101 protein-coding genes (2 of these 101 only partly in view) are annotated in these 112,160 nt (G+C 71.6%); 76 read left to right on the plus strand and 25 right to left on the minus strand.

Going from position 1 to position 112,160, the window contains the following annotated elements; genetic code table 11:
* The 9 genes from AC3ANR_RS14525 to AC3ANR_RS14565 form a co-directional block, all read left to right on the plus strand.
* Positions 1–1,850, plus strand: partial view of a feruloyl-CoA synthase gene (locus tag AC3ANR_RS14525; RefSeq protein ID WP_488288813.1) — the 3' portion only. It extends 34 nt beyond the left edge of the window; 1,850 of the gene's 1,884 nt are visible here — the last part of the coding sequence; its start codon lies off the left edge, out of view; it ends in the stop codon at positions 1,848–1,850.
* Entirely contained in the window at positions 1,847–2,611 is a 765-nt protein-coding gene (locus AC3ANR_RS14530) for an SDR family NAD(P)-dependent oxidoreductase (protein ID WP_488288814.1), read from the plus strand. The genes AC3ANR_RS14525 and AC3ANR_RS14530 overlap by 4 nt, the downstream gene beginning before the upstream one ends.
* A 32-nt stretch (positions 2,612–2,643) precedes the next feature.
* On the plus strand, positions 2,644–3,780 hold the full coding sequence (locus tag AC3ANR_RS14535; RefSeq protein ID WP_488288815.1) for an ABC transporter substrate-binding protein: 1,137 nt from the start codon (positions 2,644–2,646) through the stop codon (positions 3,778–3,780).
* Positions 3,781–3,963: 183 nt separating this feature from the next.
* On the plus strand, positions 3,964–5,001 hold the full coding sequence (locus AC3ANR_RS14540; RefSeq protein ID WP_488288816.1) for a branched-chain amino acid ABC transporter permease: 1,038 nt from the start codon (positions 3,964–3,966) through the stop codon (positions 4,999–5,001).
* Positions 5,001–6,770 (plus strand): branched-chain amino acid ABC transporter ATP-binding protein/permease, encoded by a 1,770-nt coding sequence (locus AC3ANR_RS14545; protein WP_488288817.1) that lies wholly within the window; start codon positions 5,001–5,003, stop codon positions 6,768–6,770. Before AC3ANR_RS14540 ends, AC3ANR_RS14545 begins: the two co-directional genes overlap by 1 nt.
* Before the next feature lie 2 nt (positions 6,771–6,772).
* On the plus strand, positions 6,773–7,516 hold the full coding sequence (locus AC3ANR_RS14550; protein WP_488288818.1) for an ABC transporter ATP-binding protein: 744 nt from the start codon (positions 6,773–6,775) through the stop codon (positions 7,514–7,516).
* A 19-nt stretch (positions 7,517–7,535) separates the two neighbouring features.
* Positions 7,536–9,242 carry a tannase/feruloyl esterase family alpha/beta hydrolase gene (locus tag AC3ANR_RS14555; RefSeq protein WP_488288819.1) on the plus strand — a complete coding sequence of 569 codons (1,707 nt, stop codon included), beginning with the start codon at positions 7,536–7,538 and terminating at the stop codon, positions 9,240–9,242.
* Between the two features lie 4 nt (positions 9,243–9,246).
* On the plus strand, positions 9,247–10,974 hold the full coding sequence (locus tag AC3ANR_RS14560) for an acyl-CoA dehydrogenase family protein (protein ID WP_488288820.1): 1,728 nt from the start codon (positions 9,247–9,249) through the stop codon (positions 10,972–10,974).
* A gap of 2 nt (positions 10,975–10,976) precedes the next feature.
* Entirely contained in the window at positions 10,977–11,462 is a 486-nt protein-coding gene (locus tag AC3ANR_RS14565) for a MarR family winged helix-turn-helix transcriptional regulator (RefSeq protein ID WP_488288821.1), read from the plus strand.
* Positions 11,463–11,778: 316 nt separating this feature from the next.
* Here AC3ANR_RS14565 and AC3ANR_RS14570 read toward each other — a convergent pair whose 3' ends face one another.
* A complete protein-coding gene (locus AC3ANR_RS14570; RefSeq protein WP_488288822.1) occupies positions 11,779–13,227 on the minus strand; it encodes a catalase in 1,449 nt (482 codons plus the stop codon).
* A gap of 161 nt (positions 13,228–13,388) precedes the next feature.
* Here AC3ANR_RS14570 and AC3ANR_RS14575 point away from each other — a divergent pair, with 161 nt between their 5' ends.
* Entirely contained in the window at positions 13,389–13,979 is a 591-nt protein-coding gene (locus AC3ANR_RS14575; protein ID WP_488288823.1) for a peroxidase-related enzyme, read from the plus strand.
* A gap of 377 nt (positions 13,980–14,356) precedes the next feature.
* On the opposite strand, the gene AC3ANR_RS14580 is transcribed toward AC3ANR_RS14575, so the two are convergent.
* Positions 14,357–15,229, minus strand: a complete 873-nt coding sequence (locus AC3ANR_RS14580; RefSeq protein ID WP_488288824.1) for an N-formylglutamate amidohydrolase — start codon at positions 15,227–15,229, stop codon at positions 14,357–14,359.
* A gap of 144 nt (positions 15,230–15,373) precedes the next feature.
* On the opposite strand from AC3ANR_RS14580, the gene AC3ANR_RS14585 reads away from it, so the two are divergent.
* The 7 genes from AC3ANR_RS14585 (at position 15,374) to AC3ANR_RS14615 (ending at position 25,542) form a co-directional block, all read left to right on the plus strand.
* Positions 15,374–16,372 carry a zinc-dependent alcohol dehydrogenase family protein gene (locus tag AC3ANR_RS14585; protein ID WP_488291821.1) on the plus strand — a complete coding sequence of 333 codons (999 nt, stop codon included), beginning with the start codon at positions 15,374–15,376 and terminating at the stop codon, positions 16,370–16,372.
* 114 nt (positions 16,373–16,486) lie between these two features.
* The gene (locus tag AC3ANR_RS14590) at positions 16,487–16,915 is read left to right on the plus strand and encodes an Hsp20/alpha crystallin family protein (protein ID WP_488288825.1); all 429 of its coding nucleotides are present in this window, start codon (positions 16,487–16,489) and stop codon (positions 16,913–16,915) included.
* 3 nt (positions 16,916–16,918) lie between these two features.
* Positions 16,919–17,650, plus strand: coding sequence for an ABC transporter ATP-binding protein (locus AC3ANR_RS14595; RefSeq protein WP_488288826.1), 732 nt, complete (start codon positions 16,919–16,921; stop codon positions 17,648–17,650).
* 4 nt (positions 17,651–17,654) lie between these two features.
* A complete protein-coding gene (locus AC3ANR_RS14600) occupies positions 17,655–20,021 on the plus strand; it encodes an FtsX-like permease family protein (RefSeq protein ID WP_488288827.1) in 2,367 nt (788 codons plus the stop codon).
* Positions 20,022–20,029: 8 nt separating this feature from the next.
* The gene (locus AC3ANR_RS14605; protein WP_488288828.1) at positions 20,030–21,223 is read left to right on the plus strand and encodes an efflux RND transporter periplasmic adaptor subunit; all 1,194 of its coding nucleotides are present in this window, start codon (positions 20,030–20,032) and stop codon (positions 21,221–21,223) included.
* Between the two features lie 51 nt (positions 21,224–21,274).
* Positions 21,275–24,910, plus strand: coding sequence for a hydantoinase B/oxoprolinase family protein (locus AC3ANR_RS14610; RefSeq protein WP_488288829.1), 3,636 nt, complete (start codon positions 21,275–21,277; stop codon positions 24,908–24,910).
* Between the two features lie 68 nt (positions 24,911–24,978).
* Positions 24,979–25,542 (plus strand): DUF4019 domain-containing protein, encoded by a 564-nt coding sequence (locus AC3ANR_RS14615; RefSeq protein ID WP_488288830.1) that lies wholly within the window; start codon positions 24,979–24,981, stop codon positions 25,540–25,542.
* Positions 25,543–25,554: 12 nt separating this feature from the next.
* Here the strand turns inward: AC3ANR_RS14615 and AC3ANR_RS14620 are convergent, their stop codons facing one another.
* The 5 genes from AC3ANR_RS14620 to AC3ANR_RS14640 form a co-directional block, all read right to left on the minus strand.
* Positions 25,555–26,223, minus strand: a complete 669-nt coding sequence (locus AC3ANR_RS14620) for a DUF4142 domain-containing protein (protein ID WP_488288831.1) — start codon at positions 26,221–26,223, stop codon at positions 25,555–25,557.
* Between the two features lie 147 nt (positions 26,224–26,370).
* Complete coding sequence (locus tag AC3ANR_RS14625) at positions 26,371–27,081, minus strand: DUF4142 domain-containing protein (RefSeq protein WP_488288832.1); 711 nt, start codon at positions 27,079–27,081, stop codon at positions 26,371–26,373.
* 77 nt (positions 27,082–27,158) lie between these two features.
* On the minus strand, positions 27,159–28,496 hold the full coding sequence (locus AC3ANR_RS14630) for a hypothetical protein (protein ID WP_488288833.1): 1,338 nt from the start codon (positions 28,494–28,496) through the stop codon (positions 27,159–27,161).
* Between the two features lie 153 nt (positions 28,497–28,649).
* The gene (locus AC3ANR_RS14635; protein ID WP_488288834.1) at positions 28,650–29,486 is read right to left on the minus strand and encodes a ZIP family metal transporter; all 837 of its coding nucleotides are present in this window, start codon (positions 29,484–29,486) and stop codon (positions 28,650–28,652) included.
* Positions 29,487–29,604: 118 nt separating this feature from the next.
* Positions 29,605–30,498: a dienelactone hydrolase family protein gene (locus AC3ANR_RS14640; protein ID WP_488288835.1), complete on the minus strand. Its 894-nt coding sequence runs from the start codon at positions 30,496–30,498 to the stop codon at positions 29,605–29,607.
* Positions 30,499–30,597: 99 nt separating this feature from the next.
* Here AC3ANR_RS14640 and AC3ANR_RS14645 point away from each other — a divergent pair, with 99 nt between their 5' ends.
* On the plus strand, positions 30,598–30,786 hold the full coding sequence (locus AC3ANR_RS14645) for a 4-oxalocrotonate tautomerase (RefSeq protein ID WP_488288836.1): 189 nt from the start codon (positions 30,598–30,600) through the stop codon (positions 30,784–30,786).
* 31 nt (positions 30,787–30,817) lie between these two features.
* Here the strand turns inward: AC3ANR_RS14645 and AC3ANR_RS14650 are convergent, their stop codons facing one another.
* Positions 30,818–31,483 carry a LuxR C-terminal-related transcriptional regulator gene (locus tag AC3ANR_RS14650; RefSeq protein WP_488288837.1) on the minus strand — a complete coding sequence of 222 codons (666 nt, stop codon included), beginning with the start codon at positions 31,481–31,483 and terminating at the stop codon, positions 30,818–30,820.
* Between the two features lie 226 nt (positions 31,484–31,709).
* Here AC3ANR_RS14650 and AC3ANR_RS14655 point away from each other — a divergent pair, with 226 nt between their 5' ends.
* From AC3ANR_RS14655 to AC3ANR_RS14720, 14 genes are all read left to right on the plus strand, one after another.
* Positions 31,710–31,991: a PilZ domain-containing protein gene (locus AC3ANR_RS14655; protein ID WP_488288838.1), complete on the plus strand. Its 282-nt coding sequence runs from the start codon at positions 31,710–31,712 to the stop codon at positions 31,989–31,991.
* Between the two features lie 188 nt (positions 31,992–32,179).
* Complete coding sequence (locus tag AC3ANR_RS14660; protein WP_488288839.1) at positions 32,180–32,761, plus strand: A24 family peptidase; 582 nt, start codon at positions 32,180–32,182, stop codon at positions 32,759–32,761.
* Between the two features lie 33 nt (positions 32,762–32,794).
* Positions 32,795–33,607 (plus strand): Flp pilus assembly protein CpaB, encoded by an 813-nt coding sequence (gene cpaB, locus AC3ANR_RS14665; RefSeq protein ID WP_488288840.1) that lies wholly within the window; start codon positions 32,795–32,797, stop codon positions 33,605–33,607.
* Positions 33,608–33,655: 48 nt separating this feature from the next.
* Complete coding sequence (locus tag AC3ANR_RS14670) at positions 33,656–35,611, plus strand: type II and III secretion system protein family protein (RefSeq protein WP_488288841.1); 1,956 nt, start codon at positions 33,656–33,658, stop codon at positions 35,609–35,611.
* Between the two features lie 20 nt (positions 35,612–35,631).
* Positions 35,632–35,904 carry a hypothetical protein gene (locus AC3ANR_RS14675; RefSeq protein WP_488288842.1) on the plus strand — a complete coding sequence of 91 codons (273 nt, stop codon included), beginning with the start codon at positions 35,632–35,634 and terminating at the stop codon, positions 35,902–35,904.
* A 147-nt stretch (positions 35,905–36,051) separates the two neighbouring features.
* On the plus strand, positions 36,052–36,246 hold the full coding sequence (locus AC3ANR_RS14680; RefSeq protein ID WP_488288843.1) for a Flp family type IVb pilin: 195 nt from the start codon (positions 36,052–36,054) through the stop codon (positions 36,244–36,246).
* Between the two features lie 55 nt (positions 36,247–36,301).
* Positions 36,302–37,624 (plus strand): pilus assembly protein TadG-related protein, encoded by a 1,323-nt coding sequence (locus AC3ANR_RS14685; protein WP_488288844.1) that lies wholly within the window; start codon positions 36,302–36,304, stop codon positions 37,622–37,624.
* 10 nt (positions 37,625–37,634) lie between these two features.
* The gene (locus tag AC3ANR_RS14690) at positions 37,635–38,072 is read left to right on the plus strand and encodes a TadE/TadG family type IV pilus assembly protein (RefSeq protein ID WP_488288845.1); all 438 of its coding nucleotides are present in this window, start codon (positions 37,635–37,637) and stop codon (positions 38,070–38,072) included.
* Positions 38,069–38,500, plus strand: coding sequence for a TadE/TadG family type IV pilus assembly protein (locus tag AC3ANR_RS14695; RefSeq protein ID WP_488288846.1), 432 nt, complete (start codon positions 38,069–38,071; stop codon positions 38,498–38,500). The genes AC3ANR_RS14690 and AC3ANR_RS14695 overlap by 4 nt, the downstream gene beginning before the upstream one ends.
* Before the next feature lie 11 nt (positions 38,501–38,511).
* A complete protein-coding gene (locus AC3ANR_RS14700; RefSeq protein ID WP_488288847.1) occupies positions 38,512–39,663 on the plus strand; it encodes a CpaE/TadZ family protein in 1,152 nt (383 codons plus the stop codon).
* Positions 39,664–39,763: 100 nt separating this feature from the next.
* The gene (locus AC3ANR_RS14705) at positions 39,764–41,068 is read left to right on the plus strand and encodes a TadA family conjugal transfer-associated ATPase (RefSeq protein ID WP_488291822.1); all 1,305 of its coding nucleotides are present in this window, start codon (positions 39,764–39,766) and stop codon (positions 41,066–41,068) included.
* A gap of 10 nt (positions 41,069–41,078) precedes the next feature.
* Positions 41,079–42,071, plus strand: a complete 993-nt coding sequence (locus AC3ANR_RS14710; RefSeq protein WP_488288848.1) for a type II secretion system F family protein — start codon at positions 41,079–41,081, stop codon at positions 42,069–42,071.
* Positions 42,072–42,083: 12 nt separating this feature from the next.
* Positions 42,084–42,992 carry a type II secretion system F family protein gene (locus tag AC3ANR_RS14715; RefSeq protein WP_488288849.1) on the plus strand — a complete coding sequence of 303 codons (909 nt, stop codon included), beginning with the start codon at positions 42,084–42,086 and terminating at the stop codon, positions 42,990–42,992.
* A gap of 131 nt (positions 42,993–43,123) precedes the next feature.
* Positions 43,124–43,735, plus strand: a complete 612-nt coding sequence (locus tag AC3ANR_RS14720) for an HAD family hydrolase (RefSeq protein ID WP_488288850.1) — start codon at positions 43,124–43,126, stop codon at positions 43,733–43,735.
* A 50-nt stretch (positions 43,736–43,785) separates the two neighbouring features.
* On the opposite strand, the gene AC3ANR_RS14725 is transcribed toward AC3ANR_RS14720, so the two are convergent.
* Positions 43,786–44,832 (minus strand): winged helix-turn-helix domain-containing protein, encoded by a 1,047-nt coding sequence (locus AC3ANR_RS14725; RefSeq protein ID WP_488288851.1) that lies wholly within the window; start codon positions 44,830–44,832, stop codon positions 43,786–43,788.
* A 150-nt stretch (positions 44,833–44,982) separates the two neighbouring features.
* Between AC3ANR_RS14725 and AC3ANR_RS14730 the strand changes: the two genes are divergently transcribed.
* Positions 44,983–45,162, plus strand: a complete 180-nt coding sequence (locus AC3ANR_RS14730) for a hypothetical protein (protein WP_488288852.1) — start codon at positions 44,983–44,985, stop codon at positions 45,160–45,162.
* 167 nt (positions 45,163–45,329) lie between these two features.
* The gene (locus AC3ANR_RS14735) at positions 45,330–45,905 is read left to right on the plus strand and encodes a flavin reductase family protein (RefSeq protein ID WP_488288853.1); all 576 of its coding nucleotides are present in this window, start codon (positions 45,330–45,332) and stop codon (positions 45,903–45,905) included.
* A gap of 28 nt (positions 45,906–45,933) precedes the next feature.
* On the opposite strand, the gene AC3ANR_RS14740 is transcribed toward AC3ANR_RS14735, so the two are convergent.
* Positions 45,934–46,473, minus strand: a complete 540-nt coding sequence (locus AC3ANR_RS14740; RefSeq protein ID WP_488288854.1) for a hypothetical protein — start codon at positions 46,471–46,473, stop codon at positions 45,934–45,936.
* 105 nt (positions 46,474–46,578) lie between these two features.
* The gene (gene polA, locus AC3ANR_RS14745; RefSeq protein ID WP_488288855.1) at positions 46,579–49,392 is read right to left on the minus strand and encodes a DNA polymerase I; all 2,814 of its coding nucleotides are present in this window, start codon (positions 49,390–49,392) and stop codon (positions 46,579–46,581) included.
* A gap of 53 nt (positions 49,393–49,445) precedes the next feature.
* Here polA and AC3ANR_RS14750 point away from each other — a divergent pair, with 53 nt between their 5' ends.
* From AC3ANR_RS14750 to AC3ANR_RS14770, 5 genes are all read left to right on the plus strand, one after another.
* Positions 49,446–49,760 (plus strand): hypothetical protein, encoded by a 315-nt coding sequence (locus AC3ANR_RS14750; protein WP_488288856.1) that lies wholly within the window; start codon positions 49,446–49,448, stop codon positions 49,758–49,760.
* A gap of 9 nt (positions 49,761–49,769) precedes the next feature.
* The gene (locus AC3ANR_RS14755; RefSeq protein ID WP_488288857.1) at positions 49,770–50,732 is read left to right on the plus strand and encodes a homoserine kinase; all 963 of its coding nucleotides are present in this window, start codon (positions 49,770–49,772) and stop codon (positions 50,730–50,732) included.
* Between the two features lie 111 nt (positions 50,733–50,843).
* On the plus strand, positions 50,844–51,611 hold the full coding sequence (locus tag AC3ANR_RS14760; RefSeq protein ID WP_488288858.1) for a BPSS1780 family membrane protein: 768 nt from the start codon (positions 50,844–50,846) through the stop codon (positions 51,609–51,611).
* 157 nt (positions 51,612–51,768) lie between these two features.
* The gene (locus AC3ANR_RS14765) at positions 51,769–52,803 is read left to right on the plus strand and encodes a potassium channel family protein (RefSeq protein WP_488288859.1); all 1,035 of its coding nucleotides are present in this window, start codon (positions 51,769–51,771) and stop codon (positions 52,801–52,803) included.
* 89 nt (positions 52,804–52,892) lie between these two features.
* Entirely contained in the window at positions 52,893–53,105 is a 213-nt protein-coding gene (locus tag AC3ANR_RS14770; RefSeq protein ID WP_488288860.1) for a hypothetical protein, read from the plus strand.
* Between the two features lie 65 nt (positions 53,106–53,170).
* Here the strand turns inward: AC3ANR_RS14770 and AC3ANR_RS14775 are convergent, their stop codons facing one another.
* Complete coding sequence (locus tag AC3ANR_RS14775) at positions 53,171–53,479, minus strand: ElaB/YgaM/YqjD family protein (protein ID WP_488288861.1); 309 nt, start codon at positions 53,477–53,479, stop codon at positions 53,171–53,173.
* Positions 53,480–53,647: 168 nt separating this feature from the next.
* Between AC3ANR_RS14775 and AC3ANR_RS14780 the strand changes: the two genes are divergently transcribed.
* On the plus strand, positions 53,648–54,667 hold the full coding sequence (locus AC3ANR_RS14780; RefSeq protein ID WP_488288862.1) for a P1 family peptidase: 1,020 nt from the start codon (positions 53,648–53,650) through the stop codon (positions 54,665–54,667).
* A gap of 8 nt (positions 54,668–54,675) precedes the next feature.
* On the plus strand, positions 54,676–56,040 hold the full coding sequence (locus AC3ANR_RS14785; protein WP_488288863.1) for a TAXI family TRAP transporter solute-binding subunit: 1,365 nt from the start codon (positions 54,676–54,678) through the stop codon (positions 56,038–56,040).
* 45 nt (positions 56,041–56,085) lie between these two features.
* Here AC3ANR_RS14785 and ettA read toward each other — a convergent pair whose 3' ends face one another.
* Complete coding sequence (gene ettA, locus AC3ANR_RS14790) at positions 56,086–57,753, minus strand: energy-dependent translational throttle protein EttA (protein ID WP_488288864.1); 1,668 nt, start codon at positions 57,751–57,753, stop codon at positions 56,086–56,088.
* A gap of 198 nt (positions 57,754–57,951) precedes the next feature.
* Between ettA and AC3ANR_RS14795 the strand changes: the two genes are divergently transcribed.
* The gene (locus AC3ANR_RS14795; RefSeq protein ID WP_488288865.1) at positions 57,952–59,859 is read left to right on the plus strand and encodes a potassium transporter Kup; all 1,908 of its coding nucleotides are present in this window, start codon (positions 57,952–57,954) and stop codon (positions 59,857–59,859) included.
* 21 nt (positions 59,860–59,880) lie between these two features.
* Here AC3ANR_RS14795 and AC3ANR_RS14800 read toward each other — a convergent pair whose 3' ends face one another.
* A complete protein-coding gene (locus tag AC3ANR_RS14800; protein ID WP_488288866.1) occupies positions 59,881–62,061 on the minus strand; it encodes a DUF1631 family protein in 2,181 nt (726 codons plus the stop codon).
* Between the two features lie 224 nt (positions 62,062–62,285).
* On the opposite strand from AC3ANR_RS14800, the gene AC3ANR_RS14805 reads away from it, so the two are divergent.
* Complete coding sequence (locus tag AC3ANR_RS14805) at positions 62,286–64,040, plus strand: DEAD/DEAH box helicase (RefSeq protein WP_488288867.1); 1,755 nt, start codon at positions 62,286–62,288, stop codon at positions 64,038–64,040.
* A 71-nt stretch (positions 64,041–64,111) separates the two neighbouring features.
* The gene (locus tag AC3ANR_RS14810; RefSeq protein ID WP_488288868.1) at positions 64,112–64,768 is read left to right on the plus strand and encodes a Rossmann-fold NAD(P)-binding domain-containing protein; all 657 of its coding nucleotides are present in this window, start codon (positions 64,112–64,114) and stop codon (positions 64,766–64,768) included.
* A gap of 12 nt (positions 64,769–64,780) precedes the next feature.
* Here the strand turns inward: AC3ANR_RS14810 and AC3ANR_RS14815 are convergent, their stop codons facing one another.
* Positions 64,781–65,560, minus strand: a complete 780-nt coding sequence (locus tag AC3ANR_RS14815) for a transglutaminase-like domain-containing protein (protein WP_488288869.1) — start codon at positions 65,558–65,560, stop codon at positions 64,781–64,783.
* 265 nt (positions 65,561–65,825) lie between these two features.
* Here AC3ANR_RS14815 and AC3ANR_RS14820 point away from each other — a divergent pair, with 265 nt between their 5' ends.
* The 9 genes from AC3ANR_RS14820 (at position 65,826) to AC3ANR_RS14860 (ending at position 77,177) form a co-directional block, all read left to right on the plus strand.
* A complete protein-coding gene (locus tag AC3ANR_RS14820) occupies positions 65,826–66,905 on the plus strand; it encodes an ABC transporter ATP-binding protein (RefSeq protein ID WP_488288870.1) in 1,080 nt (359 codons plus the stop codon).
* Positions 66,906–66,960: 55 nt separating this feature from the next.
* Entirely contained in the window at positions 66,961–68,274 is a 1,314-nt protein-coding gene (locus AC3ANR_RS14825) for an ABC transporter substrate-binding protein (RefSeq protein ID WP_488288871.1), read from the plus strand.
* A gap of 12 nt (positions 68,275–68,286) precedes the next feature.
* The gene (locus AC3ANR_RS14830) at positions 68,287–69,186 is read left to right on the plus strand and encodes a carbohydrate ABC transporter permease (RefSeq protein ID WP_488288872.1); all 900 of its coding nucleotides are present in this window, start codon (positions 68,287–68,289) and stop codon (positions 69,184–69,186) included.
* Positions 69,183–70,055 (plus strand): carbohydrate ABC transporter permease, encoded by an 873-nt coding sequence (locus AC3ANR_RS14835; RefSeq protein WP_488288873.1) that lies wholly within the window; start codon positions 69,183–69,185, stop codon positions 70,053–70,055. The genes AC3ANR_RS14830 and AC3ANR_RS14835 overlap by 4 nt, the downstream gene beginning before the upstream one ends.
* Positions 70,056–70,110: 55 nt before the next feature.
* Positions 70,111–71,853 carry an IlvD/Edd family dehydratase gene (locus AC3ANR_RS14840; RefSeq protein WP_488288874.1) on the plus strand — a complete coding sequence of 581 codons (1,743 nt, stop codon included), beginning with the start codon at positions 70,111–70,113 and terminating at the stop codon, positions 71,851–71,853.
* Positions 71,854–72,031: 178 nt separating this feature from the next.
* Positions 72,032–72,940: a 2-dehydro-3-deoxygalactonokinase gene (locus AC3ANR_RS14845; protein WP_488288875.1), complete on the plus strand. Its 909-nt coding sequence runs from the start codon at positions 72,032–72,034 to the stop codon at positions 72,938–72,940.
* Positions 72,937–73,569, plus strand: coding sequence for a 2-dehydro-3-deoxy-6-phosphogalactonate aldolase (locus tag AC3ANR_RS14850; protein ID WP_488288876.1), 633 nt, complete (start codon positions 72,937–72,939; stop codon positions 73,567–73,569). The genes AC3ANR_RS14845 and AC3ANR_RS14850 overlap by 4 nt, the downstream gene beginning before the upstream one ends.
* Entirely contained in the window at positions 73,566–74,357 is a 792-nt protein-coding gene (locus tag AC3ANR_RS14855; RefSeq protein WP_488288877.1) for an SDR family NAD(P)-dependent oxidoreductase, read from the plus strand. Before AC3ANR_RS14850 ends, AC3ANR_RS14855 begins: the two co-directional genes overlap by 4 nt.
* 111 nt (positions 74,358–74,468) lie before the next feature.
* Complete coding sequence (locus tag AC3ANR_RS14860) at positions 74,469–77,177, plus strand: PAS domain-containing hybrid sensor histidine kinase/response regulator (RefSeq protein ID WP_488288878.1); 2,709 nt, start codon at positions 74,469–74,471, stop codon at positions 77,175–77,177.
* Between the two features lie 4 nt (positions 77,178–77,181).
* Here AC3ANR_RS14860 and AC3ANR_RS14865 read toward each other — a convergent pair whose 3' ends face one another.
* Positions 77,182–78,621 (minus strand): NAD-dependent succinate-semialdehyde dehydrogenase, encoded by a 1,440-nt coding sequence (locus AC3ANR_RS14865; protein ID WP_488288879.1) that lies wholly within the window; start codon positions 78,619–78,621, stop codon positions 77,182–77,184.
* A gap of 98 nt (positions 78,622–78,719) precedes the next feature.
* Between AC3ANR_RS14865 and AC3ANR_RS14870 the strand changes: the two genes are divergently transcribed.
* The 4 genes from AC3ANR_RS14870 to AC3ANR_RS14885 all read left to right on the plus strand — a co-directional run bounded on the left by AC3ANR_RS14870 (position 78,720) and on the right by AC3ANR_RS14885 (position 81,706).
* Complete coding sequence (locus AC3ANR_RS14870; protein ID WP_488288880.1) at positions 78,720–79,145, plus strand: DUF1810 domain-containing protein; 426 nt, start codon at positions 78,720–78,722, stop codon at positions 79,143–79,145.
* A gap of 163 nt (positions 79,146–79,308) precedes the next feature.
* Positions 79,309–80,124: a class I SAM-dependent methyltransferase gene (locus AC3ANR_RS14875; RefSeq protein WP_488288881.1), complete on the plus strand. Its 816-nt coding sequence runs from the start codon at positions 79,309–79,311 to the stop codon at positions 80,122–80,124.
* Between the two features lie 44 nt (positions 80,125–80,168).
* Positions 80,169–81,182 (plus strand): NUDIX domain-containing protein, encoded by a 1,014-nt coding sequence (locus tag AC3ANR_RS14880; protein ID WP_488288882.1) that lies wholly within the window; start codon positions 80,169–80,171, stop codon positions 81,180–81,182.
* A complete protein-coding gene (locus AC3ANR_RS14885) occupies positions 81,179–81,706 on the plus strand; it encodes a DUF1003 domain-containing protein (protein ID WP_488288883.1) in 528 nt (175 codons plus the stop codon). Before AC3ANR_RS14880 ends, AC3ANR_RS14885 begins: the two co-directional genes overlap by 4 nt.
* Before the next feature lie 17 nt (positions 81,707–81,723).
* Here the strand turns inward: AC3ANR_RS14885 and AC3ANR_RS14890 are convergent, their stop codons facing one another.
* Positions 81,724–82,185 (minus strand): thioredoxin family protein, encoded by a 462-nt coding sequence (locus AC3ANR_RS14890; protein WP_488288884.1) that lies wholly within the window; start codon positions 82,183–82,185, stop codon positions 81,724–81,726.
* Between the two features lie 136 nt (positions 82,186–82,321).
* Between AC3ANR_RS14890 and AC3ANR_RS14895 the strand changes: the two genes are divergently transcribed.
* Complete coding sequence (locus tag AC3ANR_RS14895) at positions 82,322–82,606, plus strand: DUF4242 domain-containing protein (protein ID WP_488288885.1); 285 nt, start codon at positions 82,322–82,324, stop codon at positions 82,604–82,606.
* A 96-nt stretch (positions 82,607–82,702) separates the two neighbouring features.
* Here AC3ANR_RS14895 and AC3ANR_RS14900 read toward each other — a convergent pair whose 3' ends face one another.
* Positions 82,703–85,345, minus strand: coding sequence for a cation-translocating P-type ATPase (locus tag AC3ANR_RS14900; RefSeq protein ID WP_488288886.1), 2,643 nt, complete (start codon positions 85,343–85,345; stop codon positions 82,703–82,705).
* Positions 85,345–87,825: a cation-translocating P-type ATPase gene (locus tag AC3ANR_RS14905; protein WP_488288887.1), complete on the minus strand. Its 2,481-nt coding sequence runs from the start codon at positions 87,823–87,825 to the stop codon at positions 85,345–85,347. Before AC3ANR_RS14905 ends, AC3ANR_RS14900 begins: the two co-directional genes overlap by 1 nt.
* A gap of 404 nt (positions 87,826–88,229) precedes the next feature.
* On the opposite strand from AC3ANR_RS14905, the gene AC3ANR_RS14910 reads away from it, so the two are divergent.
* From AC3ANR_RS14910 to AC3ANR_RS14980, 15 genes are all read left to right on the plus strand, one after another.
* Positions 88,230–88,865 (plus strand): penicillin-binding protein activator LpoB, encoded by a 636-nt coding sequence (locus tag AC3ANR_RS14910; protein ID WP_488288888.1) that lies wholly within the window; start codon positions 88,230–88,232, stop codon positions 88,863–88,865.
* 13 nt (positions 88,866–88,878) lie between these two features.
* Positions 88,879–89,364: a hypothetical protein gene (locus AC3ANR_RS14915; protein ID WP_488288889.1), complete on the plus strand. Its 486-nt coding sequence runs from the start codon at positions 88,879–88,881 to the stop codon at positions 89,362–89,364.
* Positions 89,365–89,390: 26 nt separating this feature from the next.
* Positions 89,391–90,233: a hypothetical protein gene (locus AC3ANR_RS14920; RefSeq protein ID WP_488288890.1), complete on the plus strand. Its 843-nt coding sequence runs from the start codon at positions 89,391–89,393 to the stop codon at positions 90,231–90,233.
* A gap of 71 nt (positions 90,234–90,304) precedes the next feature.
* The gene (locus AC3ANR_RS14925) at positions 90,305–91,687 is read left to right on the plus strand and encodes a tetratricopeptide repeat protein (protein WP_488288891.1); all 1,383 of its coding nucleotides are present in this window, start codon (positions 90,305–90,307) and stop codon (positions 91,685–91,687) included.
* Positions 91,688–91,851: 164 nt separating this feature from the next.
* Positions 91,852–92,874, plus strand: a complete 1,023-nt coding sequence (locus AC3ANR_RS14930; protein ID WP_488288892.1) for an NAD-dependent epimerase/dehydratase family protein — start codon at positions 91,852–91,854, stop codon at positions 92,872–92,874.
* Complete coding sequence (locus tag AC3ANR_RS14935; RefSeq protein WP_488288893.1) at positions 92,861–93,952, plus strand: dihydrodipicolinate synthase family protein; 1,092 nt, start codon at positions 92,861–92,863, stop codon at positions 93,950–93,952. Before AC3ANR_RS14930 ends, AC3ANR_RS14935 begins: the two co-directional genes overlap by 14 nt.
* A gap of 155 nt (positions 93,953–94,107) precedes the next feature.
* The gene (locus AC3ANR_RS14940; protein ID WP_488288894.1) at positions 94,108–95,115 is read left to right on the plus strand and encodes a tripartite tricarboxylate transporter substrate binding protein; all 1,008 of its coding nucleotides are present in this window, start codon (positions 94,108–94,110) and stop codon (positions 95,113–95,115) included.
* 13 nt (positions 95,116–95,128) lie between these two features.
* A complete protein-coding gene (locus tag AC3ANR_RS14945) occupies positions 95,129–95,692 on the plus strand; it encodes a tripartite tricarboxylate transporter TctB family protein (protein ID WP_488288895.1) in 564 nt (187 codons plus the stop codon).
* Positions 95,693–95,730: 38 nt separating this feature from the next.
* Positions 95,731–97,266 carry a tripartite tricarboxylate transporter permease gene (locus AC3ANR_RS14950; RefSeq protein ID WP_488288896.1) on the plus strand — a complete coding sequence of 512 codons (1,536 nt, stop codon included), beginning with the start codon at positions 95,731–95,733 and terminating at the stop codon, positions 97,264–97,266.
* A gap of 9 nt (positions 97,267–97,275) precedes the next feature.
* The gene (locus AC3ANR_RS14955; protein ID WP_488288897.1) at positions 97,276–98,127 is read left to right on the plus strand and encodes a sugar phosphate isomerase/epimerase family protein; all 852 of its coding nucleotides are present in this window, start codon (positions 97,276–97,278) and stop codon (positions 98,125–98,127) included.
* Positions 98,120–99,553, plus strand: coding sequence for an enolase C-terminal domain-like protein (locus tag AC3ANR_RS14960; protein WP_488288898.1), 1,434 nt, complete (start codon positions 98,120–98,122; stop codon positions 99,551–99,553). Before AC3ANR_RS14955 ends, AC3ANR_RS14960 begins: the two co-directional genes overlap by 8 nt.
* A complete protein-coding gene (locus AC3ANR_RS14965; protein ID WP_488288899.1) occupies positions 99,550–100,227 on the plus strand; it encodes a TetR/AcrR family transcriptional regulator in 678 nt (225 codons plus the stop codon). The genes AC3ANR_RS14960 and AC3ANR_RS14965 overlap by 4 nt, the downstream gene beginning before the upstream one ends.
* A gap of 39 nt (positions 100,228–100,266) precedes the next feature.
* Entirely contained in the window at positions 100,267–101,430 is a 1,164-nt protein-coding gene (locus AC3ANR_RS14970; protein ID WP_488288900.1) for a Gfo/Idh/MocA family protein, read from the plus strand.
* Between the two features lie 109 nt (positions 101,431–101,539).
* Positions 101,540–102,724, plus strand: coding sequence for a dihydrodipicolinate synthase family protein (locus AC3ANR_RS14975; protein WP_488288901.1), 1,185 nt, complete (start codon positions 101,540–101,542; stop codon positions 102,722–102,724).
* Positions 102,725–102,965: 241 nt separating this feature from the next.
* Entirely contained in the window at positions 102,966–103,871 is a 906-nt protein-coding gene (locus AC3ANR_RS14980; protein WP_488288902.1) for a sugar phosphate isomerase/epimerase family protein, read from the plus strand.
* A gap of 22 nt (positions 103,872–103,893) precedes the next feature.
* On the opposite strand, the gene AC3ANR_RS14985 is transcribed toward AC3ANR_RS14980, so the two are convergent.
* The 3 genes from AC3ANR_RS14985 to AC3ANR_RS14995 form a co-directional block, all read right to left on the minus strand.
* Positions 103,894–104,472, minus strand: a complete 579-nt coding sequence (locus AC3ANR_RS14985) for a hypothetical protein (protein WP_488288903.1) — start codon at positions 104,470–104,472, stop codon at positions 103,894–103,896.
* Between the two features lie 108 nt (positions 104,473–104,580).
* The gene (locus AC3ANR_RS14990) at positions 104,581–105,807 is read right to left on the minus strand and encodes an MFS transporter (protein WP_488288904.1); all 1,227 of its coding nucleotides are present in this window, start codon (positions 105,805–105,807) and stop codon (positions 104,581–104,583) included.
* Positions 105,800–106,258, minus strand: a complete 459-nt coding sequence (locus tag AC3ANR_RS14995; RefSeq protein ID WP_488288905.1) for a MarR family winged helix-turn-helix transcriptional regulator — start codon at positions 106,256–106,258, stop codon at positions 105,800–105,802. Before AC3ANR_RS14995 ends, AC3ANR_RS14990 begins: the two co-directional genes overlap by 8 nt.
* Positions 106,259–106,311: 53 nt before the next feature.
* On the opposite strand from AC3ANR_RS14995, the gene AC3ANR_RS15000 reads away from it, so the two are divergent.
* A complete protein-coding gene (locus AC3ANR_RS15000; protein ID WP_488288906.1) occupies positions 106,312–106,845 on the plus strand; it encodes a PaaI family thioesterase in 534 nt (177 codons plus the stop codon).
* Between the two features lie 7 nt (positions 106,846–106,852).
* On the opposite strand, the gene AC3ANR_RS15005 is transcribed toward AC3ANR_RS15000, so the two are convergent.
* Positions 106,853–108,490: a CHASE domain-containing protein gene (locus AC3ANR_RS15005; protein WP_488288907.1), complete on the minus strand. Its 1,638-nt coding sequence runs from the start codon at positions 108,488–108,490 to the stop codon at positions 106,853–106,855.
* A gap of 5 nt (positions 108,491–108,495) precedes the next feature.
* Complete coding sequence (locus tag AC3ANR_RS15010; RefSeq protein WP_488288908.1) at positions 108,496–109,278, minus strand: metallophosphoesterase family protein; 783 nt, start codon at positions 109,276–109,278, stop codon at positions 108,496–108,498.
* A gap of 230 nt (positions 109,279–109,508) precedes the next feature.
* On the opposite strand from AC3ANR_RS15010, the gene AC3ANR_RS15015 reads away from it, so the two are divergent.
* Together AC3ANR_RS15015 and gloA are read left to right on the plus strand one after the other, a co-directional pair.
* Positions 109,509–110,411, plus strand: a complete 903-nt coding sequence (locus AC3ANR_RS15015; protein ID WP_488288909.1) for a nucleotidyltransferase — start codon at positions 109,509–109,511, stop codon at positions 110,409–110,411.
* Between the two features lie 139 nt (positions 110,412–110,550).
* Positions 110,551–110,940, plus strand: a complete 390-nt coding sequence (gene gloA / locus AC3ANR_RS15020) for a lactoylglutathione lyase (RefSeq protein WP_488288910.1) — start codon at positions 110,551–110,553, stop codon at positions 110,938–110,940.
* Between the two features lie 69 nt (positions 110,941–111,009).
* Here the strand turns inward: gloA and AC3ANR_RS15025 are convergent, their stop codons facing one another.
* On the minus strand, positions 111,010–112,160 hold the 3' portion of the coding sequence (locus tag AC3ANR_RS15025) for a potassium transporter Kup (RefSeq protein WP_488288911.1). Its footprint extends 727 nt past the window's final position; 1,151 of the gene's 1,878 nt are visible here — the last part of the coding sequence; its start codon lies off the right edge, out of view; it ends in the stop codon at positions 111,010–111,012.

Here is a 112,160-nt window from a genome sequence, read left to right on the forward strand (position 1 = left end):
ACCGGCCGCTGACCTTCGGCGTCACCCGCGCGCAGCTGCGCCGCGGCGACGACGGCGTGCAGTACCTGCGTGCCGAGCAGGACCTGGAACCCTTCGCGCACCGCATGACCGACCGCCTGGTGCACTGGGCGAGCGTCGATCCGGACCGGCTGTTCATGGCGCGCCGCGAGCGCCGCGCCGACGGCAGCACCGGCGAGTGGCGCCGCGTCACCTACGGCCAGGCGCTGGCCGCCGCGCGCAGCATCGGCCAGGCGCTGGTCGATCGCGGCCTGTCGGCGCAGCGGCCGGTGGCCATCCTGAGCGAAAACAGCCTCGAGCACGCGCTGATGGCGCTCGGCTGCCTGTACGCGGGTATCCCGCACTGCCCGGTCTCGCCCGCCTATTCGACCATCAGCCAGGACTACGACAAGCTGCGCCACGTGCTGGACACGCTGACGCCCGGGCTGGTGTTCGCGGCCGACGGCGCGCGCTATGCCAAGGCGATCGCCGCCACCGTCGGCCCCGAGGTCGAGGTCGTGCTGGCCGCCGGCGAGGTGCCGGGCCGCCGCGCCACCCCGTGGGCGGCGCTGCTGGACACCGCGCCCACCGACGCCGTCGAGCGCGCGATGCAGGCGTCCGGTCCGGACACGATCACCAAGTTCCTGTTCACCTCGGGCTCGACCAAGCTGCCCAAGGCGGTGATCAACACGCACCGCATGTGGTGCGCCAACCAGCAGCAGATGCGCCAGTCGATGCCGGTGCTGGCCGAGGAGCCGCCGGTCCTGGTGGACTGGCTGCCCTGGAACCACACCTTCGGCGGCAACCACAACGTCGGCCTGGTGATCTACAACGGCGGCTCGCTGTACATCGACGACGGCAAGCCGACCCCGGCGCTGGTGCAGGAGACGCTGCGCAACCTGCGCGAGATCGCCCCCACCGTCTACTTCAACGTGCCCACCGGCTTCGAGGCGATCGCGCAGGCGATGAAGACCGACGCCGAGCTGCGCCGCAACCTGCTGTCGCGGGTGCGCATGTTCTTCTATGCCGGCGCCGCGCTCGCCCAGCCCGTGTGGGACCTGCTGCACGAGGTGCAGGAGGCCGAGATCGGCGAGCGCGTGGTGATGGGCACGGGCCTGGGCATGACCGAGTCGTCGCCGTTCGCGGTGTTCGTCACCAACCCGCAGGTGCGCTCGGGCCACCTGGGCCTGCCCTGCCCCGGCATGGAGCTGAAGCTGGTGCCCGTCGACGGCAAGACCGAGGTCCGCTACAAGGGCCCGAACGTCACGCCGGGCTACTGGCGCGCGCCCCAGGCCACCGCCGAAGCCTTCGACGAGGAGGGGTTCTTCCGCACCGGCGACGCCGTCCTGTGGATCGACGACGCCGACCACCACCTGGGCCTGCGCTTCGACGGCCGCATCGCCGAGGACTTCAAGCTGGCCACCGGCACCTTCGTCAGCGTCGGCCCGCTGCGCGCTAGGATCATCGCCGCCGGCGCCCCGTACGTGCAGGACGCGGTGATCACGGGCCTGAACTGCAACGAGGTCGGCGCGCTCATCTTCCCGACGCCCGCGGTGCGCAAGCTGGCCGGCCTGCCCGACGGCGCGCCGCTGCAGGCCGTGCTGGAGAGCGCGCCGGTGCAGGCGCACTTCCAGCACGTGGTGGACGAACTGGCCCGCCAGGCGACCGGCAGCGCCAACCGCGTCGCGCGGCTGCACCTGATGCACGAGTCGCCCTCGATCGACAAGGGCGAGGTCACCGACAAGGGCTCGATCAACCAGCGCGCCGTGCTCAAGCACCGCGACGCGATGGTGCAGGCGCTGCACGACGACGCCCTGCCCTTCACCCTCAAGCCGCAAGGAGGCACGCGATGAACATCCAGGGACAGGCCGCGCTGGTCACGGGCGGCGCCTCCGGCCTCGGCGAGGCCACCGCGCGCGAGCTGGCCCGCCTGGGCGCCCGCGTCGCCGTGCTCGACGTCAACCTGGCGCAGGCCGAGCAGGTGGCCGCCGAGATCGGCGGCGTCGCCTGCCAGTGCGACATCACCAGCACCGACAGCCTGCAGGCGGCGATCGCCAAGGCGGCGGCCGCGCACGGCCCGGCCCGCATCCTGATGAACATCGCCGGCATCGGCACCGCCAGGCGCGTGGTGCAGAAGGACGGCAGCGCCGCGCCGCTGGACGACTTCGCCCGCGTGATCAACGTCAACCTGGTGGGCACCTATAACGCCAGCCGGCTGTTCGCGGCCGAGTGCGCCAGGCTGGCGCCGCTGGAGGACGGCGAGCGCGGCGTGATGATGTTCACCGCCTCGGTCGCCGCGTTCGACGGCCAGGTGGGCCAGCAGGCCTACAGCGCGTCCAAGGGCGGGCTGGTCGGCATGACGCTGCCGATGGCGCGCGACCTCGCGCAGCACGGCATCCGGGTCTGCACCATCGCCCCCGGCCTGTTCGCCACCCCGCTGATGAAGCAGCTGCCCGAGGCGGTGCAGCAGTCGCTGGCGGCGTCGATCCCTTTCCCGCCGCGCCTGGGCAAACCCGAAGAGTTCGCCCAGCTCGCCTGCCATATCGTCACCAACACCCACCTCAATGGCGAGGTGATCCGCCTGGACGGCGCCCTGCGCATGGCGCCGCGCTGACAAGAACCGATTTCAACCAAGGAGACAAGCACATGAAGCTCGTTCGCACCCTCATCGCCGCCGCCGTGTCGCTCGCGGCCGCGGGCACCGCCCTGGCCGACATCAACGTCGGCGTGGTGCTCTCGCTCACCGGCCCCGGCTCGGGCCTGGGCATCCCGATGCAAAAGCAGCTGGCCCTCTTCCCCAAGGAGATCGCCGGCGAGAAGGTCAACCTGATCGTCCTGGACGACGCCAGCGACCCGGGCAAGGGCGTGAGCAACACGCGCCGCCTGGTCACCGAGGACAAGGTCGACGTCATCCTGGGCTCGTGCCTGACGCCGGTCGCCGCCGCCATGGCGCCCGTGGCCGCCGAGAACAAGACGCTGCAGGTCGCTGCCTCGCCCGTGGGCGTGCCGGCCGGCCAGGACCACTGGCTGTTCCGCCTGCCGCAGGGCAACGACGTGATGGCCCACGCGATGGTCCAGCACATGAAGAAGCAGAACATCAAGACCGTCGGCTTCCTGGGCTACACCGACGCCTACGGCGAGCTGTGGCTCAAGGCGCTGCAGCCCGAGCTGGAGAAGAACGGCATGAAGCTGGTGGCCAGCGAGCGCTTCGCCCGCACCGACACCAGCGTCACGCCGCAGGCGCTCAAGCTCGCCTCGGCCAACCCCGACGCGATGGTCGTGGTCGCCTCCGGCTCCGGCGCGGCGATGCCCGAGAAGGCCATCGTCGAGCGCGGCTACAAGGGCAAGATCTACCAGACGCACGCCGCGGCCACGCCCGACCTGGTGCGCATCGGCGGCAAGGACGTCGAGGGCACGTTCGTGGTGTCCGGCCCGGCCGTGGTGGCCGAGCAGCTGCCCGACAGCCATCCGTCCAAGAAGGCGGCGGTCGACTTCGTCACCAAGTTCGAGAAGGCCAACGGCCCCGGCTCGCGCAACCAGTTCGCCGGCCACTCCTACGACTTCCAGATCGTGATGGAGAAGATCGTCCCGGTCGCGCTGAAGAAGGGCAAGCCCGGCACGCCGGAGTTCCGCGGCGCGCTGCGCGACGCGATGGAGACCATGGGCCGCACCGTGTTCGCGCACGGCGTGATGAACTGGACCAAGGACGACCACTGGGGCTACACCAACGAGACGGGCGTGATGCTCAAGGTGGCCGACGGCAAGTTCGTCGTGGAGAAGTGACGTTCTGAAGGCCGGCGCCAGCCGGCCGCAGAACGTCATCCCGGCGCAGGCCGGGATCCAGTTCCCGGCGCAGGCCGGGATCCAGTTCCCGGCGCAGGCCGGGATCCACTTCCCGGCAAGAGCCCGGACCCACGCCCGCTGCCCCCACCCCACCCTCCCCGGACAGGGAGGGAAAAGACACCGATGGACTTCTCGATCGCCGGCATCCTCGCGCTCGACGGCCTGACCAACGGCGCGGTCTACGCGCTGCTCGCACTGGCGACGGTGCTGGTGTTCGCCGTCACGCGGGTGATCTTCATTCCCCAGGGTGAGTTCGTCGCGTTCGGCGCGCTCACCCTGGCCCTGTTCCAGACCGGCAAGGTCCCCGGAACGGTCTGGTTCCTGCTCGTGCTGGCCGTGCTGGCCACGCTCACCGACCTGTGGCATGGCGTGCGGCACCACGTGCCGCCGCGGCGCCTGGCGCTGCAGGCGCTGCGCACGCTGGCCTGGCCGGTGCTCGCCTCGGCCGTGGCGGTCTGGGCCGCGCCGCGCAACTTCCCGCTCGTCGTGCAGGCGCTGCTGACGCTGGCGCTGGTGGCGCCGTTCGGCAGCCTGATCTACCGCCTGGCCTACGAGTCGCTGGCCGATGCGTCGGTGCTCGTGCTGCTGATCGTCTCGGTCGGCGTGCACTTCGCGCTGGTCGGGCTGGGCCTGTTCTTCTTCGGCGCCGAGGGCTTTCGCAACCCGAGCTTCTGGGACGCGCGCTTTTCCGCCGGCCCGCTGGCGGTCAGCGGCCAGACGCTGATCATCTTTGTCGCCTCGCTGGCGCTGATCGTCGCGCTGTGGCTGTTCTTCGAGCGCTCTCTCACCGGCAAGGCGCTGCGCGCCACGGCCGTCAACCGCGCCGGCGCCCGCCTCATGGGCATCTCCTCCAGCGCCGCCGGCCGGCTGGCGTTCGGCATGGCGGCCTTCATCGGCGCGCTGTCCGGGCTGCTGATCGGCCCCACCACCACCGTCTTCTACGACAGCGGCTTCCTGATCGGCCTGAAGGGCTTCGTCGCCGCGGTCTTCGCCGGCCTGGCCAGCTATCCGCTGGCGCTGGTCGGCGCGCTGGGCGTCGGCCTGCTCGAGAGCTTCGGCTCGTTCTGGGCCAGCTCGTTCAAGGAAGTGATCGTCTTCTCCTCCATCCTGCCGGTGCTGCTGTGGCGGTCACTGCGCGATCCGCACGGCGAGGAGCACTGATGGCCCGCCTGCAACGCTTCGCGTTCCCCGCCTTCGCGGCCCTGATGCTGCTGCTGCCGGCGCTGCCGGTGCCCGACTTCTGGATCACGCAGGGCATCTACATCGGCCTGTACGCGCTGGTCGCGCTGGGGCTGGTGCTGCTGACCGGCGTGGCCGGCCTCACCTCGTTCGGCCAGGCCGCCTTCGTCGGCGTGGGCGCGTACACGGCGGCCTTCCTCGCGGTCAAGCTGTCCGCCTCGCCCTGGCTCGCGCTGCTGGTGGGCGTGGGCCTGGCGGTGGTGGCCGCCCTCGTCGTCGGCGCGATCACGCTGCGCATGTCGGGCCACTACCTGCCGCTGGCCACCATCGCCTGGGGCCTGGCGCTGAACTACACCATGGCCAACATGGACTGGCTGGGCAAGTACGACGGCATCCTGGGCGTGCCCACCCTCACCCTGTTCGGCACCGACCTGGGCACGGGCCGCGGCCTGCACGTGCTGGTCTGGGCCATCGCGCTGCTGGCCGCCTGGGGCTGCGCCAACCTGCTCGATTCGCGCCCCGGCCGCGCGATCCGCTCGCTCAAGGGCGGCGCGACGATGGCCGAGGCGATGGGCATTTCCACCTTCCGCGCCAAGCTCACGGTGTTCGTGATCGCGGCGGTGCTGGCGGCCATCTCGGGCTGGCTGTTCGCGTTCTTCCAGCGCACCGTGAATCCGACGCCGTTCGCGATCGGCAAGGGCATCGAATACCTGTTCATGGCGGTGCTGGGCGGCGTCGGCCATGTCTGGGGCGCCTTCCTCGGCGCGGCGGTCGTGAAGCTGGTGGAGGACCAGCTGCAGGTCCTGCTGCCCCGGCTGATCGGCAGCGGCGGCAACTTCGAGACCATCGTCTTCGGGATCGTGCTGGTGGTGGTGCTCAAGTACGCGCCCGACGGCCTGTGGACCTTCGTCGTGCGCAAGCTGCCGCGCGCCGACCGCCGGCGCGACTGGGGCGGCGCCGCGCCGCTGCCCGTGCGCGACAAGCCCGCGCGCGGCGAGCCCCTGCTGCAGGTGGAGCGGGTGCGCAAGGAGTTCGGCGGCCTGGTGGCGGTCAACGACGTCAGCTTCGACATCGGCGCCGGCGACATCGTCGGCCTGATCGGCCCCAACGGCGCCGGCAAGTCCACCACCTTCAACCTGATCACCGGCGTGCTGTCGCTCACCTCGGGCGACGTGCGCTGGCGCGGCCAGCCGATCGGCGGCCTGCCCTCGCGCGAGATCGCGCGGCGCGGCATCTCGCGCACCTTCCAGCACGTGAAGATGATTCCCGAGATGACCGTGCTGGAGAACGTGGCGCTGGGCGGCTACCTGCGCGGCCACGCCGGCACGGCCCGCGCCATGCTGCGCCTGGACCGCGAGGAGGAGCGGCGGCTGTTCGCCGAGGCCGAGCGGCAACTCGTGCGCATCGGCATGGCCGACCGCATGCACGAGCTGGCGGGCAACCTCGCGCTCGGGCCGCAGCGCCTGATGGAGATCGCCCGCGCGCTGTGCACCGACCCCGCCCTGCTGCTGCTCGACGAGCCGGCGGCGGGCCTGCGGCACAAGGAGAAGCAGGCGCTGGCCGGCGTGCTGCGGCAGTTGAAGCAGGAAGGCATGAGCCTGCTGCTGGTGGAGCACGACATGGAATTCGTCATGGGCCTGACCGACCGCATCGTGGTGATGGAATTCGGCACCCGCCTGATGGAGGGCACCCCGGCCGAGGTGCAGGCCAGTCCCGCGGTGCGCGCAGCCTACCTCGGCACGGAGCACTAGGCATGGCGGCGCCCCTTCTCGAAGTGCGCGACCTGCACGCCGGCTACGGCCGCGCCGAGGTGCTGGCCGGGCTGGACTTCCAGCTCGCGCCCGGCCAGGTGGTCACGGTGATCGGCCCCAACGGCGCCGGCAAGTCCACCACGCTCAATGCGCTCATGGGCCTGCTGCCCGCGCGCGGCCGCATCGTGTTCGACGGCCAGGACCTGGCCGACACCACGCTGGAGGACCGCGTGATGCTCGGCCTGGCGCTGGTGCCCGAGCGGCGCGAGCTGTTCGGCACCATGCCGGTGGAGGACAACCTGGTGCTGGGCGGCTACCGCCCGATGAAGCTGGGCGTGCCGGGCTGGCGCGACGGGCTGGAGCGCGTGTACGCGCTGTTCCCGCGCCTGAAGGAGCGCCGCACGCAGCTGGCCGGCACGCTGTCGGGCGGCGAGCGCCAGATGCTCGCCGTGGGCCGCGCACTGATGTCGCAGCCCAAGCTGCTGATGCTGGACGAGCCGAGCCTGGGCCTGGCGCCGCTGGTGGTGCGCGAGATCTTCCAGATCATCCGCCGCCTGCGCGAACAGGGCGTGTCCATCCTGCTGGTCGAGCAGAACGCGCGTGCGGCGCTCGAAGTGGCCGACCACGGCTACGTGCTCGAGACCGGCGAGATCCACCTCGAAGGCCCCGCCGCGCAGCTGGCGGGCGACCCACGGGTCATCGAGACCTACCTGGGCGCGGCGCGCGCGCCGGCCGCCCAGGCCTGACTTTCCGGAGGTGTCCGCCATGCGCATCGCGCCCGCCGCAGCGTTCCTGCTGCTCCTTGCCGGCTGTGCCGGCACGCCCCCCGCAGCACGTGGCCCCGCCGTCGGCAGCGCGCCCGCGCTCGCGTGCGACGCGCTCGCCGCGCGCTTTGCCTACCCCGGCGCCCGTATCGCGTCCGCCGAGCGCGTGGCGGCCGGCACGCTGAAGCTGCCGGGCATCGCCCAGCCGATGCCGGAGCACTGCGTCGTCAAGGGCGCGATGCACGAGCGCACCAGCCCCGTGGACGGCAAGCGCTATGCCATCGGCTTCGAGATGCGCCTGCCGACGGCCTGGAACGGCCGCTTCTTCTACCAGGCCAACGGCGGCCTCGACGGCTTCGTCACGCCCGCCTACGGCGACATCCTCGGCGGCGGCCCGGCCCGCAACGGCCTGCTCGCGGGCTTCGCGGTCCTCAGCTCCGATGCGGGGCACGCCTTCGACCGCAGCACGCCGATCGGCGGTGCCACCTTCGGGCTCGATCCGCAGGCGCGCCTGGACTACGGGTACAACGCCGTCGCACAGCTCACCCCGATGGCCAAGGCGCTCGTCGCGGCCTACTACGGCAAGGCCCCCGACCGCTCGTACTTCGTGGGCACCTCCAACGGCGGCCGGCACGGCTTCGTCGCTGCGTCGCGCCTGCCGCGCGCCTACGACGGCATCCTCGTCAGCACACCGGGCTACCGGCTCCCGCTGGCGGCCGCCACGCAGCTGTGGGACGCCCAGCAGTTCGCCCGCATCGCCCGGCCGGATCCCGCCACCGGCCGCCCCGACCTGACAACGTCCCTGCCGCCGCCCGCGATGGCCCTGGTGGCGCGCAGCGTGCTCGCCCGCTGCGACGCGCTCGACGGCGCGCAGGACGGCATCGTCGCCGACCTGCGGGCGTGCGAGTCGGCCTTCCGCGTCGAGCGCGACGTGCCCACGTGCACGGCCTCCGATGCGCCCGCCGGCAGCTGCCTGACGGCGGCCCAGAAGGACACCCTCGCCCGCGTGCTCGCCGGCCCGCGGCTGCGCGACGGCCAGCCCGTGTACGCGGGCCTGGCGGCCGACCCCGGCCTGGCCGGGCGCGACTGGGCCAACTGGAAGTTCGTCAACAGCGTCGGGCCGCGCGATGCGGTCGCGATGGCCTTCGTGTTCTCGACCCCGCCCGCCTCGCCGGCGCAGGTGACGGGCCAGGGCACCACGCTGGTCGACTACGTGCTCGGCTTCGACATCGACCGTGACGTGCCGGGCCTCGCGCCCGCCCTGGCGTTCATGGCGCCACCCGACCCGCTGCTGCGCGACTTCGTCGCCGCCGGCGGCAAGCTCATCGTCTTCCACGGGGCGGCCGACCCGGTGTTCTCCGTGCTGGACACGATCCGCTGGCACGACAACTTCACCACCGCCCACGGCGGCGCCGCGCGCGAGCACGCGCGCCTGTACGTCGTGCCGGGCATGAACCACAGCCGCGGCGGCCCCGCCACCGACCAGGTCGATTTCCTCGATCCGCTGGTGCGCTGGGTCGAGGCCGGCGAGGCGCCGGGGGCCGTGGTGGCCCGCGCCCGCGGTCCCGGCAGCGCCGTGCCCAACCCCGAAGTGCCGGCCGGCTGGGCGCCGGACCGCTCGCGGCCGCTGTGCCCCTACCCGCTGGTCGCGCGCTACCGCGGCACCGGGAACCTGGAGAGCGCCGGCAGCTTCGACTGCCGGCCCTGACGCCATGGACTACCGCCCCGTCCCCGCCGACCACGCCTTCCTGCTGTTCCGCGTCCTCGACGCGGCCACGCGCCTGCAGGCGCTGCCGGGCTTCGCCGAGGCCGACGAGGCGCTGATGGCGCAGGTGCTGGACGAGGCGGCCCGGTTCGTCCGCGAGGTGGTCGCGCCGCTGCAGGCGGCGGGCGACGACCCCGGCTGCCGCTTCGAGGCCGGCCGCGTGACCACGCCGCCCGGCTTCGCGCTGGCCTACCGCGCCTTCTGGCAGGCGGGCTGGCCCTCGCTCGCCTGCGCGCCCGAGGACGGCGGCCAGGGGCTGCCCTGGGTGCTGGAAGGCGTGTTGTACGAGCAGCTCAGCGCGGCCAACCACGGCTGGACGATGGCGCCGGGCCTGCTGCACGGCGCCTACGAGTGCCTCAAGCACCACGGCAGCGACGCGCTGAAGGCCCGCTTCCTCGGCCGGATCGCCAGCGGCGAGTGGCTCGCCACCATGTGCCTCACCGAGCCGCACGCGGGCAGCGACCTCGGCCTGGCGCGCACGCAGGCCGTCCCGCAGCCCGATGGCAGCCACCGCCTGGCCGGCACCAAGATCTTCATCTCCGGCGGCGAGCACGACCTGACCGACAACATCGTCCACCTGGTGCTCGCGCGCGAGCCGGGCGCGGCACCCGGTCCCAAGGGGCTGTCGCTGTTCATCACCTCCAAGGTGCTGGAGGACGGCAGCCGCAACGCCATCCACTGCGAGCGCATCGAGGAGAAGATGGGCCTGCACGGCAGCCCCACCTGCGTGCTGCGCTTCGACGACGCGATCGCCTGGCGCGTCGGCGAGGCCGGCCGCGGCCTGGCCGCGATGTTCGTGATGATGAACGCGGCGCGGCTGCACGTCGCGCTGCAGGGCATCGGCCTGCTCGATGCGGCCTGGCAGAAGGCGAATGCCTATGCCCACGAGCGCACCCAGATGCGCGCGCCCGGCGCGGCGCGCGGACCGGGCGAGGCCGACCCCATCGTCCGGCACCCCGCCGTGCGCCGCATCCTGGACACGGAACGGGCCTGGATCGACGGGCTGCGCGTGCTGGCCTACGCCACCGGCCTGGAGCTGGACGCCGCCCGGCGCGCCCCGGATCCGCAGGCGCGCCAGGCCGCCCAGCAGTGGTGCAGCCTGGTCACGCCGGTGCTCAAGGCGCTGTGCACCGAGCAGGGCTTCACCGGCGCCAGCCGGCTGCTGCAGGTGTTCGGCGGCCACGGCTACGTGCGCGAGTGGGGCATCGAGCAGATCGTGCGCGACGCCCGCGTGACGATGATCTACGAGGGCACCAACGAGATCCAGGCCATCGACCTGCTGGTGCGCAAGGTGCTGCCCGACGGCGGCGCCGCGCTCGGCGCGCTGCTCGACCGGCTGGCCGCCGACGTCGCGCCGGGCTGCCCCGACTCGCAGGAGGTGCTGGACCGGCTCGACGCCCTGCGCGAGCTGACGGCGGCGCTCGTCGGCGCCGCGCGCGGGGACGCCACGCTGGCCTACGACGCCGCCGACGACTACCTGCGCGCCGCCGGCCTGGCCCTGCTGGGCTGGGCCTGGCACCGCATCGCCCGCACGCCCGGCGCCGACCAGCCCCGCTGGGCCGCCGCCCACCACGCCGCGCGCCTGCGCGTGCTGCCCGAATTCGAGCTGCGGGCGCGCATCGTGCGCTCGCAATGCCGCCCAGCGGAGCCTGCCGGCTCCGCGCCAGCCGCCTGACCATGCCACGCACCGCCGCCAACGCCGCCAACGCCCCGCACGACACGCCCGTCGTCGAGCAGGTCGACACCAGCTTCCTCGAAGGCCTGATCGGCTACAACGCGCGCCGCGCCGCCCTGACGGTGATCGAGGTGTTCCTCGAGCGCATGGCCGTGTACAACCTGCGCCCGGTCGACTTCTCCGTGCTCTCGCTGATCGTGCACAACCCCGGCATCACCTCGCGCCAGCTGTGCACCACGCTGGGCATCCTGCCGCCCAACCTGGTGAGCCTGGTGGGCAACCTGGAAAAGCGCGAGCTCATCGCGCGCAAGCCCCATCCGCGCGACGGCCGCGCCACGGGGCTGCATCCGACGCAGGGCGCGATCAAGCTGATGCGCCAGGCCGAGCGCACGGCGGCCGAGCTGGAGGCGCAGGCCACGCACCGGCTCTCGGCGGCGGAGGTCAAGACCTTGCTGCGGCTGCTGCGCAAGATCTACCAGGACGGTTGAGCGCCGACGCACCGCGCCTGGAATGGGCTGCGGGGCTGGATGCCGGGTCGAGCCCGGCATGACAGCGACGGTGGCTGGCGGCACCCAAGCGCCAAGCGCCAAGCGCCGAGCGGGACGGACTCGGCGCCGGCGCCGGCGCCGGCGCCGGCGGATGGCGGATGGCGGATGGCGGATGGCGGATGGCGGATGGCGGATGGCGCTTGAGGTTCGGGTGGAAAAAATGCCGCGGGCACCCGAAGGTCCCCGCGGCGAATCACATCCATGAAGAAACAAGGACGACGTCCCGGGCCCCGGAAGGCCCGGGACGCCGCCAGCATCAGCGCTGCAGCTTCCGTGCCACCTCGGCGCCGTAACGCGGATCCGCCTTGCCGAAGTGCGCGATCTGCCGCTCGCGGGTGGCCGCCGAGGTGACGCCGCGCATCGCGTTGGCGATGTTCGTCGTCAGGCGGTCCTGCTCGTCGGTGGGCAGCAGGCGGAACAGGTTGCCGGCCTGGGTGTAGTCGTCCTCGGCGCCGCGCGGGTCGTAGCGACCCGCCACGCCCTCGAGCGGCCAGCCCGCATCGCCGTGGCCGAAGCCGCGCGCGTCGCTGCCGTTGCCGTTGACCGGGTCGTAATTGCGCGCCGAGCCGCCGTTGACGACCGCCATCGCACCGTCGCGCTGCTGGTTGTGGAACGGGCAGCGGGGACGGTTCACCGGCAGGTGCTGGTGGTTCGTGCCCACCCGGTACAGCTGCGCGTCGTGGTACGCGAACAGCCGCCCCTGCAGCATCTTGTCGGGGCTGTAGCCCAGCCCCGGCACCACGTTGGCGGGCGAGAAGGCCGCCTGCTCCACGTCGGCGTGGTAGTTGTCCGGGTTGCGGTTGAGCTCCAGCACCCCGACCGGGATGCGCGGGAAGTCCCGGTGCGGCCACACCTTGGTGAGGTCGAACGGGTTCCAGCCCGTGCGCTGCTCCCACTCGATGCGCTGCGGCTCGGTCATGACCTGGATGAAGACGTTCCAGCGCGGAAAGTCGCCCGCCGCGATGGCGTCGAACAGGTCGCGCTGGGCGTAGTCGGGGTCGGTGCCCGCGAGGCGCACGGCCTCGGCCGCGGACAGGTTCCTGATGCCCTGCTGGGTCTTGAAGTGCCACTTGACCCAGGCGCGCTCGCCGGCCGCGTTGACCAGGCTGAAGGTGTGGCTGCCGAAGCCGTCCATGTGGCGGTAGCCGTCCGGCGTGCCGCGATCGGAGAACAGCATCGTCACCTGGTGCAGCGACTCGGGCGCGCGGCTCCAGAAGTCCCACATCATGTCGGCCGACTTCAGGTGGGTGCGCGGGTCGCGCTTCTGGGTGTGCACGAAGTCGGGGAACTTGATCGGGTCCTTGATGAAGAACATCGGCGTGTTGTTGCCCGCCAGGTCCCAGTTGCCGTCCTCGGTGTAGAAGCGCACCGCGAAGCCGCGCGGGTCGCGCTCGGTGTCGGCCGAGCCGCGCTCGCCGCCGACGGTGGAAAAACGAACGAAGGTTTCGGTCTGCTTGCCGACCTGGCCGAACAACCTGGCCTTGGTGTAGCGCGTGATGTCGTGCGTGACGGTGAAGGTGCCGTAGGCGCCCGAGCCCTTGGCATGCACCACGCGCTCGGGGATGCGCTCGCGGTTGAAGTGCTGCAGCTTCTCGATCAGGTGGAAGTCCTGCAGCAGGATCGGTCCGCGCGCGCCGGCGGTCAGGCTGTTCTGGTTGTCGGCGACCGGAATCCCGGCGGCGGTGGTCAAGGTCGGCTGGCTCATCGTGGCTCCTGGAATCGGGGTGCAAGGCGTCGAACGGCAGTGTCCGGTCCGGAGCAGAATAAATAAAGCCAATTATCCGAATCGCGTCGATAGGCTCTTCCCACGGCAGGCCGCCGGCGGCGCGCGCGCTACGCTCGCGGCATCGACCAAGGAGACCCTGCATGACCCCCGCCCGCTACCCCGCCCCGACGCTCGAGCAGGTGCCCGAGGACATCCGCGCCCGCATCCTCGAGGTCCAGGAGAAGGCCGGCTTCGTCCCCAACGTGTTCCTGGCGCTGGCCCGCCGGCCGGCCGAGTGGCGCGCGTTCTTCGCCTACCACGACGCGCTGATGACTCCCGAGACCGTAGGGCGCGAGAGCGGCCTCACCAAGGGCGAGCGCGAGATGATCGTCACCGCCACCAGCGCGGCCAACCACTGCCTGTACTGCGTGGTGGCGCACGGCGCGATCCTGCGCATCTACGAGAAGAAGCCGCTGGTGGCCGACCAGGTGGCGGTGAACTGGCGCAAGGCCGACATCACGCCGCGCCAGCGCGCGATGCTCGATTTCGCGATGAAGGTGTGCCTGCGCTCGGCCGAGGTCGAGGACGCCGACTTCGAGGCGCTGCACGCGCACGGCTTCGACGACGAGGACATCTGGGACATCGCCGCGATCACCGCCTTCTTCGGCCTGTCCAACCGCATGGCGAGCTTCTCGGACATGCAGCCCAATCCCGAGTTCTACCTGATGGGCCGGGTGCCGAAGCAGAAGTGACGGCCCCCAGGCGCGCGCAGCGCGCCGCCGGGCCGTCATCCCGGCGCAGGCCGGGATCCACGTCTGCGCACCGGTCGATCCACCCCGGAAGTCGTCATCCCGGCCACCGGTCGATCCACCCCGGAAGATGCCATCCCGGCGAAGGCCGGGATCCAGTCCAGCAGCCTCGATCCCGCGCTGCGGCCATGGGCGTGGCTCGGAGGGACTTCCGGGGGTCAGGCAGCGGTGCGTCGACCGTGGATCCCGGCCTTCGCCGGGATGACAGGCACAGGGGGTGCGTGTGGATCCCGGCCTTCGCCGGGATGACAGGCACGGGAGGCCAGGCTCAGGGGCCAGGGCCCAGGGGGCCCCGCGAGCCGCGCTCCCCGCCCCGCCACTCAAAGCGCCCGCGGGTCCACCTCCAGCAGCCACTGCGCCATCGCGCGCAGGTCCGCCCGCAGGCGCTCGGCCTGCGGCAGCATCTCCAGGCTGCGCTCGTCCATGTACAGCTTGCGGTTCACTTCGAGCTGGATGCTGTGGCGGTGCCGTGCCGGGTCGCCGAAGCGGCGCACCAGTTCCACGCCCTTGTACGGGAAGTTCACCTCCACCTCGTAGCCGCGCGCGCGCAGGAACGCCGCGAGCTGCGCGGTCAGGCGCGGGTCGGCGGTGGTGCCGTCGCGATCGCCGACCACGAAGTCCGCGTGCTTCAGGCCCGGGAAGTCGGTGGCGTGGCTGGCCGCGACCGAGGGCATGGAGTGGCAGTTCAGGTGCAGGCTGTAGCCGTGGCGCGCATGCGCGGCATCGACGGCCGCGGCCACCGCGGCGTGGTACGGACGCCAGCAGCGCTCGATGCGCGCGGCCACTTCGCCCGGCGTGAGCGCCCGCTCGTAGATCGGCACGCCCTCGTCGGTGTGCTTCCAGATCAGGCCCTTGCCCAGGCGCACCTTCGACAGCGCGACCGGATCCGTCTCGAGCGGCCCTTCCCAGGGCCCGTCGAGCAGCGAGACATCGACCTCGCGTTCGCTGCGGTTGGCATCCAGGTAGCTGCGCGGAAAGAGCGCCTCGACCCACGCGATGCCGAGCGACGGCGCGAAGTCGTAGAGCTTCTCGACATGCGTGTCCTCGGCCGTGCGCAGCTCGGGCAGCGGGCAGCAGTAGGCGAAATCACCGGGGTAATGCGTGCCGCTGTGCGGCGAGTCGAACACGAGCGCGGTGCGTCCCGCCAGGGCCCGGATCGACGGGGCCGCCTCGTGCGAGGAGTTGGAAACCATGCCCCGACTCTACCCCTGCGGCTGCGGTCCAGGGTGCGAGGGCAAGCTCGACCGGACACGGAAGCAGCGAGCGGCTCCGGCACGCCGCGGTTGCGCGGCGTCAAGCCGCCGGCCACGCCGCAGCGCCACCATCGGGCCGCCATGCTGCCCACCTCGATGCTCGCGCTGGAAGCCGATCCGGCCACGCGCCGGCTGCTGCCCGTGCAACGGCCCGTGCCGTCGCCCGGCCCCGGCGAGGTGCTGCTGCAGGTGCTGGCCTGCGGCGTGTGCCGCACCGACCTGCACATCATCGACGGCGACCTCGCGCCGCACCGGCCGCACGTGGTGCCGGGCCACGAGATCGTCGGCCGCGTCGTCGGCCTGGGCGCGGGCGCGCGGCGGTTCGCCGTCGGCGCGCGGGTCGGCGTCCCCTGGCTCGGCGGCACGTGCGGCACCTGCCCGTCGTGCCGCCGCCGGCGCGAGAACCTGTGCGACACGCCCGTGTTCACCGGCTACGACCGCGACGGCGGCTTCGCCCAGTACGCGGCCGCCGACGAGCGCTACGCCTTCGCGCTGCCCGACCGCTACGACGACGCCCATGCGGCGCCCCTCTTGTGCGCCGGGCTCATCGGTTTTCGCGCCTGGCGGCTGGCCGGCGGCGAGGTGCACCGCCTCGGCCTGTACGGTTTCGGCGCCGCCGCGCACATCCTCTGCCAGCTCGCGGCGGCCCACGGCCAGCGGGTGTTCGCGTTCACGCGAGCGGGCGACGGCCGCAGCCAGGACTTCGCGCGCCACCTGGGCGCGGCCTGGGCGGGCGGCTCCGACGAGCTGCCGCCCGAGCCGCTGGACGCCGCCCTGCTCTTCGCACCGGTGGGCAGCCTGGTGCCGGCGGCGCTGCGCGCCACGCGCAAGGGCGGCACCGTCGTGTGCGCGGGCATCCACATGAGCGACATCCCCTCGTTCCCCTATGCGCTGCTGTGGGGCGAGCGCGTGGTGCGCTCGGTGGCCAACCTCACCCGGCAGGACGGCGACGACTTCCTGCGCCTGGCCGCCGAGCTGGACCTGCGCACCCATGTGCGGCCGTTCGCGCTGGCCGATGCGCCGCGGGCGGTGCAGGCGCTGCGCGCCGGCGAGGTGGATGGCGCGGCCGTGCTGCTGCCCTAGCGCCGCCGTCGCACCCGCTTGCGCATTGTCAAACCGCCGCGGCGCGCGGCTTCCTAGAGTGGACGCAGTCGGTAACCCGCCGGCGATGCAACCATCCATGATGAGGTGAACCCCATGAGCAATCTCCGTTTGCTGGATCCCACTTTCGGCACCGACTTCGACACCGCAGTGCGCCGGTTCTTCTCTCCCACGGCCTTCGAGCGTGACCAGCAGCAGCTGCAGATGCGCATCGACGTCACCGAGAAGCCCGACGCCTACCTGGTCAAGGCCGACATCCCCGGCGTGAAGAAGGAAGACATCCACGTCAACGTGGAAGGCAACATGGTGCGCATCGATGCCGAGGTGCGCAGCGAGAAGGAGACCAAGGGCAACGGCGACAAGGTGCTGCGCAGCGAGCGCTACTACGGTTCGCTCTCGCGCGCCTTCAGCCTGGCCCAGGACATCGACGACGCCAAGGTGCAGGCCAGGTACGCCGACGGCGTGCTCAGCCTCGAGCTGCCCAAGAAGTCCAGCCCCGCGGCCAAGCAGATCACGGTGCAGTAAGGCATGCCCGCGGCACCGGCGCAGGCGGATGCCCCGCCGGTGTTGCGCATCCACTCGCTCTGCCGCACCTACGGCAGCGGCGAGACGGCCGTGCACGCGCTGCGCGACGTCGACCTGGAGGTGCGCAGCGGCGAATTCATCGTCCTGCTCGGCGCCTCGGGCAGCGGCAAGTCCACGCTGCTGAACATCCTGGGCGGGCTGGACCGCCCCACCTCGGGCGAGGCGTGGTTCCTGGACCACCGGCTCACCGGCGCCAGCGACGACGACCTCACGCGCTACCGGCGCGAGCACGTGGGCTTCGTGTTCCAGTTCTACAACCTCATCCCCAGCCTCACGGTGCGGGAAAACGTGGCGCTGGTCACCGACATCGCCAGCGACCCGATGCCGGTGGACGAGGCGATCGAGCGCGTCGCCCTGACGCCGCGGCGCGACCACTTCCCCTCCCAGCTCTCGGGCGGCGAGCAGCAGCGCGTGGCCATCGCGCGCGCGATCGTCAAGCGGCCGCAGCTGCTGCTGTGCGACGAGCCCACCGGCGCGCTCGACTACGCCACCGGCAAGCTGGTGCTGGAGGTCATCGCCCGCATCAACACCGAGCTGGGCACCACCGCGATCGTGATCACGCACAACGCGGCGATCGCACAGATGGCCGATCGCGTGGTGCGCCTGGCCGACGGCCGCATCGCCAGCGTCGAGCGGCCGGCGCGGCGCCTGACGCCGGCGGAACTGTCGTGGTGAGGCCATGAAGGCGCTCGACCGCAAGGTGCTGCGCGACCTGCGCCTGCTCTGGAGCCAGGCGCTCACGATCGCCCTGGTGGTCGCCAGCGGCATCGCCGGCTTCATCGCCTGCCTGTCGGCGGTCGATTCGCTGTCGCTGGCGCGCGAGCGCTTCTACGAGGCCGGCCATTTCGCCGACGTGTTCGCCAGCGCGCGCCGCGCGCCCGCCTCCGTGGCCGCCCGCCTGTCGGCCATCCCCGGCGTGGTCGACGTGCAGGCGACGGTGGAAGCGCCGGCGCGGGTGATGGTCCCGGGCAGCAACGACCCCGTGATCGGCCAGCTGATCGGCCTGTCGGCCCACGAGCCGCAGCGGCTCGATCGCGTCAGCCTGCGCAGCGGGCGCCTGCCCGAAACCGGCACGCGCACCGGCGGCGAGCTGGAAGCGGTGGTGTCCGAAGGCTTTGCCATGGCCCACAAGCTCGCGCCCGGGGCCTTCGTCACCGCGCTGGTGAACGGCAAGCTGCGGCGGCTGCGCATCACGGGGCTGGGGCTGTCGCCCGAATACATCTTCGCCGGCCTGTGGGGCATGCCGGACCTGCGCGCCTTCGGCGTGTTCTGGGTCGACGAGGACGAGCTCGCCGCGGCCATGGACATGCAGGGCGCCTTCAACCGCGTGGCCCTGAAGCTCTCGCCGCAGGCCTCGCAGCCCACCATCGTCGACACCGCCGGCCGCCTGCTCGCCCCGTACGGCGCCCTGCCCGCGCGCGGCCGCGACGACCAGGTCTCGCACGCCATGCTCAACGACGAGATCCGCAGCCAGCAGGTGCTGGGCACGGTGCTGCCCTCGATCTTCCTGGCCGTGGCGGCCTTCCTGCTGCACGTGGTGGCGGCCCGGCTGGTGGCCACCCAGCGCGAGCAGGTCGCGGCGCTCAAGGCGCTCGGCTATCCCAACCGCGCCATCGCGCTGCACTACCTGAAGCTGGTCGCGCCCATGGTCGGCGGCGGCTTCGTGCTCGGCATCCTGCTGGGCAAGTGGCTGGGCGTGCTGCTGATGGGGCTGTACGCCGAGTCGTTCCGCTTCCCGCGGCTGGACCACGTGGTCACCCCCGCGCTGGTCGCGATCAGCCTGGGCATCGTGGCCGTCACCGCGGTGGCCGGCACGCTCACCGCGATCGGCGCCACGGTGCGCCTGCAGCCGGCCGAGGCCATGCGCCCGCCGGCGCCGGGGCGCTACCGGCGCTCGCTGCTGGAGCGGCTGCCGCGCGTCCGGACCGCCCCCGCGCTGCGCATGATCCTGCGCAATGTCGAGCGCCGCCCGCTGCGCGCGGCCGTCACCGTGGGCGGCATCGCGTTCGCCGTGGCGATCGTCATCATGGGCAACTTCTTCCGCGATGCGATCGAGGTCATCGTGGATGCCACCTTCCAGCTCGGGATGCCCGGGGACATCGCCGTCTGGACGACCGAGCCCGTCAACGCCACGGAGGCGCGCGCGCTGGCGCGCATCCCCGGCGTGCTGCAGGTCGAGCCCGGGCGGCGCGTGGAGGTGCGCTTCGTGCACGGCCACCGCACCGAGACCGGCCTGGTGCAAGGGCGCGCGGCCGGCGCCCAGTTGCAGCGGGTGATCGACATCGACGGCCATGCGGTGCCGGTCACCGCCGACGGCCTGCTGATGGGCGAGCGCCTGGCCGAGAAGCTGGGGCTGCGCGTGGGCGACACCGTGACGGTGGAATTCCGCGATGGCCGCCGGCACGTGCGCGAGGTGCCCGTCGAGCGGACCGTGCGCGACATGATGGGCCTGAACGCCTACATGGAGCGCCGCGCCCTCAACCGGCTGCTCGGCGAGGGCGACGTCGCCTCCGAGTTCATGCTGGGCGTGGCGCGCGGCGCCACCCCGCGCGTGCTGGAGGCCACGCAGGCGATCCGCGCCGTGGCCGGGGCCTTCAGCAAGGCCAGCCTGCTGCGCAACATGGAGGAGATCACCGCGCGCAACATCCTGATCATGAGCAGCATCCTCACCGCCTTCGCCGCCGTCATCGCCGTGGGCGTGGTCTACAACAACGCCCGCATCGCGCTGGCCGAACGCGCCTGGGAGCTGGCCAGCCTGCGCGTGCTGGGCTTCACGCGGGCCGAGGTCTCGCTGCTGCTGCTGGGCGAGCTGGGGCTGGGCATCGCGATCGCCCTGCCGGTGGGCATGGTGCTCGGCTGGGGGCTCACGCACCTCATCGTGGACCTGATGCGCACCGACCAGTTCCTGTTCCCGGTGGTGATCCGGCCGCGCACCTATGCCTGGGCCGCGTTGTGCGTGCTGGCGGCGGGGTTCGGCAGCGCCATGGTGGTGCGCCGGCGCGTCGACCAGCTCGACATGGTCGCCGCCCTCAAGACCCGCGAGTGAGGCCCGGCATGAAACTCAACCGGACCGTCCTCGCCTGGGTGCTGGTGGCCGCCGCGACCGTCGCGGCGCTGGCCTGGGCCTTCGCGCCGCGGCCGCAGGCCGTCGAGGCGGCGCCCGTCGCGCAGGGCCGGTTCGAACAGTGGATCGAGGAGGACGGCCAGACCCGGCTGCGGGACAAGTACACGGTCTCGGCGCCGGTGGCCGCGCGGGTGGCGCGCAGCACCTTCCGCGAGGGCGACACCGTGGCCGCCGGCGACATCGTGGCGGTGCTCACGCCGGTGATGTCCTCCATCATCGACGAGCGCAGCGCCCGCGAGGCCGCCGCCCGCCTGCGCGCCGCCACCGCCGGCGTCGAGCGCGCGGGCGCGCGGGTCGCGCACGCGCGGGTGGACCTGCAGCAGCTGCGCATGGATCTGCAGCGCAACGAGCGGTTGGCGCGCGAAGGCTTCGTCTCCAAGGAGCGCGTGGAGAACGCCCGCTTGGCCGCCGCCGGCGCCGAGCGCGAGCTGCAGGCCGCGTCGGCGGAGCAGGACGTCGCCGTGCACGAGCGCGCCCAGGCCGCGGCGATGCTCGAGCCCGGCGTGCCGGGCGCGCCCGGCGGCAAGCCGGTGGCGGTGCGCTCGCCGGTCTCGGGCGTGGTGCTGCGCGTGCCGCTGCAAAGCGAGGCCACGGTCGCCCCCGGCACCGCGCTGCTGGACATCGGCGACCCGGCGCAGATGGAGGTGGTGGCCGAGCTGCTCACCACCGACGCCGTGCAGGCCACCCCCGGCACCCGCACGGTGATCGAGCGCTGGGGCGGGCCGCCGGTCGAGGGCCGGGTGCGGCGCGTGGAGCCGGCCGCCTTCACCAAGGTCTCGGCGCTGGGCATCGAGGAGCAGCGGGTCAAGGTGCTGATCGACCCGGTCAACCCGCCCGCGGCGTGGCGCGCGCTCGGCGATGGATTCCGGGTGACGGTGCGCGTGATCACCGCGTCCGCGCCCGATGCGCTGCAGGTGCCGGTGGGCGCGCTCTTCCCGCACGAGCGCGGGTCGGCCGTGTACCTGGTCGACGGCCGCAGGGCGCGCCTGCAGCCGGTGGAGGTGGGCGGGCGCAACGGGTCCACGGCCTGGGTGCGCCAGGGGCTCGAGGCCGGCCGGCAGGTGATCCTGTATCCGCCGGCGACCGTGCGCGACGGCAGCCGGGTGCAGGTCCGCACGCCCTGACGCGGCGAAGTAAAGTCGGGACACAGCTTCACCCTGATCCCACGCCCCGACATGCCTTCCTCCGCTCCGACGACGTCGACCTCCCGCTGGCAGTTCTGGATCGACCGCGGCGGCACCTTCACGGACATCGTCGCCAAGCGGCCCGACGGCACGCTGCTCACCCACAAGCTGCTCTCCGAGAACCCGGAGCATTACCGCGACGCCGCGGTGGCCGGCATCCGCCACCTGCTGGGGCTGGCGCCCGGCGAGCCGATCCGTCCCGAGCAGGTCGAGTGCGTGAAGATGGGCACCACCGTCGCCACCAACGCGCTGCTCGAGCGCAAGGGCGAGCCGACGCTGCTGGTCACGACCCGGGGCTTTCGCGACGCGCTGCGCATCGCCTACCAGAACCGCCCGCGCCTGTTCGACCGCCACATCGTCCTGCCCGAGCTGCTCTACAGCCGCGTGATCGAGGCGCGCGAGCGCATGGGCGCCCACGGCGAGGTGGTCGAGCCGCTGGACGAGGCGTCCCTGCGCGAGGCGCTCGCTGCCGCCCATGCGGACGGCCTGCGCAGCGTCGCCATCGTCTTCATGCACGGCTACCGCTACACGGCGCACGAGGAAGCCGCGGCGCGCCTGGCCCGCGAAGCGGGATTCACGCAGGTCAGCGCCTCGCACGCGACCAGCCCGATGATGAAGTTCGTCAGCCGCGGCGACACCACCGTGGTGGACGCGTACCTGTCGCCGATCCTGCGCCGCTACGTCGACCAGGTGGCCGCCGAGATGCCGGGCGTGCAGCTGTTCTTCATGCAGTCCTCGGGCGGCCTCACCGACGCCCATGCGTTCCATGGCAAGGACGCCATCCTGTCCGGCCCGGCGGGCGGCATCGTGGGCATGGCGCGCACCGCGCAGCTGGGCGGCCAGGCGCGCGTGATCGGCTTCGACATGGGCGGCACCTCCACCGACGTGTCGCACTTCGCCGGCGAATTCGAGCGCGAATTCGAGACCCAGGTGGCGGGCGTGCGCATGCGCGCGCCCATGATGAGCATCCACACCGTGGCGGCCGGGGGCGGCTCGATCCTCGAGTTCGACGGCTCGCGCTTTCGCGTCGGGCCGCAGAGCGCCGGCGCCAACCCCGGACCGGCCAGCTACCGCCGCGGCGGGCCGCTGGCGGTCACCGACGCCAACCTGATGGTGGGCAAGATCCAGCCGCGCCACTTCCCCAGCGTGTTCGGCCCGCATGCGAACGAGCCGCTCAGCCACGAGGCGGCGGCGGCGAAGTTCGACGCCATCGCCGCCAGGACCGGCCGCAGCCGCGAGGACGTGGCCGAGGGCTTCATCAACATCGCCGTGCAGCAGATGGCCAATGCCATCAAGAAGATCTCGGTCGCGCGCGGCTACGACGTCACGCGCTACACCCTGCAGTGCTTCGGCGGCGCCGGCGGCCAGCATGCCTGCCTGGTCGCCGACGCGCTGGGCATGACGCGCGTGTTCGTGCACCCGCTGGCCGGCGTGCTCTCGGCCTACGGCATGGGGCTGGCCGACCAGAACGTCATCCGCGAGCAGGCCGTCGAACTGCCGCTGGCGGACGAGACCCTGCCCCAGGTGGCCGGCAGCCTCGCTGCGCTGGCCGAGGCTGCCACCTCGGAACTCGCCCGCCACCACGCCAACCCCGGCCGGCCGCACGTCGCGCGGCGCGTCCACGTGCGCTACGAGGGCAGCGACTCGGCGCTCGTCGTGCCGTTCGGCGACTTGCAGCAGGTGCGGCAGGCGTTCGAGGCGGCCTACCGGCGCCGCTTCTCCTTCCTGATGCAGGGCAAGCGGTTGATGGTGGAGGCGGTGTCGGTCGAGGCCGTGCTGCCGGGCGACGCGCCGGCGGAGCAGCGCCACGCCGTGCACCCGCCGCGCGAGGTGCCGCGGCGCGAGACCGTGCGCATGTATTCGAACGGCGCGTGGCACGACGCCGCGCTGGTGGTGCGCGAGGACCTGCGCCCCGGCGACACCATCGCCGGGCCGGCGATCATCGCGGAGAAGAACGCCACCACCGTCGTCGAGCCGGGCTGGGCCGCCGAGCTGACGGCGCTGGACCACCTGGTGCTGGACCGCCGCCAGCCGCGCGCGGTGCAGTACGCCGCCGGCACGCACGTCGACCCGGTGCTGCTGGAGGTGTTCAACAACCTGTTCATGAACATCGCCGAGCAGATGGGCCTGCAGCTGCAGAACACCGCCTACTCGGTCAACATCAAGGAGCGGCTGGACTTCTCCTGCGCGCTGTTCGACGCCGAGGGCAACCTGATCGCCAACGCGCCGCACATGCCGGTGCACCTGGGCTCGATGGGCGAGAGCATCAAGACCGTGATCCGCGAGAACGCCGGCCGCATGGCGCCGGGCGACGTTTACGTGCTGAATGACCCGTACCACGGCGGCACGCACCTGCCCGACGTGACCGTGATCACGCCGGTCTACCTGGCCGACACCGACGCGCAGCCCACCTTCTATGTCGGCTCGCGCGGGCACCACGCCGACATCGGCGGCATCACGCCCGGCTCGATGCCGCCCTTCTCGACCCGCATCGAGGAGGAAGGCGTGCAGCTGGACAACGTCAAGCTGGTCGACCGCGGCGTGCTGCAGGAGGCGCAGATCCTGACGCTGCTGCGCGGCGGGGCCCACCCCAGCCGCAACCCGGAGCAGAACCTGGCCGACCTGAAGGCACAGATCGCCGCCAACGAAAAGGGCGTGCAGGAGCTGCGCCACATGGTGGGCCAGTTCGGCCTGGACGTCGTGCAGGCCTACATGCGCCACGTGCAGGACAACGCCGAGGAATCGGTGCGGCGCGTCATCACGCGGCTGAAGGACGGCGAGTTCACGCTGCCGCTGGACAACGGCGCGCAGATCCGCGTGGCCATCCGCGTCGACGCCGCCAGCCGCAGCGCCGAGATCGACTTCACCGGCACCTCGCCGCAGCAGCCCAACAACTTCAACGCGCCCACGGCGGTGTGCATGGCGGCGGTGCTGTACGTGTTCCGCACGCTGGTGGACGACGACATCCCGCTCAACGCCGGCTGCCTCAAGCCGCTGAAGGTCGTCATCCCGCCCGGCTCCATGCTCAACCCGAATCCGCCCGCCTCGGTGGTGGCCGGCAACGTGGAGACGTCCACCTGCATCACCAACGCGCTGTTCGGCGCGCTGGGCGTGATGGCGGCGAGCCAGTGCACGATGAACAACTTCACCTTCGGCAACGCGCGCCACCAGTACTACGAGACGATCTCCGGCGGCTCGGGCGCGGGCGGCCTGTACGACGGCCAGGGGCGCCTGTGCGGCGGCTTCGACGGCACCAGCGTCGTGCAGACCCACATGACCAACTCGCGCCTGACCGACCCCGAGGTGCTCGAGTTCCGTTTTCCCGTGCGGCTGGACAGCTACGAGATCCGCGCCGGCTCCGGCGGCCACGGCCGCTGGAGCGGCGGCAACGGCGGCGTCCGGCGCGTGCGCTTCCTGGAGCCCATGACGGCCAGCATCCTGTCCAACGGCCGCAAGCACGGCGCCTTCGGCATGGCCGGCGGCGAGCCCGGCCAGGTCGGCCTCAACCGCGTCGTGCGAGCGGACGGCCGCACCGAGGCGCTGGAGCACATCGGATCGGCCGAGATGCAGCCGGGCGACGTGTTCGAGATCCACACCCCCGGCGGCGGCGGCTTCGGCACGCCTTGAGACCGGCAGAGACAGGGCGTTCACACGGGACCGGTAGACTTGTCCGGATGCGTTCCGCACTTTCCCCGATGACCCGTCCCTCCCTGCTCGCCGCCGCGCTGGCCGCGCTGCTGGCGTGTTCCGCCGCGCAGGCGCAGCTGAAGGCGCCGCGCAGCAGCGCCAGCCACCCCGCCTCCTCCGCGGGCACCGGCTCCAAGGGCCTCACGCCCCCGGCCAAGGCGGCCGCCAGCGCCGCTCCCGCCGCGTCGGCGGCCTCCGAACCCGGCGCCGTCGATCCCGAGATCGCCGAGAAGGAGCGCGCCGCCGCCACGGCCGCCGCCGGCTGGCTGACGCTGCTGGACCGGCGCGACTGGGGCACCGCCTGGGAGACCACCGCGTCCATGTTCCGCGGCGCCGTGCCGCTGGACCGCTGGATGGACGGCGTTCCCAAGGTGCGCAACGATCTCGGCGCGCTGGTCGAGCGCACGCCGTCCAACAGCGCCTACAAGACCCAGCTGGAAGGCCGGCCGGCCGGCGACTACGTCACCGTGGTGTTCGTCAGCAAGTTCGAGAAGCGCGAGGTCGAGGAAGTCGTCACCACCGTGCGCGAGCCCGACGGCCGCTGGCGGGTGACGGGCTACGGCACGCGCTGACGCGCCGCCGGCTCAGCGCCGCGCCAGGTCGGCGCGCCGCCCGCCGGTGATGCGCTCGGCGTCGGCATGCTGCTCGCGCAGCGTCGGCACCTGGCGCTCGATCCAGGCCTTGAGCACGGGGTCGCCCACCGTCTGCGCCGCGCGCTGGTACTGCTCGGCGTCGTCGCGCTGCTGGCGCACGGCGACCAGGTCCATGTAGGCGCGGTCGAATTTGGGCCCCGACAGCCGGGCCAGGCGGTTGAGCGCCTTGCGCTGGACCGTGTCCATCAGCGGCGGCGCCATCTCGCGCCCATGCAGCAGGTGCAGCAGGTCGGGCTCGACGGACCGGTGGTACTGCAGCAGCTCGGCCGCGTACTCGCGCACCGCCGCACTGTGGCCGCGCGTCACCGCGAGGCGGCTCGCCTCGCTCTCGACCCGGTTGTTCAGGGATGCCGCGCGCAGGAAGCTGCGCGCGAGCCGTTCCTCGGTGGGCAGGCGGGCGGCGCTGGCCGCGGCTTCGGCCGCGTAGCCGGTGCCCGCGCGGCGCGCCGGTGCGGCCGCTGGTTTCTGCGCTGGCGGCCTGGCCGGTTCGGGCGGCGGATTCGTCTTCGGATCCTCCGCCATGCCCGCCCGGGCGACCCGCGCGAGCAGCAGCGCGCCTGCCGCCATTCCCACCACCGACCACACCAGCCGCCTGGACACCACCTTCGACTACTCCTGCACGACATCGCGCCGCGGCTCCATTGTTGGGCCAGCCGCTGACACGCAGATGTCGGCGCACGCGGACGTGCAGGTAGGACGGCACGCCGCGGCAGAAGTTCACGCCCGCGGCGCGGGCGGCGCCGGCCCTCAGCTGCCGGTCTTGTTGGCGCCGTTGCCGCCGCCCGTGCGCGTGCTCGCGCCGGCGGGCGTGCCGGCGCCCGCGCCCATCTTCGACGCGTCGGTGTGGCCGCCGGCCTTGATCTTCTCGGCCTGCGCCAGGTGCTCCTTGAGCGCCGGCAGCGTCTTGGTCACCCAGGCCTTGAGCTCGGGGTCCTTCACGTCCTTGCCGGCCTTCTCGAACTCCTTGATGTCCTTCTTGTGGTCCTTGATGGCGATCTCGATGAATTCCTTGTCGAACTTGTCGCCGCTCTTCTTGCCCAGCTCCTCGACCTCGCGCCGCATCGCGCGCGGCGGGGCCGCCGGGAGTTCGACGCCCTTGGCATTGGCCAGTTGCGTCAGTTCGTCGTTGCTCTTGGTGTGCTGGTCGACCAGCATGCCGGCGAAGCTCTTGACGTCGGGGCTCGACGCCCGCGTGCTGGCCAGCTGCCCGGCCTGCACCTCGAACATGCCGCCGCCCGCGGCCTGCTCGATGAACTTGCGGTCGCCCCGCGCGACCTTGTCGTCCTTCTTCGACTCGGTGTTGCGCGTGCCGGCGCCGGCCTGCGCCGCCGGGGCGGTGCGTTCGCCCGCGGCCGGGGCGCCCGAGGGCGCCGCCGCGCCGGAGGTCTGGGCGAGCGCGCCGCCCAGCGAGAAGGCCATCGCAGCTGCGATGGCGGAAAGTTTCAGTGTCGATGCCATGCCAATGTGCTCCTGGAGGTGATGAAGACAAGAACAAGACGGCGCCCGCAGGCGCCGCCGGGAACGACGCGCCACGGCTATTTGCGGCCGGCGGAACCCGAGGTGCTCGTGCTGCCGCTGCCGGTGGTGCCGCTGCCGCTGGTGGTGGCGCCGCCTGGGCTGGACGAGCCGGCCTGCGAGCCCGTGCCACCCACCGTGCCGCCGGTCGAGCCCATGCCGCCGGCGCCGCGCTGGTCGCCGGTGGAACTTCCACTGGCCGAGCCCTGCTGCGGATGGCGGGACTCGCTGCCGGTCGCGCCACCGGTCGGTCCGAAGTTGCCGCCCGTGCTGGTCTCGGGCACGCCGGTGTTCTGGCCCTGGCCGCCGCTGCGGCTGGCGCGCCAGCTGTTGAACTCGTCGGAGAACTTCTTGTACCGGTCCTGGCGCCAGGTCTGGTAGTCGTTGTCCAGGTTGCGGATCTGCTCCTCGCGCCACTGGTGGTAGTCGGGATCGTGGTGGCCCTGCTGGCCGTACTGCCCTTGCTGGCCCTGGTCCTGCATGCCGCGGTGGCCATAGCCCTGCTCGTACGACTGGCCGTACTGGCCACCCTGCGGCCCTTGGCCGGGGGCGCCGTGCTGCTGCCCGTAGCCCGGCTGGCCCCAGCCGCCCTGCCCCTGCAGGCCCTGGCCGGCCATGGACTCGCGGCCGCCCCACTGGCCCTGCCGGCCCGGCTGGCCACCCCAGGCGCCGCCCTGGCTGCCGTAACCTTGGCCGCCGTAGCCTTGGCTGCCATAGCCGCCTTGGCCGTAGCCCGGGCCGGTGCCGCCCTGACCCATGCCGCCGTACGGCTGGCCCTGCTCGTGCCCGCGCCAGCCTTCCTCGTGGCCCTGCCGGCCCCAGCCGCCCTGGTGGTGCTGCGCGCCACCCCAGCCGCGCGATCCGCCGGGGCCCCCGCCATAGCCGCCCTGGCCGCCATGACCCTGGCCACCGAAACTCTGTCCGGCATAGCCTGGGCCGCCATAGCCCTGCCCGCCGTAGCCTTCGCTGCCGTAGCCGCCTTGTCCGCCCTGGCCGCCATAGCCCGACTGGCCATAGCCGCCGCGGCCCCAGTTCGCCTGGCTGCCGAATTCACCGCCGGAGGAACCGAACTCGGCGCCACCCCGGCCGTACCCCTGCTGGCCGCCCGCAGGCTCGCCGCGGCCGTGGCCATGCTGCTCGCCGCCGTACCCGCCGTACCCCCCCGACTGCGGCGACCCCATGTCGCCCCAGCCGCGCGACGGCTCACCGGCGCTGCCGTGCGAGCCCGGCGAGCCGCCCTGCAGCGCCTGCCCGCCGCGTCCCTGCTCCTGGGGCGATCGGCCTTGCGATCCTTGCTGCCGGTCGCGGTCTCCCCAGTCCTGCTGCCGGTCGCGGTCTTCCCAATCACGTGATGCCATGTCGGTGCTCCTGTCCTTGTTGCGAGGCGGCGCGAGACGACGCGGCCACCACGCCCACCAAGGTAGGACGAGGCACGGCAGGGAGGTGTCGGACGGGGGACCGACTGCTGTAGGAATGGCCGGGCTACGCGAGGCGCGGCGGGGCGCGCCTCGTCAGTGCGTCCGCACGAGCTGGCCGACCACGGCGACGACCGCGATGCCGACGGCCAGCCACAGCACCTGGGCCACCGTTTCGCGCGCGCCCAGCCGCTTCTGCAGTTGCGGGATCAGGTCGGCCAGCGCGACATAGATGAAGCTGCTGCCGGCGATGACGAGCAGGAAGGGCAGCAGGCCATCGAGGCGGCCGACGAGCCACCAGCCGACCAGGCCGCCCAGCGGCGTCACCGCGCCGGCCAGCGACACCTTGGCCACCGCCGCCGGCCGGCTGCTGGTGGCCTGCCGCAGCACGGCGAGGTCGCCGATGTGGTGCGGCACCTCGTGCGCGAGCACCGCCACCGCGGCCACCAGGCCGAGGCGCAGGTCGGCGACGAAGGCCGACGCGATGAGCACGCCGTCGCCGAAGCAGTGCACGCTGTCGCCCATCAGCACGGCCCAGCCGCCGGACCGCGCCATCTCGGGGTCGGCGTGGCCGTGCCGCGCATGTGCGTGGCCCTCGTGGGCGTGGTGGTGCGGATGCTCGCCATGGTGGTGTTCGTGGCCGTGGTGCCAGAGCTCGGCCTTGTCCAGCAGGAAGAAGAACACGACGCTCACCAGCAGCGTGGCGAACAGCGGCTTGGCCGCGCCGCCGTGCTCGAACGCCTCGGGCAGCAGGTGCATGAACGCGGTGGCGAGCAGCGCGCCGGCGGCCAGGCTGAGCAGGTGCTGGGCGCCGGGCCGGCGCTCGTCGACGCCGCCGGGGCCGGGCATGCCCAGCCCCATCAGGCCGGCGGCGATCCACACGCTGCCGATACCGGCCGCCAGGGTCGCCACGAGGATCGCGATCAATGTCATCGGGTGGCGGCGCCGCGCGGTGCGGACCGCGCGCGCCTCTCGTTGCAAACACACGAAAGCCGCCCGGCGGCGGCTTTCTCCAACATGGGGACGGCCCGCGACCGGCGGGCCCCTCGCCTCAGGCGGCGCCGTGGGCCTTGAACCACTCCAGCGCGCGCTTCCATCCGTCTTCCGCCGCGCCCTTGGTGTAGCTGGAACGGTAGTCCGCATGGAAGCCATGCGGCGCGGCGGGATAGACGACGAACTGCGAGGCCTTGGCGGCGGGCGACCCGCCGGCCAGGGCAGCCTTCATCTTATCAACCGTGTCCAGCGGGATGCCCTGGTCGGCCGCGCCGTACAACCCGAGCACCGGCGCGCGCAGGCCCCCGGCCAGGTCCACGGGGTGCTTGGGCGTGAGCTCGCTCGGGCTGCCCACCAGGCGTCCGTACCAGGCGACGCCCGCCTTCACCGGCCCGTGCGCGGCATAGAGCCACACGATGCGCCCGCCCCAGCAGAAGCCCGTGATCGCGGCGCGCGCGACGTCGCCGCCGTTGGCGCCGGCCCACTTCAAGGCCCCGTCGAGGTCGGCCATCACCTGCGCGTCGGGCACCTTGGAGACGACCTGCGACATCAGGCTGCCGACGTCGGCGTACTGCCCCGGATCGCCCTGGCGCGCATACAGCTCCGGCGCGATCGCCAGGTAGCCGGCACGCGCGAAGCGCCGGGTGACGTCCGCGATGTACTCGTGCACGCCGAAGATCTCCTGCACCACCAGCACCACCGGCAGCCCCGTGCGGCCCGCTGGCGCCGCGCGGTAGGCCGGCACCTTGAAGCCGTCGACCTCGTACGTGATCTCGCCCACGGTCAGGCCGTCCGACGGGGTGCGTATCGCCGTCTGGGCCATCACCGACCCGGCCGCGGCCGCGTAGCCGGCGCCGAGCGCCTTCAGCGCGGTGCGACGGCTGGGGCCGGCCGCCCCGGTGGCGCCGGGCAGCAGGGCATCGAAATCGTTCTTCAGGTCGTCACGCAGCATGCTTGGTTCTCCTTGTGGCTGGGCATGGGACAGGCGCGACTCTAGCGAAGACCTTACAGTCCTGCCCGTCCACCACCCATTCCCGATCAAGGAGAACCCATGCCCACGTTGCGCGTCGAACTGATGGAAGGCCGCACCCCCGAACAGAAGAAGGCGCTCGTGCAGGCGCTCACGCAGGCCGTGGTCGACACGCTGGGCAGCAAGCCCGAGTCGGTCGACATCCTGCTGTACGACATCAAGCGCAACGACTGGGCCACCGGCGGCGTGCTCTGGTCCGAGCGCCAGTGACCGGCTGGCCGGCCGCGCGGCCGGCGCCCGCCTACTGGTTCAGGCGGTGCTTGGTCGCGTAGGCGTAGAGGTCCACGCGGTTGGACAGCCCCAGCTTGCCGTAGATGGAGCTGAGGTGGTTGCGCAGCGTGTGCTCGCTGATGCACAGGCGCCGCGCGATCACCTTGCCCGGCGCCGACGCGTCGCTCGCCACGGCGGCGATGGTCTGCCGCTCGCGCGCCGTGAGCGTGGCCATCTTCACCCGTTCCGGATCGTTGGCGCGCGCCGAGTTCTGCCGCGCCAGTTCCATGAAGATGCGCCCGGCCGCGCCGCGGTCGATCCACAGCTCGCCGCCGTGCACCTTCTCGATGGCCTTGAGCAGGGCCGCCGGCGGATCGCTCTTGCGCACGATGCCGCGGATGCCGGCGACGACGGCCTGGTCCAGCATCGCCACGTCCTGCGACGAGGTGAGCCCGACGATCGCCGCGTGCGTCCAGGACTTCAGCTCGGCGATCGCCTCGGCGCCATAGCCGCCGTCGAGATCGACGGCCACCACGTCGGCGGCCGTGCGCTGCAGCAGCGCCTGCACCTCCGCCAGCGTGCCGACGGTGCCCGTCAGCTCGAAGCGAGGATGCCCCGACTGCAGCAACCGTTCGAGGCCCCAGGCAAGCATTGCCGGGGCGACCACCACCACCTGGATCGCATTGTTGTTGTCCATGGCCGATGCGGAAGTGAATGAAGTGGGACCAATCCTACGGACCTGCCTCGGGCGTGGTAGCACATTTGCATTTGCTTGCAGTCGTAGCCGAACTACGCAGGCATGGCTGTGCTCGATCGACCATGACAACCGCCCTGCCGGGACGGCAGCCGCGCATGACGTTTCCGGCCTCTGGAAGTGAGGAAGCAACCATGCGGCGGGAGCATCCGTGACCGAGAATGAGCCAATGCCTCCCGACCGGCGCCTGAGCCCGCGCGAACGCCTCGAACTGCCCATCAGCCTGGCTGACGGCAGCCCGGCCGTGATGCGCAACCTGAGCGCCGATGGGCTGTACTTCACCATGGCGCCCGGCTCGAGCGTGGACCAGTGGGTCTTCCTCGAATTCGCGGTGCCTTCCGCCGGCCTGAAGTTCACCGCGGCCGGCGAGGTGCTGCGCATCGACCGCGGCACGCAGTCCGACGGCGTGGCGCTGCGCCTGCACGCGCCCAGCCTGTCCCCCCTGGCCTGATTCCGGTTCCCCGCTAGCGCGGACGCCGCGAGGCGGCTGCCCGCGCGCGCCGCGCTTGCGCGCGCCATCGGCCGAAAGGATGTGCACTAGCCGGCCCCGGACGCATGTACCACGAAGATCGGGACGAAGGGGGCATGTGCGCGCACCGGGGGGTGCCTAGATTTGGCTGACGCAATCAAAGCCGAGCCATGTCCGAAGCCCAAGCCCTTGCCGACCTGCTCACGATGCTGGTGCTGGATCCCCGCACCGGTGTCCTGCTGGCCTTGCTGCTGGTGGCGGCGGTCATCGACGTGCGCACGCTGCGCATCCCCAACTGGCTCACCGCCGGCGGCATCGTGGCGGGCCTGGCGCTCAGCGCCGCCGCCGGGCCGACGGTGTTCCGGGGCCTCGGGCAAGGCGCGGCCGGGTTCCTGGTCGGCCTGGTGCTGCTGCTGCCGCTGTGGGTCACGCGGGTGCTCGGCGCCGGCGACGTCAAGCTGATGGCGATGGTCGGCGCCTTCCTCGGCCCCTGGGCGACGCTGCAGGCCCTGCTCTACGTCGTCGTCACCGGCGGCATCGCCGCCGTGCTGTTCGCCGCCTGGCGAGGCTCCCTCGGCAGGCTGCTGCAGAACGTCTATTTCATCGTTGCGGTGGTGCGCCAGCCGGCAGGCGGCGCCTTGCGCAACGAGCCGTCGGCGGGACCGGATTCGGTCGGCAAGCTTCCCTACGGCATCAGCATCTGCCTCGGCACCGCCGCGTACCTCGTGACGCGGCAGCTGGGCTTCGCCTGAGTTTCAGTCGTCAACCTGCGTGAAGGAGAGCCCATGAGAAACGTCAAAGCCCTGTCCCTGCTGGTGCTGGCCATCGTGTTCGGCCTCGGGGCGGCCGTCTATGCGGCGCGCTGGGTGGCGCAGCGCGGCAACTTCTCGTCGAAGGTCGCCGTCGCCGCGGTCGACATCGAACTGGGCACCAAGCTCAACCCGCAGATGGTGACGATGGTCGACTGGCCCCAGGGCTCGGTGCCGCCGGGCGCCTTCACCGACCTCAAGGACCTGCAGGACCGCGTGGTCAAGACCAGCGTGCTGCGCGGCGACGCGATCGTCGAACGCAAGCTGGCCCCCGCCGGCACCCGCGGCGGGCTCTCGGCGGTCATCGCCGAAGGCAAGCGGGCCATGACGGTGCGCGTCAACGACGTCGTGGGCGTGGCGGGCTTCGCGCTGCCGGGCAACTACGTCGACGTCATGGTGAACATGCAGCAGGAGCAGAACACCCGCCAGGACCCGATCAGCCGCACGGTGCTCGAACACGTGCTGGTGCTCGCCGTCGCCCAGGAGGCCAGCCGCGACGACCTCAAGCCCAAGGTCGTGAGCGCGGTGACCCTGGAGCTGAGCCCCGCCGATGCCGAGAAGCTCGATCTCGCCCGCAGCGTCGGCACGCTGTCCCTGGTGCTGCGCAACCAGCTGGACGGCGAGAAGCTGGCCACCCAGGGCGTCACGCGCGCCCAGCTGCTCGGCCTGAAGGAGGTCGTTGCCAAGGCGCCGGCCGCGCGTGTCGTCCACGTGCAGGCGGCCCCGCCCGCGCCCCGCGACTGCGTCGAGGTGATCCGCAACGCATCGAGCGCCAAACACTGCTTCTGATCCGACGGCCTGTCCGTCAAAACAAGAAACCACCAGGGAGATTCCAACATGCACTACGCGCCGCCGGCCCTGCTTGCCGCCACGCTCGCCGCCGCCTTCGTCCCCGCCCAGGCACAGGCGCCGACCGGACATTCCGGTCCGGGCAACCTGCTCAGCGGGCGAATCGCAACCGGGCTCGTCATCGACGCGCGAAGCGAGGAAGCCATCCTGGTCGCCGCTGCCCCGGCCGCGGCCCGGCCTGAGGTCATGTCGGACGCGGCTCCCCTTCCCCCGGAGCGGCCGCAGCGGCAAGAGCGGCCGGTCGCCGCCATCGTGGCGCAGGCAGAGCCCGCCCCCGTCACCGTGGCGCAGGCGGAGCCTGCAGCGACCCCCGCGTCCCGCCCTGCCGCACGTCCGGCGCCCGCGCGCGCTCCGCGGGCCAGTGCACGGACCACGGCGGCGGCCGACAACCGCTCGGGCCTGGTGCGGCCCTGCTCCGAGGTCACCGTGGATCCGCCCACCACGCTGATGCTGGGCAAGTCGCAGGTCGTGCGGCTGCCGTTCCCGGTGGCGCGCGTGATCGTCGGCGGGCTCGCCGGCAGCCGCGCCGGCCGTCCTGCGCAGGCGCCCGAGCCCGGAACCGGTCCTGCGCCGACCGCGGCCAGCCAGCAGCAACGCGCGCTGGCCCCGAATCTCGGTGAAGGGTCCGACGGCGTCGCGGAAACGGACGTCACCCTGCTCAGCCCGACCGAACTGTTCTTTCTCGGCCGTCGCACCGGGTCGATGAACGTGGTGCTGCAGGCCAACGATGGCCGTTGCCTGGTCAAGGACGTGGTCGTCACGATCGACCCAGGAACCTTGCAAGCCAAGCTGGCCGAACTGATGCCCGAGGAGACGGGCGTCAAGGTCCGTGGCGCCGACAACGCCATCGTGCTCACGGGTGCGGTGAGCGATACCGTCAAGCTGGATCACGTGCTGAGCCTGGCGGGCTCCTACGGCGACGGCAAGAAAGTGGTCAACATGCTGCGCGTCACGGCGCCGCAGCAGGTGATGCTGGAGGTGAAGATCGCGGAAGTCAGCAAGACGCTGCTCGATCGCTTCGGGCTGGATTTCTCGCGCGTCGTCACGTCCAGCAACGGGCTGCGCACCTCGATCATCTCCGGGATCATCGGTGGCGCGCCGGGGATCCTGGGGCACCTGGGCCCCAACCTCAACGGGGGCCAGCTCCAGGGCGCAGCCAGCGCCGGCGTGGCCTCCGACACAGCGCTCACGGGCGCAGCCCTTCCTGCCGGCAACCGGACCCTGGGTTCGACGGGTGTGGGCCTCGACATGCAAAAGCGCGACGGCATCATCCGCGTGCTGGCCGAGCCCAACATCATGGCCATCAGCGGCCAGCAGGCCAGCTTCCTGTCCGGCGGCAGGATCTTCATTCCGGTGGCGCAGACCGGCAATCTCGGCGCCACCACCATCACGCTCGAGGAGAAGGAATTCGGCGTGGGCCTGAAGTTCACGCCCACGGTGCTCGACGGGCGCATTAACCTGAAGATCGTGACCGAGGCGTCGGAGCTGTCGCAGACCGGCACACCCTTCACGACGGTTGGCGGCGTCACCGCGGTCCTGCCGTCCCTATCGACCCGCCGGGTCGACACCACGGTGCAGCTCGGTGACGGCCAGAGCTTCGCTGTCGCCGGCCTGATCAAGAACAACATCACCGAGGCGCTCAACAAGTTCCCCGGGCTGGGCGAAACGCCGGTTGTGGGCGCCCTGTTCCGCTCCACCGAGTTCCAGCAAGACCAGACGGAACTGCTGTTCGTCGTCACACCGCGCCTGGTCAAGCCGATGACCGCGCCGATCGTGCTGCCCACCGACAACCACGTCACGCCCAGCCGCTCAGACGTCATCTTGAACGGCAGCGGCGAAGGCTCGGCCCCGGCGCCCACTCCGGCGGCCCCCGCCCCCGCCCCGCAGCCGGCCCTGCCCGCCGGCCCCACCGCGCCGGCCACCACGGCCCCGGTGCGCCCCTGAACGACCTGAGGAGAACCTCCATGACCCGCTTGCTGCTCGTCCTCATGACCGCCTTCCTGGCTTCATGCGCCTCGTCGACGACGCCCAACTACGACGCCCGGTTCGGCGACGCCGTCCGCCAGGCCCGCCAAGCGCAGACGCTCCACCCGCAACCGGCCAGCACCGAGGCCGTCGTCGGCATCGAAGGCAAGGCCGCCAAGGAAGCCAGCGACCGCTATCACAACAGCTTCAAGGCGCCGCCCCCCGTGGTGAACGTCATCAACATCGGTGGCCAAGTCGGCTCCGGGCGCTGAACCCGCCATGCGAGCCAGTGCATCGCGGTCGCGACCGCACCAGGACAAACGAAAGGAGGCGGCCCCATGAAGTAGCTCATGACCCTTTCTTCACCAAGCACTCCTTTCCATCATTTCTTTAACCCCTTTTCTTTCTCGAGGTCAACCATGAACAAGCTCATGAACCAGGTCACCGCTTTCGCCAAGGACGAAGAAGGCGCGCAAGTGATCGAGTACGCCCTGATCATCGCCGTCGTGTCGATCACGCTCGTCGTGGCGCTGCGCGACCTGACGGGCAGCAACTTCAGCGACTTCATCACCCGCGTCGGCACCTGCCTGACGGACGGAGCAGCCTGCGCCTGATTCGGCACCACGGGGGGCCGGTTCTCCGGCCTCCCCCACGGAACGGACAAGCGACATGACTCGCCTAGCCAATCACCGCCAGCAGCGCGGGGCCGTCATCATCACGATGTGCCTGATGCTGTTGTTCCTGCTTGGCTTCATGGGGTTCGCCCTCGACTTCGGGCGGCTCTTCATCGTCAAGACGGAATTGCAGACGGCCATGGACAGCTGCGCCCTCTCGGCGGCTCAGGAACTGGACGGCCTCGCCAACGCCGTGGCGCGCGCGCGCAGCGCTGGAATGACCGCGGCTAACCTCAATCGCGTCAACCTGCAGTCAGCCAGCTGGGATGGCAAGGAAAAGGTCACCGACGCCGAAGTCAGCTTTTTCAACAGCAGCTTCACACCGACGACCAGCGACGCCGCTGCCACGTACGCCGAGTGCGCCCATGTGCAGCCCGACGTGCGCCTGTGGCTGATGCGGGCGATGGCCGCCTTCTCCGGCGCGACGGACGTCTTCCCCGCCACGCAGGACGTAGGAGCCCGAGCCGTTGCGAAGCGAGGCAGTTCGCAGACCGCCTGCCCGATCCCCGTGGCCGTCAAGGCAGGGGCCGGCGCGGCCCCGATGTACGGCTTCCGGCCGGGCCAATGGGTGGTCGTCTGGGGCGACAGGACGCCCGGAACCGGCGAGTTCGGTTGGTACAACCTCGACGGCAGCACGAACGCCAGGTCGACCCGGGACCAACTCGAAGGCGGCGTGTGCAACACGCGCATCGGTGACCAACTCGGCACCCCGGGTGCCAAGACCGCGGTGGACGAAGCCTGGAACTACCGCTTCGGCATCTACAGGAACAATGTCGACCACAGCGTTCACCGGCCGGACTATTCCGGTTACGCGTACCGCCCCAGGAACCTGAGTGGGAACTGGACCAATTCCCAGACCCTCACCCTTGCTGACGGCAGCACCACGGTCTATTGGGGCGCGTGGTCGGGAACGCCCAACGCGCCCCTCTCGGACCCGACGGCGCAGAACTTCGTCACCAAGCGCGCGAGCTACGCCTCATTCGATGACACGGGCACAAACCTGCGGGATGGCAGCCGCATCGTCTTCGGCAACCAGAACCAGCTGAACAGCTTCCGCACTCTGGCCACGCCGGGCGCGACTGGCGAGCACGCGCAGTACGGCTCCCCGGACCGACGCATAGCAACCGTGCCCGTGCTCGACGGCGCCAATCGCGTCATCGACTACCTCTGCGTCTTCCTGCTCCACCCGATGAGCGGGCCGCAGGACGATGTCCGCATCGAGATCGTGGGCTCGGCCGGCGCGCCCTCTAGTCCCTGCACAACATCGGGCTTGCCGGGGGGAGCGGCCGGACCCCTCGTCCCCGTCCTGGTCCGGTGAGGAGCACACCATGCGCAAATCGGCTCAACGCGGGGTGGCGCTGGTGGAGTTCGCGCTCATCCTGCCATTCCTGCTAATCCTGACCTTCACCACCACGGAATTCGGGCGCGCCTTGTACGAGTACCAGAACGTGGCCAAGTCCGTGCGAGTGGCCGCCCGGTATCTGTCGACGCAGAACCCGAACACGCACCAGACCGAGGCAGCCAACCTGATCGTCTACGGATACATCCAGCCACCCGCCGGAGCCACACCGCTGGCAAGGAACCTGGGCACCGCCAACGTGATGCCGCCTACCTGGTCGCAACAGGGCACCGCTCCACTGATCAAGACGGTGACGGTCGGTGTCACCGGCTACCAATTCCGTTCCATCTTCACCACCGCCTTCGGCGTGTCGTTCGGGACCATCACGTTCTCGGACATCACGGCCACCATGAGGAGCCACCTGTGAAGCGAAGCCAGCTAGGCGCCACCGCCATCGAGTTCGCGCTGGTGCTCGTCACCTTCCTCGCAGTGATGCTCGCCATCCTCGACTTCTCGCGCATGCTGTTCAGCTGGAGCTCGGCCAACGAGGCCGCGCGGGCCGGCGCGCGCTACGCCGCGGTGTGTGACAGCACCGCCGACGCAACGGCGGTTCTGTCCCGGATGCAGGCCCTCGTTCCGCAGATCACGACTGCCGACATCGCATGGGATCCAGCCGGCTGCAGCCCGACCAGCTGCATCGGCGTGCGCGTGGAAATCACGGGCATGAACTACAACTTCATCTCCCCGATCGCCGGGCTCGCGCGAGTCGGTGCGATCCCCATGCCGACGTTCGCCACCTACCTCACGCGTGAAGACATGCGCCAGGACGCCCACAGCGCGACGAACTGCCCGTGACAAGGACCCCCATGAAAATCGCAGTCATCTCCCCCAACGCCCGCCACCTGCAGGACATTCGCGCGGTGGCGGAGGGCCGCGGCCACCACGCGCTGGTCTTCGAGGGCGGCAAGAGCCGCATGCGCGAAGTGGCCGACCGCGAGCATCCCGACCTGATGCTCGTGGACGGCATCTGCTGCGACCTGACGGAGCTTTCGCAGGTCGAAGACGTCACCACGCACCACCCCTCGACCACGGTGGTGCTGCTGTGCTCGACGCACACGCCCGAATTCCTGATCAACTCGATGCGCGCCGGCGTGCGCGAAGTGCTGCCCTCCCCGGCGCCTCGCGATGCGCTGGAAGCCGCCATTGATCGGGTGGATGCCAAGCTGACCAAGGCGCAGGGCCCCAAGCAGGGCAAGGTCCTGGCGTTCATGCCGTGCAAGGGCGGCAGCGGCGCGACGTTCCTGGCCACCAACCTTGGCTGGCAGCTGGCGGAGCGCGGCAGCGTCCTGCTCGTCGATCTGAACCTGCAGTTCGGCGACGCGCTGGGCTTCGTGCACGACGGCAGCGCGCCCTCGACCATCGCCAACGTGGCCCGCGACATCGCCCGGCTGGATGCGAGCCTGCTGGCCGCCAGCACCGTGAAGGTGACCCCGACCTTCAGCGTCCTGGCGGCGCCGGACGACATGGCCCAGGCCATCGAGGTCAAGCCCGAGCACGTGGACGCGATCCTCGAAGTCGCCGCGGCGCAGTACGACTTCATCATCGTCGATGTCGCCCGCAACCTGGACACCATCGCCATCCGCGCTTTCGACCGGGCCTGGCGCATCTTCGGCGTGATGCAGTCAGCGCTGCCCGACCTGCGCAACGCCAGCCGCACGCTCGACGCCTTCCGCGCGCTGGGCTACCCCAGCGACAAGACCGAAATGATCGTCAACCGGTTCGAGAAATCGGCGGAGATCGGTGTCGAGGAGATCCAGCGCGCGCTCGGCGCGGTCAAGCTGCGTACGGTTCCCAACGCCTACAAGGAGGTCAGTGCGTCCATCAACCATGGCGACCCCGTCGCCAGGAGTTCCCGCTCGAGCGCGATCGCCCGCACGCTGGCCGATTTCGCCCAGGCACTCAGCCCGCGCCAGGAGGAGTCGCGCGGGCTCCTCGACCGCCTCTTCCGGAGAGCCTGACATGTCGCCCATCCTGCCCATCACCACCACGTCGGGCGCCGGCTCGATGCTCTCGCTGCGCGCCAAGCTCAATGGAGGCATCCCGTTGCCGGAACCGGTGATGCCTTCGGCCACCGGACCCGCGGCCGACTCGTACAAGGCGATCAAGGGCCGCATCCACCTGAAGCTGCTGGACAAGTTCGACCTCGCCGCGCTGGAGACGCTGTCGCCCGAGGCGCTGCGCCAGGAAATCGCCGCCATGGTCGAGCGGCTGCTGGCGGAGGAGCAGGCCGTCATCAACGACGCCGAGCGCGGCACGCTGATCCGCGACATCCAGCACGAGATGCTCGGCTTCGGCCCGCTGGAACTGCTCATGGCCGACCCGAGCGTCTCGGACATCCTGGTCAACTCCTACCAGCAGATCTATGTGGAACGGCGCGGCCGGCTGGAGCTGACCAACGTCACGTTCACGGACGAGAAGCACCTGCTGCGCATCATCGACAAGATCGTCTCGCTGGTCGGCCGGCGCATCGACGAATCGAGCCCCATGGTGGATGCGCGTCTGCCCGACGGCTCGCGGGTGAACGCTGTCGTGCCGCCGGTGGCGATCGACGGGCCGATGATGTCGATCCGCCGCTTCGCGCGCACCCCGCTGCGGATGGAGAACCTGATCGGCGACACGCTCAAGACCATGACGCCGGACATGGCGCTGATGCTCGAGGGGCTGATCAGGTCCAAGGTGAACATGCTGATCTCCGGCGGCACCGGCGCCGGCAAGACGACGCTGCTGAACATCCTGTCGGGCTACATCCCCGAAAACGAGCGCGTGGTGACGATCGAGGACGCTGCCGAGCTGCAGATGCAGCAGCCGCACGTGGTCCGGATGGAGACCCGCCCGCCGAACATCGAGGGCAAGGGCGAGGTGACGCAGCGCGCGCTGGTGCGCAACGCCCTGCGCATGCGCCCGGACCGCATCATCATCGGCGAGGTCCGCGGCGCCGAGGCCTTCGACATGCTGCAGGCCATGAACACGGGCCACGAGGGCTCGCTCACCACGATCCACGCGAACACCCCTCGCGACGCCATCGCCCGCCTGGAAAACATGATCGGCATGGCCAACCTGAACCTGCCGCACAAGGCGGCGCGCCAGCAGATCGCGTCGGCCATCACGGTCGTCGTGCAGGTGCTGCGACTGATCGACGGCCGGCGCAAGGTGACCAGCATCCAGGAGATCACCGGCATGGAGGGCGAAGTGGTCACCATGCAGGAGATCTTCACCTACCGCCAGACCGGCATCGGCAAGGACGGCCTGGTGGAAGGGTTCTTCCAGGCCACCGGCGTGCGCCCCAAGTTCGCGGAGCGGCTGCGGGCTTTCGGGATCACGCTGCCCGACGGCATGTTCGACCCGCTGCGCCACCTGCAGTGAAGGAGCTGTCATGCAGATCACCCAAGGCCCCAACGACTTCCTCATCCTCGTCGTCCTCGGCTTCACAACCTTCCTGCTGCTCGTGGAAGGGCTCTACCTGCTGTGGAAGTCCCACCGGGGCCCGGAAGCCACGCGCCTGAAGAGGCGGCTGACGTCGCTGTCGGCGGCGAGCGACCGCGGCGCGCAATCGCAGGTGCTGCGGCAGCGGATGCTCAGCGAGTTGCCTACCCTCGAGCGCATCCTGCAACGCATGCCCCGCATGCACCACCTCGATCGCGTGCTGCTGCAATCCGGCCTGACCTGGACCGTGTCCGGCGTGCTCCTGGCCACCGCGGGCGCGGCCGTCGCCGGCTGGGTCATCGCCGATCAGCTGATCAACTTCTCGTCGTTGCTCACGCCGCTCGTCGCGGCCGGCGCCGCTGCGCTCCCGCTGGCCTATGTCCTGCGCAAGCGGTCGCGCCGGCTGGCCGCCATCCAGCGCCAACTGCCCGACACGCTCGACCTGATGACGCGCGCGCTGCGAGCCGGGCACGCCTTTACTTCGGCGCTGAAGATGGCCGGCGAGGAAACGAGCGAGCCCATCGCGGGCGAGTTCCGCACCGTGCACGACCAGATGAACTTCGGCGTCTCGCTGCAGCAGGCGCTGACCAACCTGAGCGAACGGGTGCCCATCACCGACCTGCGTTATTTCGTCGTCGCCGTGCTGATCCAGCGCGACTCGGGCGGCAACCTGACCGAGATCCTCACCAGCCTGAGCAGCCTGATCCGCCAGCGTGCCAAGCTCCTGGCAAAGGTGAAGGTGCTGTCATCGGAAGGGCGGCTTTCCGCCTGGATCCTGGGGATCATGCCCTTTGCCCTGGCGTTCGTGCTGAACCTCGCCAACCCCAAGTTCATGAGTGTCCTGTGGACCGACCCGATGGGCATCTCGATCATCAAATACATGCTGATCCTGATGGCGTTCGGTGCGCTGCTGATGCGCAAGATCGTCCGCATCCGCGTCTAGGAGGCCGCTGCCATGATCATCCTGTCCGCCCTCGTGTTCATCTGCGTCGTGCTGCTGGCCGCCGCCGGCTTCACGTTCTACGCGCCCAGCAAGACGCAGCAGCGGCTGCAGGGCTTCGCGGCGCCGCAGCAGCCCTCCGACTGGACGGAAACCTTCGTCAAGGTCGCCGGCCCGTTCGCCAGGCTCTCGACCCCCAGCGGGGACTGGGAGTCGTCGCCCTTGCGGCAGCGCTTCCTCAATGCCGGCATCCGCCGCGAGGATGCCCGGCTGCTGTACTTCGGCGCCAAGGGGTTGCTGCCGCTGCTGTTCGCGAGCATCACGTTCTTCCTGGCACGCGCCCTCAGCCAGTCGGTCGGCCTCGGCCTGCTGTTGATGATCCTGGTGGCGGCCCTGGTCGGCTGCTACCTGCCGAACCTGGTGATCTGGCACAAGCGGCAAGAGCGGCAGCGCGAGATCTTCGAGACATTCCCCGATGCCGCGGATCTCATGCTGGTGTGCGTAGAGGCCGGCCTGGGCCTGGACGCCAGCCTGACGAAGGTGGCGGAGGAGATGAAGCGCAAGAGCGTCGCGCTCGCCGAGGAGCTGCACCTGACCAACCTGGAAATGCGCGCCGGCGGCACCCGCGAGCAGGCTCTGCGCAACCTCGCCCTGCGCACCGGCATCGAGGAGATCGGCACCTTCGCCACCATGCTCACGCAGGCCGACAAGTTCGGCACCAGCGTCGGCGACTCGCTCCGGGTCTTCTCCGATGACCTGCGCTACAAGCGGCAAGTGGCGGCGGAGGAACGCGCCGCGAAGATCCCGACCAAGATGCTGCTGCCCCTGGTGCTGTTCATCTTCCCGTCGGTGATCATGGTCATCCTTGGGCCGGCGCTGATCACGATCATTCGGACCGTCCTGCCAATGCTCAGCCACAAGTGAGTCCGGCCGGGCGACCCGGCCGACGGCCTCCTACGAGGAGGTGGCCATCGTCACCGGCGCCTACGACCCGGTGGACGGCGGCTCCCTCGCGCGCTGACGTCGCGGCGGCGCTTTGCTACAGTGCGCCGCCCATGACCACCCAAGCCGCCCTGTTCGACCTCGGCGGCGTCGTGCTCCACGTCGACTGGGAGCCGGCGCTCGTCCATTGGTCCACCCATTCATCGCTGCCCGCCACGGCGGTGCGGCAGCGCTTCGTCGTCGACGACGCCTTCCGCCGCCACGAGACCGGGCACCTGCCGCCCGAGGGCTACTTCGCGCACCTGCGCGAGACGCTCGGGTTGCGCTGCGGCGACGACGCCATCCGCCACGGCTGGAACGCCATCCTGCTGCACGAGATCTCGGAAACGGTGGAGCTGCTCGATGCGCTGCGCGCCCGCGGCCTGCCGTGCCATGCGCTGTCGAACACGAACGCCACCCACGTCGCGGCGATCGAGCGCGCCTTCCCCGCCCTGCTGCCGCGCTTCGACCGGGTGTTCGTCTCGCACGAGATCGGCCACCGCAAGCCCGCGCCGCCCGCGTTCGAGCACGTGCTGCAGGCGCTCGACCTGCCGGCGCCGTCGATCCTCTTCTTCGACGACCTGCCCGACAACGTCGAGGCCGCGCGCCAGCTGGGCCTGGATGCCGTGCTGGTGGGCGGACCGGGGGACGTGCGGCACGCGCTCGAGCAGCGCGGGCTCGCCTAGGCCTCGCGAAGCTCTCAGACCCGCCGCTTCGTCCGGCTCCGCGCCCGGCGTCAGGCGCGGAGGCCGGCCGCGATCTCGCGCAGCGGCAGCGTGCGCAGCCGCGCGGCCGCCCACTCGATCGAGCGCGGATGGCCGCGCAGGCGCTCGCACACGTGCGCCACGTCCGCGGCGGTGGAGGCATCGAGCGCGAAGCCGGGCTGGGCGTCGCGCGCGCGTTCGACGAACAGCTGGACGGAAGCGCAGGTCAGCAGGGCCTGCGGGGTGGTCAGCGATTCCTCGCCCGGCGTGGGCATGGCGGCCAGCGGCAGGATCGCCTCGTCGTCCACGCCGAGGGGGCCGCGGCCGGTGGCCAGGATGCGCAACTCGGGGCAGGCGCGCAGCAACTGCCCGCACACGGCCGCGCAGGCGGCACTCGCATGTTCGCAGCCGTCCAGCAAGAGCAGCAGGCGGCCGCGCGGCGCCAGGCGGGCGGCCAGCGCCTCCATCGACGGCATCTCGGCCGGCTCGCCGAAGGCCGCGGCGATGCGCTGCGGCACCAGCGCCGGACCGGCCTGCGCATCGAGGCCGGCGAACCACACGCTGCCGGGAAACGTCCAGGCCTGCAAGGCCGCGGCCTGGATCGCCAGCCGCGTCTTGCCGATGCCGTGCAGGCCCGTGATCGTCAGCAGGCGATGCCGAGCCAGCAGGTCGGCGGCCAGCGCGAGTTCGTGTTCGCGGTCAACGAAGCTGGTGGCCGGCTGCGGCAGGTTGCCGGTCTTGGCCGGCCGGGTGGTGATGCGCAGCGCCGCCGGCGCCGCCGGCGCCTGCACCGGCTGCTCGTCCGCGTCGGCGGCCCAGAGCGGGCCGGTGAAGCGGTAGCCGCGGCCGGGCACGGTGGCGATCGCCTGCGTGCCCATGACCTTGCGCAGGGCGCTGATGTGGACCTGCAGGTTGTTTTCCTCCACGATCGTGTCGGGCCAGACCAGGTCAATGAGTTCGCGCTTGGAGACCACGCGGTCCCGGCGCTCGATCAGGGCGACCAGCAGGTCGAAGGCCCTGGCCCCGAGCGCGCAGACCTGCCCCTGCCTCAGCACCGCTCGCCGGTCGGGATCGATCACCAGGTCCTGGAATCGCCACGGCGCCAGGCGCCGATCCCCCGGTGGCGTCCCTTCAGATCGATTCAGGCCCATGGTGCACTTCCTTCAGGACTCTTCAGGCCCTGGTGTCCATCATCGCGTGCAAGTCAAGTCCGCACCAAGGAGTCCGACATGCACACCCACTTCCATTCACCGCTGCCGCCGCTGGCCAAGCCCACGCGCGCAGCTCTCGCCGTCGCCGCCGTGTTCGTGACCTGCACTCTCTTCTACGGCGTCATCGCCGGCATGACCACGGACACGCTGGCCGACTTCCCGGTTCAACTGTCGCTGGCGTCGATCTTCGGCACCTGAGCGTGGCAACCGGCATCGTCACGGCGCGGCCCTGGGGGCCGAGTTATAGGTGCGCGCCGGGGGTGGCCACAAGCGCGGTTCACATCTTGATGGGGATTGTTTCGCCGGCAGGCTGCGATGCCCGTTCGTGGTGCGGCCCGCGCGCCATGCCGCGCTAGCATGGCCGCATGAGCACCTTCGCCGCCGTCGACCTGGCCCACGCCAGCCGCCTGGTCAACCACGGGCCCACCGTGCTCGTCACGAGCGTGCACCAGGGGCGCCGCAACATCATGGCGGCCGCCTGGTCGATGCCGGTCGAGTTCACGCCGCCGCGCATCGCCATCGTGATCGACAAGAAGACCTACACGCGCGAGCTCGTGCTGGCGAGTGGCGCGTTCGGCATCTGCCTGCCCGGCACGGCGCTGGTCGACCTGACCTATGCGGTCGGCAGCACGAGCGGGCGCGACGTCGACAAGTTCCAGCGCCACGGCATCGCGGCGCGGCCCGGGCCGGTGCTCGGCCTTCCCGTGCTCGAGTCGGGCTGCGCGGCCTGGCTCGAATGCCGTCTCATCCGCGAGCCGCACGCCGAGGACGCCTACGACACCTGCTTCGGCGAGGTGGTGGCGGCGGCGGCCGATGCGAGGATCTTCGCCGGCGGGCACTGGGACTTCCGGCCCGGCAACAGCGAACTGCAGACCATCCACCACCTGGGCGGCGGCAACTTCGTGCGCGCCGGCGGCACGATCCGGGCCAAGCCGATCTGAGGACGGGGGCCGCGCAGCGCGCGCCCGCTCACTGGTCCATGTAGAGCCACTGCTCCTCGGGCAGCGCCGCGAGGAAGTCGTGGATGGCCTGAAGGGCGCCGGACTGCTCGGCCCACTCGATCTGGTCGCGCAGGCGCAGGCGCTTCTGCATCGGCGAGACGGCGGCCCAGGCCGGGCCGTCGATCGGCGGCGGCGGCTCGATCGCACGCCCCTTGTGCTCGCGCGCCGGCAGCAGCCCATGCAGCCGGGCCCAGGCGGCCGGCATCGGGCAGGCGCGGTTGTTGCGGCGGGCCAGGACCATCACCTGGTCCAGCGTCAGCGCCTTCCTCGGCCGCGGGGTGGGCACGAGCGGCGCGGCCCCCGAGTCCAGCGGCTGCGTGGCCATGAAGGCGCGGGCACCGGTGGGCGCCTGCCCGGGCTCGGTGGGCGCGAACGGCATCTCGTGCGCCTTCTGCAGCGCCTCGAACCGCTGCCAGGCCGACTCGCTGGTCTCCTCCAGCGCCATCGGCGCCGTGGCGCGGTCGCCCGGGAAGAACGGAACGAGGGGAGGTTGCGACGACTTGGCCATGCGACCGGCCATGATACGGGCCGCTGCTTGCGCCGGCCTGTCGGCGCGATGCCGCCGCAAGCCGCCGTTGCAATTGGCGCGCGCCGACCGCGACTTCCGTCACGGTCAGTGGGCCTTCTCCCAGTTCTCGCCGACGCCGATCTCCGCCAGCAGCGGCACGCGCAGTTCCGCCACGCCGGCCATCAGGCGCGGGATCTCGGTGCGCACCCACTCCACCTCCGCCTCGGGCACCTCGAACACCAGTTCGTCGTGCACCTGCATGATCATGAGCGTGCCGCGCCCCTCGGCATCCAGCACGTCCTGGATCTTCACCATCGACAGCTTGATCAGGTCGGCGGCCGTGCCCTGCATGGGCGCGTTGATGGCGGCGCGCTCGGCGCCGCCGCGGCGCGGCCCGTTGGGCGAGTTGATCTCGGGCAGGTACAGGCGGCGCCCGAACACCGTCTCGACGTAGCCACGCTCCTTGGCCGAGGCGCGGGTCTCGTCCATGTACTGCTTCACGCCGGGATAGCGCTGGAAGTAGCGGTCGATGTACGCCGCGGCCGCCTTGGTCTCGATGCCCAGGTTGCGCGCGAGGCCGAAGCTGCTCATGCCATAGATCAGGCCGAAGTTGATCACCTTGGCGTAGCGGCGCTGCTCGCTGGAGACCTGGTCGGGCGCCACGCCGAACACCTCGCTCGCGGTGGCGCGGTGCACGTCCAGGCCCTCGGTGAAGGCGCGCAGCAGCGCCGGATCCTCGGACAGGTGGGCCATGATCCGCAGCTCGATCTGGCTGTAGTCGGCGCTGGCGATCGCACGCCCGGGCGGCGCGACGAAGGCCTCGCGCACGCGGCGGCCCTCGGCGGTCTTGACCGGGATGTTCTGCAGGTTCGGCTCGTTGGACGACAGCCGCCCGGTCACCGCGACGGCCTGCGCGTAGTGCGTGTGCACGCGGCCGGTGCGCGGATGCGCCATCTGCGCCAGCTTGTCGGTGTAGGTGCCCTTGAGCTTGGACAGGCCGCGGTGCTCCAGGATCTTGGCCGGCAGCGGGTAGTCCTCGGCCAGCTTCTCCAGCACCTCCTCGTCGGTGCTGGGCGCGCCGCTGGCGGTCTTCTTGACCACCGGCAGGCCCAGCTTGCCGAAGAAGATCTCGCCGATCTGCTTGGGGCTGCCCAGGTTGAACGGCTGGCCCGCCAGGTCGTGCGCCTCGCGCTCCAGCTGCATGATGCGCTGGCCCAGCTCGTGGCTCTGGCGCGCCAGCGTGCCGGCGTCGATCAGCACGCCGTTGCGCTCGATGCGGTACAGCGTCTCGCTGCTGCGCATCTCCAGGTCGTAGATGAAGCGCAGCCTGGCATCGCGCTCCAGCCGCGGCCACAGCGTCAGGTGCACGTCCAGCGTCTGGTCCGAGTCCTCGCACGAGTACTCGGCCGCCTTGTCGATCGGCACCTGCTGGAACGGGATCTGGTGCGCCCCCTTGCCGGCGATGGTCTCGAAGTCGATGCCGCTCCTGCCCAGGTGGCGCTCGGCCAGCGAGGCCAGGCCGTGCGGCTTGTGCACCTCCAGCACGTAGCTTTGCAGCATGGTGTCGTGCGCGTAGCCGCGCACCTCGATGCCGTGGTTGGCGAACACGTGGCGGTCGTACTTCACGTGCTGGCCCAGCTTGGGCCGCCCGGCGTCCTCCAGCCAGGGCTTCAGGCGCGCCAGCACCTCCTCGCGCGGCAGCTGGTCGGGCGCGCCGGCGTAGCTGTGCGCCAGCGGTACGTAGGCCGCGACGCCCGGCTCGACCGAGAACGACAGGCCAACGATCTCGGCCACCATCTCGTCCAGCGAACTCGTTTCCGTGTCCAGCGCCACGAGCGGCGCCGCCTGCAGCCGCGGCAGCCAGGCGTCGAACTGCGCCCAGGTGAGAACGGTCTCGTACTGCAGGTTGGTCGCGCGCGACAGCCCGGACAGGTCCGGCTCCTCGAACAGCCCGCCGCCGGCGGTGCCCACCTTGCGGCGCGACTTGTGCTCCTCCAGCAGCTCCGGCGGCACGTCGTGCAGCTCCAGCTGCTTGACCAGGCCGCGCAAACCGAACCGCTCGTAGAAGGCCTTGAGCCGCTCGATGTCCTGGCCGCCGATGACGATGTCCTCCAGCGACGGCAGGCCGGGGATGTGGTCCTTCAGGTCGCAGTCCTTGCGGATCGTCAGCAGCGCGCGGCCGGTGGGCAGCCAGCCGAGCGCCTGGCGCAGGTTCTCGCCGACGGCGCCCTTGACCTCGTGGGCGCGCTCGATCAGCGCGTCGAGCGAGCCGTACTCCTGCAGCAGCTTGACCGCCGTCTTCGGGCCGACCTTGTTCACGCCCGGCACGTTGTCGACCGAGTCGCCCACCAGCGCCTGGTAGTCCACCATCAGCCTGGGCGGCACGCCGAACTCGGCCTCCACCCCCGCCAGGTCGCGCACCTTGTCGTTCATGGTGTCGATGACGGTGACGTACTCGTCCACCAGCTGCGACAGGTCCTTGTCGCCCGAGGAGATCACGGTGCGGATGCCCAGCTCGCGCGCCATGCACGACAGCGTGCCGATCACGTCGTCGGCCTCCACGCCGGGCACGTTCAGCACCTTCCAGCCGAGCAGCCGCACCACCTCGTGGATCGGCTCGATCTGCGTGCGCAGCTCGTCGGGCATCGGCGAGCGGTGCGCCTTGTACTCGGGGTACAGGTCGTCGCGGAAGGTCTTGCCCGGCGCATCGAACACGCACGCCGCGTAGTCGGCGCGCACGTCCTTGCGCAGCTTCTGCATCATGTTGATCATCCCGCGGATCGCGCCCGTGGCCGGGCTCGTCGGGTCCCCCGGCACGGCCCGCAAATCGGGCATGGCATGGAAGGCGCGGTACAGGTAGCTGGAGCCGTCCACCAGCAGCAGGGTCTTGGGGTGGCTGGACGCGTCGGATTCGCTCATGCCGGGATTGTCGCCGCGCGCGCGGCGCCCGGGCCGCCGCCTACAATCGCGGCATGCGTTCCCCCTTCCTCGCCGCCGCCCTGCTCCTCGCGCTCGCGGGCGCGGCCCACGCGCAGCAGGCCGGCGACGCCGCGGCCGAGGGCCGCCGCAACCAGAAGGTCGAGCGGCTCGTGCACGAGGACGAGGGCAGCCGGATCGAGGAGATCCGCTACGCCGGCCAGGCCCAGAGCATCACGGTGCAACCCAAGGCCGCCGTCCCCGAGTACTCGGTGGAGCCGTCCAACCTCTCGCGCAACCGCCCCCGGGAAGACCGTAGCGGCAGCTCCGAGGCGGGCGGCACCCGGTACTGGAACGTCCTGAAGTTCTGAGCCCCGCCGATGGCCGTCTTCACCGAGGTTCCGGAGGACGTCGCGCGCGAGCTGCTCGCGCGGCTGGGCCTGGGCGAGCTGCGCGAGCTGCGCGGCATCCAGGGCGGCATCGAGAACACCAACTACTTCGCCGTCACCGAGCGGGACGGCGAGCGCGCCGACTGGGTGCTGACCCTGTTCGAGCGGCTCGGCTTCGAGCAGCTGCCGTTCTACCTGCAGCTGATGAAGCACCTGGCCCAGCGCGGCATCCCGGTGCCCGACCCCCAGGCCGACCGCGACGGCGACCTGCTGCACACCGTGTGCGGCAAGCCGGCGGCGGTGGTCAACCGCCTGCGCGGCCACAGCGAGCTGGCGCCGGTGGCCGCGCACTGCGCCAGCGTGGGCGAGATGCTCGCGCGCATGCACCTGGCCGGGCGCGACTTCCCGCTGCGGCAGCCCAACCTGCGCGGGCTGGCGTGGTGGAACGAGACCATCCCGGTGGTGCTTCCCTTCGTCGATCCGCCGCAGGCCGACCTGCTGCGCAGCGAGCTGGCGTTCCAGAACCACGTCGCCGCCTCGTCCGCGTACGCCGCCCTGCCGCGCGGCGCGATCCATGCCGACCTGTTCCGCGACAACGCGATGTTCGAGGACGGCGCCCTCACCGGCTTCTTCGACTTCTACTTCGCCGGCGTCGACACCTGGCTGTTCGACGTCGCCGTCTGCCTGAACGACTGGTGCATCGACCTGCCCACCGGCGCGCACGATCCCGTGCGCGCCGATGCGTTCCTGCGCGCGTACGACCGGCTGCGGCCGCTGTCCGCGGCCGAACGGCGCCTGCTGCCCGCCATGGCGCGCGCGGGCGCGCTGCGCTTCTGGGTCTCGCGCCTGTGGGACCTGCACCTGCCGCGCGAGGCCTCGCTGCTCAAGCCGCACGACCCCGGCCACTTCGAGCGCGTGCTGCGCCAGCGCGTGCGGCATCCCGTCCACGCGTAGCGGCGCCTGCGCCTTCACGCCCCATGCGTTAAATTCCTCGCGCAGCGGGCCGGCGCCGCGCCGGCGCCTGCAACCTCCCGAATCCGGCCCGCCCTCCCGACCGCCTCCGCCATGAAACTCAACGTCGTCCCGCCGCGCACCGGCATGCTCTGGGTCCGCCTGGGCATCCGGACCTTCCTGCGGCAGCCGCTCGCCCTCGCGGGACTGTTCTTCATGTACACGGCCGCCGTGATGCTGGTCGCGCAGATCCCCGTCGTGGGCCTGCTGGTGGCCGGCCTGTTCGTGCCCGCCGCCACGCTGGGCCTGATGGCCGCCACCGCGGAAGCGGCGAGCGGGCGGTTCCCGCTGCCCACGGTGCTGGTGAGCGCCTTTCGCGCCGGCCGCCAGCGCGCACGCGCGATGCTGGTGCTGGGCGTGATCTACACCGTCGGCTCGCTGCTCGCCAGCGCGCTCGGCTCGCTGGCCGGCGACCCCAAGGCCGCCGCCGGCGGCGCGCAGGCGCTGGACGGCACGCTGCTGCTCACGCTGGCGTTGCACACCCCGCTCTTCCTGATGTTCTGGCACGCGCCGGCCCTGGTGCACTGGCACGGCATCGCGCCGGCCAAGAGCCTGTTCTTCAGCGTCGTGGCCTGCTGGCGCAACATGGGCGCGCTGCTGGTGTTCGGGCTCGGCTGGACGGGCGTGTTCCTGGCCGTGGGCATCGTGCTGGGGCTGGTCGCCGGCCTGGCCGGCGGCGCCACCGCGGTGAACGCCGTGATGATGCCCGCCGCGCTGCTGCTGGCGGCGATGTTCTCGACCTCGCTCTACTTCACCTTCCGCGACAGCTTCACCGCGGACGCGGCCGACGCGCCCGCCGCGATCCCCGGACAACTCTCCTGACCCGGTAGGCCGCACCGAAGCCGCGGGCCTCCGCTCCCGGCCCAGCGGCATCGTGCGGACCGCCACCGGCTGGTCGCGCGCCGCGGCGACGGCACAGCTCGACCGCGCGACCCGGCCGCGACCCTAGAATCGTCCCCACTCGAGGCGGGGGCTCGTCGTGCACAAGGTGTTTCACAGCCGGCATTTCCGCGGCCTGCTCACGGGCGGCGCCGTGCTGGTGCTCGTGCACGCGGCCGGCACGGTGGGCTACCACGCCATCGGCGCGCCCGGGGCCACCTGGGTCGACAGTTTCTACATGACGTTCATCACCGTGGCCACCATCGGCTACGCGGAAGTCGTCGACCTCACCAACCACCCGTACGGCCGCCTGTTCACGGTGGCCGTGGCCGTGGTGGGGATCGCCAACCTGAGCTACCTGTTCTCGACCTTCCTGGCGCTGCTGATCGAATCCGACCTCAACGCCGCCTTCAGGAGACGCCGCATGGAACGGCAGATCGCCGCCCTCTCGGGGCACTACATCGTCTGCGGCATCGGCCGCGTCGGCACCAACGTGGCCAACGAGCTCGTGCGCACGAAGCGGCGCTTCGTGGTCATCGAACGCGACCCGGACGCCATGGCCCGCTGGCTGGAGCATCACCCCGACACGCTGCAGCTGCAGGCGGACGCCGCCGACGACGACGCCCTGCGGCACGCCGGCGTGCACCGGGCGGCCGGCGTCTTCGCGGTCACCGGCGACGACAGCCACAACCTGATGGTCGCCCTGTCGGTCAAGCTGCTCAACGCCAAGGCGCGCGTGGTGGCGCGGCTGCACGACGTGCGCAACGCCGACAAGGCGCGCCGCGCCGGCGCCGACGAGATCGTCTCGCCCGACTTCACAGGCGGCATGCGCATCGCGTCGGCCATGATCCGCCCGCACGTGGTGACCTTCATGGACCAGATGCTGCGCAGCGACGAGGGCCTGCGCGTCGAGGAGGTGGTCGTCCCGGCCGGCCACCCGGCGCGCCCGGTCGCCGAGCTGGTGCCCCGCTCGCGCGAGTACATCCTGATGGCCGCGCACGAGCGCGGCCAGTGGGTGTTCAACCCGCCGGACGACCACGTGGTGCAACCGGGCACCGCCCTGGTGCTCATGACCAACCCGGGCGCGCGTGCGCACCTGGAACGCCTCCTCGCCGGCGCCGCGTCGCAGGGATGACGCCCGCATCGTGTTGAGGAGTTTGCTGACAGCGCGCGCGCCACCTTCCCGCTGAAATGGGGCCAACGGACAGACGAAAGGAGTACGCCATGTCCCAGCAAGCCCTCATTCGCGGCGAGGTGTGTTTCCGTGCCGGCGACGGCATGCTGATGCCCATCCCCGACGGCCCGGTCGACATCGAGATCGCCGACGACAGCGTCACGCTCGGCTGGATGGACGGTGCCGACCCGAACTCGGCCGCCATGCCGCGCGACGAATTCGACCGCTATGTGCGCGAGGGGAAGATCCGCCTGGAAAGCTGATCCCCAAGCACGCCCCCAACGAAAAAGGCCGGGTTCCCCGGCCTTTTTCCTTGTGCGGTCCCGCCTCAGCGCATGAAGAGCTTGGAGAACACGATGCCCACGGCGAAGGCGATGCCGACGGCGGCCAGCGGGTTGGCGCGCACCTGCTCGCGGGTCATGTCGCCGTACTCCTGCTGCCAGCCCATCATCTTGTCGCTGCTCGCGCCGATCGTCTGCTCGAGGCGGTCCACGGCCTCGTGCGCCTTCTGGGCCAGGCGCTGCACGGTGCCGCTGTCCATCGTGGACGACGAGCCCGTGGCGGTGGTGGTGCCGGTGGTGGCGCTGGTCGGGAAGGGAGAGCCGGTGGTGGTGCTGGTGCTGGTGTCGCTGTTCATCGTGGTCGCTCCGTTGCTGTTCATGGGGAGGACCGGCGGGCGCCGGTGCTGGCAAGCACTTTAGGAAGCCCAGCGTTGGGGCCCTGTCGTCCCGCGCGACCATGGTTTGTGGGACAAGTCCTGCACCGGCGCGCGCCGCTATGATGGGCTGCGATCCCAGCCCCGAGCATGTCCACCGCTTCCAGCCCGGCGCCGCAAGGCGCGATCACCGACGTCCGCGGCATCGAGGTCGGCCATTGGACCGATTCCCGCCGGCCGACCGGCTGCACGGCCGTGCTGGCGCGCGAGGGCGCGGTCGCCGGCGTGGACGTGCGCGGCGCCGCCCCCGGCACGCGCGAGACCGACCTGCTCGCCCCGACCAACCTGGTCGAGCGCGTGCACGCCGTCATGCTCTCGGGCGGCAGCGCCTGGGGGCTCGATGCGGCCTCCGGCGCGATGCGCTGGCTCGAGCAGCACGGCATCGGCCTGGAAGTGGGCCCCGGCCGGGTGCCCATCGTCCCGGCGGCAGTCCTGTTCGACCTGTACCTGGGCGACCCGTCGCTGCGCCCCGATGCGCAGGCCGGGTATGCCGCGTGCGAAGCGGCGAGCGGCCAGCCGCCCGAGGAAGGCTGCGTCGGCGCGGGCACGGGCGCCGTCGTGGGCAAGATCTTCGGCATCGAGCGGGCCATGAAGGGCGGCATCGGCACCGCCTCGGTCCGCGTCGGCGCCTTCACCGTCGGCGCCCTGGTCGCCTGCAATGCGCTGGGCGACGTGGTCGATCCGGCCAGCGGCCGCATCGTCGCCGGCGCACGCCGGGCCGACGGCTACGAGCTGCTCGATTCGCGCCGCGCGCTGCTGGAGGGCATGCCGCCCCGGCGCCTGGTCGCGGCGGCCAACACCACCATCGGCGTCATCGCCACCGATGCCGTGCTGACCAAGGCGCAGGCGGCGCGGCTGGCGACCGTGGGCCACGACGGCCTGGCGCGCGCCATCAATCCGGTCCACACCATGCTCGACGGCGACACGCTGTTCGCGCTGGGCACCGGCGCCAGCGGCGAGGCGGCCGAGATGATGCTGCTGTCCACCATGGCCGCCGAGGCCGTCGCCCTGGCCACCGTGCGCGCGGTGCGCGCCGCCAGGTCCGTCACCGTCGGTGCGTTGTCCCTGCCGGCTGCGGGCGACCTGCCGCCCACGGGCGACCTGCCGTGAAGATGAAGATGACCCAGGCCATCCGCTACACCGTGCTGTCGGTGCGCGACCTGCTGATCTCCGCCGGCCCGCTCGCCGTGCTGGCGGTTGCGCTGCTGGTGCTCGCCTATCTCTGGCTCGACCCCAACCCGCCCAAGCGGGTGCGGCTGGCCACGGGCCCGGCGCAGAGCGCCTACGACGAATTCGGCAAGCGCTACCAGGCCGAGCTGGCCCGCTACGGCATCCACGTCGAGCTGGTGCCCAGCGCGGGCTCGATCGCCAACGAGCGCCTGCTGCGCGAGGGCAAGGCCGACCTGGCCTTCGTGCAGGGCGGCACGACCTCGGGCCGCTCCGAGGCGGAGGTCGCCGCCCGCATCCAGGGGCTGCAGTCGCTGGGCAGCCTGTTCGTCGAGCCGGTGTGGCTGTTCTACCGGGAGGACGCGGCCAGGAAGAAGTCGCCCGACGCGACCCTGCGCGGGCTGACCGACCTGGCCGGCCTGCGCGTCAACACCGGCGGGCGCGGCAGCGGCGTGCCGCGGCTGATGCGCCAGCTGTTCGAGGCCAACCACATCGAGCCGGCGAGCATGACGCTGTCGCAGCTGGAGGAGACGCCCGCCACCGCGTCCTTCCTCGAAGGCGGCATCGATGCCATCGTGTTCGCGTCCGCCCCCGAGTCGCTGATGGTGCAGATGCTGCTGCAGACGCCGGGCGTCAAGCTGATGGACTTCACGCAGAACGAGGCCTACTCGCGCCGGTTCGCCTTCCTGTCGCCGGCGGTGCTGCCGCGCGGCATCGTCGACCTGGCCCGCGACCTGCCGCCGCAGGACGTGCGCCTGGTGGCCACCACCACCGCGCTGCTCACGCGCGACCAGACGCACCCGGCGCTGGTGCAGCTGTTCGCGCAGGCCGCCCGCACCATCCACAGCCCCGCGGGCTGGTTCAACCGGGCGCGCGCCTTCCCCACCATCGAGCAGAGCCAGTACCCGATCTCGCGCGAGGCCGAGCGCGCCATCCAGGGCGGCATGCCGTTCCTGCAGCGCTACCTGCCGTTCTGGCTGGCCAACCTGGTCGAGCGCATGTGGCTGGCGCTGGGCATCATCATCGCGGTGCTGCTGCCGCTGTCGCGCATCGTGCCGCCGCTGTACACGTTCCGCATCCGCTCGCGCGTGTTCCGCTGGTACGCGCAGCTGCGCGCGATCGAGGAGCGCCGCGCGCAGGAGCCCGACAGCGTGCCCGAGCTGGTGCACGAGCTCGACGCGCTGGAGCAGCGCGTGGCGCGCGTGAACGTGCCGCTGTCCTATGCGGACGAGCTGTACGCCCTACGCAGCAACATCAACCTGGTGCGCCTGCGCCTGGCGGCCGCGCCGGCCGAGGGCGACGGGCAGCCGGCCTGAGCCCGCCGCGGGCGCCGGGGCGCCGCGCCGGCAGGCCCGGCCAGCTCACTTGAGCGCCTTGAAGCGCACGCGCTTGGGCTTGGCGCCCTCCTCGCCCAGGCGCTTCCTCTTGTCGGCCTCGTACTCCTGGTAGTTGCCGTCGAAGAAGACCCACTGGCTGTCGCCTTCGGCGGCCAGGATGTGGGTGGCGATGCGGTCCAGGAACCAGCGGTCGTGGCTGATCACCATCACGCTGCCGGCGTATTCGAGCAGCGCGTCTTCCAGCGCGCGCAGCGTCTCGACATCCAGGTCGTTCGACGGCTCGTCCAGCAGCAGCACGTTGGCGCCCTGCATCAGCGTCTTGGCCAGGTGCAGCCGGCCGCGCTCGCCGCCCGACAGCAGGCCGACCTTCTTCTGCTGGTCGCCGCCGTTGAAGTTGAAGCGGCCGCAGTAGGCGCGGCTGGCCATCTGGAACTTGCCCACGTTGATCATGTCCAGGCCGCCGGAGATGTCCTCCCAGACGGTCTTGTCGGCCGCCAGCGCGTCGCGGCTCTGGTCCACGAACGCCATCTTCACGGTCTTGCCGATCTTCACCGTGCCCGAATCGGGCTGCTCGCGGCCGGCGATCATCTTGAACAGCGTGGACTTGCCGGCGCCGTTGGGGCCGATGATGCCGACGATGGCGCCCGCGGGCACCTTGAAGCTCAGGTTGTCGATCAGCAGGCGGTCGCCGAACGACTTGGAGACGTTCTCGAACTCGATCACTTCGTTGCCCAGGCGCTCGGCCACCGGGATGAAGATTTCGTTGGTCTCGTTGCGCCGCTGGTAGTCGACGTCGCTCAGCTCCTCGAAGCGGGCCAGGCGCGCCTTGCTCTTGGCCTGGCGGCCCTTGGCGTTCTTGCGCACCCACTCCAGCTCGGCCTTCATCGCCTTGGCGTGGGCTTCCTCGCCCTTCTGCTCGGCCTCCAGGCGCGCTTCCTTCTGCTCCAGCCAGGTGCTGTAGTTGCCCTTCCAGGGGATGCCGCGGCCGCGGTCCAGCTCCAGGATCCACTCGGCGGCGTTGTCCAGGAAGTAGCGGTCGTGGGTGATGCCCACCACCGTGCCCGGGAAGCGCGCGAGGAACTGCTCCAGCCACTCCACCGACTCGGCGTCCAGGTGGTTGGTGGGCTCGTCCAGCAGCAGCATGTCGGGCTTGGACAGCAGCAGGCGGCACAGCGCCACGCGGCGCTTCTCGCCGCCCGACAGGTTCCGGATGGTGGCGTCCCAGGGCGGCAGGCGCAGCGCGTCGGCGGCGATCTCCAGCTGGTGCTCGGTGTCGCTCTCGGCGCCGGCGGCCGAGATGATGGCCTCCAGCTTGGCCTGCTCCTCGGACAGCTTGTCGAAGTCGGCGTCGGGCTCGGCGTAGGCGGCGTAGACCTCCTCCAGCCGCTGCTTGGCGGCGGTGACCTCGCCCATGCCGCCCTCGACGGCCTGGCGCACGGTCTGGTCGGGGTCCAGCTGCGGCTCCTGCGGCAGGTATCCGATCTTCAGCCCCGGCATCGGGGTGGCCTCGCCCTCGATCTCGGTGTCGAGGCCGGCCATGATCTTCAGCAGCGTCGACTTGCCCGAGCCGTTCAGGCCCAGCACGCCGATCTTGGCCCCGGGGAAGAAGGACAGCGAGATGTCCTTGAGGATCTGGCGCTTCGGCGGCACGGTCTTGCCGACGTGGTTCATGGTGTAGACGTACTGGGCCATTGGCGGTGTTCTGTTCTGCGGGGAAAGGGGGGATTATCCGGGTTGCGGGATCCCGGCGCCGCGGCCCGCCTGGGGGCCGCCTGCCGAGGTGGGGCCGCCGGCGGCGGCTTCAAGGGGCGGCGCCGGCCTGCCGCGGCGCCGGACGCGCCGCCCCGGTTGGCGCACAATCGGCGCCCGTCCCGGCTCCGCCCGCCTGCCATGAGCACCCTGCAGCCCACCGCCTCGCCCGCGGCTCCCACCCTCGGCGCGAGGGGGGCGATCGCCCTGGCTGCCCTGGGCGTGGTCTACGGCGACATCGGCACCTCGCCCCTGTACGCATTCAAGGAGTGCCTGAACCCGGAGCACGGCGTGGCGCTCACGCCCGCCGCCGTGCTGGGCCTGCTCTCGCTCATCTTCTGGGCCCTGATGCTGGTGGTGACGCTCAAGTACGTGGTGTTCGTGCTGCGGGCCGACCACGACGGCGAAGGCGGGATCATGGCGCTGCAGGCGCTGGCCCGCCACGCGGTGGAGCAGACCGACGGGCGCGGCTGGCTGCTGGCGCTGGTCGGCGCCATGGGCCTGACCGGGGCCGCCATGTTCTACGGCGACAGCCTCATCACGCCCGCCATCTCGGTGCTCTCGGCCGTGGAGGGACTGAACGTGGCCACGCCGGTGTTCCAGCCCTACGTGATCCCGATCACGCTGGTCGTGCTGGTGGGCCTGTTCCTGCCCCAGCGGCTGGGCACCGGCGCGGTCGGCAAGGTGTTCGGCCCGGTGATGGTGCTGTGGTTCGGCACGCTGGCCGTGCTGGGCCTGCAGCACATCGCGGCGCAGCCGCAGGTGCTGCGCGCGGTCGACCCGACCTGGGCCGCGGCCTTCCTGGGCTCGCACCCCACGCAGTCGATCGTGGTGCTGGGCTCGGTCTTCCTCGCCGTCACGGGCGGCGAGGCGCTGTACGCCGACATGGGGCACTTCGGCGCGACGGCGATCCGGCAGGCCTGGTTCTTCGTCGCGCTGCCGGCCCTGCTGCTCAACTATTTCGGCCAGGGCGCGCTCGTGCTGTCCGACCCGACGGCCATCGACAACCCGTTCTTCCGGCTGCTGCCGCCCTGGGGCGTGGTGCCGATGGTGGTGCTGGCCGCGGCGGCGACGGTCATCGCCTCGCAGGCCGTGATCTCGGGCGCCTACTCGCTGACCGCGCAGGCGATCCGGATGGGCTACCTGCCGCGGTTGAAGATCGTGCAGACCTCGGGCCAGGAGGCCGGCCAGATCTACATGCCGACCGTCAACTGGCTGCTGGCGGTGGGCGTGGTCGCGCTGGTGCTGGGCTTTCGCAGCTCCAGCGCGCTGTCGGCGGCCTACGGCATCGCCGTGTCGGTGACGATGGTGACCACCACGCTGCTGGCCGCCATGGTGGCGCGGCGCCTGTGGAACTGGAACCGCACGCTGGTGGCGATCGGCTCGTTCGTGTTCCTGGCAGTCGACATCCTGTTCCTGGTGGCCAACAGCCTGAAGATCGCCGAAGGCGGCTGGCTGCCGCTGGTGGTGGCGGCGGTGGTGCTGGGGCTGTTCACCACCTGGGCGCGCGGGCGCCGCACGGTCCAGGCGCTGGCCGCCGCCGACCGGGTGGAACTGGAACCCTTCGTCGAAGCGCTGCTGCGCGAGCCGCCGCACCGCGTGCAGGGCACCGCGGTCTTCCTGACCGCCGATTCGCAGGCCGTGCCGCACGCGCTGCTGCACAACCTCAAGCACAACCAGGTGCTGCACCAGCGCATCATCGTGCTGCAGGTGCAGGGCACCGACACGCCGCGGGTCGACGCGAAGCACCGCATCAGCGCGCAGGAGCTGGGCGCGGGCTGCTGGCGGGTCATCGCCCGGCACGGCTTCATGGAGGAGCCGAACGTTCCCGAGCTGATGCGGATCCTGGCGTACCAGAAGGGCATCGGCATCGAGTCGATGAGCACCTCGTACTTCGTCTCGCGCGAGACGGTGGCCACCGGCGCCCTGCCCGGCATGAGCCGCGCGCGGCAGGCGGTGTTCGCCTGGCTGCACCGCAATTCGAGCCGCGCGTCGGACTACTACGGCCTGCCGCAGAACCGGGTGGTGGAGTTCGGCCGCCGCCCCTGACCTGACGGGCGGGGCGCGGCGTCAGTCCGCCTTGCGGTCCAGGCTGTTCTGCAGCGCCGCCTTGGCCACCTGGTCGAGCGCATCGTCGACCACGTTGCGCTCGGCGATGATGCGCAGCAGCCCCTGCGAGCGCAGCCGGTCCAGCGTGCGGCGCGACATCGAGTGCGCGGTGCCCGCCAGCGCGGTGAACATGAACAGCGTGCCGTGCGGGCTGGCCCAGGTGAGCTGCACGCGCGTCCACTGCCCCTCGACCATCAGCTCGGCCCAGGTGCCGGTGCGCAGTTCGCCGCCGGCGCGCGGCTCGGCCGGCGTTGCCGGCTCCATCAGGGCCGCGAGTTCGTCCTCCGGCATGACCGAATGCCAGCCCGATTCCTGCACCTCGCTGTCGGCCAGCCAGGGTTCGGCGGCGGCCTCCTGCGGCGGTTGCTGCTCCACCGCCTCGGCGGCGCGCTGCGCCTGCGTGTCCTCGGCGCCCTGCATGGCGGCCTGGTGCAGCGTGGTGAGGTTGTCGAAGAACCGCTGGCTCAGCTCGGGCGGGTAGGAGATGCGCTCCAGGCCCTCGCGCAGGCGCGCCAGCAGCACGGGCACCATCTGCGCCAGCCGCCGCGCGCGATTGCGCTGCGCGGTCGTCTTCTGCACGCTCCAGATCAGGTCGTCGACCAGCGCCCGGTAGCCGAACGGGTCGTCCGAGCCGTCGGTGCAGGTCAGCTGCGCCTCGGCCACCACCTGCGCCCACGAGCCGCGCAGGAAGTCGAGCACGAACGGGGCGACCTCCAGGCCCTGGCCGGCCTGCTCGAAGTCCTGGGCCAGCTTTTGCGCCAGCAGGTTGCGCTGCTCCGCGTGCAGCAGGGCGCGGGCGGCTTCCTCGCGCCGCTGGCGCACGGTGGAATCGTGGCCGGTCCACACCGACTGCAGGTGGTCCAGCAGCTCGCCGAAGGTGTCGGCATCGACCACCTTGCTGGTGGTGAGCCAGTGCGTGGCGTACTGCACGCTCTGCATGAAGCGGCGCCAGCCGTCGTCCGACTCGCTCTGGAATGCGAGGCTGCGCTGGGTGATGCGGTCCAGGAACTGGCGCGCCGGATGGGTGCGGTCGGCAAAGAAGCGCGAGTCCTGCTCGGCCAGCTTCTGCACCGTCGGCTCGATGGAGCGCAGCTGCGCCTTCAGCGCCGGCAGCAGGCGGTCGTCCTGCGACAGCGTGTCGAACATCAGGCGCAGCACCTCCTCGCCCAGCTGGTGCCCGAGGCGGGCCGCCGGGGGCGCCTCGTGCGCCGCCGCCGGCGCCAGCATGTCCACCGGGGCCGGCGCGGGCGTGGGCTTGGGCCGCTGCTCCAGCCGCTTGACCAGCGCGTCGACCTGCTTGAGCTCCTGCAGCATCGACAGCGAGGCGGGCACGGTGTGCAGGAACTCCTGCTTGCCGCGCGGCGCGTCGAAGTCGCCCGCGAGCAGCTTGCGCAGCCGGTCGAGGTTGAGCAGGGTCTTGGCCATCGCGCCGATGGCCGGCGCGCCGGTGGCGCCGCCGCCCTGGTGCAGCCGGCCGCCCTGCGGCACCGCGGGCTCGACGCCGGTGGACTGCAGCCAGTCGGCCAGCTCGCGGTACAGGCGCCGCAGGTTGACGCCCAGCAGGCCGCCGGCCGGGGCGATGATGACCTCGCGGGCATGCGCATCGGGCACGTGGCGGGCCAGCGTGGCCTGCAGCGAGCGCACGAAGACCTCCGGCCGCATCGGGTTCAGGCCGGGCTGGATGGTGCGCCAGCCCATGAGCGTGCTGACCAGCGAATCGAGGGTGGGCAGCACGTCGTCGACGGCGAACGAAACCTCCTGCAGGGCGCGGGCGACCTCGATGCTCTGGTCGAGCTCGGCGTCGCCGAACAGCTGCAGGTCCTCGTAGCGCAGCACCTCGGTCTGCACCTGCTCCTTGCCGCCGCCCTCGTAGACCAGCCGGGTGAGCTCGGCCATGTAGGTGGCCTGGACGGCCGCGGCATCCTGCTCGAGCGCGAGCACGGCCGACTTGATGGCGGCGAGCTGGAAGGCCGCCACGCTCTGCGGGCCGACGGGGGCGGTGCCGCGCACGAGTCCCTGCAGCACCTCGGCCATCAGCGGGCCAGCCTGCTGCAGCATGGTGGACAGGCAATCGTTGAGCGAGGGTTGCAGGGCCGCCGGGTCGTCGGCCACCCCGAGTCTGAGCTTGAGCGACTTCGCCATGGTTGCGCTGATTATGTGGGCGTGGCTCATCTTTGCGAAGCGTGCGACAATGCGGCTTCTCGCAGGCCTGCAGTCGTCTTGCGAGCTCAGCGCTTCGCTGGGGAGCCGCCGGTCCACACCGGAACACGCCTCCCGATCCCAACCTCATCTGCTCCTGACTGAACTCGGCGCGACCGCGCCGTGCCGGGCCGATGCCTTGCGCCAAGGTAGGCGCTTCTTTGCTCATGACTTTTGACGAACTGAATCTGGCCCCCGCCATCCTCAAGGCGGTGCGCGAGCAGGGGTACGAGACCCCCACCCCCATCCAGGCACAGGCCATCCCGGCCGTGCTCGAGGGCCATGACCTGCTCGCCGGCGCACAGACCGGCACCGGCAAGACCGCCGCATTCACGCTGCCCCTGCTGCACAAGCTCTCCAAGGGCCAGAGCAAGACCAACAGGTTCGGCAAGGACGGCATCGCGGCCCTGGTGCTGACTCCCACGCGCGAACTCGCCGCGCAGGTGGAAGAGTCCGTGCGCACCTACGGCAAGTACCTGCCCCTGACCTCCACCGTCATCTTCGGTGGCGTGGGGATGAATCCGCAGATCGACCGCATCCGCAGCGGCGTCGACATCCTCGTCGCGACGCCGGGCCGCCTGCTCGACCTGCAGCAGCAGGGCCACCTGGACCTCTCCACCGTCGAGGTCCTCGTGCTGGACGAAGCCGACCGCATGCTGGACATGGGCTTCATCCACGACGTCAAGAAGATCCTGGCGCTGATGCCCAAGGACAAGCAGTCGCTGCTGTTCTCGGCCACCTTCAGCGATGAAATTCGTGACCTTGCCAACTCTTTGTTACGCGATCCCCGTAGCATCCAGGTCACACCGCGCAACACCACGGTGCAGCGCATCACCCAGGTGGTTCACCCGGTGGGCCGCGGCAAGAAGAAGCAGCTGCTCGCGCACATCATCCAGGAGCACGACTGGAGCCAGGTGCTGGTGTTCACGCGCACCAAGTTCGGCGCCAACAACGTCGCCGAGTTCCTGAACAAGAACGGCGTCACCGCGATGGCGCTGCACGGCAACAAGAGCCAGGGCGCCCGCACGCAGGCGCTGGCCGGCTTCAAGAGCGGCGAGATCCGCGCCCTGGTGGCCACCGACATCGCCGCCCGCGGCATCGACATCGACGACCTGCCGCACGTGGTGAACTACGAGATTCCCAACGTGCCCGAGGACTACGTGCACCGCATCGGCCGCACCGGCCGTGCCGGCCGCGAGGGCCAGGCCGTGAGCCTGGTGTGCCTGGACGAGGAAGGCTTCATGCAGGAGATCGAGCGCTTCACCAAGCAGCAGATCCCCGCGCAGGTGGTCGAAGGCTTCGGTCCCGAGCCGGGCGAGCGCGCCGAGCCCATCGCCATGGGCCGCCAGACGCTGTGGGGCGGCGCGGGCAAGCCGCCCAGCCGCGACGTGATGGCCGCCGCCGCCAAGGCCGCGCGCCAGGAGATGATGCAGCGCATCCGCGACAACAAGGGCGCGCGCGACGGCGCCGGTTCCGGCTCCGGCTCCGGCAACGGAGGCAACGGCCAGCCGCGCAATGCGCGCGGCGGCAACGGCCAGGGCCGCGGCAAGCCGCCGGCCGGCCCGCGTCCGGCCCAGGGCGCCAACGGCCAGGGCCAGCGCCCGCCGCAGCAGCAGCCGCGGCAGGTCCGCGCGGACCAGGGCTTCGACGAGCGCGAGGACCGCGACGACGACCGCATGCCGCGCAACGTCGATCCGCTGCGCACCAACCTGCCCAGCCGCCGCGACACCATCGGCGTGCGCCGCCCGGCCACCGGCAACGGCGGCCAGCCCGACCCGATGCGCACCAGCATCGACAGCATGGGCGGCGGCGCCCGTCGTGGCGGTGGCGGGGGCGGTGGTGGCGGCAACCGCAATCGCGGTGGCGGTGGCGGGGGCTACGGCGCCCGCAACGGCAACGGCGCACGCAAGTACGGCAGCTGAAGCCGTTGCGCGTCGTGCCCGCCTGGCGGGCATGACGTGACAAACCGGCCCGGCCGCGCACAATCGCGGCCATGGCCACCCGCACTGCCCTGCTCGCCGGCGCGACCGGTCTCGTCGGCCGCGAGCTGCTCGCGGGATTGCTGGCCGATCCCGACGTGGCGGCCGTGCACACCCTGGCACGCCGCGACCTCGGCGTCGCCCACCCCAAGCTCACCCACCACCGCGTGGACTTCGCGGCCCTGCCCGCGCTGCCCGCCGTCGGCGAGGTCTACCTCGCCCTGGGCACCACCATCAAGGTGGCGGGCAGCCAGGCGGCCTTCCGCGCGGTCGACCACGACGCCAACCTGGCCGTCGCCCGCGCCGCGCGCGCCGCCGGCGCGATGCGGCTGGGGGCCGTGAGCGCGATGGGCGCCGACGCGCGCTCGACCATCTTCTACAACCGCGTCAAGGGCGAGCTCGAGGAGGCGCTGGGCTCGCTCGGCTACACCGGCGTGGTGCTGGCCCGCCCGTCGTTCCTTGCCGGCGACCGCGCCGCGCTCGGCCAGCCGGTGCGCGGCGGCGAGAAGCTGGCCCTGCGCATCAGCACCGTGCTGCGGCCCATCATCCCGGCCAACTACCGTTCGATCCTGGCGCGCGACGTCGCGGCGGCGCTGCTGCAGGCGGTGCCCGAGGCGCGCGGCGTGCAGGTGCTGTCGTCGGGGGAGATGCAGGGCGCGAGCGGGCGCTGAGCGCCGCCGCGCTCAGGACGGCGTGCGCTCGGCCGCCGGCGACAGCGGCCCGCCCTGGCGCAGCTCGCGGATCGCGCGCTCCATCGCGGGCGACAGCACGTTCCATTGCATGCGGCGCGTGAGGCGGTGGTGCCCGAGGCGAAAGCCGTGCGACGTCTGCAACGCCCCGGCATCGTGCGTGTAGCCCAGGTCACGCAGCACCAGCGGGTCCTGCTCGGGCGGTCGTCCGTTGGTCCAGGCGCCGACGATGCCGTCCCAGATCGCGTGGCCGTCCCGGTGGATGCCGTAGCCGTGCTCCCAGCCCAGCGCCTTCAGGCGCTGGCGCGCCGCGGCCATGTAGGCGGCGTCGAAGATGTACGTGTCGGTGCCCACCCAGCCGCCGTCCAGCCAGGCTTCGACGAGCGGGCGCGAGGCGCCTTGCATCGCGGGCACCAGCCCGCGCATGATCTCGCCGCGCAGTTCCACCCAGTGCAGTCGGGCGGGAATGCCGCACAGGCGCAGCAGCGCGACCAGCAGCGTGCCCTTGTCCGGCGAGTCGCCCCGGCCGAAGTCGAGCACCTCCCGCGCCGTGCGCACGTGCAGCTTGATGGGCTTGGTGAACGGCAGCCGCTTGACGAACGCGTACAGGGCCAATGCCTTATCGCGCTCGGACTTGCAAAGCTGCGACAGCGAACGGGCCCGCAGGCGCAGGCGCGGATCCTCCAGATCCATCAGCGTCGTGGCGCCCAGCCAGTGCGCCGGCCCGTGGTCGGCGGGGCCGGGCAGGTGCGCATCGGTGGATGTCTCTGGCAAGTGAACGCTTCTCCGGCAGCTGGCCGACCCGGTGCTGCCGGGTCCTCCCTGCGTGCGCGCCCAGTCCCTCTTTTGACTGCCGGACATCCGGGCGCGAACACGAAATGATTCTAGGCGCGCGTCCGCGGCGCCCACCCATTTGGACGATGCCGGCGCGACAAGATGCGGCAGGCACGCCACAGGCCGCGACTGCGGGTATGCCCGGGCGCACGGCGCCGGACCGCGTGCTACAAGGTCCGGCGGCACGCTCACAACCACAGGAACGATGGCAACCGTCCAAATCCAAGGGGTCGAGAAGTACTTCGGAACCGCGCACATCATCCGCGGCGTCGACATCGAGATCGAGGACGGCCAGTTCGCCGTGCTCGTGGGCCCGTCGGGCTGCGGCAAGTCGACCCTGCTGCGCATGATCGCGGGCCTGGAGGAGATCAGCCGGGGGCAGATCCTCATCGGTGGCCGGGTGGTCAACGACATGATGCCCAAGGAACGGGACATCGCCATGGTGTTCCAGAACTACGCCCTGTACCCGCACATGACCGTGCGCGACAACATGGCGTTCAGCCTGATGCTGGCCAGGCAGCCCCGGGCCGTGGCCGACGAGCGCGTGCGCAAGGCGGCCTCGATCCTGGGCCTGGAAGCCCTCCTCGACCGCTATCCGCGCCAGCTCTCGGGCGGCCAGCGCCAGCGCGTGGCCATGGGCCGCTGCATCGTGCGCGACCCGCAGGTGTTCCTGTTCGACGAGCCGCTGTCCAACCTGGACGCCAAGCTGCGGGTGCAGATGCGCACCGAGATCAAGGAACTGCACCAGCGCCTGAAGACCACGTCGGTGTACGTCACGCACGACCAGATCGAGGCCATGACCATGGCCGACAAGATCGTGGTGATGCGCGACGGCGTGGTGGAGCAGACCGGCAGCCCGCTGGAGCTGTACGACCACCCGGTCAACCAGTTCGTCGCCGGCTTCATCGGCTCGCCGGCCATGAACTTCCTGCCCGGCGTGCTGCGCCGCGCGGACGGCGCGGCGCGGGTGGAACTGGCCGGCGGCCTGTCGCTGCCGGTGCCGGTCCATGCCGCCGCCGTCGAGGACGGCCGCAGCGTGGTCTACGGCACCCGGCCCGAACACATGGAACTGGCGGACGGCGGCGAGGGCGTGCCCACCGAGGTCGTGGTGGTCGAGCCCACGGGCGCCGACACCCAGGTGTTCACCAAGCTCGCCGGCGTGGAGGTCACCAGCGTGTTCCGCGACCGCCATGCGTTCCGCCCGGGCGACACGATCCGCCTGCGCCCCGACCCCGCCCGCGCCCACCTGTTCGACGCCGCCACCGGCGTGCGGCTCGCCGCCTGAGGCCAGGCCGGCCACGGCACCGATCGCGCTTTCCCCACCCACCAAGGAGACAACCATGTCCGACAACCGTCGCAAGTTTCTGAAGAAGGCTTCGGCCGGGGCCGCCGCCGTGTCCGTGCCGATGCTGTGGCCGGGCGTGGCCTCGGCGCAGTGGAACAACCAGCCGGAAAAGGGCGCCAAGCTGCGCGTGCTGCGCTGGAAGCGCTTCGTGCAGGGCGACGAGGACGCCTACATGGCCAACGTCAAGAAGTTCACCGAGAAGTACGGCATCGACGTGCGCGTGGACAACGAGGGCTGGGAGGACGTGCGTCCCAAGGCCGCGGTGGCCGCCAACACCGGCGCCGGCCCGGACATCATCCTGTCCACCAACGACGACGCCAACCTCTACCCCGACAAGCTGCTCGACGTCACCGACCTGGCCGAGTACCTGGGCAAGAAGTACGGCGGCTGGTTCCCGGCCGCGCAGGCCTACAACCGGCCGGACGGCAAGAAGTGGATCGCCCTGCCGCTGGGCGCCGCCGGCTCGATGATGGTGTACCGCCAGAGCCAGGTGAAGGCCGCCGGCTTCGACGCCTTCCCGAAGGACACCGATGGCTTCCTGAAGATGTTCAAGGCCCTGAAGGACAAGGGCACCCCCGGCGGCATGGCCCTGGGCAACGCCACCGGCGACGGCCTGTGGTGCAACTGGCTGGTCTGGGCCTTCGGCGGCATGCTGGTGGACAAGAACAACAAGGTCGTGATCGACAGCCCCGAGACGATGAAGGCGCTGGAATACGGCAAGGAGCTGTACGCCACCTTCGTGCCGGGCACGCTGTCGTGGCTGGACCCGAACAACAACAAGGCCTTCCTGGACGGCCAGTGCTCGGTCACCAACAACGGCATCTCGATCTACTACGCGGCCAAGAACTCCCAGGATCCCAAGCTCAAGGAGATGGCCGGCGACATCCAGCACGCGACCTTCCCGGTCGGGCCGGTCGGCCAGCCGACCGAGTCGCACCTGTTCTTCAACCAGATGGCCTTCAGGCACACCAAGTACCCGAAGGCGGCCAAGGAGTTCCTGCGCTTCATGATGGAGAAGGAGCAGTTCGAGCCCTGGCTCACCGGTGCGGCCGGCTACGTGGCGCCCCCGCTGGACGCGTACACCAAGATCCCGGTGTGGACGGCCGACCCGAAGAACACGCCGTACCGCGACGCCGTGAAGAACATGCGTCCCGCGGGCTACGCCGGCAAGCTCGGCTACGCATCGGCGGGCGCCGGCGCCGACTTCATCATGGTCAACATGGTGGCCGAGGCGATCAGCGGCTCCAAGTCGCCCAAGGAAGCGATGCAGCGCGCCCAGCAGCGCGCCGAGCGCTACTACAAGGTCTGACGGCGCACCCGCGTGCTGCGACGACTGCAGAACAGCCGCAACCTCCTCGGGCTGGCATTCATGCTGCCCGCGGGGGTCTTGCTGCTGCTTTTCCTGACGTACCCGCTGGGCCTGGGGGTCTGGCTGGGTTTCACCGACACCAAGATCGGCCGCGGCGGCGAGTGGATCGGGTTGGGCAACTACGCGTTCCTGTGGGGTGACCAGGTCACCCGCCTGGCCCTGTTCAACACGCTGTTCTACACGGCCGTGGCCAGCGTGGTGAAGTTCGCGCTGGGCCTGTGGCTGGCCATCCTGCTGAACGAGCGCATCCCGTTCAAGACCTTCTTCCGCACGGTCATCCTGCTGCCGTACATCGTGCCCACGGCGCTGTCGGCGATCGCCTTCTGGTGGATCTACGACTCGCAGTTCTCCATCATCAGCTGGGTGCTGGTGAAGATGGGCCTGATCGACCGCTACATCGACTTCCTGGGCGATCCCTGGAACGCGCGCCTGTCCACCATCGTGGCCAACATCTGGCGCGGCGTGCCGTTCGTGGCCATCACGCTGCTGGCGGGCCTGCAGACGATCTCGCCGTCGCTGTACGAGGCCGGCGCCATCGACGGCGCCACCGGCTGGCAGCGCTTCCGGTACATCACGCTGCCGCTGCTGACTCCCATCATCGCGGTGGTGATGACGTTCTCGGTGCTGTTCACCTTCACCGACTTCCAGCTGATCTACGTGCTCACGCGCGGCGGCCCGCTCAACGCGACCCACCTGATGGCCACGCTGTCGTTCCAGCGCGCCATCCCCGGCGGAGCGCTCGGCGAAGGCGCGGCGATCGCGGTGGCGATGGTGCCGTTCCTGCTGGCGGCCATCCTGTTCAGCTATTTCGGCCTGCAGCGCCGGGCCTGGCAGCAAGGCGGCGACCAATGAAGAGCAGCGACAACGAGAGCCAGGGGCTCCATTACCTGACGTCGCTGCCGCGGCGCGTGGTCACCATCTACGTGCCGCTGGCGGTGTTCGTGTTCGTGCTGCTGTTCCCGTTCTACTGGATGGCGATCACCGCGGTGAAGCCGGACAACGAGCTGCTCTCGCGCCAGGGCAACCCGTTCTGGGTGGTGGGGCCGACGCTGGCTCACTTCGAGAAGCTGCTGTTCCACACGTCCTACCCCGAGTGGCTCTGGAACACGGTGGTCGTCTCGGTGGTGTCCACGTTCGTGTCGCTGCTCGCCTCGGTGATGGCGGCCTACGCCATCGAGCGGCTGCGCTTTCGCGGCTCCAAGCAGATCGGCCTGTCGATCTTCCTGGCCTACCTGGTGCCGCCTTCCATCCTGTTCATCCCGCTGGCCACCATCGTGTTCCAGCTCGGGCTGTTCGACACCAAGTGGGCGCTGATCCTCACCTACCCGACCTTCCTGATCCCGTTCGCCACCTGGCTGCTGATGGGGTACTTCCGCTCGATCCCCTTCGAGCTGGAGGAATGCGCCCTCATCGACGGCGCCACGCGCCTGCAGATCCTGTGGAAGATCGTGCTGCCGCTGTCGGTGCCGGGTCTCATCTCGGCCGGCATCTTCGCGTTCACGCTGTCGTGGAACGAGTTCATCTACGCGCTCACCTTCGTGTCCTCCTCCGAGGTCAAGACGGTGCCGGTGGGCGTCGTCACCGAGCTGGTCGAGGGCGACGTTTACCATTGGGGCGCCCTGATGGCCGGGGCGCTGCTCGGCTCGTTGCCGGTGGCCATCATCTATTCGTTCTTCGTCGAGTACTACGTCTCCGGCCTCACCGGCGCCGTCAAGGAGTGAGCCGCCGCGGCGCGAGCCGCCGGCCCTCCTTCCCCCATCTCCAGCAGGACCTTCCATGAGCAATTCCCCCACCCGGAAGAAGAAACCCGAGGACCTCCGCAGCCAGCAGTGGTTCGGCCGCCAGGACCGCGACGGCTTCGCCTACCGCAGCTGGGTCAAGGGCAAGGGCGTGCCCCACGACCAGTTCGACGGCCGCCCGGTCATCGGCATCTGCAACACCTTCAGCGAGCTGACGCCCTGCAACTCGCATTTCCGCACGCTGGCCGAGCAGGTCAAGATCGGCGTCTACGAGGCCGGCGGCTTCCCGCTCGAGTTCCCGGTGATGTCGCTGGGCGAGACGCTGCTGCGGCCCACCGCCATGCTGTACCGCAACCTGGCCAGCATGGACGTCGAGGAGTCGATCCGCGGCAACCCGGTCGACGGCGTCGTGCTGCTCATGGGCTGCGACAAGACCACGCCCTCGCTGGTGATGGGCGCCTCCAGCGTCGACCTGCCCACCATCGGCGTGTCGGGCGGCCCCATGCTCAACGGCAAGTGGCGCGGCCAGGAGCTGGGCTCGGGCACCGGCGTGTGGAGCATGAGCGAGCAGGTGCGCGCCGGCACGCTCAAGCTGCAGGACTTCTTCGAGGCCGAGAGCTGCATGCACCGCAGCCACGGCCACTGCATGACGATGGGCACCGCGTCCACGATGGCCAGCATGGTCGAGGCGCTGGGCCTGGGCCTGCCCGGCAATGCCGCCTACCCCGCCGTCGACGGCCGCCGCAACGTGCTCGCCCGCATGGCCGGCCGGCGCATCGTCGAGATGGTGCACGAGGACGTGAAGCTCTCCGCCATCCTCACGCGCCAGGCGTTCGAGAACGCCATCAAGACGCTGGCGGCCATCGGCGGCTCGACCAACGCGGTGATCCACCTCGTGGCCATCGCCGGCCGCCTGGGCGTGAAGCTCACCATCGACGACTTCGAGCGCCTGGGCAGCGAGATGCCCTGCCTGCTGAACCTGCAGCCGTCGGGCAAGCACCTGATGGAGGACTTCTGCTACGCGGGCGGCCTGCCGGCGCTGATGAAGGAGATCGCGCCGCACCTGCACCTGGACGCCGTCACGGCCAACGGCAAGACGGTGGGCGAGAACATCCAGGACGCGGTGAACTACAACACCGAGGTGATCCAGCCGCTGGAGCGCCCGTTCAAGGACCACGCCGGCATCGCCATCCTGCGCGGCAACATCGCCCCGCGCGGCGCGGTCATCAAGCCGTCGGCGGCCACCCCGGGCCTGCTGAAGCACCGCGGGCGGGCCGTCGTGTTCGAGGACATCGAGGACTTCCACACCCGCATCAACGACGAGTCGCTCGACATCGACGAGACCTGCGTCATGGTGCTGCGCAACTGCGGCCCCAAGGGCTACCCCGGCATGGCCGAGGTAGGCAACATGCCGCTGCCGCCCAAGGTGCTGCGCAAGGGCATCACCGACATGGTCCGCATCAGCGACGCGCGCATGAGCGGCACGGCCTACGGCACCGTCGTGCTGCACACCACGCCCGAAGCGGCCGCCGGCGGGCCGCTGGCGGCGGTGCGCACCGGCGACTTCATCGAGCTGGACGTCGCGGCGCGCCGCATCCACCTCGACATCAGCGATGCCGAACTCACCGCCCGGATGGCGCAGTGGAAGGCGCCCGAGCCGCCGCTCAAGAGCGGCTACTGGAAGCTGTACATCGACCACGTGCTGCAGGCCGACGAGGGCGCCGACCTGGACTTCCTCACCGGCCAGCGCGGCTCGTTCGTGCCGCGCGACAACCACTGACGCCGCGCGCCCGGCGCCGTGCCGGGCTTGACCCGGCCCGCGGCGGCGGCGTTCAATCGACTCGGGGCGGCCCGGCGGACGGGTCGCTCCCGCCACCACGCAGCCAGATGCAGCACCAGCCCGACGCGCCCGACACCACCGCCCCCGGCCGGCCCGCCGAGGCGCGGAGGCCCCTGCCGTGAAGGACTTCGTCGCGCTCGACTGGGGCACCTCGGCCCTGCGCGCCGCGCGGCTCGGGCCGGACGGCCAGGTGCTCAAGGAGCACCACGCCCACCACGGCATCCTCCATGTGCCGCCGGGGCAGTTCCCGCAGGTGTTCGCCGCCACCGTCTCGAAGTGGCGGCTTGCGCCGGGAACGCTGTGCCTGGCCAGCGGCATGGTCGGCAGCCGGCAGGGCTGGCTGGAGGCGCCGTACTGCCGCTGTCCCGCGGACGGGGCCTCGCTGGCCGAGTGCGTGGCATGGGTCCCGGACGTGCCCGGCGGCCTGCGGCTGGGCATCGTGCCGGGCCTGCTCACCCACCACGCCGGCGTGCCCGACGTGATGCGCGGCGAGGAAGTGCAGGTGCTGGGCGCGATGTCGCTGCTCGGCCTGGACGAAGGCACCTTCGTGCTGCCCGGCACGCACAGCAAGTGGGTGCAGGTGCGCCAGGGCCGCATCGCGCGCTTCACGACCTTCATGACCGGCGAGGTCTACGACGCGCTGCGGCGGCACACCATCCTCGGGCGCACCATGCCCGAGGACGACGGCCCGCTGGACGAGATCGCGTTCCTGCGCGGCGTGCAGCAGGCGCGCCGGGCCGGCTCGCTGCTGCACGGCGCGTTCAGCGCGCGCACGCTGGCCCTCTTCTCGCAGCTGACGCCCGAGGCGCTGCCCAGCTACCTGTCCGGCCTGGTGATCGGCGAGGAGCTGCGCGCGCAGACGCTCGAGAACTCCGCCGTCCACCCGGTGCTGGTGGGCAGCGAAGCGCTCACCACGCGCTATGCCCTGGCCCTGCGCGTGTTCGGCCTGAGCGCCTCGCCGCTGGGCGCGCTGGCCACCTGGCGCGGCCTCTGGATCCTGGCCAACACGCTGGAGTCGCAACGATGATCTCCACCTTCGAGGGCGCCCTGGCGGCCTGCCCGCTCGTCGCCATCCTGCGCGGCATCACGCCCGCGGAGGCCGTGCCAGCCGGGCGCGTGCTGGTCGACGCGGGCTTTCGCGTCCTGGAGGTGCCGCTCAACTCGCCGCAGCCGCTGGACAGCATCGCCGCGCTGGCGCACGCCTTCCCGCAGGCCTGGATCGGCGCCGGCACCGTGCTGCGGCGGGCCGACGTCGGGCCCGTGCAGTCGGCCGGCGGCCGGCTGGTCGTGGCGCCGAACTTCCATCCGGAGGTGGTGCTGGAGGCGCGCGAGCTCGGCCTGGCGGCCCTGCCCGGCGTCGCCACCCCGACCGAAGCGTTCGCCGCGCTGGAAGCCGGGGCCAGCGCCCTGAAGCTGTTCCCGGCCGAGATGATGGGTCCGCCCGTGGTCAAGGCCCTGCGCGCGGTGCTGCCGCCGCAGGCGCTGCTGCTGCCGGTGGGTGGCATCACGCCGGACAACCTGGCGCCCTACTTCGCCGCCGGCGCCAGCGGCTTCGGCATCGGCTCGGCGCTCTACCGCCCGGGCATGCCCATCGACGAGCTCGCGGCCAAGGCGCGCGCGTTCGCCGATGCATGGGCCGGTACGATGCGCGCATGAGCGCGACACCGACACCTTCCGCCATTTCGTTCGGCCTGCGCGGCCGCATCTGCGTCGTCACCGGCGGCTCGCAGGGCATCGGCGAAGCCTGTGCCCGCCGCTTCGCGCAGGACGGGGCGGTGCCCGTCATCGCCGACCTGGCGGTGGAGCGCGGCCAGGCGCTGGCCGACGAACTGGGCGGGCTGTTCGTGCCGTGCGACGTGGGCGACAAGATGCAGGTCGACACGCTGGTGGCCAAGACCATGCTCACCTACGGGCGCATCGACGTGCTCGTGAACAATGCCGGCATCTTCAAGGCGGCCGACTTCCTCGACATCACCGAGGCGGACTTCGACGCCGTGCTGCGGGTCAACCTCAAGGGCTCGTTCCTGGTCGGCCAGGCCGTCGCGCGGGAGATGGCCGCCGCCGGCCGCGGCGCCATCGTCAACATGAGCTCGGTGAACGCCGTGCTCGCGATCCCGACCATCGCCAGCTACAACGTCAGCAAGGGCGGCATCAACCAGCTCACGCGCGTGATGGCGCTGGCGCTGGCGGACAAGGGCATCCGCGTCAACGCGGTGGCACCGGGCACCATCGCCACCGAACTGGCGGCCAAGGCCGTTCTCACGAGCGACGAGGCGCGCCGGCGCATCATGAGCCGCACGCCGATGAAACGTCTGGGCGAGCCGTCCGAGATCGCCGACGCGGTGGCCTGGCTCGCCAGCGACGCCGCCAGCTACGTCACCGGCGAGATCGTGGTCGTGGACGGCGGGCGGATGACGCTGAACTACACCGTGCCGGTGTCGTAGGGGCCTCGCCGCCCGACGCCGCGCCTCACGGATGAGCTCACCGCGGCGGCCATTGCTGGGACAATCGGGCCTTCCCCCGGCGTTCCCCTGCTCGAAGTCCCGATCCAACCGATGCAAGCTTTTCTGGAAGGCGGCGGCCCCACCGGCGCGCTGCTGCGAGGGCACGACTGGGGTGCGACCCCGATCGGCCGGCCCTCCGCCTGGCCCGAGGCCCTCAAGACGCTGGTGAGCGTCATGCTCGGTGCCAACCAGCCGATGTTCGTGGCCTGGGGCCCGAGCCGCACGCTGGTCTACAACCAGCAGTACGCGGAAGTGCTGGCCGGCAAGCACCCGCTGGCCCTCGGGCGCGACATGCTGGAGGTCTGGTTCGACATCCGCGACGACGTCGGCCCGCTGGTCGACCAGGTGTTCCGCGGCGAGTCGGTCTACCGTGACGACATGAAGCTGGTCATGCAGCGGCGCGGCTTCGTCGAGGAGACCTACTTCTCGTTCTCCTACTCCCCCGTGCGCGACGACACCGGCGCCGTCAGTGGCCTGTTCTGCGCCTGCACGGAAACCACCGAACAGGTGCTGGCCCAGCGCCGGGTCCGCGACAGCGAGGCACGGCTGCGCGGGGTGCTGGACAACATGGACGAGGGGTTCGCCCTGCTCGACACTGATTTCCGGCTGCTGGAGATGAACGATCCCGGCGTGCGGATGGTCGACGGCCGTCGCGAGCAGATGATCGGGCGCACCCACTGGGAGCTGTTTCCCGGCACCGAGGACGCCCCGCTCGGGCGCATGTACAAGCAATGCATGGCCGACGGCAGGCCGCGCAGCCTGGAGTTCCAGTATGCGTGGCCGGACCGGCCGGCGACCTGGTACGAGGCCCGGGCCACTCCATCCCGCGAGGGCCTGGCGGTGTTCTGGCGCGACATCACCGAGCGCCGGCGGCTGGTCGAGGTGGCGGCGCTGTCGGCCGAGCGGGTGCAGCTCGCGCTGGAGGCCGGCGCCATCGTCGGCACCTGGGTGTGGGAGGTGACGGCCGACCGCTTCCTGGCCGACGCCCGCTTTGCCCGCTCGTTCGGGCTGGACGCGGACCTGTGCCGCACCGGCCTGCCGCTCGAACAGGTGATGGCGTCGATCCACCCCGAGGACCAGCCGCGGGTGAGCGATGCCATCGCCGAGGCGCTGGCGCGCGGCGGCCGTTACCGCTGCGAATACCGCGTGCGCCAGCTGGACGGCGTGTTCCGCTGGATCGAGGCCAACGGCCACGTCGAGCGCGACGAGAACGGCCAACTGCGCTTTCCGGGCGTGCTGCTGGACATCGAGGCGCGCCGCCGCGTCGAAGCCGAGCGCGACCACGCCCATGCCCTGGTGCGCACCATCATCGAGGCCGTCCCCGGCGTGGTCTACGCCAAGGACCTGGACGGCCGCATGCTGCTGGCCAACCGCGGCGCCGCCGAATTGATCGGCAAGCCGCCGGAGCAGTTCCTCGGAAAGACCGACCTGGAGAACCTCGAGGACAAGGCGCAGGCCGAAGCCGTGATGGCCAACGACCGCCGCATCATGGACAGCGGCCACGCGGAGCAGATCGAGGAGGAAGTCCGCCTGCCCGACGGCACTCCGGTGCTGTGGCTGTCGAACAAGGCCCCGCTGCGCGACAACGACGGCCGCGTCATCGGGCTGGTGGGCGCGTCGGTCGACATCTCCGAGCGCAAGCGCAGCGAGGAAGCACTGCGCGAGTCCGACCGGCGCAAGAGCGAATTCCTCGCCGTGCTGTCGCACGAGCTGCGCAACCCGCTGGCACCGATCCGCAACGGGCTGCACCTGCTCGAGCGCGCCCCCGCCGGCAGCCTGGTGGCCACCCGCTCGATCGAGGTGATCCGCCGCCAGTCGGACCACCTCGCCCGGCTGGTGGACGACCTGCTGGACATGACGCGCATCTCGCGCGGCAAGATCGAGCTGCAGCGGCGCACCATCGACCTGCGCGAGCTGGCTCGCAAGTCGGGCGCCGACGCCCAGTCGCAGCTGGCCGACGCCGGCATCGCCCTGCTGCTGGACCTGGGCGAGGCGGCGGTGTGGGTCGACGCCGACGAGACGCGCATCAGCCAGGTGCTGGGCAACCTGTTGCACAACGCGATGAAGTTCACCCCGGCGCACGGAACCATCCGGCTCGCGCTGGGCAGCGGCGACGGCCAGGCCGTCCTGTCCGTTCTCGACAGCGGGGCCGGCATGGCCCCCGAGGACGTGGACGGCATGTTCGAGCCGTTCGTGCAGGGCGAGCAGACGCTCGCGCGCACCCGGGGCGGCCTCGGCCTGGGCCTGCCGCTGGTGCGCGGCCTGGTCGAGATGCACGGGGGCAGCGTGGCCGGCCGCAGCGACGGCTACGGCCTGGGTGCGGAGTTCGTGGTGCGGCTGCCGCTGGCCGATGCGCCGGCGCCACCGCCCGGCGGCGAAGCCCCCGTCCCGGCGGGCAGCGGCCGCCGCATCCTGATCATCGAGGACAACCACGATGCCGCGCAGACCCTGGCCGAACTGCTGGCGCTCGAAGGCCATTCGGCCAGCGTGGCGTCCGATGCCAGCTCGGGGCTGGCGCGGGCGCGCGAGACCGTGCCCGACGTCGTGCTGTGCGACATCGGCCTGCCCGACATGGATGGCTTCGCGCTGGCGCGGGCGCTGCGCGCGGAGCCGCGCCTGGCGCGCACGCGCCTGGTGGCGCTGAGCGGCTATGCGCAGCCGGAAGACCGCCGGCGCTCGGTGGCCGCCGGCTTCGACGACCACCTGGCCAAGCCGCCCGACATCGGGCGGCTGCTGGCGGTGGTCAGCGCCGGCGGCTGAAGCCTCAGACGTTCGCCACCGAGACCGCGCGCACGTTCAGGTACGCCTCGATCGCCTCCGGGCCGCCCTCGGATCCGTAGCCCGAATCCTTGATGCCGCCGAACGGCATCTCGGCGGACGGCATGGCCGGCATGTTGATCCACAGCATGCCCACCTCGACGCGGCGGGTCAGCAGGTCGGCGTTCTTCAGCGACTTCGTGAACGCATAGCCGGCCAGGCCGAAGGACAGGCGGTTCGCCTCGGCGATCGCCTCGTCCAGCTGGGTGAAGGCGCGGATGGCGGCGACGGGTCCGAACGGCTCGTCGTTGAACACCTTGGCTTCCAGCGGCACGTCGGCCAGCACGGTCGGTTCCCAGAAGTTGCCCGCCTCGCCGATGCGCTTGCCGCCGGCGAGCACCTGGGCGCCCTTCCTGACGGCGTCCTCGTGGAATTCGGCCATGGCCGTCAGGCGGCGCGGATTGGCCAGCGGGCCCATCTGCGTGCCCTCGGCCAGGCCGTCGCCGACCTTCAGGCCCTGCGCGTACTTGGCCAGCGCCTGCGCGAAGTCGTTCTTGATGCTCTCGTGCACGAGAAAGCGCGTGGGCGAGATGCAGACCTGGCCCGCGTTGCGGAACTTGGCGGCGCCGGCGGACTTCACGGCCAGCGCGATGTCGGCGTCCTCGCACACGATCACCGGGGCGTGGCCGCCCAGCTCCATCGTCACGCGCTTCATGTGCTGGCCCGCCATCGCGGCCAGCTGCTTGCCCACCGGCGTCGAGCCGGTGAAGGTGATCTTGCGGATGGTCGGGTGCGGGATCAGGTAGCTGGAGATCTCGGCCGGGTTGCCGTACACCAGGCCCAGCACGCCCGGCGGGATGCCGGCGTCCTGGAACGCGCGGATCAGCTCGGCGGGGCCGGCCGGGGTTTCCTCCGGCGCCTTGACCAGCATCGAGCAGCGGGCCGCCAGCGCCGCAGCGACCTTGCGCACCACCTGGTTGATCGGGAAGTTCCACGGCGTGAAGGCGGCCACCGGACCCACGGGGTCCTTCACCACCATCTGGCGCACCGACAGGTTCCAGCGCGAGGGCACGATGCGGCCATAGACGCGGAAGCCCTCCTCGGCGAACCACTCGATGATGTCGGCGGCGGCCATGGCCTCGCCCTTGGCCTCCACCAGCGGCTTGCCCTGCTCCTGCGTCAGCAGGCGGCCGATCGCCTCGGCGCGCTCGCGCACCAGGCCGGCGGCCTTGCGCATGATCTTGCTGCGCTCGGCCGGCGTCATGTCGCGCCAGGTCTCGAACCCCTTCTGCGCGGCCGCCAGGGCCTTGTCGAGGTCGGCCTTGCCCGCGTGCGCGACACGGCCGATCTCCTTGCCCGAGGCCGGGTTGAAGACGGCGAGCGAGCGGCCATCGGCCGCGTCCTGCCACTGGCCATCGATGAAGAGCTGGATGTTGGGATAGGTCATGGAGGTGATACGGTGGGAACGGACGAAAACATCCATTCTCGCGGAAACCGCCAGGCGCCCGCCGCGGCGGCCCGCCCCGGCGTAGAGTGGCCGGCACGATGGCCGACGACCCCTTCGACCTGCAGCGGTTCGTCGACGCCCAGGAAGGCGTCATCGACGAGGTGCGCGCGCAGCTGCGTGCCGGCCGCAAGACCACGCACTGGATGTGGTTCGTGTTCCCGCAGCTGGCCGGGCTGGGCCACAGCACGATGGCGCGCCGCTTTGCCATCACGTCCCTGGCCGAGGCGCGTGCGTACCTCGCGCATCCCGTGCTGGGCGCCCGGCTGCGCGACTGCTGCGCCCTGCTGCTGGCCGGGCCTGGCCGCAGCGCGCACGAGATCTTCGGCTCGCCCGACGACCTGAAGCTGCGCTCGTGCCTCACGCTCTTCCAGCGCGCCGCGCCGCAGGAGCCGCTGTTCGCGCGCTGCCTCGAGAGGTTCTTCGACGGGCCGGACGAGCGCACGCTGGCGCTGTGCGGGGGCTAGCCGGCAGGCCGGCGGCGAAGAGCTCAACCGGAAAAAAACAAACTCTGCAAGAGCCGCCCCGCCACACGGGCGCGCCGCATTTCTCTATAAACCGCGGCAGGACATCGAAGAGCCCGACCCGGCGCCGCCGGGCGCGGGTCCACGCCACGGGGAGGCCGGACACATGGAAACCACATTGCAGCGGGACGAGCGCACGGCCGGGACGCGCACGGCCGACGTGCACGCGGTGCAGCGGCAGGCCGACGCCCTGGGCCCCTGGTTCCACGACCTGCAGCTGCCCGGCGGAGTGCGGACCCGGCCCGGCAGCGCGGGCGGCCAGTGGCAGCAGATCGCGCCGCACCTGCCCCAGGACCTGAGCAACTGGCGCGTGCTGGACGTGGGCTGCAACGGCGGCCTCTACAGCTTCGAGCTGGCGCGGCGCGGCGCCTCGGTGCTGGCCATCGACGTCGACGACCAGTGCCTGGCCCAGGCGCGCTGGGCGGCCGGCGTGCTGGGCCTGGACAGGCAGGTGGAGTTCCGGCACCTGTGCGTGTACGAAGTCGCCCAGCTCGCGGAGCGGTTCGACCTCGTGTGGTTCATGGGCGTCTTCCACCACCTGCGCTATCCGACGCTGGCGCTGGACATCCTGGCGCAGAAGACGCGCCGGCTGATGATGTTCCAGACGCTGCAGATGCCGGGCGACGAGGTCTACCCCGAGACGCGCGACCGCCCGCTGCACGAGCGCGAGCCCTTGCTCGACGCGGGCTGGCCCAAGATGGCCTTCGTCGAGCACCGCCTGGGCGGCGACCCCAGCCACTGGTGGGTGGCCAACCATGCCGGCGTGGAGGCCCTGCTGCGCTCGGCGGGCCTGCGCATCCTGGGCCGCCCTGGGGCCGAGATGTACCTGTGCGAGCCGCACCCCGCGCGCGCGGCGCGCTTCCGGGTCAGCCACGGCCTGGTGGGCACCGCGGCCGGCGCGCAACGGTCGATCGCGGCGTGACGCACGCGCAAGGCGCCGGTAGGAGCGGGTCGGCAGACCTGGCGGTGTGCGCCGCGCGTTTCCTGCTGCCCCACGAGGCCAGCCTCGCGCTGGTGCGTGCCGCATTGGCGCGTGCGCCGCGCTGCACGGTGTTCGTGCGCCGCGCGCACCAGGCGCCCTCGCCCGCCAACCCGTTCCGCTGGGACGAGCGCGCGCGCATGCTGCATGCGGCCCTGCGGGACGACGAGCGCCCGCGGGTGGAGATCCGGCCGCTGCGCGAGCACTATGACGACCTGCGGCTGCTGCAGGACATCGGCGCCGACACCGGCGGCGAGGAACGCGTCGCCTGGGTGGTGGGCGGCCAGCCGCCGCTGGACACCGAAGACCTGCCCACCGGCTGGCGGTTCGACACGCTGGGCGCCGCCGACGGCGACGCGCTCGCCACGGCGTGGCTGGAGCAGCTGTATGCGGCCGAGGACCCTGCCCGCGCGCTGTCCGCCCTGCAGGAGCGGCTGCCGGCCGATGCCATGGCGTTCCTGCGCCAATGGATCGGCACCGCGACGTTCGCGACGGTTCGCGACGACTGGCGGCAGGTCGCGCGCGAGCAGCGCGCATGGTCCGTGGCGCCCTATCCCGTGGTCCTGGTGACGGTCGACGCACTCGTGCGCGCGCGCGGCCACGTGCTGCTGGTGCGCCGCGGACGCTCGCCCGGGCGCGGCCTGTGGGCGATCCCGGGCGGGTTCCTCGAGCCGCGCGAGCCGGTGCTGGCCGCCGCGCTGCGCGAACTGGTCGAGGAAACCGGCCTGCCGCTGCCCCCGCGCGAGATGCGCCAGCGGCTGCGCGGCCGGCACGTGTTCGACCATCCGCAGCGCAGCCAGCGCGGCCGCGTGATCACGCACGCGTTCTTCTTCGACCTGGGCGACGCCGCGCCGCCGCCGGTGCGGGGCGGCGACGACGCCGCGGCCGCCCGGTGGATTCCCATCGACCGGCTGCCCGCCCTGGAGGCCGAACTGCACGACGACCACTTCCACATGCTCGAGACCTTCCTGTCGCGGCGCCCCTACGGAGGGGCCCCATGAACCACGACGCCCCCAGCGCCCGCTCCGAGGCCAAGAGGCTGATCCACCGCAACGTCGAGCGCATCCGGCGCATGGAGGCCTGGTCCAAGCGCAACCGCAACTTTGCCGAGCGGGCCGCCGAGACCGTGGCGCGGTTCTGCGGCCGCATGGCGTTCGTGTGGATCCACGCGGCGTTCTTCGCGCTCTGGATCGGCTGGAACGCGTGGCCGTCGCTGCCCCACTTCGACCCCTACCCGTTCACCTTCCTCACGCTGTGCGTGTCGCTGGAGGCGATCTTCCTGTCGTCGTTCATCCTCATCAGCCAGAACCAGGAGATGCGGACGTCGGAGCGTCGCAACCTGCTGGACCTGCAGATCAACCTGCTGTCCGAACAGGAGAACACCAAGATCCTGTCGTTGCTGCACGTGATGGCGCGCAAGATGGGCGTGCTGGACGAGGACGACCCCGAGATCGCCGCGCTGCTGGAAGCGGTGCGGCCCGAGTCGATCAGCCACGAGATCGAGTCGGCATTCAACGACAAGTGAGGCGCGCCGCCGGCGCCTCAACGGGCCGAGGCGGCCACCTTGCTGAAGAAATCGTAGATGCCCTGGTCGCCCATGCCGCGGGCGTCGGCCAGTTCGCCGGACCGGGTGGTGTAGAGGACCTTGCCGTCGCTGGCGAGCACGGCCACGGCCGGGATGCCCTTCTTGAGCGGCACGCCGTAGCGCTCGGCCAGGTCGGTGTTGCGGTCGAAGCGGCCGACATCGACCTTGACGACGCGGAAGTGCTGGCGGATCAGCGGCGCGGAGGCGCCGTCCTTGAACGCCATGTCGAGCACGCGGCAGTCCGGGCACCAGTTGGCGCCGAAGACCACGAGCACCGGCACCCCGGCTTGCCGCGCCTGCGCCAGGGCCGACTGGACCTGCGCCCTGGCGTCGGCGGCTTCGTCGTACGGGCCGGCCGCGGCGAAGGCCGAAGTGCAGGCGGCGAGCGCCAGCGACAGGATGAGCGAGTGCGGTCCCATGGCGACGGATTGGACCACGGCACGGCCGCGTTCGGTGCCGCGGATCCGGCCGGCGTCACAGCCGGCAACCCTTGATGACGTTCACTGACCGGCGGCCGGCGTAGCTTGCGTGTTCCACCAACTCCAGGAGACCGCCATGCCGAAATTCGTCATCGAACGCGAGCTGTCCGGCGCAGGACGCATGCAGCCGCAGGAGCTGCAGGCCATCGCCCGCAAGTCGTGCGACGTGCTGCAGGAGATGGGCCCGCAGGTGCAGTGGGTCCAGAGCTACGTCACCGCCGACAAGATCTACTGCATCTACAACGCGCCGGACGAGGAGCAGATCCGCGAGCACGCGCGCCGCGGCGGCTTTCCCGCCAACAGCATCTCGCGGGTGATGTCCGTCATCGACCCGACGACCGCCGAGGCCGTGCCGGCGTGATGCGCACCGGCGGCCGGCTGCCGGCGCCGGCCGCGCAGGGACCGAGCGCCGCGCGCGCCAGCACGGCGTCCGTCTGGGGCCGGCAACAACGACAGGTCACGCGAGCCGCAGGATGGTCCGGTTGCGCCAGGCCTTCTCCGCCTCGACGGCCAGCAGCACCACCACCGCGGCGGCGACGCACAGCGCCAGTTCATGCAGCGTGAGCGGCACCGTGCGGAACCAGGGCTGCAGCCACGGGACGTAGATCGTGGCCAGGTGGACCAGCCCCGTGCCGGCGACCGTCGCCACCAGGGGCACGTTGTCGCGCACGCGCATCCGCCACACCGGGTCGATCTCGCTGCGGATCGCCAGCACGTGCGCCATCTGCGCCAGCGTGAGCGTGGTGAACACCATCGTCTGGGCATGCGACGGCGCCGAGGCCATGGCCCAGGCCTGCACGGACAGGCACAGCCCGCCGATGAGGAGGCCGACGAACATGATGTGCTGCCACATGCCGCGGGCGAACAGGCTCTCCTGGGGTGGGCGGGGCGGCCGCTGCATCACGCCGCGTTCGGCCGGCTCCGCGGCGAGCGCCAGGCCCGGCAGCCCGTCGGTCACCAGGTTCACCCAGAGGATGTGGATCGGCAGCAGCGGGATGGGCAGGCCCGCCAGCGGGGCGAGGAAGATGGTCCAGATCTCGCCGGAGTTGCCGGTCATCGCATAGCGGACGAACTTGCGGATGTTGTCGTAGATGCGGCGGCCCTCGCGCACGGCGGCCACGATCGTCGCGAAGTTGTCGTCCAGCAGCACGAGGCTGGACGCCTCCCGGGCGACGTCCGTGCCGCCCAGCCCCATGGCCACGCCGATGTCGGCGCTGCGCAGCGCCGGCGCGTCGTTGACGCCGTCCCCGGTCATGGCGACGAACTCGCCGAGCGACTGCAACGCCTGCACCACGCGGATCTTCTGCGCCGGGTCGACGCGCGCATAGACGCGGATCCCGCGCACCTGCGCGCGCAGCGCGGCATCGTCGAGCGCGCGCAGGTCGGCCCCCGTCAGGATCACGTCCCGCGCCGCCGCGCCCTCCGGGACGATGCCCAGCCGGCGGGCGATCGCCAACGCGGTGGCCGGATGGTCGCCGGTGATCATGACCGGCGTGATGCCGGCCTGGATGCAGTCGCGCACGGCGGCGCGGGCCTCCTCCCGGGGCGGATCGATCAGGCCCACCAGGCCGAGGAACTCCAGCTGCTCGTCCAGCTGGCCGGCGTCCGGGCCGGGGCGAGCGACGAACGAGCGGCGCGCGACCGCCAGCACGCGCAGCCCCCGGGCGGCCATCGCCTCGGCCTCGGCGAGCGGCCCGGCGCGGTCGAGGGGAACGCCGCCATCGGGCTGCCATCGGGCGACGCACTGCGGCAGCACCGACTCGGGCGCCCCCTTGGTGAAGGCGACCCAGCCGTCGGGCGTCTCGTGCAGCGTCGACATCCGCTTGCGCTCGGAGTCGAACGCGAGCTCGTCGCGGCGCGGCAGGCTGGCGTCCAGCGCCTGCTTGTCCAGCCCGGCGGCGGCGGCGGCCTCCACCAGCGCGATCTCCGTCGGGTCGCCCTGCCAGCCCGCCTTGGCCGGCGCCGCGTCGTTGCACAGCGCCGCGGCGCGCAGCAGTTCCAGGACCATGGGCGTGCGGCCCGCCGCTTCCAGCGTCGCGCCGCGGCCGTCGACGACCAGTTCCTCCAGCCGCATGCGGTTCTGGGTGAGCGTTCCGGTCTTGTCGGTGCAGATGAACGTCACGGACCCCAGCGTCTCGACGGAGGGCAGCCGCCGCACCAGCGCATGGAGCGTCACCATCCGGCGCGCGCCCAGCGCGAGCAGGACCGTGAGCACCGCGGGCAGTGCCTCCGGGATGGCCGCCACCGCCAGGCTCAGCGCGGTGAGCAGCATCTGCACCACCGCTTCCCCGCGCAACACGCCGGCGACGAAGATGACGGCGCAGATGCCGAGCACGACCAGGGCCAGCCGCTTGCCGAAGTCGGCCAGGCGCCGCTGCAGGGGAGTGCGGCGGTCCTCGTCCTGCACCATCAGGGCGGCGATGCGGCCCAGCTCGGTGGCCATGCCGGTGGCCACCACCAGGCCGCGCCCGCGGCCGCGCGCGGCGATGGTGCCCTTGTAGGCCATGTTGTTGCGGTCGCCGAGGGCGCTCGCCTCCCCGGACAGCACGCGGGCATGCTTCTCCACCGCCCCCGACTCGCCCGTGAGGGCCGATTCGTCCACCAGCAGGCGCGCCGATTCGGTCAGGCGCAGGTCCGCCGGCACCTGGTTGCCGGCCTCGACGATGACCACGTCGCCCGGCACCAGCGTCCGCGCCGCCACGCGCCGCACCTCGCCGGCCCGCAGCACGGTCGCGTGGGCCGCGGCCAGCTGCTTGAGCGAGGCGAGCGCGCTGTCCGCCCGCCAGGCCTGCACGAAGCCGACCACCCCGTTGAGCAACAGGATGATGACGATGGCCAGCGTGTCGATCCAGTCGCCGAGCAGCCCCGACAGGACGGCGGCCCCGAGCAGGACCAGGATCATGAAGTCGGCGAACTGCTCCAGCAACAGCCTCGCCGGGCTGCGGCGCGCCGCGTCGGGCAGCTCGTTCGGTCCATGCCGCTGCGCGCGGCTTTGCGCGTCGGCCTCGTCCAGCCCCTGACCGGGGTCGACGCGGTGCCGGCGGGCGACCTCCTCCACCTCCTGCAGGTGCCACTCGGCCTCGGGCTGCGGCACCGGCATCAGCGCGCCTCCTCGGCCGCGGCCGGCGCGCGGCCCTGGTCCAGCACCGCGGCGAGCGCGCGCGTGCCGATGGCGGTGGCCAGCGCGGCGAGCAGCGCCAGGCCCCAGTCGGCGGCGTGGAGCGGGCGCAGGTGCAGCCAGGCGCTCAGGGCGGGCACCTGCACCAGCAGGACGAGCGAGGCGAGCGTCAGCGCGACCACCCACCGGTCGGCGGGCCGGCGCAAGCCGCTCAGGACCGCGGCGAAGGCGGCGCTGCAAAGCAGCTGGATGGCCAGCGCCATGCCGCGGGCATGCCCGACGTCGTCGTCCGCGCCGAGCGCGTGCGCATAGCCCCAGATCACGGCCACGCAGGCGAACCCGCCCACCAGGACGATGCCGAGCCAGGCCCGCGGGCCGAAGAAACGCGCCTGCCGCTGGCCCGGCAGGCGCGACAGCGGTCCGCGCACGGGGAAGTCCTGGAAGGCCAGCATCGCGGTCGGATGGATCACCAGCTCCAGCCAGACGATGTGGATCGGCAGGTACAGCAGCGGCTTGCCCATCAGCGGGATCGCGGCGGCGCCGAGCACGAGCGGCAGGTGCACCAGCAGCAGGTAGGCGAACGCCAGGCGCAGGTTCAGGAACAGTTGCCGGCCCTCGGCGACGGCGTCCACCAGGGTGCGGAAGTTGTCGTCGAGCAGGACGATGGGCGCCGCCTCGCGCGCCGCGCTCGTGCCGCGCTCGCCCATCGCGATGCCGATGTCCGCCTGCCGCAGCGCCGGCACGTCGTTCACGCCGTCCCCGGTGACGGCGACCAGTTCGCCCTGCGCCTGCAGGGCCCGCACCAGGGCGAGCTTCTGGACCGGCATGGCGCGCGCCACCACGTCCACCTGCCGCGCGTGGGCGAGCACGCCCGCGGCGTCGTCGCCGTCCTGCAGGACCACCACCTGCGGCGCCTCGCCGCCCAGGCCGACGGCACGGGCGACCGCGCCCGCGGTGACGGGGTGGTCGCCGGTCACCATCACGACCCGGATGCCGGCCGCCAGGCAGGCGCGGATGGCCTCGCGCACGCCCTCGCGCACCGGATCCTCGAAGCCGAGCAGGCCGGCGAACGTGAAGCCGCCGTCCGGTTCGTCGCCCGGCAGCGGCCCGCCCAGTTCCATCTCGGCACACGCGATGACCTTGTGGCCGCTCGCCGCGAGCCGCTCGACCTGGCTGCGCCAGTGTTCGAGTTCGGCCGGGCCGAGGCGGCTGACGCCGAACACGGTCTCCGGCGCGCCCTTGGTGCAGGCCTGGACGGTGCCCCCGGCGCCCTGCCAGAGGGACGTCTCGCGGCGGCGCGCCTCGGTGAACGGGAAGTCGCCGATCCGCCGGGCGCCGGTCGCGGCCGGGGCGGCGGCGTGCAGCGCCTCGTCCAGCGGATCGCCGCTGTCGGCGCGCGCGGCGAGGCCGGCCACCCGCAGCAGCGAGCCGTCGTCGTACCCGGCGGCCGCGATGCGGCGCGTGAGCGTGAGCCGGCCTTCGGTGATGGTGCCGGTCTTGTCGGACACGATGCAGCTGATGCGGCCGATGTTCTCGACCGCGACGGCGCGCCGCACCAGCGCCTTCCTGCGTGCCAGCCGGAACACGCCCAGCCCCAGGAAGAAGGAATAGACCACCGGGAACTCCTCCGGCAGCGCGGCCACCGCCAGCGTCAGCCCGCTCAGCAGCGCGTCGACCCAGCCGTGCCCTTGCGCCAGGCGGACCGCGGCCAGGACCACGCACATGGCGAGCGAGGCCACCAGCAGCACCGCGACCAGCCGGCCGATGGCCCGCTGCAGCGGCGTGGCGGCGTGCCCGCCTTCCGCGGCGGTGCGGGCGATCTCGCCGTACCGCGTGGCGCCCCCGGTGGCGGCGATCCGCACGCGCGCGTTCCCGGTCAGCAGGCGGGTGCCCGTCCTGCACCAGTGCACTTCAGGCACCGGGCCCCCGGCGCGCGCCCGGTCCGGCAGCGGCACCTTGGGCACGGGCAGCGATTCGCCGGTCAGGGTCGACTCGTCGCATTGCAGCCCGGCGCCGGCGACCACCACCCCATCGGCCGGGAAATACAGCCCCGGCCCGATCTCGACCAGGTCGCCGGGCACCAGCTCGCGCGAAGGCACTTCGATCCACGCGCCCCCGCGCAGCACCCGGGCCGTGGCGGCCAGGCGGCTGGCCAGGCCCGAGGTGGAGGCGAGCGTGCGCCGGTGCAGGTACGCGTCCATCCCCAGCAGGGGCACCAGCGCGGCCAGCAGGGTGGCCGCCTCGCCGCGCTGGCCGAGCGCGCCGAACAGCGCGGCGGTCAGCACCAGGAACCACAGCATGGGGTCGCGCGCGGTGTCGCGGGCCACCGCGCGCCAGCCCGAGGCCGCCTCCGGCACGACGTCGTTGAAGCCGTGCAGCCTGCGCGCCTCCAGGACCTGGGCGGCATCGAGGCCGGCCTCCGACGACGCACCGGGGCCCGGCAGCAGGTCCTCGACAGGCATCGAACCGGCCGCCAGCGCAGTCACCCGACCACTCGCACGGGGGACCAGGGCGGGTGCGGCGCCGCGCGCGCGACGCGGATCGCGCCAAGCATCGACGCGCCCCGCCGCATCGCCCGGTCGGCAGGGGAGGAGGTTTGGACAGGACGAAGGCTCTTTTGCATCGGCACGCGCGCACCTGCGGGCCAGGCGCCCGCAGTCAGTATCCGCGCTCGGGCCGCGCGCGGGGGTTGCGACAAGTCAATCGTCGGGCGCGGACCGGGCCCCGGCGCGCGGGCAGCGGGGTGACTCGCCAAGACCGAGCGCGGGCCGCGCCTACCCCGTTTGGGTGGGCCTCGGGCCAGACCCCTAGACAGCCCAAAAACCTTCCGTTACCTTCCGCAACGTTTAGTTAACGGATGTGCAGAATGAAATTCCGTCCTGCGGCCCTCATGCTGGCCTTGGTCTCCACCCTCGGGGGCTGCCAGACCAATCCCCCGCTCCAGAACGCCACCGGCGTGTCGTCGATGGAGGTCGACTCCAGCCGCAAGGGCCCGGTCTCGGGCGTCGGCGTGGAAGGCCAGGACATCGTGTCCATGACCGACCAGATGATGCGCGACATGCTGGCCGAGCCGATCTTTGCCGAGACCGGCAAGCGGCCGCGCGTGATCGTCGACAGCGCCTATTTCGTCAATGAGAGCTCGCAGGCGATCAACCGCAACCTGATCACGCAGCGGCTGATGGTCAACCTCAATCGCGCGGCGCGCCAGCGCATGCAGTTCGTCAACCGCCAGAACTCGGCGATGGTCGAACAGGAGCGCGCGCTCAAGCGCAGCGGCACCACCGACGTCGGCACCACGGGCCTGACCAAGGCGCAGCTGGGCGCCGACTACCGCCTCTCCGGCAAGATCAATTCGCTGGACAGCCGCAACACCAAGACCGGGATGATCCAGCGCTACACGCAGATCTCCTTCGAGATGACCGACCTGGAGACCGGCGAGATCGTCTGGTCCGGCATCTACGAGTTCTCCCGCGCCGCGGCCGACGACGTCATCTACCGCTGAAAGGGCCGCACCCATGAAGAGCCTGTTCCTTGCCGCCGGCGCCGCCGCCCTGCTGGCCGCCTGCGCCGTCCAGCAATCCACGCCACCCACCTTCGCCGGCTGCCGCACCTGGGACCAGCAGGCCGGCCAGGCCAACCTGGGCGCGGTTTCGGTGCTCTCGCCCGAGCTGTCCCGGGTCATCGGCGTGCTCGACATGCAGACCTCGCGCACCGGCACCGGCATGGCCGCGGTGCAGACCACCGTGCAGAACTGCAGCGACGTCGACGTGGTGGTGACCATGCGCACCCGCTTCACCGGCGACCGCGGCCAGAGCGAGCCGCCCAGCGCCTGGAAGGTCGTGCACCTGCCCCCGCGCGGCCAGGCCGTGTACGGCGAGTCGGCCGTCTCCGGCATGACCAAGAGCGTGGCCGTTGACATCTACGACGCCAACCGCGGCCAGTCGCAGTTCGCGCCGGGCCAGACCTACACCGTTCCCGCCACGCCCTCGCCCGCCCGCTGACCGGCGGCCCGCCCAAGGAGATCCCGATGAACCGTCGCCTTGCCTGGCTCGGCGCGTCGCTGGTGGCCGCCAGCGCCGTCGCGCAGACCCCCGCGATCCCCGAGAGCGCCTACCGCCGGGGCATGCCCGAGGTGATCACGCCGGCCACGCCGGTGGCGGCGCCGGGCACCACGTTCGACCGGGCCTCGTTCGCCAGCGCCTATGCGCGCGCCGGCCGTCCGGCCATCGCCGTGCTGTGGAACCGCGAATTCACCGACGCGCTGCAGCAGACGAGCGCGCACCAGATGAGCATCGACACGGTGCGCGCTGGCGCGACCAGCGCCGAGGCGGTGCGGATGCCGGGCTACGCCGCGGTCCAGGGCCAGGGCGCGGTCATCGGCAACACCACGATCACCAGCGGCGAAGTCAAGTCGCAGCAGGCGCAGCGCAGCGGCCCCGTCGAGCGGGTGGACCTGCAGATGCGCGCGGCCTTCATGCAGACGCTGTCGTCCAACGGCGTGCGCGTCGTCGACCGCAACGTCACCATGCGCACCACGGCCGCCAAGGCCAAGGGCGCCCTCGACCAGCAGCAGGTCGAGACCAACGCGCTCAGCCAGCACGCCAAGCTGCTGATGGAAGTGCTCAACACGCCCGACGCGGCGGCCCCCACGGGCTGGGCCACCTACGTGTCGATCAAGCGGCTGGCCGACGGCGTCGTGCTCGCCGAGGGGTACCTCACCGGCGAGTCCACCGCGCCCAAGGGGCCGCAGAAGTTCGAAGCCGACCCGCGTGGCGGCTTCCGCGAAGTGTCGGCACCCGCCCTCACGCCCGGCGACGCCGCCCGCAACGTCGCCGAGCAGGCGATGGTGCGCCTGCGCGCCGCGCTCTGACCGCCTTCCGTCCCCCGCTTCCTCCAGGAGTCACCAAGATGCGAGCTTCCGCGTCGCGCGTTCCGCGCGTGTTGTCCCGAATCGCTCTCGCCGCGGCCGCCGCCGCGTGCCTGCCGGCGCATGCCCAGTTCGGCAGCCTGTTCCAGAGCATGATGCAGGCGCAGCAGCAGGCCGCCGCGCAGCAGCAGAAGCAGCAGGACGCCAAGCCGAGCAAGCGCTGGGGCGCCGCCAAGCCGGTGCCCGCCGAAGTGCAGGCCGCCGCCACGGCGTTCGCCGCGACGGCCAAGTCCGCCGAACTGCGCCCGCTCTACGAGCGCCTGTACATCGAAGGCGAGCGCAATGCGACGCTGAACTTCCAGCGCATCGGCATGGCCGCGCTGGCGGCCGGCGACGTCAACACGGCCGAGAAGGCGTTCGAGGCGGCCGTGGCCCGCATCGAACTGATCTACGCCGACAACCCGGAGGCGCAGAAGGCCAAGTCGCTGTGGACGGCCGAGAAGGTCAAGGACTTCAAGGGCGAGCCGTACGAGCGCGCCATGGCCTACTTCTACCGCGGGCTCGTCTGGGCCGCCAAGGGCGACTTCCAGAACGCCCGCGCCATGTTCAAGCAGGCCGACTACCAGGACACCGTGGCCGAGTCCGAGCAGTACGCGGGCGACTTCGGCCTGATGCCGTTCATGGCCGGCTGGGCCAGCTACTGCGACGGCAACCCGCAGCTGGCCAGGGACTTCGTGCAGCAGGCCGCCAAGGGCGACAAAGCCTATGCCGGCATGAGCGCCGAGCAGCCGGTGCTGGTGCTGTTCGAGACCGGCCGCGCGCCGTTCAAGTACGGCTCCGGCAAGTACGGCGAGGCGCTCAAGTGGGCGCCCCACGACCTGCCCGCGCAGGCCGTCAAGACCGCCTGCGTCTCCGGCACGCAATGCGTGGCCGACAAGTTCATGGTCGGCGCCGACATCGGCTACCAGGCCACCACGCGCGGCGGGCGCCCGATCGACGGCGTGCTCAACGGCAAGGCCTCGTTCAAGGAAGGCGCGCAGGGCGTCTCGGACGTCGCCAGCACCATCGGCGCCGTCGCGCTGGACACCGGCATGATGAGCGGCAACCGCGACGCCGCCGGCCTCGGCATGGTCGGCATGTTCGCCGGCCTGGTGGCGCAGGGCGTGGCCCAGTCCACCCAGGCGCAGGCCGACATCCGCGAGTGGGAGCAGCTGCCCGGCACCGTGTGGCTGGGCAGCGCCAGCGCCCGCTCCACCGCTCCCAAGCTCACCGTCGCCCTCGACTCCGGCGCCACGCAGTCGGCCGCGCGCATCGTCGATGCGCCGCGCTGCCAGCTGTACTGGGGCCGCTCGATCGCGCCGAGCTCGCTGCTCGGCGAGGCCGGCCCGGTCGAGCCCGGCGAACACCAGCGCGACCCGGTTTTCCGCCAGGAGATCCAGTCGATGCTGGGCAGCTGAGCCGGCGGCACCGCCCGGTCCAGGGCCCCCGGCTCGCCGGGGGCTTTTTTTTGTCAACCGCCGGGCCAGCCGCCGCGACGACGCGGCGTTTGGTCTTAAGGGGTTCCCGCAGCTGGCGTTAATTCACCATCTGGTGAATGATGGCCGCGTTCATCCGGAGCCCCATGACCCTTCCCGACCGCTTCCAGGACGTCGCGCAGCTCGAGGACGCGATGTCGCAACCCTCGGCCGCGCTCGTCGCCGACCTGCGCCGCGCACCCGGTGACCTGATGGTCCTGGGCGTGGGCGGCAAGATGGGGCCCACGCTGGCCCGCATGGCCCGGCGGGCCGACCCGGCGCGCCGCGTGATCGGCGTGGCCCGCTTCTCGCAGCCGGGCCTGCGCGAGGCGCTCGAGCAGCACGGCATCGAATGCATCGAGGCCGACCTGCTCTCGCGCGACGCCCTGGCCCGCCTGCCGGACGCGCCCAACATCGTGTTCATGGCCGGGCGCAAGTTCGGCTCCTCGGGCAGCGAATGGCTCACCTGGGCCATGAACGCCCACGTGCCCGCCCTGGTGGCCGAGCGCTTCGCCCGCTCGCGCATCGTCGCCTTCTCCACCGCCTGCGTGTACCCGTTCGTGGACACGGGCGGCAACGGTGCGCCGGAGTCGACGCCGCCGACCGCGCCCGCGGGGGAATACGCCAACTCGTGCGTCGCGCGCGAGCGGCTGTTCGAGCACTTCTCGCACCAGTTCGGCACGCCGGGCCGCCTGCTGCGGCTGTCCTATGCGATCGACATGCGCTACGGCGTGCTGCACGACGTGGCGCAGAAGGTGCTGCGCCGCGAGCCGATCGACCTGGCGATGGGCCACGCGAACGTGATCTGGCAGGGCGAGGCCAACGACTGGGCCCTGCGCTCGCTGGCGCACTGCGACACGCCCACTTCGCCGCTGAACATCAGCGGGCCGAAGATCTCCGTCCGCGAGGTCGCCGTGGCGCTCGGCAAGCGGCTGGGCATCGCGCCGGTGCTGCAGGGCCAGGAGGCGACGACCGCCTGGCTGGTCGACTGCAGCGAGGCATTCCGCCTGTTCGGCCCGCCGCAGGTCGGCCTGGACCGCATGCTGGACTGGACGGCCGACTGGGTCGCGCGCGGCGGCGCCAGCCTGGGCAAGCCCACGCACTACGAGGCGCGCGATGGCAAGTACTGAGGCCGCCACCATGCACTGGACCTCGATTCCGGCCGACTCGCTGCAGGTCCTGCGGCGCGGCGCCGTCATTCCCGCGCACCTGCTGGCCCTGGACGCGCAGCGCCGCCTCGACGAGCGCCGTCAGCGCGCGATGACGCGGTACTACCTGGACGCCGGCGCCGGCGGCGTCGCGGTCGGGGTGCATTCGACGCAGTTCGCCATCCGCGAGGTCGGCCTCTACGAGCCGGTGCTGCAGCTGGCCATGCGCACGGCGCAGGACTGGGAGCCGCTCGGCGGCCGCCGCCCGCTGTTCATGGTCGCCGGCCTCGCCGGCCGCACCCAGCAGGCGGTGCGCGAAGCCGGCATCGCACGCGGGCTGGGCTACCACGCGGGCCTGCTCAGCCTGGGCGCGATGAAGGGCGCCGGCGAGGCGGAGCTCATCGCCCACTGCCGCGCCGTCGCAGACGTGATGCCGCTGGTGGGCTTCTACCTGCAGCCGGCCGTCGGCGGCATCCACCTGCCGGCCTCGTTCTGGCAGCAGTTCGCGGCCATCGACAACGTGGTCGCGATCAAGATGGCGCCCTTCCATCGCTACCGCACGCTCGACGTGATCCGCGGCACGATCGCCGCCCGCGCCGAGGAGCGCGTGACGCTCTACACCGGCAACGACGACCACATCGTGCTGGACCTGCTGGCGCCCTTCACCTTCCTGCGCGACGGCCAGCCGGTCACCGTGCGCATCCGCGGGGGTCTGCTGGGCCACTGGAGCGTGGGCACGCGCCGGGCGGTGGAGCTGCTCGAGCGCATCCACGCCGCCGTCGCCGCCGGGTCCGTGCCGCTGGACCTGCTCGCGCTCGACGGCCAGGTCACGGACTGGAACGCGGCGCTGTTCGACGTGGCGCACGACTTCCACGGCTGCATCGCCGGCTGCCATGAAGTGCTGCGCCGCCAGGGCCTGCTGGAGGGCACGTGGTGCCTCGACCCGGCCGAAGGCCTGAGCGCCGGCCAGGCCGAGGAGCTCAGCCGCGTGAATCGCGACTATCCCCACCTGAGCGACGACGCGTTCGTCGCCCGCCACCGGGAGCGCTGGCTCGGGTGAGGCGCGGGCCCCCGCCTGCGCGGGGACCACACCGGCCCGGCGCCCACCCCTCCCGCCCACCCACGGGCAACCCTCGTTGACAGCCTCGCCACCCCCGGCTTAGAGTCACCGCAATTCACCAACGAGTGAATTAAAAACCACCTAGGAGACACACGATGGACAAGCGCTTCTTCCTGCAGGCCGCCGCCGCGGCCGTGGCGATCGCCGTGGCCGGCCCGGCCGCGGCCCAGAACTGGAAGCCCACGCGGCCGATCAACCTGATCGTGCCGTGGGCCGCCGGCGGCTCCACCGACCAAGTGACCCGCGTCACCGCCGCGGAGCTGGAGAAGGCGCTCGGCCAGACCATCGTGATCGTCAACCAGCCGGGCGCCTCCGGCGCCATCGGCACCAAGAGCGCGCTCGACGCCCCCAAGGACGGCTACACCTGGACCGCCGGCGCCGCGCAGGACCTGGGCGCCTACCAGGCGCTCGGCGCAGTGAACACCAGCATCAAGGACTGGCACCTGTTCCTGAACGTCGCCAACATCCAGGTGATCGGCGTGAATCCGCAGCGCCCCTGGAAGAACGCCAAGGAGCTGCTGGACGACATGAAGGCCAAGCCGGGCCAGATCAGCGTCGCCACCGCGGGAGTCACCTCCGCCGCCCACGCGGCGATGGACCAGATCGTCAAGGCCACCGGCGTCAAGTACAAGGAAGTCTCGTACGACGGCGGCAATCCCGCCGTGGTGGCCACGGTCGCCGGCGAGGCCGACCTCACCACGCAGCTGGCCGTGGAGCAGGCCGACATGATCCGCGGCAAGCGCCTGCGCCCGCTGGCCACCGTGAGCGACAAGCCGCTGGAGCTGGAGGGCTACGGCACCATCCCGCCGCTGTCGCAGACCGTGCCCGGCTTCAATGCACCGGCCAACTACTTCGGCATCTTCCTGCCCAAGGGCGTGCCCGACGAGGTGGTCAAGACGCTGGAGAAGCTCTGGTCCGAGCAGATCGCCAAGAGCGAGGCGCTGAAGAAGTACGCCACCAGCCGCGGCGCGCTGTTCAACCCGCTGGCCGGCGACGCCGCGCAGAAGGCCGTGTTCCCCGCCGTCCAGGCCAACGCGTGGAACCTGCACACGAGCGGCAAGACCAAGGTCGCGCCCGACACCGTGGGCATCCCCAAGCCCTGAGGCGCAGCCAGCCATGACCGATCCCGCACTCGTTCCCGAGCACAGCGTCGCGGCCGGCACCGACCGCGAGGCCAGCCCGCCGCGGTCCGACCTCAAGGACGCGATCGGCTGGATCGTGTTCGGCCTGGCCGTGCTGGCCGGCTCGGTCACGATGGACCGGCTCGAGCAGCAGAACATCAACCCGGTCACGGCGCCGGGGCTGCTGCCCGGCCTGCTCGGGATCGCCATGGTGCTGCTGGGCGCCGTGCTGGCGCTGCGCAGCTGGCGGCGCGGCGCGCTGCATGCCGCGCCCGCCGCCCCCACCGCGCACGAGCGCGAGTCGGCCAGGCGCGTGTGGATCGCCATCGCCCTGTGCGCGGGCTACGGCGTCGTGCTGGTGGGCCACGGCCTCCCGTTCTGGCTGGCCTCGACGCTCTACGTCACCACGTCGATCCTCGTGTTCCAGCGCATCAGCCCCGATCCCGCCGAGCGCCGCCTGGCGCCGCGCGCCTGGATCCGGGCGCTGGTGATCGGCGCGGCGTCCTCCGTCGTCACCTGGCTCGTCTTCGAACGGCTGTTCCTCGTGCGGCTGCCCTGAGGCCCGCTTCGACTCCCCCTCTTCTCGCAAGGCCTCCCATGCTCCAGGGACTGCAAGACCTCGGTGCCGCGTACCTGAGTTTCATGAACCCGCTCACGCTCCTGTACGGGCTGGGCGGCGCGTTCGTGGGCATCGTGATGGGCATCCTGCCGGGCCTGTCGGCCACGCTGGCCATCGCGCTGCTCACCACGCTGACCATCAAGCTCGGCACCAACGACGCCATCCTGGTGCTGATCTGCTCCTACGTCGGCGCCCTCTACGGCGGCTCGCGCACGGCGATCCTGCTGAACATCCCGGGCACGGCCGCCAACGCGGCCTCGTGCGCCGACGGCTACGCGCTCGCGCAGCAGGGCCAGGCCGGCCGCGCCATCGGCATCGCGACCTCCGGCGCCTTCGTCAGCACGCTGATCGGCGTGCTGTGCCTGGCGCTGTTCACGCCGCTGCTGGCCGAGGTCGCGCTGCAGTTCGGCGCCTTCGAGTTCTTCTGGCTCGCCCTGTTCGGCGTCACCATGTCCGGCAGCATCGTCGGCGGCGACCCGCTCAAGGGCTGGCTGATGGGCCTGCTGGGCCTGTTCATCGCGCAGGTGGGCCAGGAGAGCCTGTACGCCTACAACCGCTTCACCTTCGACTGGGACGAGCTCTCGGGCGGCATCGCCCTGATCCCGGCGCTGGTCGGCGCCTTCGGCCTGGCCGAGGTGCTGACCACGCTGGCCGACCCCATCGAACGCAAGATCGTCGACCTGAAGGACTCGGTGCTGCCGCGCTGGCGCGAGGTGATCCAGTACAAGTGGACCGTCCTGCGCTCGGGGATCATCGGCGTGCTCACCGGCCTGCTGCCCGGCGTCGGCGAGGACGCCGGCGCCTGGATGTCGTATGCGGCCGCCAAGGCCGCCAGCAAGGAGCCGGAGAAGTTCGGCAAGGGCTCGATCGACGGCCTGATGGCGGCCGAGACCGGCGACATGTCGTCGATCCCCGGCCACATCATCCCGTCGCTGGCCCTGGGCATCCCGGGCTCGGCGCCCTCGGCGGTGCTGATGGCCGCGATGATCATCCACGGCGTGCAGCCGGGGCCGATGCTGATGATCCAGCACCCGCAGTTCATCTACCACGTGGTCGCCATGACCACGCTGGCCTCCATCACCATCCTGCTGTTCGGCCTGTTCGGCGTGCGCCCGCTGCTGCACGTGCTGAAGGTGCGCCGCGGCATCCTGATGCCCATCGTGTTCCTGCTGTGCACGGTCGGCGCCTTCGCCACCGCCTCGCGCCTGTTCGACATCTACGTGATGCTGGCCATCGGCATCGGCGCCTTCTTCCTGCGCCGGCGCGGCTACGAGATGGCGCCGCTGGTGCTGGGCCTGGTGCTCGGCCCGCTGCTGGACAAGAGCCTGCGCCGCGGCCTGGTGCTGTCGGACGGCAGCATCGGCCCGTTCTTCTCGCGCCCGATCGCGATGGTGTTCGCCGCCGTCACCATCTTCACCATCCTGCTGTACGTGCCGGCGTTCAAGGCCGGCGTCAACCGCGTCAAGGGCGGCGCTGCCGACCTGGTGCGCGGCATGTTCGGCCGCCGTGCCTGAGGCATTGCCATGAAGATCGCGCTGTGCAACGAGGTGCTGCAGCCGCTGCCGTTCGAGCAGCAGTGCCGGCTGGCGGCTTCGCTCGGCTACGACGGGCTCGAGGTGGCGCCGTTCACGCTCGCCGACGACCCGATGCGCCTGGACGACGCCGCGGCCGCGCGGTTCGCCGCCATCGCCCGTGACCACGGCCTGGCCATCACGGGCCTGCACTGGCTGCTGGTCGCCCCCGCGGGCCTGTCGATGGTCAGCGACGATGCGGTGCTGCGCGACCGCACGGCGGGGGTGATGGAGCGGCTGGTGGACCTGTGCGCCGCGATGGGGGGCCGCTACCTGGTGCATGGCTCGCCCAGGCAGCGCTCCGTGCCGGCCGGCAGCACGCCGCAGCAGGCCTGGGACCGCGCGCGCGAGTGCCTGGCCCGGGCGGCGCGCCGCGCGCAGGCCTGCGGCGTCACGTACTGCATCGAACCGCTCTCGCGCCGCGAGACCGACCTGGTCAACACGGTCGAGGACGGCGTGCGCATGGTGCGCGAGATCGGCTCGCCCGCCCTGCAGACCATGATCGACTGCAGTGCGGCCGGACAGGCCGAGCACGAGTCCGTCGCCGACCTGATGGCGCGCTGGATGCCCACCGGCCACATCGCCCACGTGCAGGTCAACGATCCCAACCGGCAGGGCCCGGGCCAGGGCGACATGGCCTTCGCGCCGATCCTGCGCGCGCTGCTGGCCATGCAGCGGCACGGCCACTACCGCGGCGTGATCGCCGTCGAGCCCTTCGACTACGTGCCCGACGGCCCGGGGTCGGCCGCGCGCGCCATCGGCTACCTGCGCGGCGTGCTGGAAGGCGTGGCTAGCGATGGCTGACGCGCCGCGCCTTCGCCTGCGCGAGGTCCGGCTGTTCGAGCGGCCGGTGCGCCTGCGCCTGCCGTTCCGCTTCGGCGTGGTGACGCTGCGCGAGTGCCCGCAGGCCTTCGCGCGCGTGCGGGTGGAGACGCCCGACGGCCGCAGCCAGTGGGGCGCGGCCGCCGAGCTGATGGCGCCCAAGTGGTTCGACAAGAACCTGCAGCTGACCAACGAGGACAACTTCGAGCAGCTGCGCGAGGTGCTGCGCCTGGCGCGCGACGCCTGGCTGGCCGACGCCACGGCCGCCACCGCCTTCGGCCACTTCGCGCGCCACCACGACGCCCACCAGGCCGCCTGCGCCGCGCGCGGCTACAACCCGCTGCTGGCCGCCTACGGCCCGGCGCTGCTCGACCGCGCCGTGCTCGACGCCCTGTGCCGCGTCGAAGGCGTGTCGTTCTACGCCGCCATGCGGGCCAACCTGGCCGGCATCGGCAGCGAGCACCCGCAGTTCGCCGGCCTCGACGTCGCGTCGCTGCTGGCCGGCCTGCGCCCCGCCGACCGCATCGAGGCGCGCCACACGGTCGGCCTGGTCGACGCCATCACGGCCGCCGACCTGAAGGAGCGCGTCGGCGACGGCCTGCCTGAGACACTGGAGGAGGTGATCGCGGCCTACGGCCACCGCTGGTTCAAGCTGAAGGTCGGCGGGAACGTCGGCGCCGACATCGACCGGCTGCGCGCCATCGCCGCCGTGCTGGACCGCAGCCCGGCGCCCTACTTCGCCTCCCTGGACGGCAACGAGCAGTACGAATCCGCCGCCGGCGTGGCCGAGCTGGTGGCGGCGATGCGCCGCACGCCGTCGCTGGCCCGCCTGTGGTCGTCGATCGTGTTCATCGAGCAGCCCATCGCCCGCAAGCTGGCCCTGGCCGAGGACCTCCGGGGCGCCGACCTGGGCAAGCCGGTCATCATCGACGAGTCCGACGGCGAGCTCGATGCCTTCGTGCAGGCGCGCGCGCGGGGCTACGCCGGCGTGTCGTCCAAGACCTGCAAGGGCGTGTACCGCTCGCTGCTCAATGCAGCGCGCTGCGCCGCCTGGAACCGCGAGGAAGGCTCGCCCCGCTACTTCCTGTCGGCCGAGGACCTCACCACGCAGGCCGGCCTGGCGGTGCAGCAGGACCTGGCGCTGGTGAACCTGCTGGGCATCACCCACGTCGAGCGCAACGGGCACCACTACGTCGACGGCATGGCCGCCCTGCCCGCCGCCGAGCAGCAGGCGTTCCTGCAGGCGCACCCGGACCTGTACGCGCGCAGCCATGGCGCGGTGCGGCTGGCTCTCCGCGACGGCCGCATCGCGCTCGGCTCGCTGGACTGCGCGGGTTTCGCCAGCGCCGCCATGCCGGACTTCGTCGCCATGCAGCCGCTCGCGGGCGGCGCCGGGAGCCGGGCATGACCGCCGCCGCGCGCCCACCCCGCCCGCGCCGCGAGCCGGCGGCCGCGCCCGACGAGCGCCTGCGCGATGCCGACCGCTCCCAGGGCACCATCCTGGCCGCCGCGCGCGACGAGTTCGCCGAGTTCGGCCTCGGCGGCGCGCGCATGGACCGCATCGCCGAGCGCGCGGGCCTGAACAAGCGGCTGATCTACTACTACTTCGAGGACAAGGAGACGCTGTTCCAGGCCGTGCTGGAGCAGTCGTACCGCGACATCCGCGAGGCCGAGCAGCAGCTGAACCTGCTGGAGCTGGAGCCGGCCGACGCGCTGCGCCGCCTGGTGGAATTCACCTGGAGCTACTACCTCGAGCACCCGGAGTTCCTGACGCTGCTCAACAGCGCCAACCTGCACCGGGCGCGCCACCTGGAGCAATCGAAGCGCGCGCGCGAGCTGAACTCGCCGCTGATCGAGATGCTCGAGCGCATCCTGGAGCGCGGGCGCCGGGACGGCACGTTCCGCGGCGGCGTCGATCCGCTGCAGCTGTACATCTCGATCGCCGGCCTGTCGTACTTCTACCTGTCGAACAACCACACCCTGTCCGCCATCTTCGGGCGCGACCTGATGGCGCCCAAGGCGCGCCAGGAGCGCCTGGGCCACATGTGCGACGTGATCCTCGGCTACGTGCTGCGGGACTGAACGCCGCGCCCACCACACCACTATCCGAAGGAGTCCCCCATGGCCACCCAACGTCTGGGAATCATCATGCACGGCGTCACCGGCCGCATGGGCATGAACCAGCACCTGATCCGCTCGATCGTCGCCATCCGCAACCAGGGCGGCGTGCCGCTGTCCAACGGCGACAGGGTGATGCCCGACCCCATCCTGATCGGCCGCAACGCCGAGAAGATCGAGGCGCTGGCGCGCACGCACAGGATCGAGCGCTGGGGCACCGACCTGGACAAGGCGCTCGCCAACCCGGACGACACCGTCTTCTTCGACGCCGGCACCACACAGATGCGCCCCACCCTGCTGGCCAAGGCGCTGCGCGCGGGCAAGCACGTGTACTGCGAAAAGCCCATCGCCACCACGCTGGCCGAGGCGCTGGACATCGCCAAGACGGCGCAGGCCTCGGGCCTGAAGCACGGCGCGGTGCAGGACAAGCTGTTCCTGCCCGGCCTGCGCAAGCTGGACATGCTGCGCCGCGCGGGCTTCTTCGGCCGCATGCTCAGCCTGCGGCTGGAGTTCGGCTACTGGGTGTTCGAAGGCGACCTGCAGCCGATCCAGCGCCCCAGCTGGAACTACCGCGCCGAGGACGGCGGCGGGATGATCCTGGACATGATGTGCCACTGGCGCTACGTGCTGGACAACCTGTTCGGCCAGGTGAAGTCGATCTCCTGCCTGGGCGCCACCCACATTCCGCGGCGCTGGGACGAGAACGGCAAGCCCTACCAGGCCACGGCCGACGACGCCGCCTACGCCATCGCCGAACTGGTGGGGCACGACGGCGAGCCGGTGATCGCGCAGCTGAACATGTCGTGGGCCACGCGCGTGCGCCGCGACGACCTGGTGACGTTCCATGTCGACGGCACGCACGGATCGGCCGTCGCCGGCCTGACCGACTGCCGCGCGCAGAGCCGCGTCACCACGCCGCGCCCGGTGTGGAACCCCGACGTGAAGCAGACCATGGACTTCTTCGACCAGTGGCAGGACGTGCCGGACACGCAGGTGTACGACAACGGCTTCAAGGTGCAGTGGGAGCACTTCATCCGCCACGTGGTCGAGGACGCGCCCTACCAGTGGACGCTGCCCGAGGGCGCCAAGGGCGTGCAACTGGTCGAGGCCGCGCTGCAGTCCTGGAAGGAGCGGCGCTGGGTGGACGTGCCCGCGCTGGAGATTTGACCCACCCCCGAAGCGCCTGCGGCGCCACCCCCTCGCGGGGGCGCCACCGCCGGGCCGGCCAGGCCGGTCCCGCGGTGGCACGAGACGGCTGCACGCCCTGGAGACCGAGATGACCCGATCTGTCCTGCTGCCCACACGCGCCGGTGCGCTGGAGACCTACGCCCTGCGCGGCCAGGCGCCGGTGCGCCCCGCGCCCGGCGTGAAGTTCAACCGCATCGCATATTCGGCCGCGCACGTCGTGGCCGACCCGCGCGCCGCCATCGACCCCTGGCTGCAATCGGCGCTCGACTGGGACGCCACCATCGCCTACCGCCAGCGCCTGTGGTCGCTGGGCCTGGGCGTGGCCGAGGCCATGGACACCGCCCAGCGCGGCATGGGCCTGGACTGGCCGACCTCGCTCGAGTTGATCCGCCGCTCGCTCGACGCCGCCCGCGACGTCCCCGGCGCGCTGGTCGCCTCGGGCTGCGGCACCGACCACCTGGCCATCGACGACGTGAAGACCGTCGACGACGTGATCCGCGGCTACGAGGAGCAGATGGCCGCCATCGAGAAGCTCGGCGGCCGCCTGATCGTCATGGCCAGCCGCGCGCTGGCCCGCGTGGCGCGCGGCCCGGCCGACTACGAGCGCGTGTACGGCCGCATCCTGTCGCAGGCCAGGCAGCCGGTGATCCTGCACTGGCTGGGCGAGATGTTCGACCCCGCGCTGGCCGGCTACTGGGGCTCGCGCGACACCGATGCCGCGATGGGCACGGCGCTGGGCGTGATCGCGGCGCATCCGCACAAGGTGGACGGCATCAAGATCTCGCTGCTGGACAAGGACAAGGAGATCGCGATGCGCCGGCGCCTGCCCGCGGGCGTGCGCATGTACACCGGCGACGACTTCAACTATGCCGAGCTGATCGCCGGCGACGGCTTCGGCGGCGAGCCCACGCACGGCAGGAGCGATGCGCTGCTGGGCATCTTCGACGCCATCGCGCCGGCGGCCAGCGCGGCGCTCGGCGAACTGGCGCAGGGCAACGTGGAGCGCTTCCACGCGATCCTCGGTCCGACGGTGCCGCTGTCGCGCCACATCTTCGCGGCGCCCACGCGCTTCTACAAGACGGGCGTGGTGTTCATGGCCTGGCTCAACGGCCACCAGTCGCACTTCACCATGGTCGGCGGCCAGCAGAGCGCGCGCAGCCTGGCGCACCTCGCCGAGCTGTTCCGCCTGGCCGACGCGGCCGACCTGCTGGAGCAACCCGAGCTCGCCGTGCATCGCATGCGCACGCTGCTCGCGCTGCATGGGGTGGAGTGACACACGGGCCTTGTCGTCGCGCGATCGCGTGAACGACCAGTCCTCGTGTTGTCGTCCCGGGCTTGCATGACCCACCAGTCCTGTCATCCCGGGCTTGACCCGGGATCCAGCACCGTCGGGCGGCCCGCGCACCGGACTGGATTGCGGGTCAAGCCCGCAATGACAGGCGACCGGGCAACCACACGGCCATGACAAGCGACGCGGCCCGGCGGCCGCAATGACAACCTTTCCAACAAACCCCATGCGCGACTTCAGCACCGACCACCGCTGGCTTTCGATCAACACGGCCACCATCCGCAGGAGCCGCGGCCAGGACCTGCCGCTGCCGCGCATCCTGGACCTGTGCGCCGAGCGCGGCATCCGCGCCGTCTCGCCCTGGCGTGACCAGGTCGCGGCGGCGGGCCTCGCCACGATATCGCGCATGGTGAAGTCCCACGGCCTGTCACTCTCGGGCTACTGCCGCGGCGGCATGTTCCCGGCCGCCGACGCGGCGGGCCGGCAGGCGGCCGACGACGACAACCGGCGGGCGGTGGACGAGGCGCGCGAACTGGGCGCGGCCTGCCTGGTGCTGGTGGTGGGCGGCCTGCCCGGCGCGCTGGCCGGCCACGCCGCGCACAAGGACATCGGGCTGGCGCGCTCGCAGGTGCGCGATGGCATCGGGCGGCTGCTGGAGTACGCGCGCTCGGTGGGCATGCCGCTGGCCATCGAGCCGCTGCATCCGATGTATGCGGCCGACCGCGCCTGCGTCAACACGCTGGAGCAGGCGCTGGACGTGTGCGACGAACTCGACCCGCTCGTCGACACCGGCGCGAACCGGCAGGTGCCGCGCGCGGCCCTGGGCGTCGCGGTGGACGTCTACCACGTGTGGTGGGACCCCAAGCTGCAGCAGCAGATCGAGCGGGCCGGTCGGGACCGCCTGCTGGCCTTCCACGTCTGCGACTGGCTCACGCCCACGCGCGACCTGCTCAACGACCGCGGGATGATGGGCGACGGCGTGATCGACATCCCGCGCATCCGCGGCTGGGTGGAGGCGCAGGGATTCGCCGGCTACAGCGAGGTGGAGATCTTCTCCACCCAGGACTGGTGGCAGCGCGACGCGGCCGAGGTGCTGGACACCTGCATCGCGCGGCACCGCAGCGTCGTCTGACGCCCGGGCGCCGCCGCGCGCGCTACTGCGCCGACACCCAGGTGGCGTTTGGGATCGCGTCCGGGCAGGGATTGACCGACGTGCTGGCGATCATCCTGAGCGCCGTCGCGGCCTGTTGCACCTGGGCGCCGCCTTGGCCCTGCGCCCGCGCCATCGCGGACAGGCTGCAGAACGACCAGGCCTGCGCGTTGGCCGGGTCGCTCTGCGACCGCTGCATGTACGACTCGGCGACCTGCTCGAGGCGCGTGCGCTCGCCGGCCGCCACGCTCGCGCCACCGCCGCCGCTGCGGGCGAGCGCCAGGCGGGTGCCGGTGCCGGGCTGCTGGCCGGGCTTGCAGGCTTCCAGCGTGCTGGCGTCCAGGACGCGCATGCAGTACTGGATGCCGTTGGTGGGATTGGTGAACTCGTAGTAGCCCGGCCTGACCTGGCGGTACGGCGACGTCTTGTTGTTGGCCGGCTCCTTGACGACCAGGGTGCCGCCCTGGAACTCGACGTCGACCACGTAGCCGGTGCCGGTCGTGTAGCGGCCGCTCGTCTGCGCGAAGGCGGCGGCGGACAGCAGGACGAGGCACGCGGCTCCCGACGATCTGGTGCGGAACATGGAAACTCCTCCGGGGTGGCAGGTCTTGGATCGGCCGCGGGCCGTGCGCAGCCGCAAGCATCCGCGACCCGCGCGGCCCGCTCCATGCCCCAAACGGGGTAGCGGGGTTCAGGCCGCCGCGGCGGCGGCGCGCGGCGCGAGAGGCGCCTCCCGGATCGGCAGGTGCACCAGCGCCGCCGCCACGGCGAGCAGCGCATCGGCGATCCAGATCGCGTCGTAGCTGCCGGTGCTCTGGAACACCGTGCCGCCCAGCCACGCGCCGAGGAAGCCGCCGACCTGGTGCGTGAGCATCACCAGGCCGAACAGCATCGCCATGTTGCCGGCGCCGAAGAACTTGGCCACCAGGCCGGCGGTCGGCGGCACGGTGGACAGGAAGGTCACGCCCATCACGGCGGCGAACACCAGCACCACCGGCCCGGTCTTGGGCGCCAGCAGGAACAGCACGATGGCCGCCGCGCGCACCGTGTACAGCAGCGCCAGCAGCGACTTCATGCGCCAGCGGCCGACGGCCCAGCCGATGGCCACGCTGCCGACGATGTTGAACAGCCCCAGCACCGCCACCGCCCAGCCGGCCCACTGCGTGGCCAGCCCGCAGGCCGCCACCACGCCCGGCAGGTGCGTGGCGAGGAAGGCCACGTGGAAGCCGCAGACGAAGAAGCCGGCGGCCAGCAGCAGGAAGCCGCGGTGCCGCAAGGCCGCACGCGCCGCGTCGCGGGTGGACAGGGGCCGGTGGTCGGCGGCCACCGTCTGCTGCGCGTTGCCGCGCAGCACCCAGGCGGCCGGCAGGCAAAGCAGGACGAGCACGGCCAGGATCTGCATCGCCGCGACCCAGCCGACGCCCACGATCAGCGTGGCCGCCAGCGGCGCCAGCAGGAACTGGCCGGTGGAGCCGCCGGCATTGACGATGCCGGTGGCCAGCCCGCGGCGATCGGGCGGGATCAGGCGCGTGGCCGCCGACATCAGCACGGCCGGCCCGGCCATGCCGGCGCCGCCGGCCGCCAGCATGCCCACCACCACGATCAGCCCCAGCGTGCTGGTCATGAAGGGCGTGAGGAAGGTCCCCAGCGCGACCAGCGCCGCCCCGGCCACCAGCACCCGGCCGGCGCCCACCTTGTCGGCCACCGCGCCGGCGAACGGCTGGGTGATGCCCCACCACAGCTGGCCGAAGGCGAACGCCAGGCTGATGCTCGCGAGCCCCAGGCCCGTGGACGTGTTGAGCGGCGACAGGAACAGGCCCATGGTCTGGCGCACGCCCATGGTGAGCGCGAAGGTGCCGGCGGCAGCCAGCAGCACGAGCCAGAGCGCGGGGCGCGCCATGCGCGAAGCGTCAGTCATCGCCATCCTCCTCGTGGCCGGCGGGCGCCAGCCTTTCGGTGCAGTCGTCGATCAGGGCATGCAGCGCCTGCACGCGCGCCACCCCCAGCAGGTCGTTCAGGCTGTCCTGCGCCACGCGCCAGCGGCGCTGCGCCTCGGCGCGCTTGTCGCGGCCGGCGTCGGTGGCCGCCACCTGCAGGCTGCGCGCATCGGCGCCCCGCTCCATCGCCAGCCAGCCGGCGGCGACCAGCGGCTTGAGGTTGCGGCTGAGCGTGGAGGGCTGCAGGCCCATCGCGCGCGCCAGGTCCACCGGCCGCAACGGGCCGAGCTTGCACACGTGCGACAGCAGGCTGTACTGCGTGGTCTTGAGCCCCGTGCGGCGCATCTCGGCGTCGTAGTGCTGCGCCACGCGCCGGGCGAACTGGCGCAGCTTGAAGTGGGTGCAGCCCCGGGGCTTGACGGCGGTGTCCATGGCGTTTAGTGTACCTGCAACTGTTGCAGCTGCAAGTCATGGAAAAAACCGCGATGACCACCCCGACCGATGAACTCGAGCGCTGGCTCGAGCAGGAACGCGCCCAGGCCGCCCGGTTCGATGCCGGCGCCGGCGTCGCCCGGCCCGAGCAGGTGGCCGGCCTGTCCGGCCTGCAGCTGATGCAGGCCATGCTGGCCGGCTCGCTGCCGGTCCCGCCCATCGCCAGGACGCTCGACTTCCTGTTGCTGGAGGCGGGCGAAGGCCGCGCGCTCTTCCAGGGCACGCCGGGTCCGTCGCACCTGAACCCGATGGGCGGCATCCATGGCGGCTGGTACGCCACCCTGCTCGATTCGGCGATGGGCTGCGCCGTGCACACCGCGATGCCGGCCGGCCGCGCCTACACGACGGCCGAGCTGAGCGTGAACATCGTGCGCGCGATCGGCCCGAAGGCGCCGCGCGTGCGCGCCGAGGGCAAGGTGCTGCACGCGGGGCGCCAGCTCGCGACCGCCGAGGGGCGCCTGTACGGCCCGGACGGCACGCTGTACGCCCACGCCACCACGACCTGCCTGGTGTTCGAGCTGCGCTGAAGGCGCTTCAGGCCGCGGCGCGCGGCAGGTCGACGATGAAGGTCGTGCCCTGTTCGCGGCTGGACTCGCAGCGCACCTCGCCACCATGGGCACGCGCGATCTGGCGCACGATGTACAGGCCCAGCCCGATGTTGCGCCCTGCCCGTCCCGCGCCCGACTCGCCCTGCTGCAGCGGCTCGAACAGCGCGGCCAGCAGCTGCGCAGGAATCGGGTCCCCGTCGTTGTGCACCTCGATCCGCACCCGGGTGTCGCCGCCGGTGGCCGAGACACGGATCGGCGAATTCGCCGCGCCGTAGGTCAGCGCGTTGTTCAAGAGGTTGGACAGCAGCTGCGCGATCCGGTCGGCGTCCCAGGTGCCCGAGCCGTCGCCGCGCGCGTCGACCAGCACGTCGCGGGCCGGATGCGCGAGGCGCGTCTCGTCGACCACCTGCTGCACGATCTCCAGCACGTCGCCCGGCGTGCGCACCACGGGGATGCCGCCGCCCAGCCGAGCGCGGGTGAAGTCCAGCAGGTCGCGGATGAGCCGCACGCTCATGTCGCTGCTGGCCTGGATGCGCTGCACGCAGCGGGCGAACTCCTCGCGCAGCGGGGCGCGTTCCAGCAGCGACGCATTGAGCTTGATGACGTTCAGCGGGTTGCGCAGGTCGTGCGACACGATGCCCACCAGCATCTCGGCGAACTGCACCTGCTGGCCGAGCTGGTGCGAGCGCTCCTCGGCCCGGTCACGCGCGCGCGTCTGGGTGCGGCTCAGCTGGAACAGCAGCAGGCTGATGAGGGTGCCCGCCAGCAGCACCAGCGCCGGCCCCAGCGCGTCCCATCCGCCCGCCTGGCTGCCGGCCGCATACAGCAGCGTCCACACCTGGCCGCCCAGCTCCAGCCGGCGCATGGCCACCGGCGGCGCCGGGCCGGCCGGGTCGCCGTGCAGCAGCCGCGGCGTCTCGCCGGCCGCGGCGGCATGGATCGCGTGCAGGCGCACCACGTCGTCCTGGAAGACACCGGCGAAGAAGTCGGTCGCGCGGAAAGGCGCGTACACGAACCCGCGCAGCAGCGCGCGGCGCGCCTGCACCGACTCGGGCACGGCGCCACCCTCGTACAGCGGCACATAGATGAGGAAGCCCGGGGACTTGTGGTCGTCGATCTCCTGCTTCAGCACCACGCTGCCGGTGAACGCGTAGCGGCCGCTGTCGCGGGCGCGATCCATGGCCGCGGCGCGCAGCGGCTCGGTGTGCATGTCGAAGCCGAGCGCGGCGCGGTTGCGCGCGTCCAGCGGCTCCAGGTACAGGATGCTGAAGGCGGTGCCGCCCGGCTGTACCCGCGGGCTCCAGCCCAGGCCCTGGATGCCGGGGAAGTCGCTGCGGATGCGCAAGCCGGCCACGAAGGCGGCAAAGCCCGGCTGGCTGAGGGTCGGGCCTTCGGCATGGACGAACGACCGCGTGGCGCGCAGCAGCGCCACCGCCGAACTGACGCGGCGCTCCACGCGCGAGACCTCGGCGTCCACCGCGCCCTGGATTGCCGCCTCGCGGCGCGCCTCGGCGACACGCAGCGCCAGCAGGGTCGACAGCGCAGTCAGCAGCAGCGCGCTGGCCAGCACCAGCGTCGCGCGCCGCATCACGGCAGCGGCCCAGCGCCTGCGCCAGGACGCCACGTGCCTCAGTGCGCCGCGGCGACCGCGGGCTCGTCCTGCTCGCGCGGCGCCTCGCGCGGGACCTCGAACACGCGGAACGGCGGCCGGTCCGGGCTGGTGCGCAGCAGCAGCGGCCGCGCCACGTTGAACACGGGCACGCCGCTGATCGTGCGGCCCTCGGGCGTGCCGCGGTGGGCGTGGCCGTGGAACACGGCGTCCACCGGGTAGCGCAGCAGCGGCTCCTCCAGCCGGCTGCTGCCCAGGAAGGGGTAGATCTCGGCCGGCTCGCCCTGCACCGTCGAGGCCACCGGCGAGTAGTGCAGCAGCGCGATGCGCCTCGGCGTGCGCAGCTTGGCCAGCGCCGACTCCAGCTTCATCGCCTCGTGCAGCGCCTCCTGCACGAACTGCTTGATGGCCGGCTCGCCCCAGGCGCCGAGCGAGGCGCGCCCGAAGCCGCCGGCGAAGCCCTTGACGCCCGCGATCCCCACGCCCTCGATCTCGCACGCCTCGCCGTCGAGGACGCGCACGCCGGCGCGGGTGAGCGCCTCGCAGACGATGGTCGGCGTGCCCGACTCGTAGTCGTGGTTGCCCAGCACGGCGACCACGGGCACCGAGGCGGCGCCGAGTTCCTCGGCGAGCACGTGCGCCTCCTCGGCGGTGCCGTAGTCGGTGAGGTCGCCGCACAGCAGCAGCGCGTCGGCGGCCTCGGAGGCCTGGGCGAAGAAGGCGCGGAGGCGGCCGACCGACTCCTTGGTGACGTGCAGGTCGCCGACGGCGGCGAAGCGCACGGAGGTGGAGGATTTGCCCATGGGTCAGGCGCTCCTTGCCGCGCGCGGCGGGAAGCGGTGGTTGGTCGGATTCATGACGGTGCTGCCGAGATCGTTTCCTGCATGCTGCCGCGCGCGGCGGCCGCGCGGCATCGTCCAGCCGCCGTCACCCGTGTAGGCGCAAGCCGACCGCGCCTGAGGTTTCTTGCCCGCTACCGCCGTGCACCGCCGTGGCTAGCCTCGTGGCTCCGCAACCCACCAGGCCCGACCGCATGTGCACCGTCCCGCTCGCACCGTCCCTCGAGGAAGAGGTGCTCCCCGACACGGCCGCCTTCTACCGGCGCGCCCTGCAGACGCTGGTCGACGCCGGCGTCCCGTTCCTCGTGGGCGGCGCGTTCGCCCATGCGTGCTTCACGGGCATCCGCCGCTCGACCAAGGACCTGGACCTGTTCGTGCGGCGCGAGCACCTCGAGCAGGTGCAGCGGCTGATGCAGGCCGAGGGCTGGCGCACGGAGATGCCGTATCCGCACTGGCTGGCCAAGGTCTACGCGGGCGAGGACTTCATCGACCTCATCTTCAACTCGGGCAACGGGGTCACGCCGGTGGACGACCGCTGGTTCCACGACAACCCGCAGGCCGAGGTGCTGGGGGTGCCGGTGCGCATCGCCAACATGGAAGACGGCTTCCTGTCCAAGGCGTTCATCATGGAGCGCGAGCGCTACGACGGCGCCGACATCGCCCACCTTCTGCAGGTCAATGCCGAGCGGCTCGACTGGGCCGGCCTGCTGGATCGCTTCGGCGCCAACTGGCGCGTGCTGCTCGCCCACCTGACGCTGTTCGGCTTCATCTACCCCGGCGAGCGGCACCGGATCCCGGCCTGGGTGATGGACCGCCTGATGCAGAAGCTGGCCACCGAAGTGGCGCAGCCGCCCGCGAGCGACCCGCACGTGTGCGCCGGCACGCTGCTGTCGCGCGAGCAGTACCTGCACGACGTGCACCGGCTCGGCTATGTCGACGGCCGCCTCACCCCGGCCAGCACGATGACCCCCGAGGACGTGGCCACGTGGACCGAGGCGATTCCGGGGCGCCAGGCCGAAGCCGCCGACGAGCCGTCGCTCGACGCCTTCCCCGGCGCCGCGGCGCTGGCGGCGGCGCCGCTGCCCCCGCCGGCCTGAGCACCGCGCCGCCCGCCGGCGGCGGCCACGTGACCATCGCGGAGCGCGGCCCGCCGACGCGCGGCGAACACCCACTGGCCGGGGCGGGCGCCGCGCCCTGCCCCGTGCGCAGCCGGCGGCGGCTGCCGATAATGGCCGGATGCGATTCCTCCACACCATGCTGCGCGTCGGCGACCTGCAGCGCTCCATCGATTTCTACACCCGCGTGCTCGGCATGAAGCTGCTGCGCACGACCGAACGGCCGGAGCAGAAGTACTCGCTCGCCTTCGTCGGCTACGGCACCAACCCCGACCACGCGGAGCTCGAGCTCACCTACAACCACGGCGTGTCGAGCTACGAGCTGGGCACCGCGTACGGGCACATCGCGCTGGGCGTGCCCGACGTCGCGGCGGCGTGCGAGAAGATCCGCGCCGCCGGCGGCACGATCACCCGCCCGGCCGGCCCGGTGCAGGGCGGCAGCACCATCATCGCGTTCGTGCAGGACCCGGACGGCTACAAGATCGAGCTGATCCAGCGCGAATCGGCTTAGCGCGACGGCGCCACTTTCCCGCCAGCAAGCCCGACAAGTCGCTGCGGGTGCAGCGCGCCGCTGCGGCGGCTAGATTTGCACGCGGGTACCGAGCTCGATGACGCAGTTGTTCGGCAGCCGCAGGAAGTCGGCGATGTTGCCCGCATTGCGCGACATGAACGCGAATAGCCGCTCGCGCCAAAGCATCATGCCCGGCGCGCGCGTCGGGATGATGGTTTCCCGGCTCAGGAAGTACGTCGTCTCGAACAGGTCGATCGGCAGCTCGGGCGAACGGCACATTGCGAGCGCCTCCGGGATGTCCGGCGTGTCCTTGAATCCGTAGTTCACCTGCACGCGCCAGAAGCCCGGCGCCAGCGGTTCCACGCGGACACGGTCGGTGGCCGGCACCCACGGCACGTCCTGAAACAGCACTGTGAGGATCAGGCTGCGCTCGTGCAGGACCTGGTTGTGCTTCAGGTTGTGCAGCAGCGCCTGCGGCACGGTGTTCTGGCTTGCCACCGCGTAGACGGCAGTGCGCTTTGCGCGGGGCATTTCGTCGAGAGCGAGGGCCTGCAGGAACGGCACCAGTTCGGGATCACCCTGGCTGATGCTGCCCACCAGGAGCTCGCGGCCGCGCCGCCAACTGGCCATGACCGTGAAGAGCGCGAGGCCCAGCACGAGCGGAAACCACCCACCCTGCAGGAACTTGAGCAAACAGGCCCCGACCAGGACGGCGTCCACGACCAGGAACAGCGCCGTCGCGCCCGCCGCGACCGGCAGTGGGTACTTCCAGGCATGGTGAACAACGAAGAAGGTGAGAATGGTGGTAGCCAGCATCGTCACCGTGACGGCGATGCCGTACGCCGAGGCCAGCGCGGAGGAACTGCCGAATCCCAGGACGGCGAGGATCACGGCCGTGAGCAGCAGCCAGTTCACCAGCGGCAGGTAGATCTGGCCCATCTCTTTCTCCGAGGTGTGCATCATGTGCATGCGCGGCAGCAGGCCGAGCTGGATGGCCTGCTGCGTGAGTGAATAGGCGCCGGTGATCACGGCCTGTGAGGCGATGATCGTGGCTACCGTGGCCAGCACCACGGCGGGGATCAGCAGCGCCGACGGAAAGAGGCGGAAGAACGGGTTCTCCAGGGCAGCGGGGTCGCGCATCAACAGCGCCGCCTGCCCCATGTAGTTCAGCGCCAGGGCGGGCAGCACGAGGCCCGCCCAGGCGATCTGGATCGGCCGCT

The organism is Ramlibacter sp. JJN2-2R (genome assembly GCF_057747835.1).

Bases quoted from the DNA above. Each gene is read 5' to 3' on its own strand.
- AC3ANR_RS14530 (WP_488288814.1), top strand. From the start codon at position 1,847: ATGAACATCCAGGGACAGGCCGCGCTGGTCACGGGCGGCGCCTCCGGC.
- AC3ANR_RS14535 (WP_488288815.1), top strand. From the start codon at position 2,644: ATGAAGCTCGTTCGCACCCTCATCGCCGCCGCCGTGTCGCTCGCGGCC.
- AC3ANR_RS14540 (WP_488288816.1), top strand. From the start codon at position 3,964: ATGGACTTCTCGATCGCCGGCATCCTCGCGCTCGACGGCCTGACCAAC.
- AC3ANR_RS14545 (WP_488288817.1), top strand. From the start codon at position 5,001: ATGGCCCGCCTGCAACGCTTCGCGTTCCCCGCCTTCGCGGCCCTGATG.
- AC3ANR_RS14550 (WP_488288818.1), top strand. From the start codon at position 6,773: ATGGCGGCGCCCCTTCTCGAAGTGCGCGACCTGCACGCCGGCTACGGC.
- AC3ANR_RS14555 (WP_488288819.1), top strand. From the start codon at position 7,536: ATGCGCATCGCGCCCGCCGCAGCGTTCCTGCTGCTCCTTGCCGGCTGT.
- AC3ANR_RS14560 (WP_488288820.1), top strand. From the start codon at position 9,247: ATGGACTACCGCCCCGTCCCCGCCGACCACGCCTTCCTGCTGTTCCGC.
- AC3ANR_RS14565 (WP_488288821.1), top strand. From the start codon at position 10,977: ATGCCACGCACCGCCGCCAACGCCGCCAACGCCCCGCACGACACGCCC.
- AC3ANR_RS14570 (WP_488288822.1), bottom strand. From the start codon at position 13,227: ATGAGCCAGCCGACCTTGACCACCGCCGCCGGGATTCCGGTCGCCGAC.
- AC3ANR_RS14575 (WP_488288823.1), top strand. From the start codon at position 13,389: ATGACCCCCGCCCGCTACCCCGCCCCGACGCTCGAGCAGGTGCCCGAG.
- AC3ANR_RS14580 (WP_488288824.1), bottom strand. From the start codon at position 15,229: ATGGTTTCCAACTCCTCGCACGAGGCGGCCCCGTCGATCCGGGCCCTG.
- AC3ANR_RS14590 (WP_488288825.1), top strand. From the start codon at position 16,487: ATGAGCAATCTCCGTTTGCTGGATCCCACTTTCGGCACCGACTTCGAC.
- AC3ANR_RS14595 (WP_488288826.1), top strand. From the start codon at position 16,919: ATGCCCGCGGCACCGGCGCAGGCGGATGCCCCGCCGGTGTTGCGCATC.
- AC3ANR_RS14600 (WP_488288827.1), top strand. From the start codon at position 17,655: ATGAAGGCGCTCGACCGCAAGGTGCTGCGCGACCTGCGCCTGCTCTGG.
- AC3ANR_RS14605 (WP_488288828.1), top strand. From the start codon at position 20,030: ATGAAACTCAACCGGACCGTCCTCGCCTGGGTGCTGGTGGCCGCCGCG.
- AC3ANR_RS14610 (WP_488288829.1), top strand. From the start codon at position 21,275: ATGCCTTCCTCCGCTCCGACGACGTCGACCTCCCGCTGGCAGTTCTGG.
- AC3ANR_RS14615 (WP_488288830.1), top strand. From the start codon at position 24,979: ATGACCCGTCCCTCCCTGCTCGCCGCCGCGCTGGCCGCGCTGCTGGCG.
- AC3ANR_RS14625 (WP_488288832.1), bottom strand. From the start codon at position 27,081: ATGGCATCGACACTGAAACTTTCCGCCATCGCAGCTGCGATGGCCTTC.
- AC3ANR_RS14630 (WP_488288833.1), bottom strand. From the start codon at position 28,496: ATGGCATCACGTGATTGGGAAGACCGCGACCGGCAGCAGGACTGGGGA.
- AC3ANR_RS14635 (WP_488288834.1), bottom strand. From the start codon at position 29,486: ATGACATTGATCGCGATCCTCGTGGCGACCCTGGCGGCCGGTATCGGC.
- AC3ANR_RS14640 (WP_488288835.1), bottom strand. From the start codon at position 30,498: ATGCTGCGTGACGACCTGAAGAACGATTTCGATGCCCTGCTGCCCGGC.
- AC3ANR_RS14645 (WP_488288836.1), top strand. From the start codon at position 30,598: ATGCCCACGTTGCGCGTCGAACTGATGGAAGGCCGCACCCCCGAACAG.
- AC3ANR_RS14650 (WP_488288837.1), bottom strand. From the start codon at position 31,483: ATGGACAACAACAATGCGATCCAGGTGGTGGTGGTCGCCCCGGCAATG.
- AC3ANR_RS14655 (WP_488288838.1), top strand. From the start codon at position 31,710: ATGCCTCCCGACCGGCGCCTGAGCCCGCGCGAACGCCTCGAACTGCCC.
- AC3ANR_RS14660 (WP_488288839.1), top strand. From the start codon at position 32,180: ATGTCCGAAGCCCAAGCCCTTGCCGACCTGCTCACGATGCTGGTGCTG.
- cpaB (WP_488288840.1), top strand. From the start codon at position 32,795: ATGAGAAACGTCAAAGCCCTGTCCCTGCTGGTGCTGGCCATCGTGTTC.
- AC3ANR_RS14670 (WP_488288841.1), top strand. From the start codon at position 33,656: ATGCACTACGCGCCGCCGGCCCTGCTTGCCGCCACGCTCGCCGCCGCC.
- AC3ANR_RS14675 (WP_488288842.1), top strand. From the start codon at position 35,632: ATGACCCGCTTGCTGCTCGTCCTCATGACCGCCTTCCTGGCTTCATGC.
- AC3ANR_RS14680 (WP_488288843.1), top strand. From the start codon at position 36,052: ATGAACAAGCTCATGAACCAGGTCACCGCTTTCGCCAAGGACGAAGAA.
- AC3ANR_RS14685 (WP_488288844.1), top strand. From the start codon at position 36,302: ATGACTCGCCTAGCCAATCACCGCCAGCAGCGCGGGGCCGTCATCATC.
- AC3ANR_RS14690 (WP_488288845.1), top strand. From the start codon at position 37,635: ATGCGCAAATCGGCTCAACGCGGGGTGGCGCTGGTGGAGTTCGCGCTC.
- AC3ANR_RS14700 (WP_488288847.1), top strand. From the start codon at position 38,512: ATGAAAATCGCAGTCATCTCCCCCAACGCCCGCCACCTGCAGGACATT.
- AC3ANR_RS14705 (WP_488291822.1), top strand. From the start codon at position 39,764: ATGCCTTCGGCCACCGGACCCGCGGCCGACTCGTACAAGGCGATCAAG.
- AC3ANR_RS14710 (WP_488288848.1), top strand. From the start codon at position 41,079: ATGCAGATCACCCAAGGCCCCAACGACTTCCTCATCCTCGTCGTCCTC.
- AC3ANR_RS14715 (WP_488288849.1), top strand. From the start codon at position 42,084: ATGATCATCCTGTCCGCCCTCGTGTTCATCTGCGTCGTGCTGCTGGCC.
- AC3ANR_RS14720 (WP_488288850.1), top strand. From the start codon at position 43,124: ATGACCACCCAAGCCGCCCTGTTCGACCTCGGCGGCGTCGTGCTCCAC.
- AC3ANR_RS14730 (WP_488288852.1), top strand. From the start codon at position 44,983: ATGCACACCCACTTCCATTCACCGCTGCCGCCGCTGGCCAAGCCCACG.
- AC3ANR_RS14735 (WP_488288853.1), top strand. From the start codon at position 45,330: ATGAGCACCTTCGCCGCCGTCGACCTGGCCCACGCCAGCCGCCTGGTC.
- AC3ANR_RS14740 (WP_488288854.1), bottom strand. From the start codon at position 46,473: ATGGCCAAGTCGTCGCAACCTCCCCTCGTTCCGTTCTTCCCGGGCGAC.
- polA (WP_488288855.1), bottom strand. From the start codon at position 49,392: ATGAGCGAATCCGACGCGTCCAGCCACCCCAAGACCCTGCTGCTGGTG.
- AC3ANR_RS14750 (WP_488288856.1), top strand. From the start codon at position 49,446: ATGCGTTCCCCCTTCCTCGCCGCCGCCCTGCTCCTCGCGCTCGCGGGC.
- AC3ANR_RS14755 (WP_488288857.1), top strand. From the start codon at position 49,770: ATGGCCGTCTTCACCGAGGTTCCGGAGGACGTCGCGCGCGAGCTGCTC.
- AC3ANR_RS14760 (WP_488288858.1), top strand. From the start codon at position 50,844: ATGAAACTCAACGTCGTCCCGCCGCGCACCGGCATGCTCTGGGTCCGC.
- AC3ANR_RS14770 (WP_488288860.1), top strand. From the start codon at position 52,893: ATGTCCCAGCAAGCCCTCATTCGCGGCGAGGTGTGTTTCCGTGCCGGC.
- AC3ANR_RS14775 (WP_488288861.1), bottom strand. From the start codon at position 53,479: ATGAACAGCGACACCAGCACCAGCACCACCACCGGCTCTCCCTTCCCG.
- AC3ANR_RS14780 (WP_488288862.1), top strand. From the start codon at position 53,648: ATGTCCACCGCTTCCAGCCCGGCGCCGCAAGGCGCGATCACCGACGTC.
- AC3ANR_RS14785 (WP_488288863.1), top strand. From the start codon at position 54,676: ATGACCCAGGCCATCCGCTACACCGTGCTGTCGGTGCGCGACCTGCTG.
- ettA (WP_488288864.1), bottom strand. From the start codon at position 57,753: ATGGCCCAGTACGTCTACACCATGAACCACGTCGGCAAGACCGTGCCG.
- AC3ANR_RS14795 (WP_488288865.1), top strand. From the start codon at position 57,952: ATGAGCACCCTGCAGCCCACCGCCTCGCCCGCGGCTCCCACCCTCGGC.
- AC3ANR_RS14800 (WP_488288866.1), bottom strand. From the start codon at position 62,061: ATGGCGAAGTCGCTCAAGCTCAGACTCGGGGTGGCCGACGACCCGGCG.
- AC3ANR_RS14805 (WP_488288867.1), top strand. From the start codon at position 62,286: ATGACTTTTGACGAACTGAATCTGGCCCCCGCCATCCTCAAGGCGGTG.
- AC3ANR_RS14810 (WP_488288868.1), top strand. From the start codon at position 64,112: ATGGCCACCCGCACTGCCCTGCTCGCCGGCGCGACCGGTCTCGTCGGC.
- AC3ANR_RS14820 (WP_488288870.1), top strand. From the start codon at position 65,826: ATGGCAACCGTCCAAATCCAAGGGGTCGAGAAGTACTTCGGAACCGCG.
- AC3ANR_RS14825 (WP_488288871.1), top strand. From the start codon at position 66,961: ATGTCCGACAACCGTCGCAAGTTTCTGAAGAAGGCTTCGGCCGGGGCC.
- AC3ANR_RS14835 (WP_488288873.1), top strand. From the start codon at position 69,183: ATGAAGAGCAGCGACAACGAGAGCCAGGGGCTCCATTACCTGACGTCG.
- AC3ANR_RS14840 (WP_488288874.1), top strand. From the start codon at position 70,111: ATGAGCAATTCCCCCACCCGGAAGAAGAAACCCGAGGACCTCCGCAGC.
- AC3ANR_RS14850 (WP_488288876.1), top strand. From the start codon at position 72,937: ATGATCTCCACCTTCGAGGGCGCCCTGGCGGCCTGCCCGCTCGTCGCC.
- AC3ANR_RS14855 (WP_488288877.1), top strand. From the start codon at position 73,566: ATGAGCGCGACACCGACACCTTCCGCCATTTCGTTCGGCCTGCGCGGC.
- AC3ANR_RS14860 (WP_488288878.1), top strand. From the start codon at position 74,469: ATGCAAGCTTTTCTGGAAGGCGGCGGCCCCACCGGCGCGCTGCTGCGA.
- AC3ANR_RS14865 (WP_488288879.1), bottom strand. From the start codon at position 78,621: ATGACCTATCCCAACATCCAGCTCTTCATCGATGGCCAGTGGCAGGAC.
- AC3ANR_RS14870 (WP_488288880.1), top strand. From the start codon at position 78,720: ATGGCCGACGACCCCTTCGACCTGCAGCGGTTCGTCGACGCCCAGGAA.
- AC3ANR_RS14875 (WP_488288881.1), top strand. From the start codon at position 79,309: ATGGAAACCACATTGCAGCGGGACGAGCGCACGGCCGGGACGCGCACG.
- AC3ANR_RS14885 (WP_488288883.1), top strand. From the start codon at position 81,179: ATGAACCACGACGCCCCCAGCGCCCGCTCCGAGGCCAAGAGGCTGATC.
- AC3ANR_RS14890 (WP_488288884.1), bottom strand. From the start codon at position 82,185: ATGGGACCGCACTCGCTCATCCTGTCGCTGGCGCTCGCCGCCTGCACT.
- AC3ANR_RS14895 (WP_488288885.1), top strand. From the start codon at position 82,322: ATGCCGAAATTCGTCATCGAACGCGAGCTGTCCGGCGCAGGACGCATG.
- AC3ANR_RS14900 (WP_488288886.1), bottom strand. From the start codon at position 85,345: ATGCCGGTGCCGCAGCCCGAGGCCGAGTGGCACCTGCAGGAGGTGGAG.
- AC3ANR_RS14905 (WP_488288887.1), bottom strand. From the start codon at position 87,825: ATGCCTGTCGAGGACCTGCTGCCGGGCCCCGGTGCGTCGTCGGAGGCC.
- AC3ANR_RS14910 (WP_488288888.1), top strand. From the start codon at position 88,230: ATGAAATTCCGTCCTGCGGCCCTCATGCTGGCCTTGGTCTCCACCCTC.
- AC3ANR_RS14915 (WP_488288889.1), top strand. From the start codon at position 88,879: ATGAAGAGCCTGTTCCTTGCCGCCGGCGCCGCCGCCCTGCTGGCCGCC.
- AC3ANR_RS14920 (WP_488288890.1), top strand. From the start codon at position 89,391: ATGAACCGTCGCCTTGCCTGGCTCGGCGCGTCGCTGGTGGCCGCCAGC.
- AC3ANR_RS14930 (WP_488288892.1), top strand. From the start codon at position 91,852: ATGACCCTTCCCGACCGCTTCCAGGACGTCGCGCAGCTCGAGGACGCG.
- AC3ANR_RS14935 (WP_488288893.1), top strand. From the start codon at position 92,861: ATGGCAAGTACTGAGGCCGCCACCATGCACTGGACCTCGATTCCGGCC.
- AC3ANR_RS14940 (WP_488288894.1), top strand. From the start codon at position 94,108: ATGGACAAGCGCTTCTTCCTGCAGGCCGCCGCCGCGGCCGTGGCGATC.
- AC3ANR_RS14945 (WP_488288895.1), top strand. From the start codon at position 95,129: ATGACCGATCCCGCACTCGTTCCCGAGCACAGCGTCGCGGCCGGCACC.
- AC3ANR_RS14950 (WP_488288896.1), top strand. From the start codon at position 95,731: ATGCTCCAGGGACTGCAAGACCTCGGTGCCGCGTACCTGAGTTTCATG.
- AC3ANR_RS14955 (WP_488288897.1), top strand. From the start codon at position 97,276: ATGAAGATCGCGCTGTGCAACGAGGTGCTGCAGCCGCTGCCGTTCGAG.
- AC3ANR_RS14960 (WP_488288898.1), top strand. From the start codon at position 98,120: ATGGCTGACGCGCCGCGCCTTCGCCTGCGCGAGGTCCGGCTGTTCGAG.
- AC3ANR_RS14965 (WP_488288899.1), top strand. From the start codon at position 99,550: ATGACCGCCGCCGCGCGCCCACCCCGCCCGCGCCGCGAGCCGGCGGCC.
- AC3ANR_RS14970 (WP_488288900.1), top strand. From the start codon at position 100,267: ATGGCCACCCAACGTCTGGGAATCATCATGCACGGCGTCACCGGCCGC.
- AC3ANR_RS14975 (WP_488288901.1), top strand. From the start codon at position 101,540: ATGACCCGATCTGTCCTGCTGCCCACACGCGCCGGTGCGCTGGAGACC.
- AC3ANR_RS14980 (WP_488288902.1), top strand. From the start codon at position 102,966: ATGCGCGACTTCAGCACCGACCACCGCTGGCTTTCGATCAACACGGCC.
- AC3ANR_RS14985 (WP_488288903.1), bottom strand. From the start codon at position 104,472: ATGTTCCGCACCAGATCGTCGGGAGCCGCGTGCCTCGTCCTGCTGTCC.
- AC3ANR_RS14990 (WP_488288904.1), bottom strand. From the start codon at position 105,807: ATGACTGACGCTTCGCGCATGGCGCGCCCCGCGCTCTGGCTCGTGCTG.
- AC3ANR_RS14995 (WP_488288905.1), bottom strand. From the start codon at position 106,258: ATGGACACCGCCGTCAAGCCCCGGGGCTGCACCCACTTCAAGCTGCGC.
- AC3ANR_RS15000 (WP_488288906.1), top strand. From the start codon at position 106,312: ATGACCACCCCGACCGATGAACTCGAGCGCTGGCTCGAGCAGGAACGC.
- AC3ANR_RS15010 (WP_488288908.1), bottom strand. From the start codon at position 109,278: ATGGGCAAATCCTCCACCTCCGTGCGCTTCGCCGCCGTCGGCGACCTG.
- AC3ANR_RS15015 (WP_488288909.1), top strand. From the start codon at position 109,509: ATGTGCACCGTCCCGCTCGCACCGTCCCTCGAGGAAGAGGTGCTCCCC.
- gloA (WP_488288910.1), top strand. From the start codon at position 110,551: ATGCGATTCCTCCACACCATGCTGCGCGTCGGCGACCTGCAGCGCTCC.